The organism is Pseudomonas sp. P4_D7, assembly GCF_056401755.1.
The window spans coordinates 57672-153059 of the sequence record NZ_JBFUIR010000030.1 but is presented as its reverse complement, the minus strand read 5'-3'; the positions used below and the strand labels follow the sequence as shown (position 1 = coordinate 153059).

Sequence of the window (95388 nt, the reverse complement as noted above, 5' to 3'; positions counted from 1 at the left end):
GTTCTCGGTAACTCCTTCTGTAGAAAGAGTCGCTGCGATATCTTTGTACGATGCGCCTTCGGAGCGCATTTGTACCGCTTGCTTGCGAGTGGTGTCAGTGACCTTGCTTACTGCCATTTATATATCTCCTGTATTCAGTTCATGCCATAGGCAGATGCCTCGTGGTGTTGGATGGGATCAAATTTCAGGCAGCACGAAACCGACGCCTGACATCACTCTGTGGTGGGTCGAGAACGTTCGGTGCGGACTGCTGGAAAGGGGGCCTTTATACGCCAGTCGACCCTGTTTTGTCAAGGGATATTTCATAGCGGTAGTTGCACAGAATCAAACTGCCCGTACGAGCCCCTGTAGTGCGATCTGAGCGCCTTTCTCTAGCGAGACGACTCAGATTTAGATCCGCACTTATCGACGCTCATGTAGCGCTAAAGGCCGCCCCAACTGCGCTCGATGGTATAATGCCGAAAAGCCTCTCATGGTTCAAAAGTGGCACTGCCACCCCATTAGCATGCACCCTTCGGATTTTACTCTTCGTCTAGAAACTTTGTACTCCCGTAGTTACTTTGATGTCATGGGCAGTACGGCATTGCCAGTTTTCGCCTGCAAACTGCTGGCGTAAAAAAACCGACTAAATGTCGGCATCTGATTGACTACTAACTCTTCAAGGCAATACCAACTTCATAGCAGCCGGTGCACTACCATACGTAAAACTTTAGTTACGGCAAATCAATTGTATTATCAACAAAAAATACTGCTCTAGCTGTCGCTGGCAGCCATCCGATACTGAGCAGCCGCCATGTCGTCATAGGTAGTAATCCTTCAGCGGACAACTAACCGACCCTGCTTTTTAGCAGCAGCTATTACATTTCGATTCGCGGTGAAAACGCGTATCCCTGGAACGGTAGTAAAATCACCATCATCCGTAATGATTTGTGTGATGCCACTCAACGCCATCGACTCCAAAATAAAAAGATCATAACCATCTACCTTATTTGCCCCTATTCTTGCGATAGCAGCTGTAGCAAAACCTGCATCAATTGTCACATCTAAAGAACTTGACATAGATGAAACCTGCTTGCAAACCGAGCTAATCTCCGAGCACACCTTAGTTCTTTCAACATCTAAATTGTGACGATAGATTTTAGTTGTGACAGCTTTACCTATAAATTTTTCATACATCTCACGCTCAACCTTCTCTACCACATGAGAAAGCTCGGCCATACTTAACCCTGATTGATAAATTTTAGATCCAGCTCCAAGCGCATCACTCGTATACTGAGGATACGTATTCACTTGATATGACGCGGCACCTGCAACACTTGCCTTACTGTACGTCATCCAATACCAGACATTCGTATCTACTAGAAAAGAGTCCTCTTTCAGCGGCGAATCCTTTGAAATATCCACAACATCAGCTTTTATATCCAAAACAACCATTATCACTCCCCCCCTTTAGCTTGCCGCTCCAATATATCATCGACTATCTTCTTATAATCCGCATCAGCGTGATACACCGACGCGTTTTCAATCACTTTCCCTACTACTATTTCACCCGTTTCATCTAGGCCTTCGAGATGAAGCAGCTTCCTAAATGAATCTTGTGAAATCTCATTCAGAAGCTGGCCAATTGAATAATTGAAGAAAGGCGAAGCAAACTGTTTCACGCCTGAAAAATCCAGCAATACTTCCTCTCCCGCTTTCAAACTATCCAAGATCATGTCATGAAGCTTTTGCCCTTCCGAAGCCACGATGCACCTAACGCCAAAAATCTCACTTACCAAAACTTTCATCACACATTCCTCTAGGAAAGATCTTCACCACGAAAGTGATATAGCCTCTCGTCACACTTCAACTTAATCTGAACCACAGTTCCAGAAAATGCGTTATCAAGTTCCTGAAACTTTACACCACTCCTACTCACCATTGCGTGAGCGCTATTGGTAAAAATTTCTAGCGAACCATCATTTACGCTTACCAGTGCACTCAACAAATCCAAGCCGAGTCCTCGCGCTATTCCCTGACGCCCGGTACTATTTCCTCGCTTGAATGCCCATTCGACACACAGACTAGGCAATAGATCCTTTGACCTAGGATCACTTTTTAAATACTCTTTAACGTTTGTAGCTATGCCGACACCAAAATCCACCACAGTCAAAACAAGTTCATTTTTTCTTTCAAAGTGATGCCCACAAGAAAACACGCCTACGTCCGACCTACCATGCTCGAAAGAATTAGCGTAAATTTCCCACACATGGCCAACAATAGCGTTTTTCAAGCGATCACTTACTTGCACCCACCCTCTTCCGATCCACTTATTCTCTAGATAGTCCAAGACTTCATTCGATCGCTCAACAGGATCTTCCCTGAAAGGGACACAGTGACTATCCCATCCATGAACACCACCACCAAAGCTCCTTGCAAATCCGTTATGCCGCAGAAACTTTAAAACCGCCGGATGCTGCAGAGAGTCCCAATCCAAAGTTACTGGGATATCTCTTTTCATAGCAAGCCTTATTAGCCCACCTAAAAATGCTACCGCCCCCGGTGAAATACGAACACATAGAATAAAAGAAAAGCAAACTCCCTGAGGATTTTTGAATACCATATCCCTGGCCCAGAAAAGCCATTGGTAATCTGCAATGGCATCATCCAGAGGCGGTACATATAATTGGAACACCCCTCCTCCCCCTGTCAACTTAGTCACCTTTACCCTCTAGCCATCCTAGCTACACGCAACAGCGCATTCAGTCAATTCGAAGCCGATCATATATGGCAGACACCGACGAAACAACAAACCTGAGCATCCCATTTTTACGATCACCACATCACACGCTCACCATCCCCTATCCCTTCCCACTCCCTCCCCCACCCCACCCCCCACCTCCTCGCCAATGCCGCCTCCATGAGACACACAGGAGCCCGGGACAATTCCCAACAAAGCAAAAGAAGGAGTAATGAAGAATTCTAGGTGGCTCACATCGCAAGCCCTATTTCGTAAAAGGAAATGCGACAGATTCAGGAGACTAGCTCACTTAGAAGCTGCCAGAAGGAGGAGGATGGCAAACCATGGGTTCAATAGAATACCAAACCAGTAGCAGCAAACGAAACGCGAGAATCTTACGTAGAAACGTTACGTAGAATTTCAGAATGCAAAAAGCCCCAAGACCTTGATCTATGGGGCTTTTCTATGTAATGGCGGAGAGATAGGGATTCGAACCCTAGGTACCGGTGAAGGTACAACGGATTTCGAATCCGTCCCATTCGGCCACTCTGGCATCTCTCCAACGGCGCGCATCATAACAACACTTTTACCGAAAGCAAACCCTCTTTCGAAATTTTCTTCGTGCTATCAGATGCTTGCGTCGATTAAAGCGGTACACCCAGACGATTGGCGACTTCTTCGTAGGCTTCGATAACGTCACCGAGGCCCTGACGGAAGCGGTCTTTGTCCATCTTCTTCTTGGTGTCCTTGTCCCACAGACGGCAGCCGTCCGGGCTGAACTCGTCACCGAGGACGATGGAGCCGTCGCTGAACACGCCGAATTCAAGCTTGAAGTCGACCAGCAGCAGGCCGGCGTCATCGAACAGCTTGGTCAGGACTTCGTTGACCTTGAGCGACAGTTCTTTCATGCGCGCCAGTTGCTCGGCGGTGCCCCAACCGAAGGCCACGACGTGGGATTCGTTGATGAACGGGTCGCCCTTGGCGTCGTCCTTCAGGAACAGCTCGAAGGTGTAAGGATTGAGCTTCAGGCCTTCTTCGACGCCCAGACGCTTGACCAGGCTGCCAGCGGCGTAGTTACGCACGACGCACTCGACCGGGATCATGTCCAGCTTCTTGACCAGCACTTCGTTGTCGGCCAGCAGTTTGTCGAATTGGGTCGGTACGCCGGCCGCTTCGAGTTTCTGCATGATGAAGGCGTTGAACTTGTTGTTGACCATGCCTTTGCGGTCGAGCTGCTCGATGCGCTTGCCGTCGAACGCCGAGGTGTCGTTGCGAAACAGCAGGATCAAGCGGTCAGCGTCGTCGGTCTTGTAAACCGATTTGGCTTTGCCGCGGTAGAGTTCTTCACGTTTTTCCATGATGGGCTCCGCTTGCTAAGTAGGTGGGCTAGGCGATGTGGCGCCAGTCGAGCCCTGAATCTTGATCGGCCAGTTGCAGCCAGTCCGGGTCGCACCCGAGGGTGTCGACAAAACATTGCCGGGCCAGCTGCGGCAGGTTGTTCTTGCTGCTCAGATGGGCCAGGACCAGGTGTTGCAAGCCCTGCCAGCCCAACTCGGACACCAGGAATGCCGCCTGATGGTTGTTCAAATGTCCCAGCTCGCCGCCCACCCGCTGCTTGAGAAAGTACGGGTAATGACCACGGGCCAGCATGTCGCGACAATGGTTGGACTCGATCATCAATGCATCGAGGTCCCGATAACCATCCAGCACCCGCTCGCAGTAGGAACCCAGGTCGGTCAGCAGGCCGAAGCGCCGCTGCTGGTGATCACTGAAAACGTACTGGGTCGGTTCCTGCGCATCATGGGCCACGGCAATGACCCCGATGCTCAGTGCACCGATCTGCAGTTGCTCGCCGCCGGCCAGAAAGCCTGCGGGTTCAATCGGTTTGCGCATCCCGCGCAGTGTGCCGCGACTGAGGTAGACCGGTAGATTGTAGCGCCGAGACAGTAAACCCACGCCATGCACGTGGTCGGCATGTTCGTGGGTTACGAGTATCGCGCTCAGTTGCGCCGGGTTCACACCCAGGCGCAACAGGCGTTTTTCGGTTTCCCGCAGGGAAAAACCACAATCCACCAGCACATACGTATCAGCACTGGCGATCAGCGTGCCGTTCCCTTGGCTACCGCTGCCGAGAACGGCAAAACGCATGGTTGATCAGCCCAGGTTGTCCTGAATCACGCTCAACACTTTGCGTGCCACTTCAGCCGGCGCGACGGTGTTGATGTTTTTCTCGACGGTCACCTGAATGTTCTCGCCAACCTTGCTCAGGCGAACCTGATAACGCTCGGCACGGGCTTCAACTTCTTCCTTGCTCGGCGCACTGCCAAACAGGCTGCTGAAGAAACCAGGCTTGTCGTCTTTCTTCTCGGCTTTTTCGGCCAGGTTGATGTAGTACAGGCCCAGGCTACGGTTGATGTCTTCAACGCGCCATTCGCCTTGTTCCAGTGCACGGCCAACGCTCGACCAGGCACGATCCAGATCGTTACCGACGTTCAACACCGGGTTGCCGCTGCCGTCTTCGCTGAGGCTGACACGGCTTGGCGTATCGAAATCACGCGAGGCCAGCATCGACACCGAACCGCCCTTCTCGGAGATCCGGCTCATGCTCGCGAGCATGTCGTCGACCAGCGCTGCGTCCAGGCCAGTGTTGACCGAACGGTTGGTGAAGGCCACGTCGGCCGTGCTGCCGGCAGGACGCTCGGCGCTGACCACGTAGATTTCACTGGTGTTGCGCTGCACGCCCGGCTCGATCCGCACACGCACACGGGTTTCGCTGTCGCTGGCGATGCCGGCTGCACTCAGGCGCTTGGCCATGGCCGCGGACAGTTCGTCGGAATGCTGCCAGGTGGTGGTGAACTCGCCGGTCTGCGGGCGCTGTTCATCCAGACGGAAACCGTTGTCCTGGAAGAATTGCACCGCCACTGGCCAGACTTCGGCCGGTGGGTGCTGGGCCACGACCCAGCGAGAGTCACCGCTCTTCTGCAGCGAGTAATCGCTGGCATCGGCAACGGCCGACAGCGGCTGAGGACGCGGCACAATGTATTCGCCCTTCTCGGTGTCATCAGCAACGTTACGCGGGATCGGCAACAGCGGATCCAGACGCTTGGAAGTGCTGACTTCCGGTGGAAGTTGCATTGGTGCAGTCTGTTGCGCTTGCAGGTAATCGCTACCACGGTCGCGGAAATAACCTTCCGGCCCCCAGACCCATCCGCAGCCGCTGGTGCTGGAGATAATCAAGGCAAGTGCGGAAAGTCCGGCCATTCGCTTCATGCGTTGTACTTCCTCAATTAAATCAGGACGCTGCACTGGCGCAGGGCCGAGCGGAGCGTTTCGTGACAAGGTGTGCTCAGCCAGGTCAGTGGCAAGCGGATGCCTTCGTGCATCAGGCCCATTTCCACCAAAGCCCACTTCACCGGAATCGGGTTGGCTTCGATGAACAGGTCTTTGTGCAGTGGCATCAGTTTTTCGTTGATCGCCCGTGCGGTGTCGGCGTCGCCTTTGAGCGCAGCCTCGCACAGATCGGCCATTTCGCGCGGCGCGACGTTCGCCGTCACCGAGATGTTGCCTTTGCCGCCCAGCAGGATCAGCTCAACGGCGGTCGGATCATCGCCGGACAGCACGATGAAATCCTTGCTCACACCATCGATGATTGCTTTGGCACGCTTCAGGTCGCCGGTGGCTTCCTTGATACCGATGATGTTTGGCACGGTGGACAGGCGGATCACGGTCTCGGCTTGCATGTCGCAAGAGGTGCGGCCAGGAACGTTGTAGAGAATCTGCGGAATGTCGACCGCTTCAGCGATGTGCTTGAAGTGCTGGTACAGACCTTCCTGAGTCGGCTTGTTGTAGTACGGAACCACCAGCAGGCAGGCGTCGGCACCGGCTTCCTTGGCGTTGCGGGTCAGCTCGACAGCTTCGCGGGTCGAGTTGGCGCCAGTGCCGGCGATGACCGGAATGCGCCCGGCAACCTGTTTGACTACGGCTTTGATGACGGCGATGTGTTCTTCTACATCAAGGGTTGCCGACTCGCCGGTAGTACCGACCGCGACAATGGCATGGGTGCCGTTCTTGAGATGGAAGTCCACGAGTTTGCTGAGGCTGTCCCAGTCAAGACGCCCTTGTGCATCCATGGGAGTGACCAGTGCCACCATACTGCCCGCAATCATGAAACCGCTCCTGCCGGAAAAAGAGAGCGGTAATGGTACTGGCGCCAAGATGCTTGCACAAGCGAAGTACTGCGCTGCCGCCATTCCCCTTGGCGCCGCTTTTCGCTACCCTTCAGACTTTGATCGGTACTGATCAGCTTGTACGCCGGGTTCCAGCCTCCCTTTACGGCCTCCCAGACCCCGTTCCTGCGTCGCATCGACGCGCTCCCGCTATAGTGGAGCGAGCCGCGAGCGCTTGCCGGGCCTCTTTGTACGGACAGCCAGAACAGGCACTCCCCGGTGGCCAACGCCCGTAAACCTACCGACCGCTCATCGCTTTAGGAATGCTGCATGTCCACCCCCACAGTTCGCGAACAATTCCTTGTCATCAGTGCCCTCGGCGCCAACCCCATGGAGCTGACTAACGTCCTGTGCCGCGCCAGCCATGAAAATCGCTGCGCCGTGGTTACTTCACGCCTGACTCGCCACGGCGAGTGCAGCGCTTTGGTCCTCGAGGTCTCCGGCAGTTGGGATGCCCTCGCCCGCCTGGAAGGCAGCTTGCCGGGCCTGGCCAAGAAACACGCTTTCACCGCCAACGTGGTGCGCAGCGCGCCGCTGGAAAATCGTCCGCAGGCCCTGCCGTACGTGGCGTATGTCAGCTCGGCGTATCGCCCGGACATCATCAATGAGCTGTGCCAGTTCTTCATGGATCATAACGTCGAACTGGAAAACCTGACCTGCGACACGTATCAGGCGCCGCAGACCGGCGGCACCATGCTCAACGCCACATTTACCGTGACCCTGCCCGCCGGCACCCAGATCAGCTGGCTGCGCGACCAGTTCCTCGACTTCTCCGACGCGATGAACCTGGACGCACTGATCGAGCCTTGGCGCCCACAGAACCCAATGTAAGGAAACTTTCATGGCCGTTGTCATCGACCAACCGGTTGCCGATTTCGCAGCACCTGCCACCAGCGGGCAGACTGTCAGCCTGTCTGCCCTCAAGGGCAAGCAAGTGGTGATCTATTTCTATCCGAAGGACAGCACCCCGGGTTGCACCACAGAAGGCCAGGGCTTTCGTGATCAATACGCCGCATTCAAGGCCGCCAATACCGAGATTTTCGGTATCTCCCGCGACAGCCTGAAGTCCCACGAGAACTTCAAGTGCAAGCAGGAGTTTCCGTTCGAGCTGATCAGCGACAAGGACGAAGCCGTCTGCCAATTGTTCGACGTGATCAAGCTGAAGAAGCTGTACGGCAAGGAATACCTGGGCGTTGATCGCAGCACGTTCCTTATTGATAAGGACGGTGTGCTGCGTCAGGAATGGCGTGGCGTGAAAGTGCCGGGGCATGTGGATGCTGTTTTGGCAGCTGCTCAGGACTTGAATAAAGCCTGATGGCTTTGCGTCGCCCTCATTGACGCCTTCGCGAGCAAGCTCGCTCCCACATTGGACTTGTGAACGCCACAGATCCAGTGTGGGAGCGAGCTTGCTCGCGAATGGGCCCTGACTTCACCGAATAATCTGGATCAGCCACTAGAGCAGTGGCGCCACCACCGGCTCCTTGCGCGGCCACGCATCCAGCACTGCCTTGAACAGGGTCGCCAGCGGGATCGCAAAGAACACGCCCCAAAATCCCCACAACCCGCCAAACAACAGCACCGCACAGATGATTGCCACCGGGTGCAAATTGACCGCCTCCGAGAACAACAGCGGCACCAGCACATTGCCATCCAGTGTCTGAATGATCCCGTAGACCGCCATCAGATAAATGAACTGATCGCTCCAGCCCCACTGGAACAGCGCAATCAGCAGCACCGGCACGGTCACCACCACCGCGCCCACATACGGCACCACCACCGACACACCGACCAGCAACGCCAGCAGCGCCGCATAGTTGAGTCCGAGGGCGACAAACGCGATGTAGGTCACGCCGCCGCAAATCACGATTTCGATGACCTTGCCGCGAATATAGTTGGCGATCTGCCGGTTCATCTCCTGCGCAACCCGAGTGATCAGCGCGCGCTCACGCGGCAAGTAGCCACGCACCCACTCGCCGATCATGACCCGGTCCTTGAGGAAGAAGAACACCAGAATCGGCACCAGCACCAGGTAGATCATGATGTTCACCAGCAGCGGCAGACTCGACAGCGAGAACGTCAGCGCCCACTGGCCGAACTTGCCGATCTCGCCACGCGCCGCCTCGATCGCCTGCAACACTTGCTCATCGGACACCAGGTGCGGATAGCGTTCCGGCAGCAGCAACAGCAGCGACTGCCATTTGGCGAGCATGCCCGGCAACTCATTGAACAGGGTGATCAACTGATGCCAGAGCAACGGCAACACCACAAGGATAAACAGCATCAGCACGCCCATGAACAGCGCAAACACCAATCCTACCGCCACACCACCCGGCACGCGCAGACGCTCGATCGTGACCACCAGGCCCTGCATGAGATACGCCAGCACCATCCCCGCCAACACCGGCGCGAGCATGCCGCCGAGGGTGAGCACGGCCGTGAAGGCGAGAACCAGCAGCACCGCCAGCACCACCGCTTCCTCATCGGAGAAATAGCGCTGAATCCAGTCGCGTAACACTTTGAACATCAATAATCCTTAGATTGTAACGCTGTCGATTTCAGGCCTTTTTCAACCAGTAACGGTAAACACCTGCTTCGTCTTCTTCGCGCAGCAGCGTATGACCGGCCAATTTGGCAAAGGTGCGAAAGTCGCGTTGCGAGCCCGCATCGGTGGCGATCACCTTGAGGACGGCGCCACTCTGAAGCTTGTTCAGCTCCATTTTCGCCTTGAGCAACGGCAACGGACAATTCAGGCCACTGGCGTCCAGTTCCACGTCATGGGCTACAGCGTCAGTCATTGCGTCACTCCGGTTCAGGTCTTCGAGCTGCCTAGAATATCTGGTCGCAGCTTCGGTGTCCGGCTACAGTAAGGTCTTTGTCTTCTAAGGCTTTGTGCATGACTTTTCTGCGCCCTACCCTGCTGACGCTCGCTTGCCTGCTCGCCTCACCAGGCTTTGCCGACGATCTGCCGTCACTCGGCGACGCCAGTTCTGCCATTGTCTCGCCGCAACAGGAATACCAGCTTGGCCGCGCTTGGCTGGCGATGTTGCGCAGCCAGGTTTCACAGCTCAACGATCCGCAGCTCAAGGACTACGTCGAGTCCAGCGTCTATAAGCTGGTGGAGACCAGTCAAGTCACTGACCGACGCCTTGAATTCATTCTGATCAACAGCCCGCAGCTCAACGCCTTCGCGGCGCCGGGCGGCGTGGTCGGGGTCAACGGCGGTTTGTTCCTCAATGCGCAGACCGAAGGTGAATACGCTTCGGTACTGGCGCACGAACTGGCGCACTTGTCGCAACGCCACTTTGCGCGTGGCGTCGAGGCATCGCAACGAATGCAGGTGCCGATGATGGCCGCGCTGCTGGCCGGGATCGTCATCGCCGCAGCCGGTGGCGGTGACGCTGGTATTGCGACCATCGCCGGTACGCAGGCAGCGGCGATTCAGTCGCAGCGCACCTTCTCCCGGCAGAACGAACAGGAAGCCGACCGCATCGGCATCCTCAATCTGGAAAAGGCCGGGTATGACCCGCGCTCGATGCCGACCATGTTCGAACGCCTGATGCGTCAATACCGTTTCGACGCCAAGCCACCGGAATTCCTGCTGACTCACCCGGTGACCGAATCGCGTATTGCCGACACCCGCAACCGTGCCGAACAGGCCAAACCGGGCGGCATTGAAGACTCCAAGCGCTATCAATTGATCCGCGCGCGCGTGCAGTTGATCTACGAAGAAACCCCGGGCCTGGGCGCCAAGCGTTTCCGTGCGCAGCTGGATGAAAACCCGAAGAACGATGTGGCGCGCTACGGTCTGGCGATTGCGCAGATCAAGGGTGGCCAGTTGAATGAAGCGCGCGAGAATCTCAAGCAATTGCTGGCGACGTCGCCGAACGAAATCATCTACAACCTTGCCCAAGTCGATCTGGACATCACCAATAATCGTTTGCCGGATGCACAGTCCCGTGTGGACCGGATGCTTACACAATATCCGGGCAACTATCCGCTGAATCAGGTTCGAGTGGATCTGCTGCTGAAACAGAATCGCGCGCCGGATGCCGAGAAGGCGCTGGAAGCATTACTCAAATCCCGCCCGGATGATCCGGATGTCTGGTATCAGGTCGCCGAAACCCGTGGCTTGTCGGGGAACATCATTGGCCTGCACCAGGCGCGGGCCGAGTATTTCGCGCTGGTTGGCGATTATCGCCAAGCGATCCAGCAACTCGATTTTGCCAAGCGCAAGGCGGGCAGCAACTTCCCGCTGTCTTCACGCATCGATGCCCGCCAGCGTGAGCTGATGGAACAGGAGCGGATGGTCAAGGACATGATGGGCTAAGCCTCCTGCCGTCCAGACAAAAGCTTCAGGCATAAAAAACCGCCTCTTTCGAGGCGGTTTCTTTTTTACCTTAGYGCTGGATTATTCAGCCAGTTTGAAGGTGATGAAGCTGGCACGACCTTGACGCAGAACGCGCATCGACACCGAACGGTTCTTCGGCAGTGCCTTGGCGATCTCGCCGAACTCCTTGGTGGAGCCGATGGCTTGGTTGTTCAGGTGCGTGATCACGTCACCTGGCTGCAGACCAATCAGCGCCGCAGGACCGTCCTGCACTTCCTTGATCACCACACCACCTTTGAGGTCGTAGGTTTTCTTCTGCTCGGCGGTCAGCTCGCCCACCGACACACCGAGGCGGTTGCTGGTGCTTTCAGTGCCGGACTTCGGCAGTGCATCCAGCTCTTTGTCTTCGTCAGGGATCGCGCCAACGGTCAGCTCGACATTCTTGCGCTTGCCTTCACGAATCACTTCCAGATTGGCTTTGGCGCCAGCTTTCAGTGCGCCGACCAGATGCGGCAGATCAGCAGACATGACGATCGGCTGACCGTTCATGCTCAGGATCACGTCGCCGACTTGCAGGCCGCCCTTGGCTGCCGGGCCGTCATCCTGAATCTGGGCAACCAGCGCGCCGGCCGGTTTATCCAGACCGAACGACTCGGCCAGATCCTTGTTCACTTCCTGAATGACCACGCCGAGCCAGCCACGGCTGACCTTGCCGCCGCTCTTCAGTTGGTTGGACACATCCATTGCCACGTCGATCGGGATCGCGAACGACACGCCCATGAAACCACCCGAACGGGTGTAGATCTGCGAGTTGATGCCGACCACTTCACCGTTCAGGTTGAACAGCGGACCACCGGAGTTGCCCGGGTTGATCGGCACGTCGGTCTGAATGAACGGCACGTAGTTTTCGTTCGGCAGGCTGCGGCCAACGGCGCTGACGATGCCTTGAGTCACGGTATGGTCGAAGCCAAACGGCGAACCGATTGCCACGACCCACTGACCGGCTTTCAAGTCCTGGGATTTGCCGAGTTTGAGCACCGGCAGATCCTTGCCTTCGATTTTCAGCAAGGCCACGTCGGAGCGTGGATCGGTGCCGATCAGCTTGGCTTTCATTTCACTGCGGTCGGCGAGGCGGACGAGGATCTCGTCGGCATCGGCGATTACGTGGTTATTGGTCAGGATGTAGCCATCCGGGGAGATAATGAAGCCCGAACCCAGCGACTGCGCTTCACGCTGACGACCACCACCACCCGGCGAACGCTGCTGAGGCGGCATGCCGCGCTCGAAGAACTCGCGCAGCATCGGCGGCAGGCCTTCCAGATCAGGCATCTGCTGGTTCACTTTGCGATCCGGCAGTTTCTGCGTGGTACTGATGTTCACCACGGCTGGCGAAGCTTGTTCGACCAATTGGGTGAAGTCAGGCAGATCGGCCGCTTGCGCCGCAGGCACCGCCTGACCGAGCAACAGCACAGTGGCGAAAATGGAGAGATAGGATTTCAAACTTGGTATCGACATACAGCTCCCGTTACGACGAGCAGGGTTAAGCGATATGGAGCAAGGAACGCCGGAAACCACCGACCGGCATTTTTGTTCCGGCAACAACAAACAAGGCCAGAGCCGTGAGGCTCTGACCTATAAAAAATTTTCGGGGTATTTGCAAATGAAAATGCTCAGCAAACATTTCATCTACGTCTCGATGAAGACGTGGTAATGACTGAAATCAGCTCACTGCTTACTGGTTGCAGTGCCATCGGTATTTCGCATCGACAGAGCAATTCGTTCGGCAGTGCCAATTGGAATTTCACCAACCACGGTGACCATCATCTCGCCTTCAGGCGTTGTCAGGCGACGTGAAACGGCAACGGTTGGACCCAGTTGCGTGCGGGTGTCAGTGACGGTTGCGCCGTTCAAAGGCTCAAGGAAAACCGAAAAACGTGCCAAGCCGTCGTCGTACAGCAAACTGTTGACCTGAGTCTTGGTTTCCGGGTCCTTGTGCGAGGTGCTGCTGGTCAGTTCAAAACCCGGCGGCAGCCAGTCCGAATGCCAGACCTGAGCGGTCTTGACCGCCGAAGCCTTGTCGCTGTCGAGCGTTATCGCTTTACAGTCGGCATCAGCCTGCAAATCTTTGTCCGACGGGACTTCGTCAGTATCGAGACTGGTGAACTGGAAGCGTTCGAGCAACTGCCCCTTGTCGTTCAGCAGCAACGACTTCAACGGCAAACCCGTTTTCTTGTCCAGATGCAATTCAAAACCGTAACGATGCTGATCGCGAGGCGTCAGCGATACAATCACTGCGTCTCGCCCAGCCACGCGCGATTTGCCGATGACGGCAAGGTCATACCAGTTTTTCAGCTTTTGCGGATCGAGAGGACGAGCGGCTGAGTTGGGGGAATCCCCCAGACCGGCAATCAGGGTGCCGCTGACGCATTGAGTGTGTCCATCAATGCGCACGACTTCCTGCGCCGAACCGTCGAGCTGGAGTAAACGCTCGCGAACCTGGCCATTCTGGACGCGATGCCAGATGTTATGGGTAGAAAAGCTACCGTTACGCTCGTATACGAAAGTGCCGTGAAAGCTTTGCTGCTGCTCGGCCTGGCCCAGACGGGTCAACCAGTCCTGGGCCTCATCAGCGTGGGCTGGAACTATGAACCAGCCACTGAGCAGAAGCGAAAGTAGAGGTATGGCGCGCATGATCCTCCTTAACGGTTTTCCAGACTTGCTGCACGTGCGTATGGCAACGCGCTTTCAGTGCCTTTCAGTGCGGCCTGTTGTGCGTGCTGACGCAGGTAGCCTGGCAGACGCTGATCATGCCAGCCTGGCTGACCTTGCAGTACGCCGTTGGCCATAGGGCCAGTGGCTTCCGAACTTTCACTATAGCCTGCCAGAACAGCCGGACCTTTGACCTGTGGGGTGGCCAGGGTTGGCTGATTGGATTGCTGAGCCAGTTCGACACCAGCGATTTCGTCCTGGTTGTACAGACGAACACCGGCCAGAACGGCAACAGTCACCGAGGCTGCAACAGCCAGACGGCCAAGATTGCGCCATGGGCTGCGAGATACTTTGGCCGGAGCCGTTTCGTCTTCCAGTGCAGCAGACACTGCCGCAGCGATATCCAGACGTGGAAGCAGCAGATCCTTGTGCATGGCTGCCCGAGCGATCTGGTAACGAGCCCAGGTCTCACGGGTATCAACATCATCCAGTGCATTGAGCACTCGACGCAATTCCAGTTCGTCCGCTTCGTTATCCATCACTGCGGACAGCGATTCCTGCAGGGCTTCACGACTCATGGCGTTCCTCTCTTGGCTGTCGCCGCTGTCTCAGTTTTCCTGCAACAACGGCTGCAGGGCTTTATCGATGGCCTCCCGGGCGCGGAAAATCCGGGAGCGCACGGTACCCACCGGACATTGCATGACGCTCGCAATGTCCTCGTAACTCAGACCATCGAATTCACGTAAAGTTAACGCCGTACGCAAATCCTCTGGCAGTTGCTGAATGGTTCGATGGACAGTGCCTTCGATCTCATCCCGCAGCAGTGCACGTTCTGGTGACTCGAGATCCTTGAGGCCATGATCGCCATCGTAGAACTCTGCATCTTCGGAACTTACATCGCTATCCGGCGGCCGGCGGCCGCGTGAAACCAGGTAATTCTTTGCCGTGTTAATGGCAATACGGTACAGCCACGTATAAAACGCACTGTCGCCGCGAAAGTTTCCAAGTGCTCGATACGCCTTGATAAAGGCTTCCTGAGCCACGTCCTGGGCTTCATGGGTGTCGTGCACAAAACGCACGATCAACCCGAGAATCTTGTGCTGATACTTCAGCACCAACAGATCGAAAGCTCGCTTGTCGCCGCGTTGAACGCGCTCGACCAGCTGCTGATCCTCTTCCTGGGTTAGCATGAACACTCCTCGATAAGCCCGAAGGAGACTTGCATAACTAAACGACCAGACTTGCAAACATAGACTCGGGCTTTTCGCAAAAGTTCTCCCCCTCCAGGCAAGTTTCCTGCGGGCTCTGATTTGGCACGCACGAAAAGCGCAGCTCGGGATAAACCGGCTGCGCGAATAATCTTGTCATCGGTTTCGCCGGCAGGAATCCAACCGCAGATTCCGCACTGAAGCCGACACTGTCCCTTATCTCTGGCACCGACTATTGATCTTGGGCCTTTGGCAAAAGTTCCAATTATTTATAGCCTTCACCACCTGACATTGGGCGACCCTGTGCAGAAAAAGGCTGTTTCAGCACCGATACAGTCGTCTTTTCCCCAAACGGGTGAGAAAAACTTCCGACGAAGCACACGGTTTTTTCGGTCACAGTAGTTTCACAATGCCATATCGGCCCGGCTATTGTGCCGCTCCCCCCCTCTATATACTAGTGGGCTGTGTGGCTGTCTTGACTCGCCGATCCGGCAGTCCTGCACCACCCCCGACCCGGGTCGCTTTGAGCGGAATCCTGTAATGAGCCAACAATTCCAACATGATGTTCTGGTCATTGGCAGCGGTGCTGCCGGTTTGAGTCTCGCGCTGACCCTGCCGGGTCACTTGCGCATTGCCGTATTGAGCAAAGGCGATCTCGCCAACGGATCCACCTATTGGGCCCAGGGCGGCGTCGCAGCTGTGCTGGATGACACCGACACTGTCGAATCCCACGTCGACGACACCCTGAACGCCGGCGGCGGTCTGTGCCACGAAGACGCAGTGCGTTTCACCGTCGAGCACAGCCGAGAGGCCATCCAGTGGCTGATCGACCAAGGCGTGCCCTTCACCCGCGACGATCAGTCCGGCACTGAAGACGGCGGATTCGAATTTCACCTGACCCGCGAAGGTGGCCACAGTCACCGCCGCATCATCCATGCGGCCGATGCCACCGGCGCTGCCATCTTCAAAACCCTCCTGGCCCAGGCCAAAGAGCGTTCGAATATCGAACTGCTGGAGCAGCGGGTCGCCGTCGACCTGATCACCGAACGACGCCTGGGCATGGAAGGCGAACGCTGCCTCGGCGCCTACGTACTCAACCGCAAGTCTGGCGAAGTCGACACCTACGGTGCACGCTTCGTGATTCTGGCCTCGGGCGGTGCTGCCAAGGTCTATCTCTATACCAGTAACCCCGACGGCGCCTGCGGTGACGGCATCGCCATGGCCTGGCGTTCGGGTTGCCGGGTGGCGAACCTGGAGTTCAACCAGTTCCACCCGACCTGCCTGTATCACCCGCAGGCCAAGAGTTTTCTGATCACCGAAGCCCTGCGCGGCGAAGGCGCCCATTTGAAGCTGCCCAATGGCGAACGCTTCATGTCCCGCTTCGACAAGCGCGCCGAGCTGGCACCGCGTGACATCGTCGCCCGGGCCATCGACCATGAAATGAAGCGTTTGGGCGTTGACTGCGTGTATCTCGACATCAGCCACAAACCCGAAGCGTTCATTAAAAGTCACTTCCCGACTGTTTATGAGCGCTGCCTGGGATTCGGCATCGACATCACCAAACAGCCGATCCCGGTCGTCCCGGCCGCGCATTACACCTGTGGCGGCGTGATGGTCGATCAGAACGGTCGCACCGATGTGCCGGGGCTGTATGCCATCGGCGAAACCAGCTTCACCGGCCTGCATGGCGCCAACCGCATGGCCAGTAATTCGCTGCTGGAATGTTTCGTCTATGCCCGTTCGGCGGCGGCGGACATTCTCGCGCAACTGGACGATGTCGCCGCGCCAAGCGCCCTGCCCGTCTGGGATGCCAGCCAGGTCACCGACTCCGACGAGGACGTGATCATCGCGCACAACTGGGATGAACTGCGGCGGTTCATGTGGGACTACGTCGGCATCGTGCGCACCAACAAGCGCCTGCAACGGGCGCAGCACCGTGTGCGCCTGCTGCTGGACGAAATCGACGAGTTCTACAGCAACTATAAGGTCAGTCGCGATCTGATCGAACTGCGCAACCTGGCACAAGTCGCCGAACTGATGATTTGCTCAGCCATGGAGCGCAAGGAAAGTCGCGGCCTGCATTACACCCTCGACTATCCCGACCTGTTGCCTGAGGCACTCGACACTATTCTGGTGCCGCCCACCTACGCCGGCTGAACTTGAGCCGCACTCGCAGGCGCCGGTGCAGATCCGCCGCCTGCGAGTCCCGTGGCACACAGATTGATCTGACCCGCCATTCCCCACGCAGACGAAAACGCAACACCACGATCAACGGCAGCGCCAGGCTGTCCGGCCTCAACTGCACGGCTTGCCAGCCATCCGCCTGATTCCATAACTGCCAGCCATCGGCGTCCCGGCGCAATCCGCGAAACGCCTGAGGGTGATTTAGCAGAATCTGCCGAGGCAACACCCAATACCCATGAAGCAGACAGCCAAAAGCCCCGAGCAAACTTGCCCAGAGTGGAATAGAAAGCAGGAACAACGAACCCAGTGCGAACGCCTGGGCCAACAGATACGCCGCCAGCAACTGCCGTGAGGCATGCCAGCGGCATTCGAACGTGTTACTTGGGCTGGACACGGTCCAGGATCATGCGAACCATGCGCTGCAGCTCCGGATCTTCAGACTCGCTGCGCTCCATGAACCAACCGAACATGTCCTGATCCTCACACGTCAACAGACGGACATACAGATCGCGATCCACCTGATTCAGGTCTGCATAGACCTCCTTCACGAACGGCACCAGCAACACGTCAAGCTCAAGCATGCCGCGACGGCTGTGCCAAAAGAGGCGATTCAGTTCAACTTGTTCGACCATGGAGCCCTCCTCAAATTTGGCGGCAAGTATACAGCGCCGAGGCGGGTCGCACAGTCGGCTTTGGTCGGGCACCACCGATCCTTTATCAACTACCCATTTCACCAACGCGCCCTTATGATGTGCCCCAGTCTATTTACCCTGCGAAGACCCATGGCCGATTCTGCTTTTTTCTGCACCCTGTCTCATGAAGGCGTTCTCGCGGTTCGCGGCGCGGATGCCGGAAAATTCCTGCAAGGCCAGTTGACCTGCAATCTCAATTACCTGAGCGACAGCCGCGCCAGCCTCGGTGCTCGTTGCACACAGAAAGGCCGGATGCAGTCGAGCTTCCGCATTCTGCTCGAAGGTGACGGCGTGGTCCTGGCGATGGCCAGCGAGCTGCTGGAGCCGCAACTGGCGGACCTGAAAAAGTACGCGGTGTTCTCCAAATCGAAACTGACCGACGAAAGCGCCGCCTGGGTACGCTTCGGCCTGGAGCACGGCGACAGTGCCTTGATCGGTCTTGGTCTGGACCTGCCGGCGGAAACCGACAGCGTTGTGCGTCACGATGACCTGATCGCGATCCGCGTCTCGCCCGACCGCGCCGAACTCTGGGCACCGGCCGATCAGGCTGACGCGATCAAAGCCAAATTGTCCGAAGCCCTGCCTGAAGCCGAGCTGAATCAATGGCTGCTGGGCCAGATCCGCGCCGGTATCGGTCAGGTCATGCCAAGCACTCGCGAGCTGTTCATCCCGCAGATGCTCAACCTGCAGGCCGTCGGCGGCGTGAGTTTCAAGAAAGGCTGCTACACCGGCCAGGAAATCGTCGCGCGCATGCAGTACCTGGGCAAACTCAAGCGTCGTCTGTACCGCTTGAGCCTGGACGCTGCTGATTTGCCGGAACCTGGCACACAACTGTTTGCGCCGAGCCACAACAGCGCCATCGGCGAAGTGGTGCTGGCCGCCAAGGCCGGACAAAACATTGAACTCCTGGCGGTGCTGCAGGCCGAAGCTGCCGAAGCCGGTGATTTGCATCTGGGCACCCTCGAAGGCCCCGCGCTGCATCTGCTCGACCTGCCTTACGAACTGGATCGCGACCGCGAAATCCAGCGCTGATCGCAGCATTTGTTGCAACACCCTAGAGAGTTTAAATGAGCGAACTGGCGGAAAAAGTCCAACAGGATTTGGTTGCGGCCATCGATAACGATGACCTGGTTCTGCCCACGTTGCCGGAAGTGGCCCTGCAGATTCGCAAGGCCGCTGAAGACCCGGAAATCAGCGTCAGCGACCTGAGCAAAGTGATCGGCCGTGACACGGCACTGTCGGCGCGCCTGATCAAAGTGGTCAACAGCCCGCTGCTGCGCGCCGCGCAGGAAGTCACCGACCTGCACACAGCCATCACCCGGTTGGGCATCAATTACAGCAGCAACCTGGCCATCGGCCTGGTGATGGAGCAGATCTTTCACGCCCGCTCGGAAGTGGTCGAACAGAAGATGCGCGAAGTCTGGCGCAAGAGCCTGGAAATTGCCGGGGTCAGTTACGCGTTGTGCCGCCGCTACACGCAACTCAAGCCCGATCAGGCAGCCCTTGGCGGGCTGGTGCATCAGATCGGGGTACTGCCGATTCTGACTTACGCCGAAGATCATTATGAGCTGCTGTCGGATCCGGTCAGCCTCAACCATGTGATCGACCATATTCACCCGTTGCTCGGCGACAAGTTGCTGCGCGTGTGGGAGTTTCCGGAACGATTGGTGGAGTTGCCGGGGCGCTATCAGGACTTCAAGCGCGACTCGACTGCTATTGACTATGTCGATCTGGTGCAGGTGGCGAGCCTGTATTGCCACAAGGGCACTGACCACCCGTTTGCGCGGATTGATCCACTGAGCGTGCCGGCGTTCAGAAAGCTTGGGATTGATCCGGAAAACAAAGCGCTGTGTGAAGATCTGGAAGAGTCGCGGACGATGTTTTATTGATCCGGAACCGAGGCGCGACCTTCGCGAGCAAGCTCGCTCCCACATTGGAGTGCATTCCAGAGTGGGAGCGAGCTTGCTCGCGAAGGGGCCAGCAAACCACCACAATTACCCGGCAATAAAACTGACCCGCACCTTCAACCCCGCCTGCTCGCCATCATGCAAGGTGATCTGCGCCAGATGCGCCCGGCAGATCTCGCCAACAATCGCCAGGCCCAAGCCTGAACCCGCCACCTGCTGATTGCGCCGATAGAAGCGCTCGAACACCCGATCGCGCTCTTCCAGCGGAATCCCCGGGCCGTCATCTTCAACCTCCAGCACCGCCGGGGCCGTCACCCGCAAAATCACGTTGCCGCCCGATGGCGTGTGCGCCAAGGCGTTGTCCACCAGATTGCTCAGCAACTCATTCAACAACGTCGGTTCACCGCGCAGCCACACCGGTTCGTCCGCCTCGAGCGCCAGGGCCACCCCGCGCTTGTGCGCCAGTGGCGCCATGGCCATGCCCAGTTCTCGGGCCAACTGACTCAGATCGAGCAACTGCGCGCCGCCCTCGGCAATCGCCCGGGCGCCGTTTTCGACCCGCGCCAGCGACAGCAACTGATTGGCCAGATGCGTCAGGCGATCTGTGCTTTGTGCGGAGGACTCCAGCGTCGAACGCCAGACCTCGGCATCATTGGAACGCAGGCCCAGCTCAAGCCGCGCCTTCAGCGCTGCCAAAGGCGTACGCAACTCATGGGCGGCATCGGCAATGAACTGCGCCTGTCGCTCAAACTGGCCACGCAAGCGCTCGGTGAAGTGGTTAAGCCCGCGCACCAGCGGCCACAGTTCATGTTGCACTTCAACCAATGGCAACGGGCGCAAGTCGTCGGGCTGACGCTCTTCCACCGCCGTGCGCAAGCGCTCCAATGGGCGCAGTGCCGCACTGACCGCGAACCAGACCAGCAACAACGCGCCAATCGCCAGCATGCCCAAACGCAGCAAGGTATCGGCGGCCAGACTGCGCGCCATGCTCACCCGCGCTTCGTCGGTTTCGGCCACGCGGATTTCCGCCATGCCATTCATGTTCGGCTCCGTCACCGCCTTGAGCAGACTGACCACGCGTACGTTCTGACCGTTGTAGGTGGCGTTGTAGAAGCGCGCCAACGCGGGATAACTGTCCGTTCGCGGCGTCCCCGGTGGCGGGCCGGGGAGGTTTTCGTAGCCGGAAATCAGCTTCTGATGGATATCGTTGACCTGATAGTAAATCCGCCCGGCGCTGTCGTAAGCGAAGGTATCGAGTGCGACGTAGGGCACATCGGCGCTCAGTGTGCCGTCACGCTGCGACAGGCCCGCAGCGATGGTCCGCGCCGAGGCCAGCAACGTGCGGTCATACGCGGTGTCGGCGGCTTCGCGACCATTCCAGTACGCGCTCAAACCGCTGGCGAGCATCAGCACCACCAGCAGCAATGCGAGGTTCCACAGCAAACGCCAGCGCAGGCTGCTGGGCTTATGCATCGCGGCTTTCCAGCAGATAACCCAGACCACGGAACGTCACGATCGCCACCGGTTGGCCGTCGAGTTTCTTGCGCAAGCGGTGTACGTAGATTTCGATGGCATCGGGGCTGGCCTCTTCGTCGAGGCCGAACACCTGGGACGCCAGTTGCTCCTTGCTCATCACCCGCCCCGGCCGGGCGATCAGCGCTTCCAGCACCGCTTGTTCGCGGGACGTCAGCGTCAGCAACTCTTCGCCGAGGGTGAAGCGCCGGGTGTCGAGGTCGTAGGCCAGCACACCGCAGCGCTGCTGGCGTTCACCACCGAGGACACTGCGGCGCAGCAAAGCTTTGACCCGTGCTTCCAGTTCAGTCAGCTCGAACGGTTTGGCGAGGTAATCGTCGGCGCCCAGATTGAGGCCATGGACGCGATCCTTCACATCGCTGCGCGCCGTTAGCATCAACACCGGCAGATTCTTGCCGCGTGCGCGCAAACGCGCGAGCACCTCGAAACCGTCCATGCGCGGCAGGCCGACATCGAGGATCGCTACGGCGTATTCCTCGCTGCCCAGCGCCAGATCGGCAGCCACGCCATCGTGCAACACATCCACGGTCAGACCGGTGCTCTTGAGCGCCTGTGCAACGCTTTCGGCCAGTTGCAGATGGTCTTCGACGAGCAGAACACGCATGGATTTTTACCTCGTTCAGGAATGGCCAACGCCACGCTTTGCCGCGGAGTTTACAGCCGCAACCGCCGCTGTGAAGCCCGAAAACCTTGAAAGTCAGCTGAAAGGTTAGTGAAAGGTTAGCCGGTTAGAGTCGGCCCACGGACAGTCCGAACTGCCGTCGCTGATGCCACACAGCGTAAAGAAAAACGCCTTGAAGCGTTTTCGACCAATAAGAACAATAAACGGAGTACACCCGCATGCCGTCCATGCAGCCTCAGGCCTCCACGCCTGTTCGCCCTTCCCGTTTCAGTCACACCGCCCTCGCCAGTGCCGCCGCCCTTGCCGGTTTTTCGCCGTTGAGTTTTGCCGACTTCATTGACGACAGCAGCGCGACGTTCGAAACCCGCAACATGTATTTCAATCGCGACTTTCGCGATGGCACCAGTGCTCAACAGTCCAAGCGTGACGAATGGGCTCAGGGATTCATGCTCAATCTGCAATCGGGTTACACCGACGGCACCGTCGGGTTCGGTGTCGATGCGCTGGGCATGCTCGGGGTAAAACTTGATTCAAGCCCGGACCGCACCGGTACCGGCCTGCTGCCGACCCATGATGACGGACGCGCGGCGGATGAATACTCCAAAGTCGGCCTGACCGGCAAAGTGAAAATTTCCGCCACCGAGCTGAAAATCGGCAGCCTGATTCCTGAACTGCCGATCCTCAAACCGAACGACGGGCGCATCCTGCCGCAGACCTTTGAAGGCGGCTTGCTGACCTCCAAAGAGATCAAGAACCTGACCTTCACCGGCGGCCGCCTGGAGAAAGCCAAGGATCGCGACAGCACCGATTTCGAGGACATCRCCCTCAACAACAAGAACAGCCGTTTTGCCGGCACCGCTGCCGGCAAGCACTTCGATTTTGGCGGCGTCGACTACAAGTTCACCGACAAGATCACCGGCAGTTACCACTTCGCCCAACTCGACGAAGTCTACAACCAGCACTTCTTCGGCCTCGTTGCCTCGCGACCTATGGGTCCCGGCACGTTTGCCACTGACCTGCGTTTCGCCGTCAGTGATGATCAGGGCGCAGCCCGTGGCGGCGAGATCGACAACCGCTCGCTCAACGGTCTGGTCAGCTATGCGCTGAGCGGCCACAAGTTCAGCGCCGGTTATCAGCACATGTCTGGCGACAGCGCCTTCCCTTATGTCGATGGCAGCGACCCGTACCTGGTCAACTTCGTGCAGATCAACGACTTCGCCGGAGCTGAAGAACGCTCCTGGCAGGCTCGCTACGACTTCGACTTCGCCAAACTCGGCATTCCAGGCCTGAGCTTCATGAGCCGCTACTTGAGCGGTGACAACATCAAGCTCAAGAACGGTGAAGAAGGCAAAGAGTGGGAACGCAACACCGAGATCAAATATGTAGTACAAAGCGGCGCCTTGAAGGATGTCGCCGTGCGTTTGCGTAATGCCACTTACCGCTCCAACTACTCGGCTCGCGATGCAGACGAAGTGCGTTTGCTGGTGAGCTATAGCGTTGCACTTTGGTAAATGCCCGTAAGTGAAAAACACGTCGAATAACAACAATGCCCGTGGAGAATCGAATGAACCTGTCACTGCGTAAAGTTGCACTGGCCGCCAGTTGCATCCTGTTTGCCGGCCAACTGATGGCCGAACCGAAACGTCCGGAATGTATCGCCCCGGCCTCCCCCGGCGGTGGTTTCGACCTGACCTGCAAACTGGCGCAGAGCGCCTTGGTCAACCAGAAACTGCTGACCAAACCGATGCGCGTGACCTACATGCCCGGCGGTGTCGGCGCGGTGGCGTACAACGCCGTGGTCGCGCAACGTCCGGCGGATGCCGGCACGCTGGTGGCGTGGTCGAGCGGTTCGCTGTTGAACCTGGCTCAGGGCAAGTTCGGTCGTTTCGATGAGACCAACGTGCGCTGGCTGGCAGCGGTTGGCACCAGCTACGGCGCCATCGCGGTGAAGAGCGATTCGCCCTACAAGACCCTCGACGATCTCGTTCAGGCACTGAAGAAAGATCCAAGCTCCGTGGTGATCGGCTCCGGCGGCACCGTCGGCAGCCAGGACTGGATGCAAACTGCACTGATCGCCAAGGCTGCCGGGATCAACCCGCGTGACCTGCGTTATGTTGCGCTTGAAGGTGGCGGCGAAATCGCTACCGCCCTGCTCGGTGGTCACATTCAGGTCGGCAGTACCGACATCTCCGACTCCATGCCGCACATCCAGAGCGGTGACATGCGCCTGCTCGCGGTGTTCGCCGACAAACGTCTCGACGAGCCGGAGATGAAAGACATCCCGACCGCTCGCGAGCAAGGCTATGACATTGTCTGGCCAGTGGTACGCGGCTTCTACCTCGGGCCAAAAGTCAGCGATGAAGACTACGCCTGGTGGAAAGACGCGTTCGACAAACTGCTGGCCTCCGAGGATTTCGCCAAGCTGCGCGATCAGCGTGAACTGTTCCCGTTCGCCATGACCGGCCCGGAACTGGACACCTACGTGAAGAAGCAGGTGGCGGACTACAAAGTGCTGGCCAAAGAGTTCGGCCTGATCCAGTGATCGCCTCTGTCTAGCGGCTGCGTTCCCGATGACGGGGACGCGGCACAGGAGCTCCCATGCTTATTCAACGCATTTTCGCCTCAGTGCTGTTGCTGGTCTGTGCCGGCCTGGCACTGATGGCGTGGCCGTACCAAGCGGCTTTTTCCTACGAACCGGTGGGCCCGCGCGCCTTCCCTCTGCTGATGCTCGGCCTGATGGGCGCGGCGCTGCTGTACATGGTGTTCCGCCCGGCACCGATCAAACACAGCGATGACGAGCCGCCACTGGATCGCGAAACCCTGATCAAGATCGCCGCTTGCGTCGTCCTGCTGCTGGTATTCGCCGGCACGTTCGAACCACTGGGTTTCATCATCGCCAGCATCATCACCGGCGTTCCGATGGCTCGCCTGTACGGCGGCCGCTGGCTACCGAGTGTGGTGATCATCAGCCTGATGGCGATCGGTCTTTACCTGCTGTTCGACCGTGTAATGGACGTTCCGCTGCCTCTCGGCCTGCTCAGCGTTCTGGAGAACTGATATGGATACTCTTGGCTATTTGGGTCAGGGTTTCGGCGTCGCGCTGAGCCCGTACAACCTGGTGACCGCGCTGTGCGGCACACTGATCGGCACCGTCGTCGGCCTGTTGCCGGGCCTGGGCCCGATCAACGGCGTAGCATTGCTGATCCCGATCGCATTTGCCCTCGGCCTGCCACCGGAGTCGGCGCTGATCCTGCTGGCAGCGGTGTACCTGGGCTGCGAATACGGCGGCCGGATCAGTTCGATCCTGCTGAACATTCCAGGCGAAGCCTCCACCGTGATGACCACCCTCGACGGTTACCCGATGGCCCGCAAAGGCCTGGCCGGTGTGGCGCTGTCGCTGTCGGCGTGGAGTTCGTTCATAGGCGCGTTCATTGCCACCTGCGGCATGGTCCTCTTCGCACCGTTGCTGGCGAAATGGGCGATTGCTTTTGGCCCCGCGGAATATTTTGTGCTGATGGTGTTTGCGATCGTCTGTCTCGGCGGCATGGCCGGTGACCGTCCGCTGAAAACATTCATTGCCGCGTTGATCGGTCTGTTCCTGTCAACGGTCGGCATCGATGCCAACAGCGGTGTGTACCGCTTCACCGGCGACAACATTCACCTGACCGACGGCATTCAGTTCGTCGTGTTGGTGCTGGGTCTGTTCTCGATCAGCGAAATTCTCCTGCTGCTGGAAAAAACCCACCATGGCCAGGAAGCGGTGAAAGCCACCGGCCGGATGATGTTCAACTTCAAGGAAGCGGCCTCGGTATTCGTGGTCAACGTCCGTTGCGGCGTGCTGGGTTTCATCATGGGCGTGTTGCCGGGTGCCGGCGCGACCCTCGCCAGTGCCGTGGCCTATATGACCGAAAAACGTCTGGCCGGCGCCAGCGGCAAGTTCGGTGAAGGTGACCCCCGTGGCCTCGCCGCGCCGGAAACCGCGATCGGCGGCGCAGCCTGCGGTGCGCTGGTGCCGATGCTGACCCTCGGCGTTCCCGGCTCGGGCACCACGGCGGTGATGATCGGCGCTCTGTCGCTGTACAACATTACCCCGGGCCCGCTGCTGTTCCAGCAACAACCGGACATCGTCTGGGGCCTGATCGCCTCGTTGTTCATCGCCAACATCATGCTGGTGATCCTCAACATCCCGATGATCCGCATCTTCACCCGCATCCTTGCCGTGCCGAACTGGGCACTGGTGCCAGTGATCGCGATCATCACCGGGATCGGCGTCTACGCGGTGCACGCCACTACGTTCGACCTGTTCCTGATGATCGGTATCGGCATCTTCGGTTACATCCTGCGCAAGCTGGACTTCCCGCTGTCGCCGCTGCTGTTGGGCTTCATCCTCGGTGAGTTGATGGAGCAGAACCTGCGTCGCGCCCTGTCGATCTCCAACGGTGCGCTGGAAATCCTCTGGTCGAGCCCGATCACCCTCGGTGTCTGGGTGCTGACGGCGATCATGCTGCTGATGCCGATCATCCGCATCTGGCGCAAACGCTCGGTCGCGCGCCGCACCATTGCCGATGTTTGATCGCGCCTCACTGAAATCCTGGTGGGGAACCCCGCTGGTCGGTCTGCTTGGCGGTTACCTCGCCAGCCAGATCGGCTGGCCACTGCCGTGGATGGTCGGCTCGTTGCTGGCGATCATCCTCGTGCGCTGCCTGACCCCGTGGCAACTGACGGAAATCCCTGGCGGCCGCAAGTGCGGTCAGTGGATCGTCGGCATCGGGATTGGCCTGCACTTCACCCCGGTGGTGATGGAGCAGGTGCTCAGTCATTTCGGTTTGATCTTCTTCGGTGCGCTGGTCACCAGTTTGTCGGCGGTGGTCGGCGTCTGGCTGATGCGCCGCACCGGCGAGGACCGCGCCACGGCGTTTTTCTCGAGCATGCCCGGCGGTTCCGGGGAGATGGTCAACCTCGGCGCCCGTAACGGCGCGATGCTCAGCCACGTCGCGGCGGGGCAAAGTTTGCGGGTGCTGGTGGTGGTGCTGTGTGTGCCGGCGGCGTTCAAATATTTGCTCGGCGACGGCACACCGATTTCCCACGCTGGCAGCGTCGATTGGCGCTGGCTGGCGATTCTGTTTCCGGCGGGCGGTTTGCTTGCGTGGCTCTGGCAACGTTTGCGCCAACCCAATCCGTGGCTGTTCGGACCGTTGCTGGTGAGTGCGGCGGTGAGCATTGGCTGGGATTTGCACATTGGTTTGCCCAATGGCGGCAGTCAGATTGGTCAGTGGTTGATTGGCAGCGGTCTGGGTTGTCACTTCAATCGGCAGTTCTTCCGCCGCGCGCCTTCATTCATGGGGCGGACATTGATCGGCACGGCGTTGACCATGTTGATCGCGACACTGGCGGCTTTAGGGTTGAGCGCTTTGACCCATCTGGATCTGCGTTCGCTGACACTGGGCATGATGCCCGGCGGGATTGCCGAGATGAGTCTGACGGCAGAGACGCTGCAATTGTCGGTGCCGTTGGTGACGGCGATGCAGGTGATGCGGTTGTTGTTTGTGCTGTTTCTGGCGGAGCCGTTGTTCAAGTACTGGAATCGTAATCCCGAGTAAGTCTGCAAGACCGAGTTGCCTTCTTCGCGAGCAAGCTCGCTCCCACATTGGTCATGTGAACGCCGCAAAACCAATGTGGGAGCGAGCTTGCTCGCGAAGGGGCCCGCTCAGCCAACCGATCAAATCGGCGGCAAACGCCACTCGATCGGCGTCTCGCCATTCTGCTCGAGAAACTTGTTGGTCCGGCTGAAATGCCCACACCCCAAAAACCCGCGATACGCCGACAGCGGCGACGGATGCACCGACGTCAGCACCAGATGCTTGGTCGCATCGATCAGCTTCTGTTTGCTCTGCGCGTGCGCGCCCCAGAGCATGAACACCAGATGCGGCTGGCGCTCGCTGACCAGTTCAATGATCCGGTCGGTGAAAAACTGCCAGCCCTTGTCTTTATGCGCATTGGCGTTGGCGCGCTCGACGGTCATGGTGGTGTTGATCATCAACACGCCCTGATCGGCCCAGCTCTGCAGGTAGCCGTGATTGGGAATATCGATGTTCAGGTCGCGCTTCAACTCTTTATAGATGTTGACCAGCGACGGCGGCGCCGGCACGCCCGGTTGCACCGAGAAGCACAAGCCGTGGGCCTGGCCCGGGCCGTGATACGGGTCCTGGCCGAGGATCACCACCTTCACTTTATCCAGCGGCGTCGAGTTCAGCGCGTTGAAAATCATCGGTCCCGGCGGATAGATTTCCTTGCCGGCCGCCCGCTCCTGCTGCAGAAACTGGCGCAACTCTGCCATGTAAGGCTGGTCGAACTCAGCACGCAGTGCCTCCTTCCAGCTCGGTTCGAGTTTGATACGGTCGTCAGCAGTCATGGTCATACCCGGCAAAAACAATGGGGCGAACCCTAGGAAAGCCGACCACGCTTGTCAATTGATCTGATGCAGATCCGGCACTTTCCCACACAACGATCATACTGATCGTTCAAATTCCCGATCGAGGTCACGATGAATCTGCACGTCGAAGAACTCACCGGCACCGACGGCGCCCGCATCGGTATCGCCAGCCTGGATGCTGAAAAATCGCTGAACGCGCTGTCCCTGCCAATGATCAACGCCCTCAGCGACAAGCTAAACGCCTGGGCCAAGGATCCACAAATCGTCTGCGTCCTGCTGCGCGGTAACGGCGCCAAGGCCTTCTGCGCCGGCGGCGATGTGCGCAGCCTGGTCGAGGCCTGTCGCGCCCATCCCGGCGAAGTCCCGCCGCTGGCTGCGCAGTTTTTCAGCGCGGAATATCGCCTGGATTACAGCCTGCACACCTATCCGAAACCGTTGATCTGTTGGGGCCATGGCTATGTGCTCGGCGGCGGCATGGGCCTGTTGCAAGGCGCGAGTACGCGGATCGTCACACCGAGCAGCCGTTTGGCCATGCCGGAAATCACCATTGGTCTGTATCCGGACGTCGGCGCCAGTTGGTTTCTCGCGCGGCTGCCGGGCAAACTCGGTTTGTTTCTGGGCCTGACCGGTGCGCACATGAACAGTCGTGATGCGATCGATCTGGATCTGGCTGATCGCTTCCTGCTTGACGAACAACAGCCGCAACTGATCGAAGGCCTGCTGCAACTGAATTGGCAGGAACAGACCGACATGCAACTCAACAGTCTGCTCAAGGCCCTGCAGCAGGAAGCCGTGGCGCAGATGCCCGAGGCACAGTGGTTGCCACGTCGTCAGCAGATCGACGAACTGCTCGACGTCAGCGACGTGACCTGCGCCTGGAAAGCCATCAGCCTGCAACGCGACAGCATCGATCCGTTGATCGCGCGGGCAGCGAAAACCATGAGCGAAGGCTCGCCACTGACCGCGCATCTGGTCTGGGAACAGATCATCCGCGCCCGCCATATGTCGCTGGCCGAAGTCTTTCAGATGGAATACACCCTGAGTCTCAATTGCTGCCGGCATCCGGAATTCAGCGAAGGGGTTCGCGCGCGGTTGATCGACAAGGATCAGAAGCCGCACTGGCATTGGCCGGACGTCAATCACGTGCCGGATGCAGTGGTCGAGGCGCACTTTCACAAGGTTTGGGAGGGCCGACATCCGTTGGCGGATCTGACGCAGTATTGAACTGACGCGATGCTCGCGATGACGACTGGATCCCCATCGCGAGCTGCCTCAATCGGTCGCCATAAGACTCAGACATTCAGCTCGTAAAACTGAATGATCTCCGTCATCGCCCGCTGCGCTTCTTCGTCGCCCTTTATCAAAATGTCTTCGACATCCCTCAATGGCGGAAGAGGATGCAGACGTTCAGCAATCTGCATCGCGCTGTAGTCTTGAGTCGCTGTTCCTTCGCTGACTCTTATGAAGCCGATAGCGCTTTCGCCTGCGGCAAAATGATTGGAAACCCGGATTTTCGGTGCCATGCCGTAATCCACCACGATCACCAGATCATCGCGCTCACGGTGAAACTTCAAGTTGTCGATCGTCAGCCTGCGTTCGGAAAAGTCGATCCCGTCAAGGCCGTCTCCGCGATTGATGATCACGTCCCTGCCGAGGCCATCGTATCGGTAGATATCATTTCCGGCGCCGCCGGTTAGCGTGTCATTGCCCGGCCCACCCAACAGCAGATCATCACCGGGGCTGCCCGTGAGCACGTCATCCCCTTCCATGCCTCGGATTTCCCCCGCGCCGCTTATCGTGTCGTTGCCTCGACCACCGACTAACGGCAGCGCCCGTCCGTCTCGCAGAGACGTAAAACGCGTTGAATTGTTAACGGTTACACCCGTATGAAAAGTCTCGGGCGCAGGGCCTAGCTGACTTGACTCCAAGAGTTGTTTCAAACTCACGACCGACCCATCGGCGAAATTCAAGAGCTCAATCCCGGCCCCCTCGAGTTCACCATTGAGGGGCAAGACGATGCGAACTTTCTGTATCCCACCCCAATTGATATCGAGTGTCGGATGGAGCATTTTCGCTCTTGGCGGATTGCGGTGTGCCCCGCGACCTGGGTTGGGTTCCAGCTCGACATGTGTGGTTTCTATCAGCGCAGCACCCCAGCTCAATTGCAGTGCATCGCACTGCGCATCTGCTGGAAGGACGACAGTGTCCTGATCGATCAATCCGTACTCGTCTTTCCACCCCGCTGCGCCAACTTCTGCTCGGTGGAAAACAGGGTTCGGCACATCCGCAATCGTGGTAGTTGCTCCGGCGTGCGCTTGCACGATGTAGGTATCGGCACCGTCTTCACCGTAAAGCCAATCATCCCCTGCCCCGCTGACCAGATAGTCGGCGCCCTCGGAGCCCAGCAAGGTATCGTCACCTGCACCTGCGGATAAAAACGCGCCCGGTGTTCTGTCGCCGACAGTGCCGTAGTCAAGTGGGGAGCCTGCATAAGCGACAATCAGATCGTCTCCCGCGCCGCCGTGGAAAACGTTTTCCACTTCGACGTTGACTCGCCCGCCGGCATCGTCGCCTGGGACGATTTTGCGTTTGATCGTTTCAGTTGTGACATCCCAGCGAAACGCCTTGGGCACCGTTTCCCCCGAACCGAAGCTTGCTGCCGGATAGATGTACCAGCCCTCAAGCGTGCCGGATTCCTTACGGTCTTCAACCAATACATCTCCCGTATTGAATGAAAAGCCGGTAGCCGAGCCGGATCGATAATAGCGAGGCGCCTGACGTGAAGAGGCTATCGTCCCATCGGCTTTCACCTGTTTATGTTCGACACGGGTTGTGGTTTTCGACTGCCTTTCACTGACCACGGCATGCCCCGCATCAACCTTCATCCATGGCGGCGTTTCAGACAGTGTTCCCGCTTCGACGCTGTCATCGCTCAGCTCGGTGTGAGTGATGTAACCGGTGTCGCTAGTCGTGATATGACTGCGAACCCAGACGCCTTGATCACTCAAGGTGAAACCTGTGGCGTGTTTGCGGGCGGAGCGTCTGGATTTGATTTGCGCGAGGAATTTTTCAGTCCAGTCAACGGAGTGATCAGATGCCACAGGGCGTTGCGCCGCGATGGTTACATCGTCTGGCAGAACCGGGTCATCAACTTTGCTTTGCTGGATTCCTGTGGCGGTTACAACTTCCGGTACAGGTGACTCGGGCACCTTTATCGGCGGCAATGTTTTGCGCAGGACATCCTCATAACCAAGTACAACGCCATCGCTGAAACTGAATGTGGAATCCTTCCACTGCTCGTGACTCTTGATGAGTATCGCGTCGCCCGCGCCATTGAACAGCCGCAATACCCGGCCTACGGAAACATCAATAATGTCGGCTTTCAAACTTTTCGCAGAGAACCCGGCACCGAACTTGATGACATTGCTGCCACCTGAATCGGTGATAACGTCAAGACCATCACCCACCCCGAAATAGTAAACATCAGCGCCGTCATGGCCCTCCATCACGTCGTTACCGGCCCCGCCATCAAAAACGTTATTGCCGGAATCGCCACGAAGGTGGTCTACACCCTCCCCGCCCAACAACGTGTCGTTGCCACCACCGCCCAGCAAGGTATCGTTGCCTGAACCACCGTCCAGATAATCTGCGCCATGTTCGGCTTCGGCTGTCTGCGCGTAGTCGCCGGATAAAATGTCATCATCAGCGCCGCCATAAAGCGTGTCGGCGCCCAAGCCGCCCAAAAGGGTATCGTTTCCTTCATCGCCTTGAAGGTAATCATTGTTGATTCCACCTGACTGCAGGTTGGACACATCGCCATCCAGCGCGTCAGCTCCTGCCCCACCGATCAGGGTATCGGAACCACCCATTCCCTGAAGTGTGTCATCGCCCGCTCCACCATCAAGTAAATCATTGCCGTGGTACCGAATTGGATGCTCAGCATAATCCCCGGCCAGCGCGTCGTTACCCTCACCTCCGAACAGCAGATCATCCGCCCCGCCCCCCAAAAGTGTGTCGTCTCCCGCACCACCGTCCAGCAGGTCATTTCCAAAAAAGTGGGCGGCGTCACCGGCAACACCGTTCAGTACATCGTCATCGCCCTTGAGCGTGTCATTGCCTGGACCACCATAAATCGCGTCGTTTCCACCGTTACCAGCGAGCCAATCATCGCCACTGCCACCGTCCAATACATCGTTGCCATGGTGTTTGCTTTGCAGTCCACCGCCCCAATCGAGGTTGTCTCCCATTATCGTGTCGTTACCGCTTCCTCCGGCCAGCGTGTCATCCCCGCCATCCCCTCCAAGAAGATCATCTTCAGTTCCGCCATCAAGCAGATCGTCGCCCCATCCGCCATTGAGAACATCGCGACCGCCCTGGCCGTAGAGAACATCGTTATCGCCCTGCGTCGAACTATTGAAGGAGGCCTTTGAAAAGACAGTTCGGTGACTGGTGACACCACCGTCTATAAGCACTTTGACGCGTTTGAATCCCCATTTCTGCTCCAGCGCGCCCGTCGTTTCATCCCCTGATAAAACGTCATCTCCCGCACCTCCAATCAGCGTATCCCGATCGTTACCACCCAGAAGCACGTCCTGGGATGCCGTACCGATGAGCAAATCGTGACCTGCCCCGCCATCAAGCCAATCGCCTCGAGCGGCTTTCCCTTTAGAGTCGCCAGCGGCCATGGCTTTTTTGAGCGTCGTCTGTTTATCCCCAAACAACTGATCGTTTCCGTCCTTGCCGAACAATCGGTCTGATCCACCAAGTCCGAGAATGACGTCGTCTTTTGCAGAGCCGTAGAGCACATCGGCCTTGTTTCTCTGTTTTACGTTGGGCAATAGCAAGGCGTTGCCCAGCTCATCGTATGAGAACTGATCACCGGGAACATTGGGGTCGATATCTTTCGCTTTCCAGTCGCCCTGGAGAACCAGATCGGGAGCAGAGAACGTAGGGTCTTGGTGTTCAGGAAGTCGGATGCCAAGCATCCCGGGGCGGAAGTTCTTGATAACGACGAGGTCGTTCAGGCCATATTTGATGTTGAGGGTGGGTTCAGTGAGTTCTTCGATGAGGGTCAGGGTGATGGCCTGATCCTCGGTCGACCAGATATTGCTCAAAGGGGCGCGACGTTTGAGTGAAGGAATCGGCGAGCCGTTGATCCACAGCTGCCCATTGGCGTTGGCGTCGAAGATCTCATCGATGCCATCACCGCTGGAAAACTCATAGCGGTCGCTGCCCTCGCCACCGATCAAAGAGTCGTTACCCTTTCCTCCGACCAGAACATCATCACCGGCCATTCCGTACAGCGCATCATTGCCGTCGCCTCCGCCAAGCAAGTCGTTGCCGCGTCCACCCTCGATGACATCGTGACCTGCCAGTCCGTTGATCGTGTCATTGCCCGCGCCGCCATACAGATGATCAGTGTTCGCACCGCCCGCGAAAGACCGCGCACCGTCATCGCCGAACATGACCAGCGGATTCAACACACCGGTGGTCATCGGCGCCTGTTTGGCTGAGGCGAGATCGGAGTAGGAAAACATCTGCAGCGAGTGTTCTCCAAACGAGCCCTGGGTTCGGGCAATCAACCGGGCCAACATCTGCGCACGATCGGCAAGCCATTGCGCGGTGATGAAACCTTCGCCGGTCAGCGGATCGTAGAGTTCCAGTCCGCGTGCGGGGTAACCGTCATCGCGTTCGATGACGATTTCACTGAGTTGCTTCAGGGAATTGCGCAACGCCAGGCCGATGGGTGTCGACTCGCCAGCCAGTTTTGCCCATGAATTGGCGTTTCCGTATTCACCTATTGATCGGGTGACGATGCTTTGGGACTGCTCCGGTGAAAATGCCGAGAAGAATGCGTAAGCGTTGGTGGCGAAGGTTTCATCGGTGGTAGCTGGCGCTGCTGAATCGCCGTCGTAGGTGCGCTTGAACATGTCGAGGAATTCGTTCTGGCCATAGCGCAGTATCAGGTCGACCACGGCGGAAACCGGCGTGCCTTTAACGACATGCTGAATCAGCGGATTGAGGCTGCCACTGGCGAGCGCGATATTGATTTGCTCTGGCACGACGGAAAGCAGACTTTGCAATGGATTGACGCCGAAATTGCTGATCGCCGCTCGCAGGCCGACACTGTAGGAATCGATGGCGAACAGAATATTTTTATAGTCATCGAGCCTGTTGGCTTTTGTTTGAGTCGGCGGGCCGCCATCTTCCCCTTGCGCATCACCCGCAGAGATCAATCTCCAGGTTTCATAAGGCGGCGCTCCACCCAACAGGCTGAATCCGACTGTCCCTGACCAGCCGGCGTTATGGCTCACGGCGGTATCCTTCTCTCCGCAAGCCTCACTAAACAGTGCCTTGCCGATCGCACTGGCATCAATCTCTGCAATCTGGCTGATGGATGGAACCGTCCAGGGTGCCAGCCGACCCGCGAGGGATCCGTCGATCAAGGTATTGATGAAATTGGCGGCGACCTGATTCGATGACAGCTGCATCAGGTTTTCACTGAAGATTTTATTCAATCTCAGTTCACCTTGCCGCGAGGTGTAGCCGCGAATCAGGGCGGAGTAGGCACCGTTTCCCCCGTTGGCATCAATGGCCACGGCAAGCCAGAGCCTGGCGCTTTTCAGAATTTTTCCCGCTTCATTATCGACAACGGTAACCTCAGAAACTCTTCCGCCAATAATATCGAATAGTGTTTGATACAGGGGAGCGCAGCTAGCCCCTGCTATTCCCAGTGCCTCGTACTCAATTTTTTTTGAGAGAAGCCTCATACCTTTGCAAATATTGGCTGCGTTAAAGATCGCTGTTTTTTCAATATCGCTAAAAACATAAGTCATTGTTACTTCCTTGTAATAACTGAGCGTGAAAGATAATCACTGAGAAACTTGAGCATCTCAGGTGTTTCGCGTAATGACGATAGACCGAGGTCTACGCTGCCGTGCCCCCCAGCAAAGTCAAAGCTATCCAGATTGACAGTGCAGAAAAAGTTCAACTTGCCAAAATCCAGATTTTCCAATTCTGATCTGCTGAACCTTGCCAATTTCTCGTCAGTCAGTTGTTCCTCGGAAGCCGGGCGAATCAAACCGTCACAGCCTATCAACCGAGGGGTGCCGTCACGCCGCGGCCAGCCAGTAATGACAAACGTTCTGACGGAATCCACATTCTTGAAATGCGGCGGCGGAGCATCCAGCCAAATCTCTAACCCCGGATAATTAGTCAACTTCACAATCAACTCATCCGGCCAGTTGACGTGTCGATAGCCCCGTTCATGGGGTTCAGTGCTTTCTTTTTTTGTATAAAGCCCAGCGTTCAGTTTATAAAGACGCCAACTTTCAGGAATCGGCTTTACACTCTGATCGTGGTACGACCGTATCTCCGTCCCGGTCCACCAGAAATGCCCCTTGAGCGTATTGGCCAGACACGCTTTCTTATTCGCCAGTTCAGGCATGCCCACATAAAACTCCGGGACCAGAGTCTTATCCACATAGCTACCGCCCAGTATGGGCACCTGCTTCATGCTCGCCAGCTTCTTTTGGCAGGCCTCCTGATCCGCGTAATAGATTGCCATCGCCGCGGCGACTTGTTCTTCACGGATATAAAAATCCACCACGCAATAACAGGCATAAATAAACAAGCCGTATTTCAACAACTTCTTAAACCATTTAACCCATGGCTTACGCGACATCCGGAGCATTTCAAATCTTCCATTAAAACTGACGAGTAGGCTGTTTCTTGAGATGCCCGAACATCGCGCTTTCAAATACCTCAAAGTAGTGTTTCGTGCCGTACGCCACATCAAATCTGCTCGCCGTCAACTTCGCAGCGCGGCGCAGGCAGTCGTACTCATCAACGGAATCAAGAACCTTGGCAATACGTTTGGCGATACCGTGATGATCGAAGAAATCCACCAGCATTCCATTGTGACCATCGACGATCACCTCCCTTACCGGAGCCGTATCCGACGCTACTACCACACACCCAGCCGCCATCGCCTCCAGTAACGACCACGACATAACAAACGGATACGTCAAATAAACATGAACCTTTGAACAGTCCAGAACTGCCCGATAAGTCTGGTAAGGAAGCTTCCCTGTGAAATGAACGGTGGAATGATCGAAACTTACCTCTGCCTCCATCCTGCTGCGCCAATTTGCATAGCCAACCGGCTTACCCCCATAACTGACGTCATCACCGCCCACTATGATTATCTGCGCATCGGGACACTCAGCTTGAATATGCGGGATCGCTCGCATAAAACTGTGAAACCCGCGATAAGGCTCAAGATTCCTCGCGACATAAGTAACGATCGGCTGCCCGGCTCTCAGTTCGACGCCATTGGGCAACCTGACGGCCCCAGTTTTCGCCAAACTGGAACTTTGAATGACGCCCTCGTGAATAACCCGAATGGCCGACTGATAAGCTGCAGGAAACAGACTGCGCTGCCACCGCGTGGGCGCAATGGCAATGTCACATTGCTCAAGATTCAAAAGATGCAGCGAATTGAGCACTCGCAGCCTTGATGACTCTCTTGTGGCTCGCGGGAATTCAGGGTCGAACCCGGAATCTGCGCCCTGCGCCCGATAGTAATATTCGCAATAGTGAATAAGCGGCGCGTCAGGATAGACATCCTTGACGAACAGCGTTTCCCCCCATCCGGGATGAGCGAGAATCACGTCCGGCCGATAACCCGAATGTTTCAGCCGGCTCAGAATTTCAGAAACCTTCTGTCCATCAGTCACCGCTTGTTCGTAACGGGTCAGGTAGGGGTGAATACCGCCCGGTGCTCGGCTGGCAGCGCGGTATCGATATATTTTCACCCCAGCGATACCCGGCGCCGTATCCCGACCTATCGCCAAAACCTCATAACGCCTGTCAATCGCCGCCAGCACCACATGACGGAACTGGCCCGGAAAGTTTTGGTGAATCACAAGAAGCTTCATAGCGGCATCGTCCTTTTATTCGCCGCTGTTGAACTGAGTTTTGCTCACCTTGATCGGCACGAACAGACGCTAACAAATGCAAGGAAATGAAACTGTAGGAAGTGTCTGGGAATGCCCTAGGAGATGGCTAACGGGGCGACTTTTTCGACGGGCATAAAAAGCGGCGCAGGGCTCATTTGACCTGTACGCAAAGACTCATACTTGGTTTATGGCGTTTATTCACGGAGTGTTTTTACACTCGTGAACGCTGGAAGCGCCAACCTGCGCGCTCCCAAGGATGACTCTTTGACTATGGACAGTCTCATGACGGGCAACACCCTCGTACTCACACCTTCGCAGACTCAACGGCTCTCCCCTGACGATCAATCCACGCCTGGACCTGATGACATCGACTCCCCGGCTACTCCCCTGGCTAACTTGGGTGGGGCGTTGTCCTGGCCCATTCCCCTGAGTGCGGACGAACAACGCCGCTTGCGTCTGATCACCATGAGCCATGCACACCATTTGGGCGACCAGCCGCTGGTGATGCAGATCAAGGGCGGTGTGCTGGAGTTCTTGCGTTATGACCACCCTATTCCCGAGAACGTGACAGACGACCCTGCAAAGATGCTCGACGCGCTGCTCCGCTCCCCGCAAGGGCAACTGATGGGCAAAACGCTGCAACAGAGAATGCAAGGCATCGACAGCGATAGCAGCGTTATGGATTACCTGCTGGCGGGGATCGCACTGCAGATGGATCCTGAGTCGATCACCGCCCCCCTTCGCAACAAGACAGCTGGCTTCGATCTGGCCAGCAATCGACATTGCGGCCGGCATGCATCTGCAGTCATCGATGACCTCGCCGAACACTTAAGCCGTGAAGGCAGAACCAGCGCTGCCCTGGCGAAAACCGGCGCCTACCTTTTGCTAGGCAGGTCGGCACCGCAGTTTCTGATTGCAGACATTCCCCGAAATGTGAAAGTTGGCAGTCTGGCCTGGGCCAACCTGACCATGGCGGCAATGGCCATCGAGGCACAAACACCTGGCAAAGTCCCCGGACTGACGTTTGCCCAAGTCATGAGCAAGGCTGAAAGTGCTCGCCGGGCTGACCCGGCATCGACTCAACGCATTCAGACAGCCGTATTACGCGATTGGGCTGTMACCAACGAAATCATCCTGAAAAGAAACGATGACGCCTACACCGACGGACAACTCGAAACGATAAGAGCGACATTTAACCAAGAGCTTGAAGAGCGGCTTGCTGCCGCCAGGATTCTGGACAAAGCATTACCGACACGAAAAGACATTGCCCTGGCCCTGCTGATAGAGCGGTTTAGCGATCTGGGCACGCTTTTCGAAGTCAAGGCTCTCCACACGGATACGTATCGTGGCGAGAGTGGACAGACGGGTTTCAGTGGCATCCATTCGCTTCTGGATTACGCAATGATGGACTTGCCGAATCCGCGTCCACTTGCATCAAGTGATACCCGCCTCCCACTCGAGGCATTGAATAACAACCCGACGTTCGGTGTGCGGGAAGCCTTCGACCGGCAGTTCGCCCGCTCAATTCTGGATAAAAAGGCCGCCGTCAATACAACGATCAGGCACATGATCTCCCTGCTCCCACTAGAAGACAAAAAGAACTTCGGGTTTGGAAAAGTCAGCTTTTTCCAACAAGGTTCATTTGTCTCGGATGGATTTTTCAATCATACCCCTTGCCCCAACGAGCCCGGGCTGCTCATCAGGACGGAGCTGAGCGGCACGTTCCAGGCGTATGAAATCAACATCAATAAAGACACGATTGAACGGACGGCGCTGCACAAGGCAAAGCAACAGGAATCAAGGGAGGCCAACAAATACTTCACGACCAAAGAGCTTGTCCCCCGTGAAGCGGCAAATGAACTGGGTCGCGAGCTCGCTTTAAGCGAATCACTGGTGAGCAGTTTCAGCAGCGCGCGGTCCCGTGCGATTGCCGACGCCTTTGTGCAACATCTGGATCTGGATGACCTCGCAATCAAAGAGCTCGCACGCGGGCAAACCCCCATGGACGAATATTACCGGCCCAAACCGCTGGGTGAGTTTTTGTTGAACTTGATCCCCTTCAGATCCGCCATTGTCAATTTCCAGAAGGGCAACTACGGCGAGGCGGTGTTTGATCTCACCGTGGATGTATTCGGTTTTCTCACGGCGGGCGTCGCCACGGCAGGGAAACTGATCAGAATCGGCAGGACTGCTCTGTCCACCGGCGCCAAGGCATTGAAGACCGCCCATGTCATCGGTGTCGCCACCATTGATGTGCTCAACCCGGTGGGTGGCTTGAGTGATCTGGCCAGACTCGTGGGCACCGGTGGCCTTTATCTGCTATCCAGAGGCGCCAAAGCCGTCAACCGGCTCAGGGGGACCGCCGACAGTTACGATGTCTTGAAAGCGCTCAGCAAACAGTATGACGCGGCGGCAACGGGCACCGTAAAAGTAACTGGCCAGACTGTGGAGGGGGCGGCCGTGCTGAAGAGCGGTCAATGGTATTCATTTGATGCCGACACGATGCGACCTTACGGCAGCCCGCTCGAGGAATTCGCTGTCGCCACCCAGGCGGTCGCCGGAGAAGTGCTCGCTGCACACATCGATGGGTGGGACGAACTGAGCCATACCCTGTTCAGCCGCTACAGTGTGCCCGATTCCAGAATCGCCGGGCTCTCTCGCAACAGCCAAGGGGTGTATGTTGCCGCCGACGGACACCTCTCCCACATACGCCATACCGATGGCAGCGGTACCACGGCGGTGTACGAGGTCAGGCAAGTCACTCGCACGGAAGACGGCGTCGTGCGTGCGCGGGTGTATCACGACAACCGGCAAACCAGTCTGCTGGTCCAGCATCTCCAGGGTGATCAGTGGCAACGACTGGGATTGTTTGGTGGGGGGCAGATCACGGCGGATCACTTGCGGGCCTGGGAGGCGTTGCCGCAAGCGGAACAGAAGAGGCTGACCATTCGGGGCTTTGCGCGACAGAACGGAGTGTCGGCCAAAACCTTTGCGTACTACGTAGAACCCGAGGGGCAATTGAGCGCTGCCGGCTTGCTCATGCGTAACCGACCCGCCAACACCCCTTTCAACAAGGTGACTCATGTACATGTCCGTGATTGGCAAACCATGACACAGCCGGCGCGTGACGCAATGACCATGGAAGGATTTGCCGGCCACCACCACCTTAATCCGATCTCGTTCAAAACTTATGTGCGAGCCGACGGGCTCGGGCCCGCTGGTGAGACGCTGCTGAACAGGACGGCCGGCAGCTCTTACAACGCGATTACCGATGACCATTTACGCACGTGGAAAGGGTTGTTCGAGAAACCGGACAACTCGGTCACACCGCAAGAGTTCATACGTGAACACGGGCTCAGCCCGAACTCTTGGAGACATCACGTTAAAGTTGATGGCACCCTGAAAGATGAGACTGTGCAGCGTCTTGATCAAGCTCGGCAAACGTCCGCCGTGCCTGTCGCTGCCACGCCAGCCCGTCTGCCGGCGCGGGTTCCGGGGGGACTGGAGGAGAAGATCACTGCCGAGCATCTACTGAATTGGGAGGTGGTGTCGCGTAACAGACAGGGGAACACGAGTCGTGCAGACTTTGCCCGGCAACATAACCTGTCCCAGACAACTTTTGAATACTACGTGCAACCTGACGGCCAACTGAGTGCTACGGGCGCCATTGTGCGCAACCGCCCCGCCAATACCCCCTTCAACAAGGTGACCCAAACGCATATCGATCATTGGCAAAACATGACGCAAATAGCGCGTGACGCAATGACCATGGTGGGATTTGCCGGTCATCACCACCTTCATCCGGGGACGTTCAAAAGTTTTGTGCGGCGCAATGGCAGCTTGGGGCCTGCCGGTATAGCGCTATTGAACAGGGCAACGGGCACCGCCTATAACGCGATTACCGATGATCATCTACGCGAGTGGAGCCGGCAATTCGGGCAACCGGATAATTTGGTCACGGCAGCGGAGTTCGTCAGTCAACACGGATTTAGCCCAACCTCTTGGCATGCGCAAGTAAGAGCTAATGGATCTTTACGAGATGCCACTGCGCAGCGTCTCTATCCAGCTGGGCACGACGTCGCTCTACTCGCCTCCGCGCCCCAAAAACCTGATGCAAGTGCGAGCCTGCCGGCTCATTTGCCAAGCCGGCGTAGTGAGTTAATTACTGCTGAGCACTTGTTGGCTTGGGAAGCATTACCGCGAGCAGAACGGCTGTCGCTCACCCGCGAGGGTTTTTCCCGCCAGAAAGGTCTATCCGGCAAAACCTTTGCGTACTACGTGGAGCCTGACGGACAGTTGAGCGCCGCGGGCATGATCGTGCGTGAACGCCCCGCCGGCACACCCGTCAATCAGGTGACCGTGGCGCATATTCGTGATTGGCAAGCCATGACACAACCGTTGCGTGATGCAATGACCATGGAGGGATTTGCCGGTCTTCATCACCTTCATCCGGGTTTGTTTAAAAGTATTGTCCGGCAAAATGGAAGCCTGGCACCTGCCGGTGAAGCGATGTTGAACAGGGCGGCAGGCGTAGTTTACAACCCGATTAGAGATGAGCATCTAAGCCAGTGGAAAATGCTCTTCGAGAAGTCGGACAACACAGTCACAGTTGAAGAATTCGTACGCCAGCACGGATTAAGCCCCAACTCTTGGCGACGACTTGTCAGAGCTAATGGGCTCTTAAAAGATACCGCTGTGCGGCGTCTCGAACATGCAGGGAGAAACACCACATTGTCTCCCGCGCCTCAACAAATCGAGACAAGTTCGGGACAAAAGCGGCCAGCACAGGAATCTGTCGACCCGACCCAGCCGAAGAAGTCTGCCGACACACCACAAAACTCAGCACAGGCTCCCGGTCCCTCCTCGGACATCCTGCCTGTCGCAATCAAGGTTGAAACCGGAACGTCCTCGTCATTGCCTCATCAGGTCGACAACACATTGCCAATCCTGCAGGACCCAAAGAACCCCAGGCTCAGTTTGACCGATGCATTAGAGGGGCCGATAGATGACATCCGTATCGCCCACTGGAATGGCCTGCTTGACGGTCTCGATAACGCAAGCAAAAAAAACGTTTCAAGCCAGATCAAGGAATCGATCAAAGACTGGTTGCGTACCGAAGGACAGCATCAATCGCGGTTTGATCAAACTCTGGAAGTGTTCACGGCTCTGGATGACGGTGGACCCAATCGCGGCGCGTCAGTGTGGGCACGACGCGATATTGCCAAATTTGAAGTGCTAGGACCGTACGCAGGCAAGTTTCATGAATCAGATGCGTCGTTGTTTCAGGAGATACGCAAACAAGGTTCACGGGCAGTGCTGACTTACTTGTTCGGCACACGCTCGGGCAATCGCTCGGTGAGTGGGCTGCACACGGGCAATACCCTGAGCCTGATCAATACCTCACAACTGGGCAATGAGCCGGCATGGAAGTCGAACAACGTCATTTCCATTGCCGCGGGAAAAAACCTGACGTTCTACGTGGCGCTAGAGGACATCAGCAAGGGTGATGAATTACTGATGGATTACGGCCTGCTCTATCAGCCCGTACCTGATATAGCGGTTAAACAGGACCCTGGTCGCTGACTGCCCGTTGAGGCGTCAAAGCGCCGACGGCCATTGATCCGTGGGTGTGCTGTACAGTGGCGCCTTAATCCTGACGATATTCCCCGGGCATAAAAAAGCGGCGCTAATTGCGCCGCTTTCATTTGCGTGGATCTACCAGCGGTTGCCACGTCCGTTATGGTCGCCACGCCCGCTGTGTCGGTCGTAGTTGCCGCGACCGCGGTGATCGTTATCCCAACCGCCGCGACGATGGCCATCCCAACGCCCGCGATCGTTGTCGTGCCAGCGACGGCTTTCGTAATAACGTGGAGCCGGCTGGTAGTAACGCGGCGCCGATTGGTAATAGCGCGGTTGCTGGTAATACCGCGGGGCTGGCTGGTAGTAGCGTGGCTGCGCGTAATACCTGCTGCCACCGTTGTAATACGTGCCGCCCGTGTTGTAGTAGGCCGGTGCGGGTGATGTGTAGACCTCTGAGCTGTAATACGAGTCCGCGTAGGAGTACGGGACGCAACCGGCAACGGAAAACATCATCGCAGCAAGTAGAAGAATTCGTCTATACATGGCGGCCTCCTGGACCGCGGGTTGGCCACACCAGCGACGCTGGCAGGCGACAGTCATTTAATCGGTGACTGTCGAAAAATCAGACAGCGTTTTCGGCATCTGGTGCGTTCCTGCAACAAGTTGAAACAAGTGATTGATGAAATCCTGTTCATTTGGAAAACGCTGTCATTCAGCCGCTGATTAATGGTGGCCACCGTGATATCCGCCGCCGTGATAACCCCGTCCGTAACCGCCTCGATAGCCGTAGCCACCGTGGTAATAACGCGCGCCGCCGTAGTAGCGCGGGCCGTAATAACCACCATAGTAATAAGGCGAGTAATAGCCGGGAGAGTAGTAAGTAGACGGATACCCATCGTAGGGACCAGCGTAGTAATAACAACCAGACAGACCCAAACCGAGCACCGCTCCCAGCAGCACCCTTCGCAATGTTTTTTGAATAAGCATGGCGGCCTCCTGAAAGACCTGCGACAGCAGTCGGCACAGACCGGCTGACATCTGTTTTGACTGGCGAAATCATGCCGAGTGCCAACAGCGCAAAACCATCGGATCAGCGGCAAACACGCTGCATCACGGTGCAGCCGCGCACCAACACAAAGCGCCTCAGCGCCCTCGCCGCCAATCCTAAGCAACCCGCGCGCCCGTGCCAGAGCGCCTGACGCAACTTGGCACGCGTCTCGCTTTAGCAAACCCGTGCAGGAGTCATCACAGGTTCGCGGCACCACAATTTGCAATGGCTGACTAGGGTTCCGGCTCGCAATCGCGAGTGGCTGGTCCGAGAGTTGGCGACCTCCAGTTGAGGTTACACGGCGGGACAAAAGCCCGGGAGACAAGCCACCGTTCGCGGTGCCGCGTTGCCTTCCTGTCCGCCCTTGATCAACTGGAGAATCCACCATGACCCGACTACGTTTGCCCGCCCTGCTCGCCGCTGCGTTCGCCGCGCTCATCAGCACGCAATCCCCCGCCGCCCAGAAAGACCATTTCAGCGTCTGCTGGACGATTTACGCCGGCTGGATGCCCTGGGAATACGCCGGCAGCCAAGGCATAGTCGACAAATGGGCGAAGAAGTACGGGATCAAGATCGACGTCGTGCAACTCAACGACTACGTCGAATCGATCAACCAGTACACCGCCGGCCAGTTCGACGGCTGCACCATGACCAACATGGATGCGCTGACCATTCCGGCGGCGGGCGGCGTCGACAGTACTGCGCTGATCGTCAGCGACTTCTCCAACGGCAACGACGGCATTGTCCTCAAGGGCGAGGGCAAGACAGTCGCCGACCTCAAGGGCATGGACGTCAATCTGGTCGAACTGTCGGTCTCGCACTACCTGCTGGCCCGCGCGCTGGACTCGGTCGACCTGACCGAGAAAGACCTGAAAGTGGTCAACACTTCCGACGCCGATATCTCCGCCGCTTTCAACACCGAACAGGTCAACGCCGTCACTACCTGGAACCCGATGCTCTCGGACATCAAGGCCAAGCCGGGCGTGACCGAAGTGTTCAATTCCAGTCAGATTCCCGGCGAGATCATGGACATGATGGTGGTCAACAGCGCCACCCTCAAAGACAACCCGGCGCTGGGCAAAGCGCTGACCGGCGCGTGGTTCGAAGTGGTCGAGCTGATGAACGCCAAGAACGCCGCGAGCAAAGCTGCGCTGGAACACATGGCAAAGGCCTCGGGCACGGATCTGGGCGGATTCCAGGCACAACTCGACACCACCAAATTGTTCGCCACCCCGAGCGAAGCGCTGAGTTTCGCCACCAGCAAACAGCTGCCGGAAACCATGCGCAAGGTCGCCGAGTTCTCGTTCCAGCACGGCTTGCTCGGCGAAGGCGCGAAAGACACCAGCGCGGTCGGCATGGCCTTCGCCAACGGCGTGACCAGTGGCGATACCGGCAACCTCAAGCTGCGTTTCGATCCGACCTACGTGCAGATGGCCGCCGACGCCAAGCTGTAAGCCACGGAGGATTTGGCCATGCGCCTGATCAATCGCCACCCGGATCGCCCGAGTCGCCTGTTGCTGGTGATCCTGCCGTTCGCTCTGCTGCTGTTCGCCTATTTCATGGGCTCGGCCGAGCGCCTGGCGGACAACCCCAACGACAAACTGCTGCCGAGCGCCGTACAGATGACCGACGCGGTCAAACGCCTGGCCTTCAATGCCGACAGTCGCACCGGTGACTACCTGTTATGGCAGGACACGGCTTCCAGCCTGCGGCGTCTGGCTATCGGCCTTGGCATCGCCGCGCTGGCCGGGCTGTGCCTGGGCATCGCTGCCGGCACGTTGCCGCTGTTCGGTGCGCCGTTGTCGCCGCTGCTGACAGTGCTGTCGATGGTGCCACCGCTGGCGATCCTGCCCATTCTGTTCATCGTGTTCGGTCTGGGCGAGTTGTCGAAGGTCATGCTGATCGTGATCGGCATCACGCCGGCGCTCGCTCGCGACCTTGAACAGCGTGCGCGGGAAATCCCCGTCGAACTGCTGATCAAGGCGCAGACCCTCGGCGCCTCGACCTGGACGTTGATGCTGCGCGTAGTGCTGCCGCAGCTGTTACCGCGTTTGTTGATCTCGTTGCGGCTGATGCTCGGTTCGGCGTGGTTGTTCCTGATTGCCGCCGAAGCGATCGCCTCCACCGACGGCCTCGGCTACCGGATTTTTCTGGTCCGGCGTTATCTGGCGATGGACGTGATCCTGCCGTATGTGGTGTGGATCACCCTCCTCGCCTGGCTGATGGATTGGGGCCTGAAATACCTGACCCGTCGCGCATTCCCTTGGTATGAGGGGGCGGCCAAATGAGCTTCATCACCGTGAAAAACGTCTGGCAGCAATACGCCGATCAGGTGGTGCTGGAAGGCTTGAACCTGAGCGTCAACGAAGGTGAATTCTGCACCTTGGTCGGCGCGTCCGGTTGCGGCAAATCGACCTTCCTGCGTCTGCTGCTCGGCCAGGAAACGGCGAGTCGCGGCGAGATCCTGCTCGACGGCCAAACGCTCGCCAGCGAGCCGGATGCCAGCCGTGGCGTGGTGTTCCAGCGCTACTCGGTATTCCCGCATTTGAGCGTGCTCGACAACGTCGCCCTCGGCCTCGAACTGCCGCGTGCGCCATTGCTCGGTCGGCTGTTCGGCAGCGCCAAACGTGAAGCTCGCGAACAAGCGGCAGCATTGCTGAATAAAGTTGGCCTCGGCCATGCGCTGGACAAGTACCCGGCGCAGCTGTCCGGCGGTATGCAGCAACGGCTGGCGATTGCCCAGGCACTGATCATGAAACCGCGCGTGCTGCTGCTCGACGAACCGTTCGGCGCGCTCGATCCGGGCATCCGCAAAGACATGCACGCCTTGCTGCTGGAGCTGTGGCGCGAAACCAAACTGACGGTGTTCATGGTCACCCATGACCTGTCCGAAGGCTTCAGCCTCGGCACGCGTCTGCTGGTGTTCGACAAGGTTCGCCTCGACCCGCACGCCCCCGGCGCCTATGGCGCGCGCATCACCTACGACATCCCTTTGAACAGCGACCGCCGCGCCCAACGCGCCGCCGTCGACGCCCTGCCGTTGCCACTGGCAGGTGCCCTTCGCACCGCTTGAGAGGACTGCTCCGATGAATAAGCCGATGACTGATTCGACCCAACTGTTCCCACCTTTCGCCGAAGAAATGCTTCCCGGCGGCGGCCATCGCTCTTTCGTGTTGAAGCGCGGTCAATTGCTGCGCCTGACCGACCTGCGCGGCGGCGCCAACGTCAGCCTGACCCTGCTCAACGCCAATGAAAAAACCGAACGGCTGAACCTGCCCGACAGCCTCAAATGTCAACACACCGCCAAGCTCACCAGCGGCCATTGCCTGTACTCGGACATGGGCCGCGTCCTCGCCGCGATCACCGCCGACACCTGCGGCTGGAGCGACAGCCTCGGCGGCGTGCTCTGCGCCGAAGAAGTCGCGCAGAAGTACGGTCAGGGCCGCTATCAGGAACTGCGCAACGGCTTCTTCCGCAACGGTACCGACAACCTGCTGGTGGAACTCGGCAAGTGGGGCCTGGGCCTCTCCGACCTGTTGATGACGCTCAATCTGTTCAGTCGCGTCAACGTCGACGAGGCCGGGCGTTTCCACTTCGTCGAAGGCAATTCCAAGGCCGGCGATTACATCGAACTGTACGCGCCGATGGACACGCTGGTGGTGCTCACTGCGCTGCAGCACCCGATGGATCCGGCGCCGGAATACGCACCGAAACCACTGAAGCTGAGCTGGATGAACGCTGACGCCAGCGTCGCCGAACACTGCCGCACCTCGCGCCCGGAAAATGAGCGCGGCTTTATCAACACCGACCGTTTGTTCGCCTGAGGATCGCTGCCATGTCAGTTGCTATCGCCACTTCGCAAAACCAACCCGACACAGCGGTGTACCGCGCCACGATCCCGGCCGGTGAACCCTGGCTGATGGAGGTCAAGGCCGGCCAGACCTTGCGCATCCTTGATCTGGAAGGTAATCAGGCCATCGATACGTTGTTCTACAGCCTTGCCAATCCCAAGGAACGCTACGACGTGCAGCGCACCTTGCGTCGGCAGAACAGCGTCTATCTGAGCACCGGCAGCGTGCTGTATTCCAACCTCGGCCACGCGATGCTGACCATCGTCGCCGACACTTGCGGACGCCACGACACCCTCGGCGGTGCCTGTGCACAAGAGAGCAACACCGTGCGCTACGCCCTGGAAAAACGCTACATGCACAGCTGCCGCGACAACTACCTGCGCGCCTGCGCCCACGACGGGCGACTGGGCAAAAGCGACATCGGGCCGAACATCAATTTCTTCATGAATGTGCCGGTGACGGCGGATGGCGGGCTGACCTTCGAGGACGGGATTTCGGCGCCGGGCAAGTACGTCGATTTACGCGCGGAGATGGACGTGATCGTGCTGATTTCCAACTGCCCGCATCGCGAGCAGGCTCACTCCTACAAGGGATCGGTGGTGATCTGAAGTGTTTTTTCATCCGGGACGGCCCGGATGTCTGTCGAAAAACGGCGGGACGGCCCGCTTCCCCTTCAGGGGTTATGCCATGTTCGAAAAAGTCCTCATCGCCAACCGTGGCGCCATCGCCTGCCGCATCCTGCGCACCCTCGCTTCACTGCAGGTCAAAGGCGTGGCCGTGTATTCCGAAGCCGACGCCGCCAGCCTGCACATTCTGCACGCCGATGAAGCGCACAGCCTCGGTGAAGGCGCCGCTGCCGGCACGTATCTGGCGGTCGACAAAATTCTCGCCATCGCCAAGCAAAGCGGCGCCACGGCGATCCATCCCGGTTACGGGTTTCTCTCGGAGAACGCCGCGTTCGCCGAAGCCTGCGCAGCGCACGACATCGCTTTCATCGGCCCGACGCCGGAACAACTGCGCGTATTCGGCCTCAAGCACACCGCCCGTGCGCTGGCCAAACAGCACGGCGTGCCCATGCTCGAAGGCACCGAACTGCTCGACAGCCTCGACGCCGCGCTGATTGCCGGCGAACAGGTCGGCTACCCGGTGATGCTGAAAAGCACCGCCGGCGGTGGCGGCATCGGCATGCGCGTGTGCCGCAGCGCCAGCGAATTGAGCGAATCCTTCGAAGCGGTAAAACGTCTCGGCCAGAACAACTTTAGCGACGCTGGCGTGTTCATCGAGAAGTACATTCAGCGCGCCCGGCATCTGGAAGTGCAGGTGTTCGGTGACGGTCGCGGTGAAGTCATCGCCCTCGGAGTGCGCGACTGCTCGGTGCAGCGGCGCAATCAGAAAGTCCTCGAAGAAACCCCGGCGCCGAACCTGCCGGACGGAATGGCCGAAGAGCTGTGCGCAGCGGCGATCAAGCTGGCGAAAGCGGTGAACTACCGCAGCGCCGGAACCGTGGAATTCGTCTTCGACAGCGAGGCGCAGCGTTTTTACTTTCTCGAAGTGAACACGCGTTTGCAGGTCGAGCACGGCGTCACTGAACAAGTCTGGGGCGTCGATCTGGTGCGCTGGATGGTTGAGCTGGCGGCGGGTGAGCTGCCGCCGCTGAGCGAACTCATATGTGGTTTGCAACCCGAGGGCCATGCGATTCAGGCGCGGTTGTATGCGGAAGATCCGGGGCGCGATTTCCAGCCGAGCCCGGGCCTGCTGACGGCGGTGGAGTTTCCGCCGGCCAACGGCATTCAACTGCGCATCGATACCTGGGTCGAGGCCGGTTGCGAGATCCCGCCGTACTTCGATCCGATGATCGCCAAGGTCATCACTTGGGCGCCGACTCGCGAACAGGCGCGCGCCGAGCTGCATAAAGCGCTGGGCGAAAGTCTGTTGTACGGTGTGGAAACCAACCGCGATTACCTGCGGCAGATTTTGCTCGACACGCCGTTCGCCAGCGGTGAGCCGTGGACCCGTTGTCTGGAAGGTCTGATCTATCGCGCCAACACTTTCGAAGTGCTCAGCGCCGGCACGCAAACCAGTGTGCAGGACTATCCCGGTCGCCTCGGCTACTGGGCGGTCGGTGTGCCGCCGTCGGGGCCGATGGACAGCCGTGCATTGCGTCTGGGTAATCGCTTGCTCGGCAATGCTGAAGGCGCGGCGGCGCTGGAAATCACCATGAGCGGACCTTTGCTGCGCTTCAATTGTGCGGCGGTGGTCGCGGTGACGGGAGCGCCGATTGGCCTGACGCTTGAGGGGAAAAGCGTGCCGATGAACACCACGTTGCTGATCCCCGCTGGTGCGACGTTGCATCTGGGCAGCATCAGCGGCGCCGGGGCACGCAGTTATCTGTGTCTGCGCGGTGGCTTGCAGGTGCCGGATTACCTGGGCAGCAAAAGTACTTTCACTCTGGGTCAGTTTGGTGGGCACGGTGGTCGGGCGTTGCGTGCCGGGGATGTGTTGCATATCGCTGCGCTGAAGGACCGCAGTGCGGGTCAGCAACTGGCCGAGCAGCACATCACCGCGTTGCCGGCGGTGCGGCAGATTCGGGTGATTTACGGCCCGCACGCGGCACCGGAATACTTCACTGAAAACTACATCAGCACTTTTTTTCAAACTCAGTGGGAAGTGCATTTCAACTCCAGCCGCACCGGTGTCCGGCTGATCGGGCCGAAGCCGGAATGGGTGCGGGCCGACGGTGGCGAGGCGGGGTTGCATCCGTCGAACATTCACGACAATCCGTATGCCATTGGCGCGGTGGATTTCACCGGGGATATGCCGGTGATCCTCGGCCCGGATGGCCCGAGCCTTGGCGGTTTTGTCTGCCCGGTGACGGTGATCGAAGCGGATCTTTGGCAGCTTGGGCAGCTCAAGGCGGGCGATAAAATCCAGTTCATTCCTGTCGACCTCAAGACCGCCCGCGATCTCGCCTTGAAATGGGATCTCCCCTGTGGGAGCGAGCTTGCTCGCGAAAAGGCCGTGTCAGTCAACATTGATGTGTCTGACACACCGCATTCGCGAGCAAGCTCGCTCCCACAGGGTTTGATGTCGCCTGTGGTGCTGGATTTGGGTCAGGGGGATCGGCGGCTTGTTGCACGGGTCTCCGGGGATACTCATCTGTTGCTGGAAATCGGCGAGCCGGAACTCAATCTGGTTCTGCGCTTCCGCGCCCACGCCCTCATGCAAGCGCTGGAACTCAAAACCCTGCACGGCGTGATCGACCTCACCCCCGGCATTCGCTCGCTGCAAATCCACTACCAGCCCGAGCAACTGCCGCTGGCCGATCTGCTCGGCATCATCGCTGGCGAGTGGGACGCGGTGTGCGCCGCCAACGACCTGCAAGTGCCGTCGCGCATCGTGCATTTGCCGCTGTCTTGGGACGACCCGGCTTGCCAGTTGGCCATCGAGAAATACATGACCACCGTGCGTAAGGACGCGCCGTGGTGCCCGAGCAATCTGGAGTTCATCCGGCGCATCAACGACCTGCCGAATCTCGACGAAGTACAGCGCACGGTGTTCGATGCCAGCTATCTGGTAATGGGTCTTGGCGATGTTTACCTCGGAGCGCCAGTCGCCACGCCGCTGGATCCGCGTCATCGTTTGGTGACGACCAAATACAACCCGGCACGCACCTGGACCGCTGAAAACTCGGTGGGCATCGGCGGCGCCTACATGTGTGTGTACGGCATGGAAGGCCCCGGCGGTTATCAGTTTGTCGGGCGCACTCTGCAGATGTGGAATCGCTACCGCGAAGTCGCCGCGTTCGATGGCAAACCGTGGCTGCTGCGCTTCTTCGATCAGATTCGTTTCTACCCGGTCAGCGCCGAAGAACTGCTGCGCATCCGCCGTGATTTTCCGCTGGGGCGCTTCGATCCCAACATCGAACACAGCCAGCTCAACCTTGCCGATTATCAGGCTTTTCTCAATCGCGAAGCCGAAGGCATCAGTGCCTTTCGTGCCCAGCAACAGGGTGCCTTCAACGCCGAACGCGAACGCTGGATCGCCAGCGGTCAGGCGCATTTCGACAGCGAAGAAGCCGTGCCGGAATCGACCGAGGATGCGCCACTGGCCGACGGTGAACACAGCGTCGACAGCCACATTGCCGGCAATCTCTGGCAGGTGCAGGTCGAGGCCGGCAGCCGTGTCGCGGCGGGCGATGTGCTGGTGATTCTCGAGTCGATGAAGATGGAGATCCCGGTACTCGCGCCGCTGGCCGGGGTGGTGCGCGAGATTCGCGTGCAACCCGGTTCGGCGGTGCGCGCCGGACAACGCGTCGTGGTGCTGGCACTCGACTGAAGCCAATTGGATAAGGATCAACTGATGAATCTGCAACTCGATGTTCTGCGCCAGGCCTATCGCAATGGCGACACCACACCGCGTCAACTGCTGCTGAAATTGCGCGAGAAAGCCGCCGCGCTGAACCCGGATTATCACCTGTTCATTCATCTGCTCAGCGCCGCCGAACTGGAGCCGTATCTCGCCGCCCTCGACGGTCGTGACCTCGACAACCTGCCGCTGTACGGCGTGCCGTTTGCGATCAAAGACAACATTGATCTGGCGGGGATTGCGACCACCGCCGCGTGTCCGGACTTTGCTTATGTGCCGGAACGCTCGGCGACCATCGTCGAGCAGTTGATCGCCTTGGGCGCGATTCCACTGGGCAAGACCAATCTCGATCAATTTGCCACGGGCCTCAATGGCAGCCGCTCGCCTTATGGCGCATGCCCGAACAGTGTGCTGACGGAATATCCGTCCGGCGGTTCCAGCGCCGGTTCGTCGCTGGCGGTGGCATTGGGCGTGGCGAGTTTTGCCTTGGGCACCGACACCGCAGGCTCCGGTCGGGTGCCGGCGGCGCTGAACAATCTGGTCGGGTTGAAGGCGAGCAAAGGGCTGATCTCCACGGCCGGCGTGCTGCCGGCTTGCCGCACGCTGGATTGCGTGACCACGTTCACCGCCACAGCGCGTGAGGCCAGTCAGTTGCTGGCGCTGACCGCCAAACTAGATCCGCGCGACGAATACAGCCGCCGCAATCCATCGTGGAATGACGGCTCGGCGTTTGGTGCGCCACGGGCGTTTCGTTTCGGTGTGCCGCGCGCGCAGGACCTTGAGTTTTTCGGCTGCGTCGAAGGCCCGTTGTTGTTCGGCGATGCCATCGACCGGCTCAAAGCCTTGGGTGGCGAAGCGGTCGAACTGGACCTGTCGCCCTTCCTTGAAGCTGCGCGCCTGCTTTACGAAGGGCCGTGGGTTGCCGAGCGCTATAGCGTGGCGGGTGAGTTGATGGAGCAGAATCCCGAAGCGGTGTTACCGGTGATTCGAGCCGTGCTGGCGAAAGCCCCGGCGGTGAGCGGCGTGCAGACCTTCCGTGCGCAGTATCGGCTACAAGCCCTGAAAGCCCTGTGCGATCAGGCCCTCGAAGGCCTCGACTGCGTGCTGAGCCCGACCATCGGCCGTGCGGTGACGCTGGCCGAACTGCACGCCGAACCGGTGCTGCGCAACTCCGAACTGGGTTACTACACCAACTTCATGAACCTGCTCGACTACGCCGCCGTCGCCGTGCCGAGCGCGTTCATGGCCAACGGTTTGCCGTGGGGCGTGACGCTGTTTGGCCGGGCGTTCACCGATCAATACCTGCTGAGCGTGGCCGATGCGCTGCAGCGTCAGCTGGATTCCGACCTGCCGACACCGGCGAACGTTGCACGTCATGATCGCGCACGCATTGTGGTGTGTGGCGCGCATCTGCAAGGGTTGGCGTTGAACTGGCAACTGACCCAGCGGGGTGGGCGCTTGCTGGAAACGACGTTGAGTTCGCCGGACTATCAACTGTATGCGTTGGCCGGCGGCCCGCCATTGCGGCCGGGGATGGTGCGAGTCAAGGATGGCGGCGTGGCGATTGCGGTGGAAGTGTGGGAATTGCCGAGCAGTGAATTGGGCTCGTTCCTGACCGGGATTCCGGCGCCGCTGGGACTGGGCAAAGTGCAACTGGCGGACGGACGTTGGGAGAGCGGGTTTATCTGCGAGCCGTATGGTCTGGAGGGTGCGCTGGACATCAGCCATTTGGGGGGATGGCGGGCGTATCTTGAGACTCGGAACTGATCCAGAAACCAACCCTCACCCTAGCCCTCTCCCGGAGGGAGAGGGGACTGACCGAGGTGTTTGTCAGGTGGTTGCCATTCGGTGATACCGAGCCGAACACATTTTTTGAAATCACCACAATCTAGCTCCCTCTCCTTCCGGGAGTGGGATGGCGGGCGCATCTTGAAACTTGGAACTGATCCAGAAACCAGCCCTCAGCCTAGCCCTCTCCCGGAGGGAGAGGGGACTGACCGAGGTGTTTGTCAGGTGGTTGCCATTCGGTGATACCGAGCCGAACACACTTTTTGAAATCACCACAATCTAGCTCCCTCTCCCTCCGGGAGTGGGTTGGCGGGCGCATCTTGAAACTTGGAACTGATCCAGAAACCAGCCCTCAGCCTAGCCCTCTCCCGGACGGAGAGGGGACTGACCGGGGTGTTTGTCAGGTGGTTGCCATTCGGTGATACCGAGCCGAACACACTTTTTGAAATCACCACAATCTAGCTCCCTCTCCCTCCGGGAGAGGGCTGGGGTGAGGGAGCTATCCTCCTGACACACCCTCTACGTCATATCCCCCGCCATTTCAGGCATAAATCCCGCAGGCTTTTCCCGGCCATCCCACTAGAATGCATGCCATCGGGCCACTGCCAACGGAACCGCCATGCCGCTTCGTTCTCCCCTGTACTCGCAACGCTCACTGGTCCTGACGCTGATCGCCCTGCTCGGCGCCGGTTTCCTCGCCACGTCGTTGCTCAGCTACTACGCCTCCCGCGAGTCGATCCGCGACAACATCGTCAACACTGAACTGCCGCTGACGTCCGATACGGTGTACTCGGAAATCCAGAAAGACCTGGTCCGGCCGATCCTGATTTCCTCGATGATGTCCCGCGACACCTTCATGCGCGACTGGGTGGTCAACGGCGAACAAAACCCCGAGCAGATGACCCGCTACCTCGACGAGGTCATGACCCACTACGGCGCCTACACCGCGTTCTTCGTCTCCAACGCCAGCCACACCTATTACCACGCCAAAGGCGTGCTCAAGCAGGTCAAGGTCGACGAACCGCGCGACGCCTGGTACTTCCGCGTGCGTGACATGAAGGATCCTTACGAAATCAACGTCGATCCGGATCTGGCCAACAAGGACAACCTGACCTTCTTCATCAACTACAAGGTTTACGACTACCACAACCGCTTCATCGGTGCGGCAGGCGTCGGTCTGACCGTGGACGCGGTGATCAAGCTGATCGACAAGTATCAACAGCGCTATCAACGCAGCGTGTATTTCGTCGACACCTTCGGTCGACTGGTATTGACCGGCGCCGAGGGCGGTCCGGAAGGTGCGCACATCGGCAAGAGTCTCGGCGAACTCGAGAGCATGAAGAGTCTGGTCAGCCAGTTGCCGAAGCCGCACAGCGGCAGCTACGAATATTCCGCCCACGGTCAGGGGCATTTTCTCAACGTGCGGTTTATTCCGGAGCTGAACTGGTATCTGTTTGTCGATAAACGCGAAGACGGCGCGCTGAGTGAGATCCGCCAGTCGCTGTATCTGAATCTACTGATCTGCCTGCTGGTGACGCTGATTGTGCTGGCGCTGCTCAACCGCGTGATCAAGCGCTACCAAAGCAAAATCCAGGCGCAGGCCATTCTCGACAGTCTCACCGAACTGCCCAACCGCCGAGGCTTCGACATTCTCGCCGCACAGGCCCTGCACGAAGCACAACGCGAAACCAAACCACTGACCGCGCTGCTGCTCGACCTCGACCATTTCAAGGTGTTGAACGACACTTACGGGCACATGGCCGGCGATCAGGTGTTGATCGGTTTCGCCCGCGATCTGCAAAGTTGCCTGCGCCATGCCGACATTGTCTGCCGCTGGGGTGGTGAGGAATTTATCGTTTTACTGAAGGACACCGACGGCGATACCGGTCAGAAAATTGCCGAAAAGATCCGCCAACACGTCGAACAACACGAATATGCATACGACGGCCACAGCCTCAATCTGACGGTGAGCATCGGCGCCACCACCCTGCAACGCGATGACACCTTGCACAGCCTGCTGTCGCGGGCCGATCATGCGATGTACCGAGCCAAACAAACCGGCCGCAACCGCACCTGCGTGGAAATGCCTCACTCGACTTATGCCTGATTCCGACGTTAAACCCGACCATTGCCCGGCCTGCGGCGCCCGCAACGACTGCAGTCTGGCCGACCCGCGCACCGCCGACCGCGAATGCTGGTGCTATGGCGTGAGCATCGATCCGGCCGTGCTTGAAGCGCTGCCGCCAGAGTTGCGCAACCAATCCTGCCTGTGCCCGCGTTGCGCGCAAGTCGAGGCGCAACTGCAAGCGGCCAGGCGGCCGATCCCGTAAGATGCGCGCCCCGCCACTCACTGAAACCTGAACATGCGCGTCGACCGTTTCCTCAGCAACCTGCCCCGCTACAACCGTCAGCAGGTTCGTCTGTTGCTGGTGGAAAAGCGCGTGCGAATTGACGGAAAAGTCGTCAGCGATCCGCACAGCGAAGTGCTGGAATTCAGCCGTGTCGAAGTCGATGACGAAGTGCTACAAGTCGGCAAAGCGGCGCGCTACTTCATGCTGCACAAGCCGCCGGGCTGCGTCAGCGCCACCCGCGATCCGCAACATCCGACGGTGCTCGACCTCATCGATGAACCGGACAAGGATGACCTGCACATCGCCGGACGCCTGGACTTCAATACCACCGGCCTGATGCTGATCACCAACGACGGCGCGTGGTCGCGCCGCCTGACCCAGCCGCAGACCAAACTGCCGAAGGTCTACTACGTCGAGACCGAGCAAGAGATTGGCGCGCAATATGCGAGCACTTTTGCCGAGGGGATCTACTTCGCCTTCGAAGACCTGACCACGCAGCCGGCGCACCTGGAGCTGCTCGGCCCACGCTCGGCGCGGCTGAGCATCGTCGAGGGCCGCTACCATCAGGTGAAGCRCATGTTTGGTTTCTTCAACAACAAAGTCCTGCGCCTGCACCGCGAATCCATGGGGCTTCTGCACCTCGATAACGCGCTAAAACCGGGCGAGTACCGCGCTTTGCGCACCGAAGAGATCCATTTGTTCTAAGCCCGCGACCGCTCAGCAGAAGTTGTCGAACAATTTACCAACGGCACTTGCGCGATCCCTACTCCCCTGCTTGAATCAGGACGTCGGCCAGATTGTGACCGATGAGTCACAACAGACATCCAAGAAACTTTTTGCCGGTAGAGAGCCTTCAAGGCTCCGCCTCAGCCGGCAGACTGCCCGCCAATAACAATACCCGTCGACCGCAGTCATGGATCGACATGGGCCAAGCAAATTCCAGGCGTATGCCTACCTGTCACAAAGCTCGTGCAATCTCTATTTGCGCGCATACCCGCTTGCTTGCCAGGAGTCTTATGACATGAGGCCAGAAATCGCTGTGCTGGATATACAGGGTCAGTATCGGGTTTACACGGAGTTCTATCGCGCAGACGCCGCAGAAAAGACCATCATCCTGGTCAACGGCTCGATGGCCACGACTGCGTCGTTTGCACAGACTGTGAAAAACCTGCACCCGCAATTCAACGTGGTCTGCTACGACCAGCCCTACGCGGGCAGGTCAAAAGCCCACAATCGCCACGAGAAACATCTGACGAAGGACGTCGAAGGGCAGATTCTGCTCGAGCTGATCGACCACTTCGCCGCCGAACACGTGCTGTCGTTCTCCTGGGGCGGCGCCGCGACCCTGGTCGCCCTCGCCCACCAGCCACGGCGCATCGAACGGGCGGTGATCAGCTCGTTCTCGCCAGTGATCAACGCGCACATGCTCGATTACCTCGAACGCGGTGTCGACTACCTCGGCCAGCGCGACGGCGACCGCGTCGGCCATCTGGTCAACAACACCATCGGCAAACACCTGCCGTCGTTGTTCAAACGCTTCAACTATCGCCACGTCAGCAGCCTCGCCGAGCACGAATACGGGCAGATGCACTTCCACATCAGCGACGTGCTGCACAGCGATCGGCAGTGCTATCTGAATGCAGCGAAAAAGATCAACGTGCCAGTGCTGTTTCTAAACGGCGAATGGGACGAGTACACCGCTGCCGAAGATGCACGCCTGTTTGGCAACCACGTGGCGCAGAGCACGTTCACCACGCTGCAGGCCACCGGGCATTTTCTCGACATGGAACACAAGGCGGCCTGCCGCGATAGCCAGAACGCCTTGCTTGGCTTTCTGAAACCGGCACAGCAGACCAGCCGAACGCGTTACTCGTTTGTTCAGGATCAACATGCATTGGCTATTTGAAAGGGTGTCGTCGCGAGCGAGGCTGTGGGGCTGGGATTTTGCTTTACGCACCGCAGTGCTCGCCCGCGATTGACCGATTTCAGTGATTCAAAGCGTTCATGAGTAAAAGAAAAACTTCAAATCCGTGGCCGAGTCTGGTACAAAGTCAGCCGCTCTGAGCGGGTATAGTTTAATGGTAGAACAGTAGCTTCCCAAGCTTCCGACGAGGGTTCGATTCCCTCTACCCGCTCCACTCAAATATTGGTCTCACGTTGTGTTTTTTGACGGGAGATGCAGGAACAGAAAAAACCGGCCTTGATGGCCGGTTTTTTTGTGCCTGAAAAAATCCGATGCTGCATTTCGAAACAATGCAAAAACCTGCAACACACTCTGAATCCTTGGGGATTCAAACCTCTGAACCGAATGACGGACAATGACCACTTGGTGGTTATAGTGTTGATCACAAAAGCCAAGTAGGTATAGGCCAGCTCGTCGCAGACGGTTGGTCTTTAGTGCGGGTCAGAGGCAGCCACCATCACTTCAAACAACCAGTCAAGCCTGGACAGGTCACTGTGCCGCATCCGAAGAAAAATCTGTTGAAGAAAACGGCCATCAGTATTTTGCAACAAGCGCTGCTCTGACTTGTTCAGGTCATCGGCACGAAGGAGGAAACGAATATGCTCTACCCGATTGCGATTTCAATAGGTGATGAGGAACACGCCTGGGGCGTGGAGGTGCCGGACATTCCGGGCTGCTTTTCGGCTGGCGATGATCTGGATGATGCCGTCGCCATGGCTCGCGAAGCCATCGAGGGGCATTTCGAAATTTTGGCTGAGGACGGTGCGCCGATCCCGGCTGCGAGCAAACTTGGCGTGAACGTCGCTAATCCGAAGTACGCAGGATGTGCATGGGCCGTGGTCGATATAGATGTCGTGAAGTACTTGGGTAAAGCCCAGAAACTCAACATCACTTTGCCGGGGCACTTGCTCAACCGCATTGATGAGTATGTGTTGCATCACCCGGAAGAGAAAAGCCGCTCGGGCTTTCTGGCGTCGGCGGCTCTGAAAGTTTTGCAGCAGGGTTGAACCTTGGCGCGTCAACCCGTGCTGGCCTATCCTAACCATTAAACCTAATTACATTTTCTTGTGAGTTAAATTATATTTTCAGGCTTAATCCACAGTATATTGTGTACTGACAATCAAAACTGAACGCCGACGGTACACACGACATGCTGGATTTAAGCCTCACTACCGCGAGCGAGATCGTCAAACGGATTTGCCACCGCCTGCGCACAGAACGATTGGCTTTGGAGATGACACAGGCAGACGTGGCCGCTCGCGCGGGCATTGCGACGAATACGGTGTCAAACCTTGAAGCCGGTCGTAATGTGAGTTTCGACAACATGGTGCGAGTGGCGATGGTTCTCGGGCGCGAAAAGGAACTCGAAGGGTTGTTTCTGCCAAGGCTCGAAACTCTGGACGATATCATTCGCTACGAAAAAACGGCCAAGCGTCATCGCATCAAAAGGAAAGCCGACAATGCTTGAACAAGTTGACGTCTACTACGAGGGCTGGGGGGAACGTTGGCGGTGGGGCACACTTGCTTCGACGAAAGCCCTGACCGGTCGCCCGCAGGTCATGTTTGAGTACAGCGATGAGGCAAAAAACAGAGGGCTGGAACTCTCCTCCTTGAGGCTTCCATTACAGGGAGCCAGGTTAAACCGGGATTTCCCGTCACATCAGCTGGGACTGCCTGGGCCGGTTTATGACTCGCTGCCAGATGGCTGGGGCATGTTGCTGATGGACCGATTGTTCAAACGTCGAGGCCTCAACCCCGCGCGCATAGGCCCCTTGGAGCGGCTAGCCTACATTGGCAACAATGCCATGGGGGCCATGTCGTTTGAACCTGTTGCACCCGAGGCGCTGGAAACGCAAATGCATGTTCCCATCGACTTGCTCGCATCCGAAGTGCAGGAGGTACTCAAAGGTAAAGGTGGAGAGCTTCTCCAGAAGCTGCTACTGGTCGGAGGCTCTCCACAGGGCGCCCGACCCAAAGCGCTGGTGTATCGCGATCCGCACACTGACGCCTTTACTACGGCTGCCACTCCCGGTTTCGAAGCCTGGTTGGTGAAGTTTCCGGCTCAGCAAGAACATCCCGAGGTGTGCGCCATCGAAATGGTCTATGCCGAATGTTTACGCTTGTGCGGTATCCAAACCCCTGACACTCGTTATTTCAGCCTGTCTGAAGGAATGGCCGCTTTTGCCACCAAACGCTTTGACCGACAAAACGACTTGCGGGTGCCCATGCAGAGTCTTGCAGCCTTTACCGGTGCGGACTTCAGATCCCCAGGGGCGCTGGACTACGTCAACTTCTTGCGTGCGACTCATAAGTGCAGCAATGACGTACGAGAGAAAGCCGTAGCGTTTGAGCGGGTCGTCTTCAATGTCGCATTCAATAACCGAGACGACCATCCGAAGAACTTTGCTTACATCATGTCGCCTGGCGGAGACTGGAAATTAGCGCCGGCCTATGACGTCACTTTCTGCGAGGGGCCGGGAGGCTATCACCAGATGGACGTGATGGGTGAAGCCTTGGAAATTGGAAGAGAACACCTGCTCAACCTTGCAGTGGAGGCTGAAGTAAACGCCGCTACGGCCGCCGACATCATTGACCGATTTTGCGAGGTAGCTAGCCGATTCTCAGCCATGGCTGAAAGTTTGTATCCAGGCGTGATCACCCAGGAAACCTTGCACACCATTCAACAACGCATCGACCACAACATCGGGCTACTTGCCTGAGTTCGTGCTGCCAAGTAGCAGTCTTGAGAAACCGGCACTCATTGGCCGGTTTCTTTGGCTTCTTAAGGCGATCGAGTTAACCCGCCGGCACAACCTTATCCAGTGCCTGATTCACCGCCAATTCCCCCAACATGACGACCTGCGCGATGCCGAGTGCAGTCTTGCGGTGTGAGGTGTCGAGCAGCGCGGCGAAGTTGTTGAGCATGGTGGTGGCCGAGCCGAGGGTTTCGCTGGCGTTGGCCAGCAGAGACTCGGTGTCGTAGGCAGGGTTGGCGAGGTACATCGGTTCGGGTTCGTGAGTGGAACCCATGATTCTGGCCGTGGGGCTTAGATAGTGGTCGAGGGCGCGTTCGGCGGCTTCGTGGAATTTCTTTGAGTTGGGTGATTCGTAGGGGGATGCCGGATCGGTTTCCGGCGGATTGGGCGTAACTTTGAACATTGGATTGAGACCTTTTCGTAAGGCCGCAACCGATCTCGCTACTAAACGGATGGGTGGCAGCTGTGCGCAAGTTAGTAGACCGGACCCCAATCCAAATCCGGCGCACCCGAGGGCGCCATGCGCACAGCCACCATCAGGTGCAGGCATTCGCCTGACTGAGTGGTACTCATGCAGCTATTTAGATTGAGGATGCCGGGCTACTAAACCCGATCACTGGAAATCAGTGACGCGAACCAAGTTACCGACTGCCCCAAAGGCGCACAAGCCGGCGGATTCTGGCGTAGCGGTAGGCAACGGCGCAAGGATTTGTAGGCTTCAGGACGTAACACTGCACGCCTTTAAACACTTCGCTCGGAAGACGTTTACGCGGCGATAAAATATAGCGATCTCCCCGACATTACAGATCCATAACACTCCACCGGTTTCCACCTCCCACCCGACCAACTAGCATTTCCTCATCACCCACCACCCTCCCCCTGCGCGGCCATCGACGAATACGCGCCATCACTTTAGAGGGACTCCAATCGCGGCCAATTTGCCGCTGACGATCGAACTCAAAAGAGCCATTCACCATGACGCAAAACATTTACGACGATCCCGAATTCTTTCAAGGCTACAGCCAGATGAACCGTTCCATCGGCGGCCTCGACGCGGCGCCGGAGTGGCCAGCGCTCAAGGCGCTGTTGCCCTCCATGCACGGCCTGAACGTGGTGGATCTGGGCTGCGGTTATGGCTGGTTCAGTCGCTGGGCGCTTGAGAATGGCGCCGCCAGTGTCTTGGGACTTGATGTCTCGGAGAAGATGCTGGAGCGGGCGCGGGAGACCACGACGGCGGCGAACATTCGTTATGAGCGCGCCGACCTGGAACAGCTCGACCTGCCCGCTTGCAGTTTCGATCTGGCTTACAGCTCGCTGGCGCTGCATTACATCAAGGATTTGCCGGGGCTGTTTGCGCGCCTGTACACGGCGCTGAAACCGGGTTCGCACTTTGTGTTTTCCATTGAGCATCCAATCTTCATGGCGCCGCGTAATCCGGGCTGGTTGGTGGATAGTGAAGGTAACAAGCGTTGGCCGCTGGACAGCTATCAGTTGGAGGGTGAGCGGGTTACGAACTGGTTGGCCGAGGGAGTGATCAAGCAGCATCGTACGGTCGGGACATTGCTCAATTCGCTGATCGACGCAGGGTTCACGATTCGACATGTCAATGAATGGGGGCCGAGCGATGCTGAAGTGGCGGCGCAACCGGCGCTGGCAGAAGAGCGGGAGCGGCCGATGATGATGTTGGTAGCGGTGCAGAAGCCCTCACCCTAACCCTCTCCCAGAGGGAGAGGGGACTGACCGCAGTGCCAGTACGAGCTACGCCGACGTGCGAAATCCAGCCGAACTCAGGTTATGAAAAAAACACCAATCGGCTCCCTCTCCCTTGGGAGAGGGCTGGGGTGAGGGGGCCGTCCGAGAGCGCACCAAAAATCTCAAGCCGAACAACAGACTCAATTGATTTCAGCACGTCGCGACGATAAACAATCGTGGAAATGGCAACAACACCGAGCCATCCGCCAATGCCGGATAAGCCTTCTCAACCTCCGCCAGATACTGCTCCAGGTACTGCGCCTTTTCCGCCTCGGTCAGCGGACTCAAAAACGGAATCAACCCGCTGCCCTTGAACCACTCCACCACCCCCGCCGCCCCGCCAGACAGCTGATGGTGATAGGTGGTGCGCCACACATCGACCCGCGCACAGTGTGGCCGCAGCATCGAGAAATAATCGCTGGCACTCGCCATGTCGGTACGCTGCCCCGCAGCGCCTGAAAGCTTGCTCGCCCATGGACCATTCGCGGCGACTTCACGCATCAAGCGATGGGATGGTTCATTAAGATTGTCCGGCATCTGGATCGCCAGGCTGCCACCTGCGGACAACTTGCTGGCCAACGCCGGCAGCAACGTCGCGTGATCCGGCACCCACTGCAACACGGCGTTGGCGAAGATCACATCGAACGGCCCGGCATCGGCCCACTGATCAATCTCGGCGACATCAAAGCGCAAATCCGGCAAGCGCTTGCGAGCCGCGTCGATCATGTCTGCCGAGCTGTCCAGCCCGCTGACCTTCGCCCCGTGAAAACGCTGTACCAGCAATTCCGTGGAGTTGCCGGGACCGCAACCGATATCGACCACTGTTCGCGCTTCAGCCGCGGGTATCGCCGCCAGCAGATCGCGGGCCGGGCGGGTGCGTTCATCTTCGAAAGCGACGTATTGCTTGGCGGACCAACTCATTGCGTTCTCCTGTCGGGGGCATTCCAGCGGTTGGTCACGATACCGCTATCTGGCGCGTCTGCCTGCCCTACCAACGTCCAGTGACGTGGGCGGATTTGTAATTAGAATTTTCCACCAGCCGCAGATGTCTGAATTTCAAGACTCGTCCCAATAAGGAAAACGGCCATGAAATTCGCAAAGATTTCCCAGAAGCTCGCTTTGTGGGCGGGCAGTCCAAAGACCTTTATGGGAGCATTGATCCTGATCGGAGTGTGGGGGTTGTGCGGGCCGATCTTTGATTACAACGACACCTGGCAACTGATCATCAACACCTCAACCACCATCATCACCTTCCTGATGGTGTTCCTGATTCAGAACACGCAGAACCGCGACACCGACATTCTTCATTTGAAAATCGATGAATTGCTGTTGGTGACCAAAGAAGCGCAGAACGCGATGCTCGGGCTGGAGGCGCTGGATTTGAAGCAGTTGGAGGCGTTGCGCAGACACTACCGCTCGCTGGGCGAGAGTGAGGTATTCAATCTTGAGGGATTGGGCGAGAAGAGTAAGTCGAAGCAGGATTTAAATGAGTGTTGAGGATTGAAAGCAAAAGATCGCAGCCTTCGGCAGCTCCTACAGGGATTGAGTAGGAGCTACCGAAGGCTGCGATCTTTTGCAGTTAGCGACTGGCCTGTAACTGGCGGGCCATCTCCAGATGGCTTTGCAGTTTAGGCAGTGTCTCATCGGCGAAGGCTTTGATCTCCGGCACGTCGGTGGTCTGCGCTTCCTGCTGAATCTGCTCGATGGCCTCCTCGGTGGCTTTGACCTGACTGGCGGCATAGGCCTGATCGAAGGAGGCGCCGTCGGTCACTGGCGGCATCAGTTCTTTGGCCTTGTCGGCCAGTTCTTCACGAGGCGCGACCGGCAGATCAAGCTTCTTGGCGATTTTCGCCAGATGCTGGTTGGCCGTTGTGCGGTCGTTGATGACGACGATGGTGTAGTCCTTGACCTCTTTCGATTCGGCCTTGCTGTGGGCCAGACGACTGGCCTCGATGTCGGCCATGCCTTTGGCCGAGGCATCGTTGATGAAATCGGCGGGCGACTGGGCAAAAGCACTGCTGGCAAACAGACCCAACAGCGATGCAAAACTCATAATGCGTACACGGGTGGCCATCCGGCTCATGGTCGCGCCCTCCTTCCTAGCGAAATTCAAGCGGGAGCTTACGCCCCCGCCTCTCAATCAAAACTACCTTCACCGACTACTTCGATTTCTGAGCGGGCTTGCGGCCCATGTCTGGTTTTGGCTCTTTGTCGACAGTCGTTGTGGTGGTTTTCCCACCTTTGCGACCTGCTTCAGAGGCCTTCGTTCGATCGTTGGCGAAGTTTCCCGAGTTCGAGTTTCTTGAATTAGGCATGATTCTCTACCTCTTGGTAATGATCGTGGCGAGCAGGTGCCCGCCTAGATTGAGAATTTTCTGACCGGCAAAGGTTTAGAAAAATTGCAGTCGCTGCGACGAACGGCGCCGCTTTTTCAGCCATTGAGCGCGTGATGATTCAAGCGTTTGGCGGCGTACATCGCCTGATCGGCATGGCGGAACAACTGCTGTTCCTCCCTGCCGTGCTCTGGATAGCGGGCGACCCCGATGCTGGGTTCGATGTGCAGGTTGTGGCCATCGAGGCGCATTGGTTGTACCAGTACCTGTCGGATTTTTTCCGCCACGCCGTCAGCATCTTCCGAAACCTGCACGCTGTGCAGCAGCACGACAAATTCATCGCCGCCAATTCTGGCCACGGTGTCGGTTTCCCGCACGCAGCCTTTTAGGCGGTTGGCCACGGTTTGCAGGAGCATGTCGCCGACCGCGTGACCGAAGGTGTCGTTGACCTGTTTGAAGCGATCCAGGTCGACATATAACAAGGCCATATGCCCGGATTGCTCGCGAGCGCCGGCCAACGCGGCTTTCAGGCGATCACGCAGCAATTCACGGTTGGGCAGTTGCGTCAGTTGATCGTATTGGGCCATGCGTCGCAGGCGAGCGTGCAGTTGCTGGCGCTCGATGGCGGTGGCGACTTGGGCGCAGACGTATTGCAACAGTTCCTTGTCTTGCTCGGTGTAGCGCTCGCCGCCGGGCAGGCTTTTGACGATCAAGGCGCCGATGGTGCCGTTTTTCGAACTCAACGGCACGCCGAGCCAGCACGGCGCGTGCTGCCCGGCCACCAGTTCGGCGAAATCGGCTGGGGAATCCGGGCTGTCCGGGGTCAGAAGAATCGGCTGGCCGCTACGGATAACTTCCGTGCACAGCCGCCCGGTGACGGTGCCCGGTTGCTCGGGCTGCAATTCGTCATCGTCGACGTGATAGGGGAAATTCAGTTGTGCGCAGTGCTCGTCGTACAGCGCCACGGAAAAATTCATCGCCGGCAGCCATTCGCCGATGATCAGATGAATACGCTTGAACAGCGCCAGCAGATCCTCAGCCGCATGGGCCGCTTCGGATATCGCATAGAGCGCAGCTTGGCGCGATTCGGCCTGCTTGCGCTCGGTGATATCGCGCGCCACGGCGATGCGCAGTTGATCGACTTCCGACCAGCGCGCTGACCAGAGGATATGCACGACGCTGCCATCCTTGCGCAAGTAACGGTTTTCGAAGTTGAGCTTGGGTTCGCCGCCCATGATCTCGCTGGCAGCCGCGAGAGTGCGCTGACGATCCGCCGGGTGCACCAGCTCAATCATTTGCCGGCCGATCAACTCTTCAGGCGAATAGCCGAAAACACGCTCGCAGGCGGCACTGACGAAAACAAAGCGCCCCTGCTTGTCGACCGCGCAAACGGCGTCCAGCAACAGATCGATAAAACTCGCCAGCGGCGCGGAATTTCGGCTTTCCATGGTTCAGCGTGGGTGTCCGGGTAATGCAGCACTGATCAACCTTCCCTGACCTCGTGATTGCGCCTCCCTGCACTCACTTTCAAGCCTTGTTCGGCATCAGCCCCGGCAGCGCATGCATCAGCGCGTTGATGGCGAAACCGATAAACATCACGCCGCACAGCCGGGTGATCAACAGTTCGTGGCGCTGATACAGCGTGCGTACCCGCTGCGCGCCGACCACGCCGATGAGAATAGCGTAGGCCAGCAAGCCACCGAGGAAACTCAGCGCAATCAGCGCCGGCAGCATCGACCAGTTGAGCAGTTCGGCACGGCTCGACAGCAGCGCGGTGAACGTTGCGACCGCCACCGGATAGGCCTTGGGATTGGTCAAACCAAACAGAATGCCGTGCCAGAACGGATTGCGCGCCGCGCCCTGCGGCTCGTCACCGCTGCGACGCTGGGCGCGCACCGCGCGCCAGCCGAGCCAGAACAGGTACACACCGCTGAGCACACCGAGCACATCAAACGCGGTGCTGCCGATCTCGCGGGCGCCGACAATCGCGATCAGCGCGGTGCTGCACCAGACCACATCGCCGAGCAGATGCCCGCAAAGAAACCCCGCCCCGGCCCGCCGCCCGTGGGCTGCACCGATGCCGAACACCGCTAGCACACCCGGCCCTGGCGTAATGCCGTAAATGAAACCCGAGGCCAGCACGGCCATTAGCAACGATGAAGTCATGGAAAACCTGCAGCGCCAGAACACGTGGCCGCCAGTCTATAACAGACAAATGTGTCTGATCATGACTCGTCGTAAAAACGCATGCCGGCGTACGGTTTTTGCCGACACGCCGACAGCCGTGAAGCGAGATCGCCGACATGGGCTTCGAGCTTGTGGCCATCGGGATCGAGGAAATAGAACGATGCACCTTCGCTGCGGTTATCTCGCCATTCACGCACGTTCGCCGCTTTTAGCTTTGCTACGAACGTTGAGAAATCGGCTGCATTGAGGCTGAAAGCGTAATGGGTGTAATCGGCGCACGGTTGACTCGAACGCAGCGGATCAAGCGACAGGCACAACCACAGTCCCGGCAGCGACAGGTAGGCACCGGCATCCCACGTGGCTTCGACGCGCAACTGCAGCAGATCACGGTAGAAGGCGAGGCTGCGATTCAAATCGCTGACCGCGAGGGTCAGGTGGTTGAGGCCGGTGAGCATCGGGTCAGTAGCCTCTGAGGTCTTCGGGGACGATGTATTGCTGGCCGTCGTAGGTCAGGGTGATCTGTTTTTGCTTCAAGCGGGTGGTCTTGGAAAGGCACTCTTTACCCGACTGCGTGTTTTTCATTTTGCTGCCGTTGGTGGTGACGATCAAATCGGCCAGACCATGATGGCTGGAAGAGCCGATCTCGACGGTTCGGCGAATGGTCTTTGTGTAGCCTTCGCAATCATTCATGAACTCACCGTTGCTCTTGGCAACCACCAAGCCCTCCAGCACCGGACGCAACTCATTGCCTTCGCGAACATACAGCGCCAGATCGGTTTTCTCGTAGGGAATGGCGTGGGAACTGTGCGCGAACTTTGAACGCAGACCGAAAGCCCGAACCTCCGGCGCCAGTCGATAACGGGCGGTGTCGATGCGCAGATCCTCAAAGCGCACGGCATCGGAGTTGTATGCCCCCGGTTTACGGTAAGTGGCGACGGTGTTGTAAGTGCTCGCATTGACGATCGAAAGATCCAGATCGAACACCCCGGCATCATCGTCGCCGGCGTCGGCAAGGTAGGTGGATTTGACTGCGATCGCCTGATTCTGCACGGCGGGCCAGACTTTGCAGCGCGACAGGGATTTGCCGTCGAAGTCTTTGGTCTGGCACGCGGCCTGGGCTTGAGGAGCGAGGACCAGAATACTGAGGGCGATAAGGAGTCGGATGGGCGTGAGCATTGTTCTTCCTTGATAAGAGTCGTGTTAAGCAGGCCGGTTAAAGGCCTTTGAAGCCTTGCGGCAAGACGTAAGACTTTCCGTCATAACGCAATGTTGTGAGAACGGGTGGGTAATGGGTGATTTTATCTTCACAAGCCTCTGCGTCGCCCACGCTGCTTGTGCCGGTTTGCTGAGTCTTGACGATCAGATCCGCGTAACCATGGGAGCTTGTTTTGGCGACTTCCACCGTTCTGATAGTTTCGCTGCGTTCACCTTCGCAAACATCATTCCATTCGCCGCTGTATTGCGAGACTAGCAACCGGCTCAGGACTGGACGCAACGTTGCGCCCTCTCTCACGTAAAGCGAGAGTTGAACCTCTTCCAAAGGATTAAGACGGGATCCATTGGTGACACGGGCACGCATACCGAAGGCACGGAAATCGGCAGCAAGTTTGTAGCGTGCAGTATCGAGTGCCAGTTCCACCAAGGCTACGCCGTCAGTTTCGAAAGCAGCGGCTTGATGATAAGTGGCGAGAGGAACTGATCGTCCATCCTGTAATACAGACAAATCAACATCGTAAAAGCCGTGCGAGTTTCCCTCGACATAATCGGAAGCTCGCTCGAACCTGGCGGTGGCGCTGAGGGTCTGCCCTGGATAGGCCGGCCAATCCTTACAAACCGAAAAATCCAGATCCCCCGACACTACCGCCGGCGTGCAATCGGCCAATGCCTGCCCCGCCAGCAACCACCCGCACAATGCCGCACATCCGATCCAGCCAGACTTCATTGTCACTTCCCGCTCCTTGATTACTTTTTCAGCCGCGCACTATCCCCTGCTGTATCGGCCCTTTCAACCGAATCATCAGTAGACCAAAGCGCATTTCCCGCTTGGTAGCGAGAAGTTGTTGACGGCGTTGCGGGTGTTGGGGCGATGTTGGCGATTGCCAGGGTGGTGTTGATTCGTGTGTTTGAGAAAAATGGGGTGGCTGTTAACTGATGGAACCAATCCGTGATTTTTCAGTGTCTGGAAGTCAGTCTTCGCGAGCAGGCCCGCTCCCACAGGTGCCGAATTCCAACTGGAGAAATGCGATCACATGTGGGAGCGAGCCTGCTCGCGAAGGCGTCATTGCAGACACCGCAGATCTCAGAACTTATCGAGCGTGCGCAATTTCTGCGGCAAGGCCCACAGTAACAGTGCCGCAGCGACCAGCGCCGCCACGCCAATGACATACAGCGCCGGCGTGGTGCTGCCGGTCAAATCCTTGATCCGTCCGACCATCACCGGGCTGACGATCCCGCCAAACTGCCCAAGTGTGTTGATCACCGCAATCCCGCCCGCTGCACCAGCGCCAGCACCGGCCAACAACTTCGGTGGCAGCGTCCAGAAGCTCGGAATCGAGGCGATGATCCCGGCGCCAAGCAAGCCAAGAGCAACGATCAAAAACGTGGTGTGACTGGCGAAAATTCCCGCACTGAAAAATCCGATCGCGCCGACGATGACCAGCCCGGCGACAAACTTGCGCCGCTCACCGGTGGCATCCGACAAACGCCCGATCACCACCATGCTGATCGCCCCGCAAATGTACGGAATGGCCGTCAGCAGACCGATCATCACCGGGCTCTCGGTACCGGCGCTGCGGATCAACTGTGGCGCCCAGAAGTTCAAGCCGTAGGACGCGACCTGGATCAGAAAATAGATCAGCCCCAAGGTCAAAAATCCGGGAATCTTCAACGCCGCGAGCAACGAGCCGCCGTTCTTGTGCGGTTCATGCTGGGCGATGCGGCTGGACAGCAGTTTCTTCTCGTCAGCGCTTAGCCAGTGCGCGTCCTCGATGCGATCCTTGAGCAGCATCAGCACCAGAAAACCGAGGCCGATACACGGCACGCCGCCGAGCAGGAACAACCAGTGCCAGCCGCGCATTTGCAGAACACCGTCGAGGTGTTCCAGCACCAGCCCGGAGAACGGCGCACCAACCAGACCGGCAAACGCCGAAGCCAGAAACAGCATCGAGGTGATGCGCCCACGGAAGTGCTGCGGGAACCACAGCGTCAGGTAATACAGCACGCCCGGGGCAAACCCGGCTTCCATCGCGCCGATCACAAAGCGCAGCGCGTAGAACTGCCATTCGCTGTTGACGAACACCATCGCTGCCGTCGCCACGCCCCAGGACATCATGATTCGGGCAATCCAGCGCCGTGCGCCAACTTTGTACAGCATCATGTTGCTCGGCACTTCGAACAGCACGTAACCGACCACGAACAGCCCGGCACCGAGGCCGTAAGCGGTGTCGCTCAGGCTCAGGTCGGTCTGCAACTGGAACTTGGCGAAGCTGATGTTGATGCGGTCGAAGAAAGCGAACAGATAGCAGACCATGATCAGCGGCATCAGGCGCCAGGCGACTTTGCTGACCAGGGCTTTTTCGGCGTCGTGATCGACGGACGGACTCGCGCCCGCCTCCATTACATTGAGGCTCATGGCTTTTCTCCAGACGGACTGCCAGTGGGCGTCCGATTGTTTTTGTTGTCTGGTATGCGTTTTTAACTGTAGGAGTGAGCCTGCTCGCGATAGCGGTGTGTCAGGCAACATTTGCGGTGATTGATACACCGCTATCGCGAGCAGGCTCACTCCTACAAAGGGATTGGTGTTGTCAGGTGGGGATCGGGTGCAGGTCGCCGTTGCGCCCGGCCTTGGCCAGTTGACCGGGGACTTCGTGGCCCAACAGTTCCGGCAAGCCACGCGAGAGTTTCAGCAACAGCGGCAAGTCGATGCCGGTGTGAATGCCGATTTCATCGCACAGGTTCACCAGGTCTTCAGTGCAGATATTGCCCGACGCACCTGGCGCAAACGGGCAGCCACCAAGGCCACCGAGTGCGGCATCGAAACGCCGCGCGCCCACCTCGTAAGCCGCCAGCACATTGCACAGCCCCAGACCCCGGGTGTTGTGAAAATGCAGGGTCAGATCGGCCGGCGAGACCCGCTGCAACACCCGCCGCACCAAGCGATCTACCTGACGCGGATTGGCCATGCCAGTGGTGTCGGCGAGGGTGATGCCGGCAATGCCGAGTTCCTGATACGCGTCGACGATCTGCAGCACGCGGTCCTCGTCGATCTGACCTTCGAACGGACAACCGAACGTGGTGGCGATGCTACCGTTGAGGCGCACACCGGAACCGCTGGCGAACGAAACGATGTCACCGAACGCCGCCAACGAGTCGTCACAGCGCATGCGCATATTGGCCATGTTGTGCGTCTGGCTGGCGGACATCACCAGATTCAGTTCATCGGCGCCCGCCTCCAGTGCACGCTGCGCACCTTTGAGGTTGGGAATCAGCGCGACGTAAATCACCCCAGGCTGGCGTTGAATGCCGCTGAAGACTTGCTCGCCATCACGCAGCGCCGGAATGGCTTTCGGCGACACGAACGAACCGGCCTCGATACGGCTGAAACCGGCCAGTGACAGCTCATCGATCAGGGCGATCTTGTCAGCGGTTTCCACCCAGGTCGGCTCGATCTGCAAACCGTCGCGCGGCGAGACTTCCTGGACGATCAGGGTTTGCGAATAGTCCGTGATCATTGCACCACCCCTTGGCTTTTCAGGCGTTCGATATCGAGTTCAGTCAGGCCGAGGCCGGCAAGAATACCGTCGGTGTGCTGGCCGAGTTTTGGCCCCGACCAGTTCACGCCGCCGGGGGTTTCCGAGAGTTTAGGGACGATGCCGGGCATCTTCACTGTTGCACCGCCGGGCAACTCGGCACTGAGCAGCATGTCGCGTGCCTGATAGTGCGGATCGGCAACGATGTCGGCCACCGAATAAATGCGCCCGGCCGGCACTTCAGCCGCTTCCAGCGCCGCGAGCACGTCGTCGATCGGCAGGCTGCTGGTCCAGTGGGTGATGGCGGCGTCGAGCAAACCGCTCTTGGCGGCGCGACCGTCGTTGTGGGCGAATTCCTCTGCGTCAGCCAGGTCTTCGCGGCCAATGGTGTGCATCAGACGCTTGTAGATCGGGTCGCTGTTGCCGGCAATCACCACATAGGCCCCGTCAGCCGTCAGGTAAGTATTGGACGGTGCGATACCCGGCAACGCGCCGCCGCTGCGTTCGCGGACATGGCCCTGCATGTCGTATTCCGGCACCAGACTTTCCATGACGTTGAACACGCTTTCGGCCAGCGACACGTCGACGATCTGTCCGCCGCCCTGCCCGGTCTTGACCCGCAACAGTGACATCAGCGCGCCAATCACCGCGTGCAATGAGGCCAGCGAATCACCGAGGCTGACGCCGACCCGCGCCGGTGGCGAACCGGGGGTGCCGGTGGTGTAACGAATGCCGCCCATCGCTTCACCGATCGCGCCGAAGCCGGGACGATCACGGTACGGGCCGGTCTGGCCATAGCCGGAAATGCGCACGAGGGTGAGATTGGGGTTCAGCGCGTGAAGCACGTCCCAACCGAGGCCAAGTTTCTCCAGCGCACCGGGGCGCAGGTTTTCGATGATCACGTCAGCGTCGCTGGCCAGTTGCTTGACCAGTTCGATGCCTTCGGCGGATTTCAGATTGAGTGCCAGCGATTTCTTGTTGCGTGATTGCAGGTACCACCACAGCGACGTGCCTTCGTGCAGCTTGCGCCATTTGCGCAGCGGGTCGCCCTGACCCATGGCTTCGATCTTGATCACTTCGGCGCCGAACTCGGCGAGCATGCGCGCGGCAAACGGCGCGGCGATCAGGGTGCCGATCTCGATCACTTTGATCGCACTCAAGGGGGCAGTCATCGCGGGGTACCTCTTGTTCTTGGAATATGCGCCAAGGCTAGAGGAACGATGATCGGGCAATCCAGCCGTGTCTCGGCAATGGGCGTTCGCGAAATGCGAACGCTCGGGGGGTTTGTGGTGGATTCAAGGCCGCCTTCGCGAGCAAGCTCGCTCCCACAATGGATATGTGTTGAACACAGAATCTGTAGCCGCCACCAATCCCTGTGGGAGCGAGCTTGCTCGCGAAGAGGCCGGAACATTCACTGGAGATCTATGCGCCCTGCCCCCGCAAATGCTCGAACAACAACCGACTCACCGGCGACAACCGCGCCTCATCCCGCACCACCACAATCAACGCGCGATCCGACCAGTCATCCGTCAACGGCACCGCGTGCAACCCCAGCGCCTGACCAAACAGTTCATAAGCACGCTGCGGCAAGATGCCGATACCCATGTTGGCCTGAACCATCCGGCACACCGCATCGAACCCCGGCACATGAATGCGAATGCGCAGGACTTTGCCGGCCTGTCGCGCCGCCGCGTGAGTACGCATGTTTATTGAACTGGCGGCATGCAATCCGACGTAGTCGCTGTCGAGCGTTTCAGCGAACGCCACCGACTCGCGCGTGGCCAACGGATGCTCCGGCAGCATCACCACCAGCAGTTTGTCCTGACGGTACAACACGCTGTGCAAGCCTTTGGTGTCGCTGTCGTTGGAACAGATACCGAGATCTGCCACGCCATCGAGCACGCCTTGAATCACTCCGGCGCTGGGCCGCTCTTCAAGGTCGGTCTTGACCTGCGGATGCCGCGCGGAAAAATCGCGCAAGTCTTCGGGAAGAAACTGAATGATCGCCGACAGATTCGCCAGCATGCGCACATAACCCCGCACACCGTGGCTGTGTTCGCCGAGTTCCAGGCCCATTTTCTCGACGTTGAACAGCATCTGCCGGGCATGATGCAGCAACGTTTCCCCGGCCGGGGTCAGCGTCATGCCCTTGGCCTGACGCACGTACAGGCTGATCCCCAGCGCCTCCTCCAGCTCCATCAGGCGCTTGCTCGCCGCCGACACCGCGATGGCTTCGCGCGAGGCCGCGCGGGTCAGCGTGCCCTCTTCGTGCACGGCGACAAACAGTTGCAGGGTGATCAGGTCGAGGCGGCGGATCAGGCTTTTTTGCAGCATGGAGGGCTCGCTGACTGGGGTTCGTCCGAGTCGGCAGGATAGCCCGGAATTCAATCACACCGAAAATGTGATGAACCTGCCCCGTCAGCTCGCCGCTGTCAGCAATCGCACCAGGTGAGCGGCTTCATTTCGCTGCCCCAGCACCAGCACCGACGAACCCTGCAGACAGGCATCCTGCGCAATCCATTCGATACCGGCGGCGCCTTCGACATCAAATGCAGGATCCACGGCGCCATCGACCAAAAAGCCTCCGGTGAGTAAGCGTCGTTCGCCGTCCGAGGTCTGCCCGACCGTGACGATTGGCGAGCCGGGGGAGTCATTCAGCGCGAATCCTGCGCTCCAGCTTTTCAGATCCAGTGGCTGCGCGGCAACGGTAAGGACTGGCGTCCCGCGATTGAACGCTGAATCAGGCCTACCGTCGCGAGTGATCCCGCTGATGAAGCCATGCTGACGCTTTTCCCCGGCAGACGACTCGACGGCTGATCCGATCAACAACAGGCGCTGTGCCGATTGCCCAACGATGCGATTCACCGAGCTTTCGAGCGGTGCGCCGGCATTGTGCAGATTCAGCAGCAGCGTGCCTTTCTCGCCGAACGACTCAGCATCCTGCCCGGAACGCTCGTAAGCCATGACCAAACCCTGGTTGGTCACTTCAGTCTTGCCATGGACCAGAATCTGCCCATCGTCCAACTGCGTAACCCCGTGCAACGTGATCGCCACACCGGAAAGCGTCAGGTGAATCCAGCCTTTGCCTGCAAACTCCGGGTCATCCTTGCCATCCAGAAAAAAACGCGTCAATAACCCGCTGCCCCCTTGAGAGGTGACGAAAAGCAATCTGTCCGGCAGCGCTTTCGCTGGAGTGGAGTGCGCCAATATCAAGCGGCCGCCCGTGGCATTGTTCAGCACGGGAATACGCATCGGCACGACTCGGTAGCCTGTCTGTCCATCACCAAATTCGGGATCGAGCGTACCGTCCGGTTTGAATCGAGCGATGATTTGCTCAAGCTTGCCTGCTGCATCTGCAAGCACTGCGCACAACCAGAATACGCCGCTCTCACCGACGAGCAGATTCCCGCCTTGTGACAATCGCCCCCTGACAAACTGACCGCGAAGGTACCCGCCCTCGCCGAAGCTGGTATCGAGATGACCATCCGCGAGCAATCGCGTCAGGCCGTAATGCGAGGCTCCCGATGCATCGATGACGGTCGTACTGACCATGATGTGTCCCGAAGGCAGCACTGCGACACTTTTCCCGATGGTTTTGCGCGCGACTGGAAACCGCAGTGTTTGCAGGCCCGAATGGGCAAAGGTCTGATCCAGCTCACCGGCTGATCGTGCTTTACGTGCTTTGGCTTTCGGCATGTTCGTGTGCTCCTCAAGGCGATCGGAGTCGACCCCGCTGTCAGAGCATTCGATCCGAAGCAGCCACACCAGACAACTGACAGAAATGACAGTTTTTTAGAAGAAAACGAAATTACTGATCAAGTAAAAAAGGCTAAAAAACTGGTAGTTCTTACAGGTTCAAAACGCAACCGGTCATGCCAGCCTCTCGATTCAAGTTCAGCCTGAAACGAGAAGAACAATGAGCACTCCCGACAAGCCCAATACGCAACCTGTCCCGCCCCCAACCATCACGTACCCCGAAGAGGGCCAGAAAACGGGAGTTGCAACACTGTTTCTCGGCAGCGGTATACCGGGTGCGCTGGTGCAGGTCTGGAACATTGAAAATACGCATTCACTCGGTGCAGGACAGGTCAGTGCAAATGGACGATGGGCGTTCAGCATCAGCGGTGCCCAGTCGACGGGTCAGCACGGGGTTCGCGCCCACCAGACATGGGAAGGCATCAAGTCAGACTGGAGTGACGAACGCAGGTATACCGTGCTACTGCAGCCAGCAATCGACGTCCCGGTAATTGTCGAACCAAAAGAGGGAGCACAGGTAAGCGCTGTTCCGGTCTTTTCCGGAAATGTCACAAAAGCTGAAGGCTTCGTTAGCATTATCGATCTGGACACCGGCGAGATGATTGCCAAAGCCGACGTCGACTCCCTCAAGCAATGGAGTAAACAGATTACAAAACCCTTACCTCCCGGACCGCACCGGATATCTGCCATTCACAACATCAACGGGAATTTGTCCGACTGGGTCCGTGTTCGTAAGTTTACGGTGATCGCTAAAGGCAAGGGCAAGGGCAAAACCTGACCTTCAAGAATTAACCCTGCCGCGCCCATCAAAACGCGTTGCGAAAAATCTCCTCGATCTGGCGCTGATCCGCCGCCCGAGGATTGGTCAAACCGCAGGCGTCTTTCAGGGCATTGGTGGCGAGCACCGGAATGTCACTGAGCTTGGCGCCGAGTTCACGCAAGCCTCCGGGAATCTCGACATCTTTGGCCAGGCAGCGGATCGCGTTGATCGCCGCCTGCGCGCCCTCTTCGGCACTGAAACCGCGAATATCCGCACCCATGGCGTGGGCCACATCGGTCAGCCGCTCGGCACACACCAGCGCATTGAAGGTCTGCACGTGGGGCAGCAGCACGGCGTTACACACGCCATGGGGCAAGTCGTAGAAACCGCCCAACTGATGCGCCATCGCATGCACGTAACCGAGCGAGGCATTGTTGAAGGCCATGCCGGCGAGGAACTGCGCGTAAGCCATGTTTTCCCGCGCGGCGAGATCACCGCCGTCGCGCACGGCCAGGCGCAGGTTGTTGCTGATCAGGGTCATGGCCTTCAGCGCACAGGCGTCGGTGATCGGGTTGGCGGCGGTCGAGACATAAGCCTCGATGGCGTGGGTCAGCGCATCCATGCCAGTGGCGGCGGTCAGGCCTTTGGGCATGGCGAGCATCAACGCCGGGTCGTTGACCGACAGCAGCGGCGTGACATTACGGTCGACGATGGCCATTTTCACGTGGCGCGATTCGTCGGTGATGATGCAGAAGCGGGTCATTTCGCTGGCGGTGCCGGCGGTGGTATTGATCGCGATCAGCGGCAGTTGCGGCTTGCTCGATTGGTCGACGCCTTCGTAATCGCGGATCTGCCCGCCATTGGTCGCGCACAGGGCAATGCCTTTGGCGCAGTCGTGCGGCGAACCGCCGCCCAGCGACACGACGAAATCGCAGCGACTTTCCTTGAGCAACCCCAGACCCGACTCGACATTGGCGATGCTCGGGTTCGGTTTGGCGCCGTCGAAAATCACCGAGTCGATGTCCTGCATCGCCAGCTTCTCGGCGATCATGGTCGCCACGCCGGCCTTGGCCAAACCTGTGTCAGTGACGATCAGCGCCTTGCGAAAACCGTAGTTGCGGATCGCGACCATGGCCTCGTCGAGGCAGCCGCTGCCCATGATGTTGACCGCCGGAATGAAAAAGGTGCTGCTCATCGTGCATCTCCTGACTGAGGCCGAATCGACTGCGCCGATCCGGCGGATGCACACAGGATCGACCGATCGGTCACGACCGATGTTGATCTGGCTCAATGCCCGCTCGTGATAAAGTCGCCGCCCATCAGCCCTTTGTTTTGAGACGCCTGTGCAATGACCGATTTTCTGGATGTCGACGCCACTCTCGAAGACTGGAACGCCTTGCGCGCCACCAGCGACTTCAACGGCCTGCTGGTGGGCAATGGCGCCAGTCGTGCGGTGTGGGATGACTTCGGCTATGACTCGCTGTTCGAAAACGCCCGAACCGTCGAGGAGAAACCACTCAGCCCGTCGGAACTGGCGGTGTTCGACGCCATGCAAACGCGCAGTTTCGAGCAGGTACTCGGCGCACTGAAAACCACCAGCCGGGTCAATAAGGCGTTGGCCGTCAGCTCGGCGGCACCGCGCAATCGCTACTACGCGATCAAGGAAGCGCTGATCAACACCGTGCACGCCGTACACATTCCGTGGCGACTGGTGAAGCCTTCGACGCTGGCGACGGTGAACGAAGAACTGGCGCGCTATCGCACCGTGTTCACCACCAATTACGACCTGCTCAACTACTGGGCACTGCAACACAACAGCGCGGCCATTGACGATCTGTTCAACGGCGCCAGCGCGAGTTTTGATCTGAGCGAAACTGCCACCGACAAACCGCGCTTGTTGTACCTGCACGGTGGTCTGCATCTGGTGCGCAATCAGGACGGCACCGCGCGCAAGCTGACCTCAACCGAGGGCACGTTGCTCGGCAACTTCGCCATCAACAACACGCTCAAGACGCTGGATGACGTGCCGCTGTTCGTCACCGAAGGGCCGAGTGCGGACAAACTCAAGACCATTCGCAGCTCGGATTATCTGTCGTTCTGTTATCAGCAGTTGTTGGGGCATGGCGACGGCTTGTGCATTTTTGGTCATGCGTTAGGCGAGCAGGATGCGCACATCGTGCGGGCGTTGCGCCTGGCGAAACCGAAGGTGGTGGCGATCTCGATTTATCCGCGCAGTGCGGCGTTTGTTCAGCATCAGAAGCGGCATTACGCGCAGGTGTTTGAGGGCACGGGTGTGGAGTTGCGGTTTTTTGATGCCAAGAGCCATGCGCTCGGCAATCCGAAGTTGTCGGTGCCGGTCGAGGTTTGATGTAGACCGCGCCGACGCCTTCGCGAGCAAGCTCGCTCCCACATTGGAACGCGGACTACTGTGGGAGCGAGCTTGCTCGCGAAGCTTTTAGCTGACACCTCATTCTTCAGTGCTGTGCACCACCACCAGCAACTGCGCCTGCACCTCCCCCACCGAGCGGATCCGGTGCGGTTTGTGTGCATTGAAGTGCAGCGCATCACCGCGTTCCAGCAGCACCTTTTCGTTCATGAAATCCACTTCGACCTGCCCTTCGTGGACGAACAGAAACTCTTCGCCCAAATGCTCCTTGAACGTTTTGTCAGTGAACTCGCTCGGCGGGTAGATGATGAACGGCAGCAGACTGCGCTCGCTGACCTGATGGGCCAACACGGCGTACCCGGGACTCTGGTCATTCGCCGCCAGTGACTGGCGCTCATGGCTGCGCACCAGGCTGTAGCTGTCGAGGCTGACGCTGTCTTCGGAGAACAACTCCTCGACTTTGACGTTCAGCGCTTTCGCCAGTTTCAACGCGGCAGCAATTGACGGCGTGTTGAGCCCACGTTCGACTTTGGACAGATAACTCTTGGTCATGCCGGATTTTTCGGCCAATGCCTCAAGGGTTACGCCAAGTTTTTTTCTCAATAATTTCAAACGGATAGACATGCGCAGCAGTTATTCCATGGAGGAAGCGACGATTTGTGCTTGCTAATGACACTTTGTGTCATATAGCATCTTTCGTGTCATTTGCAATCACCCAAAGGACACAGACATGGCCAAGACATTAGCACTACCCAAAGACCAACTGGTCAAGCAAGCGCTGACCCAGATGCAAAAAAGCCTGGCGGATAATACGTGGACGGACCGGCAAAAGCTGGCCCTGACCTGCCGGATCCTCTTCGAGAACGGTCACGACTCCGGTCTGGCCGGACAAATTACCACCCGTGGGCCTCAGCCCGGCACCTATTACACGCAGCAACTGGGGCTGGGTTTCGACGAAATCACCGCGAGTAATCTGCTGCTGGTCAACGAGGATCTGGAAGTCCTCGAAGGCCACGGCATGGCCAACCCGGCCAACCGTTTCCACAGCTGGGTGTACCGCGCCCGGCCGGACGTGAACTGCATCATCCACACCCACCCGACCCACGTTGCCGCGTTGTCGATGCTCGAAGTGCCGCTGCAGATTTCCCACATGGACCTGTGCCCGCTGTACGACGACTGCGCGTTTCTCGAAGGCTGGCCGGGTGTGCCGGTGGGCAACGAAGAAGGTGAGCTGATTGCCGGCGCGCTGGGCGACAAACGCGCGATTGTGCTTTCGCACCACGGTCAACTGTCGACCGGCACAACGATTGAAGAGGCCTGTGTCATCGCCCAACTGATCGAGCGCGCGGCAAAACTGCAACTGCTGGCGATGGCGGCCGGTACGATCAAGCCGATCATTCCCGAACTGGGTCGCGAAGCCCATGACTGGATCGCCAAGCCGAAACGCCACGCCGCCGCCTTCAACTATTACGCCCGGCAGAACCTGCGCCAACACGCCGATTGCCTGAACTGAAATCTGTTACGGAGAGATTCCCATGTCCACTATTCACGGCATCATCGGCTACACCATCACCCCGTTCGGCGCCAACGGCGAAGGGCTGGACCTGCCAGCGCTCGGTCAATCGATCGATCGCCTGATCGACAGCGGCGTCCACGCCATCGCGCCGTTGGGCAGCACTGGCGAAGGCGCTTATCTGAGCGATGCGGAGTGGGATCAGGTTGCCGAGTTCAGCATCAAGCACGTCGCCAAACGGGTGCCAACCATCGTCAGCGTCTCTGACCTGACCACCGCCAAAGCCGTGCGCCGCGCACGTTTCGCCGAAGGTCACGGTGCCGATGTGGTAATGGTGCTGCCGGCTTCGTACTGGAAGCTCACCGAGGCGGAAATCTTCGCTCACTACCGCGCTATTGGCGAGCGCATCGGCGTGCCGATCATGCTCTACAACAACCCGGCCACCAGCGGCACTGACATGTCGGTGGAGCTGATTTTGCGCATCGTCAAAGGCGTGGAAAACGTGACCATGGTCAAGGAGAGCACCGGCGATATTCAGCGCATGCACAAACTGCAACTGCTTGGCGAAGGTCAGGTGCCGTTCTACAACGGCTGCAATCCGCTGGCACTGGAAGCGTTTGCGGCCGGGGCGAAAGGCTGGTGCACGGCGGCGCCGAACTTGATCCCGCAGTTGAATCTGGACTTGTACGAGGCCGCCATGGCCGGTGATCTGGATCGCGCGCGGGATTTGTTTTACCGCCAGTTGCCGCTGCTGGATTTCATCCTCAAGGGTGGCTTGCCGGCGACGATCAAGGCAGGGTTGCGGCAGACCGGGCTTGAAGTGGGCGATCCGCGCTTGCCGGTGTTTCCGCTGAGTGAAGCGGGCCAGACTCAGTTGCAAACGATCCTGAAGACCCTGCGCTGATCTCACTGCAATATACAAATACCTGTGGGAGCGAGCTTGCTCGCGAAGGCGTCAGTTCAGTCAACATTGATGTTGAGTAAACGACCGCTTTCGCGAGCAAGCTCGCTCCCACAGGGGATTTTGGTGGATTTGAAAGTGAGGTCAGAGCACCGGCAAGGTCTTGTCCTTAATCACTTTGCTCGGTCCGTTCGCCTTCACACTGGCAATGCCTTTATCGCACGCCGCCTCCGACGAATACGATTCACTGCTGCCGATAATCTGATGATTGGCCGCTTTCAGGTTGAAGTACGGATGGCCGTCCTTCGTCGACTTCTTCTCATAGCGCTCCTCAAACGGGCTGTTGGTTTGCACCGAAGCGATGCCGCCGTCGGCCGCAGCGCGAGTGGTGTACAGCTCGCTGGTCAGAATCGTTTCGGCATTCGCCGCTTTCAGCACGAACCTGAACTGGCCGTTGCTGCTTTTACTGATTTCGTACCATCCGGACATGCGCGTTTCTCCTTGGCGATTGAGAGGTTTGGCGCTTCAGAGTAAAGACCAGTCCTGAATATCTGTCGCTTGGACCGGCCCTTTCGCGAGCAAGCTCGCTCCCACATTGGAGCGCATTCCAGTTGCAGAACGCGCTCGAAAGTGGGAGCGAGCCTGCTCGCGAATGAGGCAGCTCGGTGCCGGCTATTTCACCACCGCCCGCACCACCGACAACTCCGGCGCATTCACCCGCCGCTGACTCAGATAGCGCGTACAACTCACCCGCAGGAACGAGGCAAAATTCACCACTTCGCCGCGATAATCCATCACCTCTTCATACAGCTTGGCGATCAACTGGTTGGTGGTCATGCCGTCGACCTCGGCGATTTCGCTGAGGATGTCCCAGAACTGATTCTCCAGGCGCAACGTCGTCACCACACCGCAGATGCGCAGCGAACGCGAGCGTGATTCGTAGAGAATCGGGTCAGCCTTGACGTAGAGCTCGCACATCGGCGGATCCTCGTTACAGGGTGATTTTGGTGCCGAGCAAGCCGAGGAAACCGGCCAGCCAGCTCGGATGCGCCGGCCATGCCGGGGCTGTGGCCAGATTGCCTTGAACGTGGCCGTCCGTCACCGGGATATCGATGTACGTGCCGCCCGCCAGTCGCACTTCCGGCGCGCAGGCCGGATAGGCGCTGCATTCGCGGCCTTCAAGTACACCCGCCGCTGCAAGCAATTGCGCGCCGTGACAGACGGCGGCAATCGGTTTGCCGGCCTTGTCGAAGGCGCGCACCAGATCGAGGACTTTTTCGTTGAGGCGCAAGTATTCCGGGGCACGACCACCGGGGATCAGCAGCGCGTCGTAATCGGCCTCGCTGACCTTGGCGAAATCGAAGTTGAGCGCGAACAGGTGACCGGGCTTTTCGCTGTAGGTCTGATCGCCTTCAAAGTCATGGATCGCAGTGCGCACGGTTTTACCGGCAACCTTGTCCGGGCACACGGCGTGGACGGTGTGACCAACCATTTGCAGGGCCTGGAACGGCACCATCACTTCGTAGTCTTCGACGTAATCGCCGACCAGCATCAGGATCTTTTTCGCGGCCATGGGGAGGACTCCTCTGGAGGACATGCTTGGGAGTATTCAAGGTAGACCTTATCCGGAGGCTCGGGTAACAACCGGCTACTACCTCAGACCGTGTCATCGTTCTTCGCGAGCAAGCTCGCTCCCACATTTGGAATGCATTCTCCTGTGGGAGCGAGCTTGCTCGCGAAGGGGCCCTGAAACTGTACGCCTAAGTCCGTGCCTAGCTGTAACACCCCGAAATTCGCAGATTATGGCTAGATGAGGACACTTTCCAATGCCCTACGATTCTGGTCCCCCATCATGTCCTCGCGCGAAAACACCGGCATGGCCCTCGGCCTGCTCGGCGTGGTGATCTTCAGCCTTACCCTGCCCTTCACCCGCATCGTGGTGCAGGAACTGCATCCGCTGCTCAACGGTTTGGGGCGTGCGCTGTTCGCGGCGATTCCAGCGGCGTTGCTGCTTTTGTGGCGGCGCGAGAAATGGCCGACGTGGCAGCAAGTCAAAGGCCTGAGCCTGGTGATCGCCGGGGTGATTCTGGGTTTTCCGGTGTTGTCGGCTTGGGCCATGCAGACATTGCCGGCGTCCCACGGTGCGCTGGTCAATGGGCTGCAACCTTTGTGCGTGGCGCTGTACGCCGCGTGGCTGTCCCACGAACGTCCGTCAAAAGCCTTCTGGGCCTGCGCGGCGCTGGGCAGTGCATTGGTGCTCGGATATGCGCTGTACACCGGTGCCGGCAGTATTCAGGCGGGTGATCTGTTGATGCTCGGCGCGATTGCCGTCGGTGGTCTGGGCTATGCCGAGGGCGGCCGGTTGGCCAAGGAGATGGGCGGCTGGCAGGTGATCTGCTGGGCGCTGGTGCTGTCGACGCCGTTGTTGATCGGGCCGGTGCTGTATCTGGCCCTGCAACATCAGGGCGCGGTGTCGGCCAAGGCCTGGTGGGCGTTCGGGTATGTGGCGTTGTTTTCGCAGTTTCTTGGGTTTTTCGCGTGGTACGCAGGGCTGGCCATGGGCGGGATCGCCCGGGTCAGTCAGATCCAGTTATTGCAGATTTTCTTCACCATCGCGTTTTCGGCGCTGTTCTTTGGTGAACATGTCGAGCCGATTACCTGGGTGTTTGCCTGCGGTGTCATCGCCACGGTCATGCTCGGCCGCAAAACCGCGGTGAAATCAAATGTGGGAGCGAGCCTGCTCGCGAAGGGTCCGTAACAGCCAACATCATTGTTGAATGTCAGTCCGCCTTCGCGAGCAGGCTCGCTCCCACAGGGTCAGTGTCAAGCCAGGTAACCATCCGCGCGCAGCAGGGTTTCCAGGCAGTGCTCGCTGATGTTGTAGAAGTCTTTCAACTCCTGAATCTTCACCAACAACTGCGCCGGGTCCACCGGCTCGGCGCGCTTCACCGCCAGAATCATTTTGTTTTTGTTGGTGTGATCCAGCGAGATGAATTCGAACACCTTGGTCTCGTAACCGCAGGCCTCAAGGAACAGCGCGCGCAAGCTGTCGGTGACCATTTCCGCCTGCTGCCCCAGGTGCAAACCATATTGCAGCATCGGCTTGAGCAACGCTGGACTCTGGATCTGCAGGCGGATCTGTTTGTGGCAGCACGGCGAGCACATGATGATCGACGCGCCGGAACGGATGCCGGTGTGGATCGCGTAATCGGTAGCGATGTCGCAGGCATGCAGGGCGATCATCACGTCCAGTTCGCTCGGCGCCACGCTGCGCACGTCACCGCACTTGAACACCAGCCCCGGGTGATCGAGTTTCGCAGCAGCGGCGTTGCACAGGTTGACCATTTCCTCACGCAACTCGACGCCGGTGACCTCGCCCTCGGCCTTCAAGGTGTTGCGCAGGTAATCGTGAATGGCGAACGTCAGATAGCCCTTGCCCGAACCGAAATCTGCCACCCGCACCGGTTTGTCCAGCGCCAGCGGCGACGAGGTCAGGGCATGGCTGAACACTTCGATGAACTTGTTGATCTGCTTCCACTTGCGTGACATCGCCGGGATCAGCTCATGTTGCGCATTGGTTACGCCCAGATCCTTGAGGAACGGTCGGCTCAACTCGAGGAAGCGATTTTTCTCGCGGTTGTGCTCAGCGGACGGTGCTTCGCGCAATTGCTGAGGTTTGCTCTTGAACAGCGAGCTCTTGCCCTTTTTGCTGTATTCGAGCTGGGCTTCATCAGTGACTGCGAGTAAATGCGCATTTTTGAAAGAGACCGGCAACAGCTCGGCAATCGCCGCCACGCCGTCAGCCAAGGGCAGATTCTTGGTGATGTCGCGGGTTTTGTAGCGATAGACGAACGACAGATTCGGCTGCGCCTTGACCGTCACCGGTTTGATGATGACTCGCTGCAGATCCACTTCTTCGCCGACGTATTTGGCCAGCACCAGTTTGATGAAGCCGTTCTGTTCGAGGCTGGCTTGCAGCAGCTCGATGAACTGGGCGTGGTGATCGGGCGCAGGCTTGATGGACGGGGCAGTAACGGACATGAAAAAGCGGCCTCGGACGGGCGGAATCGGGAATGGCGGGTATTTTAGGGGGGATGGGGGTTGGGGACACGCTCTTATTTACCGAACGGTTGGTTAAAGCGGCCCTCACCCTAGCCCTCTCCCAGAGGTAGAGGGGACTGACCGAGGTGTTTTCTCGAGCTACGCCGACCTGAAATACCGAGTCGAACTCAAGTTTGAAAGATTTGTTTTGAATCCATAATCGCCTCGGTCTTTCAGGTCGATGTCGAGCGCAGAACACCTCGGTCGGCCCCCTCTCCCTCCGGGAGAGGGCTGGGGTGAGGGGCTTTGGCTTTTAGGCTATCAGGCCAACACCACCAACCGATTCGGCAACTCATTCCTCACCTGCGTCACCGGCACATGCACCTTCAGCAATTCCCCACACGCCTCGATACACGTCACAAATCCCTCCAGCGTGCGCCCCTGCCTGACCTGCTCGGTAAACGCCGCGACAATCGCATCCCAACTCTTGTTATCCAGCCGTTTGGAAATCCCCTCATCCACCAGAATCTCCACATAACGCTCAGCTTCACACACAAAAATCAGCATTCCCGTGCTGCCCACGGTGTGGTGCAGGTTCTGCTCTAGAAACTGCCGCCGCGCCAGATTCGAGGCGCGCCAGTGGCGCACGCGACGCGGGATCAAATGAGTGGTGATTTTCGGCAAACGAAACAGCAGACACAGCACGATAAACGCGCCCCACTGCACCAACAGCAGACTGCGCAGGGTCAGCCAGCCGGTCAGGTAGTGCACGACGCCCGGCACCACCAGTGCCAACAGGCTCGCCCACAGCAGCGGGATGTACGCGTAGTCATCAGCGCGCGCGGCCAGCACCGTCACCAGTTCGGCGTCGGTGTCGCGCTCGACCCGGGCAATCGCCTCGGCGACTTTGCGTTGTTCGTGTTCGGTCAGTAGTGCCATGTTGAAAAGTGCCTGCTCATTATTCTTCTGATATCACCAGCCGCCGGACGAACCACCGCCGCCGAAACTGCCCCCGCCGCCGCTGAAGCCTCCACCTCCACCGCCGCCGCCAAATCCGCCACCACCGCCGAAGCCGCCCCCTCCTCCAGAGCCGCCCCGGCCGGCAGGCAGGATACCGAGCATCTGGCAGACAAACACCGTCAGGATGAACAACATCACCAAAAACACGAACAATCCCGGATGCCGCGAGATGAAATCATCGGACGGATCACCGGTGGACTCATACACCGTCGACGGTTCATCGAGCGGATTGCCACCCAGTACCACCAGCATCGCCGCCACGCCGTCGCTGATGCCTTTGCTGAAATTGCCGCTCTTGAACGCGGGCGTGATGACTTGATGGATGATCACTGAAGTCTGCGCATCGGTCAGCCGATCCTCCAGGCCATAACCGACTTCGATGCGCAGTTTGCGCTCGTCACGGGCAACGATCAGCAGCGCGCCGTTGTTCTTGTCCTTTTGACCAATCGCCCAATGACGCCCGAGTTGAACGCCAAAGTCCTCGATGGTCGTGCCTTGCAGATCCGGCAGCGTGACCACGACCAACTGCTCGCCGGTCGCCTGTTCGTGGGCCTGCAACTGCTGGGTCAGTTGCGTGCGCACCGACGGCTCGAGCATCTGCGCTTCGTCCACCACCCGCCCGCTCAGCGCCGGGAACATCAACTCGGCCCGGGCGCTGACGGCGAACAGCCACAGCATCAGCACCAGGCCCATTTTCAACACACGCATGGACAACCTCGAATCAGAATTTCACTTCCGGGGCCTTTTCCGCGCCGGGCGTGGTGGCTTCGAAGGTTTCGCGGATCGGCAGATCGCTGTACATCACGCTGTGCCAGAGGCGACCGGGGAAGGTGCGAATCTCGGTGTTGTATTTCTGCACCGCCAGAATGAAATCGCGGCGAGCCACGGCAATGCGGTTTTCCGTGCCTTCCAGCTGCGATTGCAGGGCGAGGAAGTTCTGGTTGGCCTTCAGATCCGGATAGCGCTCTGAAACCACCATCAAGCGGCTCAATGCACCGGTCAGTTGGTCCTGCGCCTGCTGGAATTGCTTGAGTTTCTCGGGATTGTCGAGGGTGCTGGCGTCGACCTGAATCGAGGTCGCTTTCGCCCGCGCTTCAATCACTGCCGTGAGGGTTTCCTCTTCATGCTTGGCATAACCCTTCACCGTTTCCACCAGGTTGGGGATCAGGTCGGCGCGGCGCTGGTACTGGTTCTGCACCTGGCCCCACGCAGCTTTGGCCTGTTCGTCGAGGGTTGGGATATTGTTGATGCCGCACGCGGTCAACAGCGTGGCCAGCACCAGCAGTGTGGCGACCTGCAAACGCGAGCGATTGGTTGGGCTTACATTCATCGCAGTGATGCTCCTTGGCACATATCATTATAAAAACCGAGCGCGAAACATTCTCAGCGGGCTCTTGGGGCATAATCGGCCGCGTCGCTGGATTACGACGGGGCAATGGGCTAAAAAGTGCCCTGCGTGATCATGCGGCCAAGTGTCGGCTGCCGTTTTTTGGCTCTGTTTCTTTGAGCCTGTACCCGAACAACAATAGTCGCTCCCTAAATTTTGGCTGGCCGGCGTTGCATTGCCGCTTGGGCCCTTGAGAAAACTATTCATGAAGAAGCTGTGTTTGCTGGGTCTGTTCGTCAGCCTGGCCAGTCATCAAGTATTGGCCGCCACGACCCCGGTACCCCTGGAAAACAAGGACGCGTTCATCAGCAACCTGATGAAGCAAATGACCCTCGACGAGAAGATCGGCCAGTTGCGCCTGATCAGCATCGGCCCGGAAATGCCCCGAGAGCTGATCCGTAAAGAAATCGCCGCCGGCAACATCGGCGGCACGTTCAACTCGATCACCCGTCCGGAAAACCGGCCGATGCAGGATGCTGCCATGCGCAGTCGCCTGAAGATTCCGATGTTTTTCGCGTACGACGTGATCCACGGTCACCGTACGATTTTCCCGATTCCACTGGCCCTCGCCTCGAGCTGGGACATGGACGCCATCGGCCAGTCCGGCCGCGTTGCCGCCAAGGAAGCCGCCGCCGACAGTCTCGACATCACCTTCGCGCCGATGGTCGACATCTCTCGCGACCCGCGCTGGGGCCGCAGCTCCGAAGGCTTCGGTGAAGACACCTACCTGACTTCACGCATTGCCGGCGTCATGGTGCGCGCCTATCAGGGCGCCACCCCGAGCGCGGCCGACAGCATCATGGCCAGCGTCAAGCACTTCGCCCTGTACGGCGCGGTCGAGGGCGGTCGCGACTACAACACCGTCGACATGAGCCCGGTGAAGATGTACCAGGATTATCTGCCGCCGTACCGCGCCGCGATTGATGCCGGCGCCGGCGGTGTGATGGTCGCGTTGAACTCGATCAACGGCATTCCGGCCACGGCCAACACCTGGCTGATGAATGATCTGCTGCGCAAAGACTGGGGCTTCAAGGGCTTGGCGGTTAGCGACCACGGCGCGATTTTCGAACTGATCAAGCACGGCGTGGCCCGCGACGGTCGTGAAGCGGCGAAGCTGGCGATCAAGGCCGGTATCGACATGAGCATGAACGACACCCTGTACGGCAAAGAACTGCCGGGGCTGCTCAAGTCCGGCGAGATCGAACAGAAAGACATCGACAACGCCGTGCGTGAAGTGCTCGCGGCCAAGTACGACATGGGCCTGTTCAAGGACCCGTACCTGCGCATCGGCAAGGCTGAGGACGATCCGGCCGACACCTACGCCGAGAGCCGTCTGCACCGCGCCGAGGCCCGTGAAGTGGCGCGTCGCAGCTTGGTTTTGTTGAAGAACCAGAACGAAACCCTGCCGCTGAAGAAAGACGCGAAAGTCGCACTGGTCGGTCCGTTGGCCAAAGCACCGATCGACATGATGGGCAGTTGGGCCGCCGCCGGTAAGCCGGCGCAATCAGTGACCCTGTTCGACGGCATGAGCGCAGTGATCGGCAACAAGTCGAACCTGATCTACGCCCGTGGCGCCAACATCACCAGCGACAAGAAGGTCCTCGACTACCTGAACTTCCTCAACTTCGATGCGCCGGAAGTGGTCGACGATCCGCGTCCGGCCAACGTGCTGATCGACGAAGCGGTGAAAGCCGCCAAGGACGCTGACGTGATCGTCGCGGCAGTCGGTGAATCCCGTGGCATGTCTCACGAATCCTCCAGCCGTACCGACCTGAACATTCCGGAAAACCAGCGTGAGCTGATCCGCGCGCTGAAAGCTACCGGCAAACCGCTGGTGCTGGTGTTGATGAACGGCCGCCCACTGACCCTTCTCGAAGAGAACCAGTCGGCTGACGCGATTCTGGAAACCTGGTTCAGCGGCACCGAGGGCGGCAACGCCATCGCTGACGTGCTGTTCGGCGACTACAACCCGTCGGGCAAACTGCCGGTGACCTTCCCGCGCTCCGTGGGCCAGATCCCGACTTACTACAACCACCTGAGCATTGGCCGGCCGTTCACGCCGGGCAAACCGGGCAACTACACCTCGCAGTATTTCGATGACACGACCGGGCCGCTGTTCCCGTTCGGTTATGGCCTGAGCTACACCCAATTCGCCCTCAGCGACATGGCGCTGTCGTCGACCACCCTGAACGCCACCGGCAAACTCGACGCCAGCGTCATGGTCAAGAACACCGGCAAGCGTGACGGCGAAACCGTGGTGCAGTTGTACGTTCAGGACGTCACCGGCTCGATGATCCGCCCGGTGAAGGAACTGAAGAACTTCCAGAAAATCATGCTCAAGGCCGGTGAACAGAAAGTCGTGCACTTCACCATCAGCGAGGATGACCTGAAGTTCTACAACGCCCAGCTCAAGTACGCGGCGGAGCCTGGCAAGTTCAACGTGCAGATCGGCCTGGATTCCCAGGACGTGACGCAGCAGAGCTTTGAATTGCTGTAACCAACGCCGCAGTACCCTGATCGTTCCCACGCTCCGCGTGGGAATGCCTCAAGGGACGCTCCGCGTCCAGTGACGCGGAGCGTCACGGGCTGCATTCCCACGCAGAGCGTAGGAACGATCAACGTGAGCGACTAGCCGCGGCGGTCGAGAATGTTGACCACCAACCGATCCACCCAGCCCCACACCCGCTGCTTCACCCGCCGCCACAACGGCCGGCGCTGCCACTCCTCCAGACTCACCTGCTGACTCAGCCCGAAGTCCTTCAGAAAACTCGCCTGCACCGCTGCCGTCAACGACGGGTCCAGCGCCTCCAGATTCGCCTCCAGATTGAAACGCAAGTTCCAATGATCGAAGTTGCACGAACCGATGCTCACCCAATCATCCACCAGCACCATTTTCAAGTGCAGGAAACACGGCTGATATTCGAAGATCTGCACCCCGGCCTTGAGCAGTCGCGGATAGTAACGATGCCCGGCGTAACGCACTGACGGGTGATCGGTGCGCGGCCCGGTCAGCAGTAGCCGCACATCGACTCCGCGCGCCGCTGCCTTGCGCAGTGAGCGGCGGATTTTCCACGTTGGCAGGAAGTACGGCGTAGCCATCCAGATGCGTTTTTGCCCGCTGTTCAAGGCTCGAAACAACGACTGCAGAATGTCGCGGTGCTGGCGGGCGTCGGCATACGCCACTCGGCCCATGCCCTCGCCCTTGTCAGGCACCCGTGGTAACCGTGGCAAGCCGAAATGCGCGGCCGGGCGCCAGGCGCGGCGATAGCGATTGGCGATCCACTGACGATCAAACAGCAATTGCCAGTCGATCACCAGCGGGCCGCTGATCTCGACCATCACTTCGTGCCACTCGCTGGAGTCGTGGCCCGGTGTCCAGAACTCGTCAGTGACTCCKGTGCCGCCGACCACCGCCAGACGCTGATCGACCAACAGCAACTTGCGATGATCACGATAGAAATTGCCGACCCAGCGCCGCCAATTCAGCCGATTGTAGAAACGCAGTTCAACCCCGGCATGGGTCAGGCGCTGACGCAGATTGAGGGTGAACGCGAGGCTGCCGTAATCATCGAACAGGCAACGCACGCGCACACCACGCTCGGCGGCCAGCACCAACGCTTGCACGATGGTTTCGGCACAGGCGCCGGCCTCGACCAGATACAACTCCAGTTCGATCTGCTCCTGCGCGCCGGCAATCTGCTCAAGCATGCGCGGGAAGAATTGCGGGCCATCGATCAACAGTTCGAACCGGTTGCCATCGCGCCACGGAAACACCGCACCGCGCATGTCAGCGCGCCGTGAAAATCAGCACCGCACCCACCGGTACCGACAGACTGATGGCCGACAGGTCGGCAAGTTTGCGCAGGCTTTCCAGCCCCGGCACGAGATCGAAATCCTCGGCGTTGATCACCAGCGGCTCCAGGGTGACCACTTGAAAACGCCGGTCATCGAGGCGCGTCGCCAGCAGCTCAGCGGGGTATTCGTGTTGCTTGCCGTGCAGGTTGACGGTCAGCGGCAGACGCAATTCCAGCTGCGCACCGGGGGCCAGATCGTTGATTGGGCGCAGGTCGATCTGGGTGGTGATGGTCGCTTCGGGGAATTGCTCGATCTGGAACAGCTCCTTGCGCATGCGCTCGTCACGCAGCGGGATGCCACTGTTGATCGAATCCATCTCGACTTCGACTTCGGCGCGACCGTTGGGGTCGACCTTGCCGTGCAGCACCAGAAAGCGTTGCACTTCGGAAATATGGGTGTTTTTCGTGCTGACAAACGACAGCCGCGACGACTCGCCGTCCAGATACCAATTGGCCTGCGCCGGCAATGCGACGGTGGCGAGCAGCAGACTGGACAGGGTTGCACAGAGAGAGCGGTTGAACATTGAACACTCGTGGGGCTGATAAACCTGCACGAACCTTAACCGCACACGCTGTTATTGCAAACTGAAGATCACACCCGGTGGGAGCGAGCCTGCTCGCGAAGACGTCATCTGCCTCAACAGACAAGGTGCGCCTGCTATTGCATTCGCGAGCAGGCTCGCTCCCACAAAAACAATCGGGTGTTTTCAGGGATTCAGGCGACAGCCTTGCCGTTCGCTTTGCCACTGGGCGCGATTGCTGCGGCCCATGCCGCTGACCGTGATGGTTTTGTTGGTGCTGTCATCGGTGAATTGGCTGGTCGGCAGCCATTGTTTTACATAGCCACGACAATACTCGGCATCGTTATTCATCACATAACGACAGGAACAGTATTCCTTGGCGGTGTAGGCGCTGATGATGTCGGGGAAGGCCCACAGGTTTTCGCGCTCGTAGACGATCCAGCCGAGCAGCAGGACCAGCATTAACAGGAATAAGCGCTTCATGGCCGCACCGCCTTCAGCACGTGTTTGAGCAGTTCGTTATGGCTGTAGCTGCCGTCGCGGTCATCGGCGTAACGCACGATCAGCAGTTTTTCACTGGGGATCACGTAGAGCGCCTGGCCCCAATGCCCGAGGGCGGCAAACGTGTCGGGCGGTGCAGCGGGCCATGGCGATTCAGCGCCATCGGCTGGACGATTGAGCCACCATTGGCCGCCGGGCACGGCTTCGTCCTGATGGGCTTTGTAACCGGCGAAGGGAGTGCGGCTGAACGCCACCCACTCCTTGGGCAATAACTGCCGATCATGCCAGCGCCCGTCACAAGCCATCAGCAAACCGACCCGCGCCAGATCCCGCGCGGTCAGGTAGGCATAAGAGGAAGCGACAAACGTGCCGTTGGCATCGGTCTCCCACACGGCGTGGCGGATGCCCAACGGTTCGAACAACGCCGTCCACGGATAATCCGGATAACGCTGCGGGCCGACGATATTTTTCAACGCCGCCGCGAGCAGGTTGCTGTCGCCGCTGGAATAACGGAAGGCCTGCCCCGGTTCGGCGTAAGCATCGTGATCGGCGGTGAACGCGGCCATGTCGCGACGGCCGCGGGTGTAGAGCATCGCCACCACCGAGGATTTCAGTGGCGCGTATTCGTAATCTTCCTGCCAGTCGATACCGGAGGCCCAGTGCAGCAGGTCGGCGATTTTGATGGCCGGGTGTTGTTCCAGCGGCGGGTAAAACTGCACGGCCGGGGCTTCGAGTTTGAACAGGCCTTCGCCGTACGCCACACCGAGGACGGTGGCCATCAGGCTTTTGCTGATCGACCAGGTCAGGTGCGGGGTTTGTTCGGTGGTCGGGCCGGCGTAGCGTTCGTAGATGATCTGGCCGTCGCGGATGATCAGCAAGGCGTCGGTGCGGATGCCTTGGCGGGTGTTGTCATCGCGGGGTGGGAAGGCGTAATTCTCCAGCGCTCCTGTATCGGTGATCGTCGTGCCGATTGGCCATGCTTCACCGGGCCATTGTTCGGCCTGAACGGTGAAGGTGATCAGCAGCAGGAACAGCGACAGGCCTTTGCGCATGGTGAGGGCTCTGGGAATTAACTTGCTGAGACTAGCCGGGGTTTATGACAGATGTGTGGGGATGCTGAGGCCGCCTTCGCGAGCAAGCTCGCTCCCACAGTTGACCGAGTTCCTTCAGTTGGAATGCCATCAAACTGTGGGAGCGAGCTTGCTCGCGAAGAGGCCAGTCAAGCCTGCGCCAAAGCCTTGGCCAGACGCTTGGCCCGAGCACCCGCCGCCAACTGCATCACGCCTTGATCGCGTTGCCACATCTGCGCCCACTCTGCCGGACCGTCAGCCAACGCTTGACTCACCTCCCCCTCCAGCGCCTCAAACTGCGCAAACAACCCAGCCAACAACACATGCCCGGCCGGATTGTTCGGCGGTTGCCGACTCGCCTCCGCACACCCGGCCAACAGCGCCAGCAAGCGCAATTGCAGCGCCTGCGGCCAATCACTGTCCTGGCCGACGCCAAACAGCCACGCGGTCATCGCGCTCAGCACATAAACGTCCTCCAGGGTGCGGAAGGGTTTGACGTAAGCGTCCCAACCATCGCCGGCCAACAACTCGCACAACGCGTTATCAAGCTGCAGCCGACCATGGCTGATGTCAGGCATCAACGGCAGCGCCGGCAGCTTCTCCACGGTCACGCCGGGTTCGCCGGGATACACCACCGCCAGACTCAGGCGCGGCGTTTCGCCGGATTCTTCACTGCGCGCGGCGATCAGCAACCAGTCCGCCGCATCGCCGGCGGTGACAAAATCCTTGCGTCCGCTCAGACGCAAATCCGTCAGCCGGGTCTGCATGTCCGCCGGACGCAAACTGCGCTGTTCGGTCGCACACAACGCACCGAGGCTCAGCGGTGCACTCGGCCACAACATGCGCAATGCCGCCTGATAACCGACCAGAAACGCCAGCCCCGGCGTCGCCATCCGCCGCCCGCCCGCGACCGCCAATTCGAATGGGGTGACGTTGCCCAGTTGCTGCAACAACGTCGCAAAACCCTCGGCCAGGTCAGCAACGGCGGGCAATCGGTCACGGCGGTGCAGCAGATCTGGCCAGGGCATAAGAGGCTCCTTGTGGGCTGTCATATAAGCATCACCGAACGTTCATGGCGATGACACCGGGGCTACATAGCCTGACTTTGCACAACACGGCTGCATAAAGAAAGTCGATCGGCTGCAACCCACGACGGGTTAAAGGCCCGTACGGAGATTCACATGACTCAGATCGCCCGCATCAGCGACACCGGCAATGAACGCCGCCTGCAAGCCGAACGCCTGATCGGCGCCGAGGCCTTGCAGCAAGCCCAGGCCTTGCGCTTCAACGTCTTCAGCGGCGAGTTCAACGCCAAACTGAAAGGCGCGGAACTGGGTCTGGACATGGATGATTATGATGTTCACTGCAGCCACATCGGTGTGCGTGACTTGAACACCGGCCGTTTGGTGGCGACCACGCGTCTGCTCGATCACACC

89 protein-coding genes, 2 tRNA genes and 1 riboswitch (1 of these 92 cut by a window edge) are annotated in these 95388 nt (G+C 58.6%); of the genes, 39 read left to right on the top strand and 52 right to left on the bottom strand.

Features of this window, described 5'->3' with window-relative positions:
• Positions 1 to 816: 816 nt before the first annotated feature.
• From AC1DVF_RS19455 to dapA, 8 genes are all read right to left on the bottom strand, one after another.
• Positions 817 to 1434, bottom strand: coding sequence for a hypothetical protein (locus AC1DVF_RS19455; protein WP_477782994.1), 618 nt, complete (start codon positions 1432 to 1434; stop codon positions 817 to 819).
• A gap of 2 nt (positions 1435 to 1436) precedes the next feature.
• On the bottom strand, positions 1437 to 1787 hold the full coding sequence (locus tag AC1DVF_RS19450) for an STAS-like domain-containing protein (RefSeq protein ID WP_477782993.1): 351 nt from the start codon (positions 1785 to 1787) through the stop codon (positions 1437 to 1439).
• Between the two features lie 11 nt (positions 1788 to 1798).
• A complete protein-coding gene (locus AC1DVF_RS19445; RefSeq protein WP_477782992.1) occupies positions 1799 to 2701 on the bottom strand; it encodes an ATP-binding protein in 903 nt (300 codons plus the stop codon).
• A gap of 489 nt (positions 2702 to 3190) precedes the next feature.
• A tRNA-Ser gene (locus AC1DVF_RS19440) sits at positions 3191 to 3280 on the bottom strand.
• A gap of 83 nt (positions 3281 to 3363) precedes the next feature.
• Positions 3364 to 4077, bottom strand: coding sequence for a phosphoribosylaminoimidazolesuccinocarboxamide synthase (purC, locus tag AC1DVF_RS19435; RefSeq protein ID WP_093438296.1), 714 nt, complete (start codon positions 4075 to 4077; stop codon positions 3364 to 3366).
• 28 nt (positions 4078 to 4105) lie between these two features.
• Positions 4106 to 4867, bottom strand: coding sequence for an MBL fold metallo-hydrolase (locus AC1DVF_RS19430; protein WP_099758257.1), 762 nt, complete (start codon positions 4865 to 4867; stop codon positions 4106 to 4108).
• 6 nt (positions 4868 to 4873) lie between these two features.
• A complete protein-coding gene (gene bamC / locus AC1DVF_RS19425) occupies positions 4874 to 5989 on the bottom strand; it encodes an outer membrane protein assembly factor BamC (RefSeq protein WP_093438304.1) in 1116 nt (371 codons plus the stop codon).
• Between the two features lie 17 nt (positions 5990 to 6006).
• On the bottom strand, positions 6007 to 6885 hold the full coding sequence (dapA, locus tag AC1DVF_RS19420; RefSeq protein WP_477782991.1) for a 4-hydroxy-tetrahydrodipicolinate synthase: 879 nt from the start codon (positions 6883 to 6885) through the stop codon (positions 6007 to 6009).
• A gap of 330 nt (positions 6886 to 7215) precedes the next feature.
• On the opposite strand from dapA, the gene AC1DVF_RS19415 reads away from it, so the two are divergent.
• Positions 7216 to 7776, top strand: coding sequence for a glycine cleavage system transcriptional repressor (locus tag AC1DVF_RS19415; RefSeq protein ID WP_034153153.1), 561 nt, complete (start codon positions 7216 to 7218; stop codon positions 7774 to 7776).
• Between the two features lie 10 nt (positions 7777 to 7786).
• A complete protein-coding gene (locus AC1DVF_RS19410) occupies positions 7787 to 8260 on the top strand; it encodes a peroxiredoxin (protein ID WP_093438315.1) in 474 nt (157 codons plus the stop codon).
• 138 nt (positions 8261 to 8398) lie between these two features.
• On the opposite strand, the gene AC1DVF_RS19405 is transcribed toward AC1DVF_RS19410, so the two are convergent.
• Together AC1DVF_RS19405 and AC1DVF_RS19400 are read right to left on the bottom strand one after the other, a co-directional pair.
• The gene (locus AC1DVF_RS19405) at positions 8399 to 9469 is read right to left on the bottom strand and encodes an AI-2E family transporter (protein ID WP_093438320.1); all 1071 of its coding nucleotides are present in this window, start codon (positions 9467 to 9469) and stop codon (positions 8399 to 8401) included.
• 31 nt (positions 9470 to 9500) lie between these two features.
• On the bottom strand, positions 9501 to 9740 hold the full coding sequence (locus AC1DVF_RS19400) for a sulfurtransferase TusA family protein (RefSeq protein WP_007911399.1): 240 nt from the start codon (positions 9738 to 9740) through the stop codon (positions 9501 to 9503).
• Positions 9741 to 9838: 98 nt separating this feature from the next.
• Here AC1DVF_RS19400 and AC1DVF_RS19395 point away from each other — a divergent pair, with 98 nt between their 5' ends.
• Entirely contained in the window at positions 9839 to 11272 is a 1434-nt protein-coding gene (locus AC1DVF_RS19395; RefSeq protein WP_034153149.1) for a M48 family metalloprotease, read from the top strand.
• Positions 11273 to 11353: 81 nt separating this feature from the next.
• On the opposite strand, the gene AC1DVF_RS19390 is transcribed toward AC1DVF_RS19395, so the two are convergent.
• Complete coding sequence (locus tag AC1DVF_RS19390; protein ID WP_034153148.1) at positions 11354 to 12787, bottom strand: DegQ family serine endoprotease; 1434 nt, start codon at positions 12785 to 12787, stop codon at positions 11354 to 11356.
• Positions 12788 to 12821: 34 nt separating this feature from the next.
• Between AC1DVF_RS19390 and AC1DVF_RS19385 the strand changes: the two genes are divergently transcribed.
• On the top strand, positions 12822 to 12983 hold the full coding sequence (locus AC1DVF_RS19385; RefSeq protein WP_175559653.1) for a hypothetical protein: 162 nt from the start codon (positions 12822 to 12824) through the stop codon (positions 12981 to 12983).
• A 14-nt stretch (positions 12984 to 12997) separates the two neighbouring features.
• On the opposite strand, the gene AC1DVF_RS19380 is transcribed toward AC1DVF_RS19385, so the two are convergent.
• The 3 genes from AC1DVF_RS19380 to rpoE are packed head-to-tail and all read right to left on the bottom strand — an operon-like array spanning position 12998 to position 15171.
• Positions 12998 to 13963: a MucB/RseB C-terminal domain-containing protein gene (locus AC1DVF_RS19380; RefSeq protein WP_093438329.1), complete on the bottom strand. Its 966-nt coding sequence runs from the start codon at positions 13961 to 13963 to the stop codon at positions 12998 to 13000.
• Between the two features lie 8 nt (positions 13964 to 13971).
• A complete protein-coding gene (locus AC1DVF_RS19375; RefSeq protein ID WP_034153146.1) occupies positions 13972 to 14559 on the bottom strand; it encodes a sigma-E factor negative regulatory protein in 588 nt (195 codons plus the stop codon).
• A 30-nt stretch (positions 14560 to 14589) separates the two neighbouring features.
• Entirely contained in the window at positions 14590 to 15171 is a 582-nt protein-coding gene (rpoE, locus tag AC1DVF_RS19370; protein WP_003172477.1) for an RNA polymerase sigma factor RpoE/AlgU, read from the bottom strand.
• Positions 15172 to 15729: 558 nt separating this feature from the next.
• Here rpoE and nadB point away from each other — a divergent pair.
• Positions 15730 to 17346: an L-aspartate oxidase gene (nadB, locus tag AC1DVF_RS19365; protein WP_460090120.1), complete on the top strand. Its 1617-nt coding sequence runs from the start codon at positions 15730 to 15732 to the stop codon at positions 17344 to 17346.
• Here nadB and AC1DVF_RS19360 read toward each other — a convergent pair.
• On the bottom strand, positions 17315 to 17767 hold the full coding sequence (locus AC1DVF_RS19360; protein WP_093438367.1) for a protein YgfX: 453 nt from the start codon (positions 17765 to 17767) through the stop codon (positions 17315 to 17317). The genes nadB and AC1DVF_RS19360 overlap by 32 nt on opposite strands.
• The gene (locus tag AC1DVF_RS19355) at positions 17751 to 18005 is read right to left on the bottom strand and encodes an FAD assembly factor SdhE (RefSeq protein ID WP_093438371.1); all 255 of its coding nucleotides are present in this window, start codon (positions 18003 to 18005) and stop codon (positions 17751 to 17753) included. The genes AC1DVF_RS19360 and AC1DVF_RS19355 overlap by 17 nt, the downstream gene beginning before the upstream one ends.
• A 150-nt stretch (positions 18006 to 18155) precedes the next feature.
• On the opposite strand from AC1DVF_RS19355, the gene ygfZ reads away from it, so the two are divergent.
• Together ygfZ and AC1DVF_RS19345 are read left to right on the top strand one after the other, a co-directional pair.
• Positions 18156 to 19097 carry a CAF17-like 4Fe-4S cluster assembly/insertion protein YgfZ gene (gene ygfZ, locus AC1DVF_RS19350; RefSeq protein ID WP_093438376.1) on the top strand — a complete coding sequence of 314 codons (942 nt, stop codon included), beginning with the start codon at positions 18156 to 18158 and terminating at the stop codon, positions 19095 to 19097.
• Positions 19098 to 19132: 35 nt separating this feature from the next.
• A complete protein-coding gene (locus tag AC1DVF_RS19345) occupies positions 19133 to 19954 on the top strand; it encodes an HDOD domain-containing protein (protein WP_093438380.1) in 822 nt (273 codons plus the stop codon).
• 105 nt (positions 19955 to 20059) lie between these two features.
• On the opposite strand, the gene AC1DVF_RS19340 is transcribed toward AC1DVF_RS19345, so the two are convergent.
• Positions 20060 to 21445 (bottom strand): sensor histidine kinase, encoded by a 1386-nt coding sequence (locus tag AC1DVF_RS19340; RefSeq protein ID WP_093438385.1) that lies wholly within the window; start codon positions 21443 to 21445, stop codon positions 20060 to 20062.
• Positions 21438 to 22109, bottom strand: coding sequence for a response regulator (locus AC1DVF_RS19335; protein ID WP_007911422.1), 672 nt, complete (start codon positions 22107 to 22109; stop codon positions 21438 to 21440). The genes AC1DVF_RS19340 and AC1DVF_RS19335 overlap by 8 nt, the downstream gene beginning before the upstream one ends.
• 236 nt (positions 22110 to 22345) lie before the next feature.
• Between AC1DVF_RS19335 and AC1DVF_RS19330 the strand changes: the two genes are divergently transcribed.
• Genes AC1DVF_RS19330 through AC1DVF_RS19310 form a run of 5 tightly spaced genes read left to right on the top strand, consistent with a single transcriptional unit; the run spans position 22346 to position 27727 of the window.
• A complete protein-coding gene (locus AC1DVF_RS19330; RefSeq protein WP_477782990.1) occupies positions 22346 to 23638 on the top strand; it encodes an OprD family porin in 1293 nt (430 codons plus the stop codon).
• A gap of 53 nt (positions 23639 to 23691) precedes the next feature.
• Positions 23692 to 24669, top strand: coding sequence for a Bug family tripartite tricarboxylate transporter substrate binding protein (locus tag AC1DVF_RS19325; RefSeq protein ID WP_016984707.1), 978 nt, complete (start codon positions 23692 to 23694; stop codon positions 24667 to 24669).
• Positions 24670 to 24725: 56 nt separating this feature from the next.
• Positions 24726 to 25184, top strand: coding sequence for a tripartite tricarboxylate transporter TctB family protein (locus tag AC1DVF_RS19320; protein ID WP_016984708.1), 459 nt, complete (start codon positions 24726 to 24728; stop codon positions 25182 to 25184).
• A gap of 1 nt (position 25185) precedes the next feature.
• Positions 25186 to 26700, top strand: a complete 1515-nt coding sequence (locus tag AC1DVF_RS19315; RefSeq protein ID WP_477782989.1) for a tripartite tricarboxylate transporter permease — start codon at positions 25186 to 25188, stop codon at positions 26698 to 26700.
• Positions 26693 to 27727, top strand: coding sequence for an AbrB family transcriptional regulator (locus AC1DVF_RS19310; protein WP_099758254.1), 1035 nt, complete (start codon positions 26693 to 26695; stop codon positions 27725 to 27727). Before AC1DVF_RS19315 ends, AC1DVF_RS19310 begins: the two co-directional genes overlap by 8 nt.
• A gap of 119 nt (positions 27728 to 27846) precedes the next feature.
• Here AC1DVF_RS19310 and ung read toward each other — a convergent pair whose 3' ends face one another.
• Positions 27847 to 28539, bottom strand: a complete 693-nt coding sequence (gene ung, locus AC1DVF_RS19305) for a uracil-DNA glycosylase (RefSeq protein WP_007911441.1) — start codon at positions 28537 to 28539, stop codon at positions 27847 to 27849.
• 132 nt (positions 28540 to 28671) lie between these two features.
• Here ung and AC1DVF_RS19300 point away from each other — a divergent pair, with 132 nt between their 5' ends.
• Positions 28672 to 29784 carry an enoyl-CoA hydratase/isomerase family protein gene (locus tag AC1DVF_RS19300; RefSeq protein WP_099758253.1) on the top strand — a complete coding sequence of 371 codons (1113 nt, stop codon included), beginning with the start codon at positions 28672 to 28674 and terminating at the stop codon, positions 29782 to 29784.
• 68 nt (positions 29785 to 29852) lie between these two features.
• Here AC1DVF_RS19300 and AC1DVF_RS19295 read toward each other — a convergent pair whose 3' ends face one another.
• From AC1DVF_RS19295 to AC1DVF_RS19285, 3 genes are read right to left on the bottom strand one after another with little or no spacing between them, the layout of a single operon-like run.
• Positions 29853 to 35396, bottom strand: coding sequence for a calcium-binding protein (locus AC1DVF_RS19295; RefSeq protein WP_477782988.1), 5544 nt, complete (start codon positions 35394 to 35396; stop codon positions 29853 to 29855).
• Positions 35397 to 35398: 2 nt separating this feature from the next.
• The gene (locus tag AC1DVF_RS19290) at positions 35399 to 36253 is read right to left on the bottom strand and encodes a hypothetical protein (RefSeq protein WP_477782987.1); all 855 of its coding nucleotides are present in this window, start codon (positions 36251 to 36253) and stop codon (positions 35399 to 35401) included.
• A 13-nt stretch (positions 36254 to 36266) separates the two neighbouring features.
• Positions 36267 to 37499: a glycosyltransferase family 4 protein gene (locus AC1DVF_RS19285; RefSeq protein WP_460090109.1), complete on the bottom strand. Its 1233-nt coding sequence runs from the start codon at positions 37497 to 37499 to the stop codon at positions 36267 to 36269.
• A 303-nt stretch (positions 37500 to 37802) separates the two neighbouring features.
• On the opposite strand from AC1DVF_RS19285, the gene AC1DVF_RS19280 reads away from it, so the two are divergent.
• A complete protein-coding gene (locus AC1DVF_RS19280; RefSeq protein ID WP_477782986.1) occupies positions 37803 to 43103 on the top strand; it encodes an SET domain-containing protein-lysine N-methyltransferase in 5301 nt (1766 codons plus the stop codon).
• 132 nt (positions 43104 to 43235) lie between these two features.
• Here the strand turns inward: AC1DVF_RS19280 and AC1DVF_RS19275 are convergent, their stop codons facing one another.
• Together AC1DVF_RS19275 and AC1DVF_RS19270 are read right to left on the bottom strand one after the other, a co-directional pair.
• Positions 43236 to 43643, bottom strand: a complete 408-nt coding sequence (locus AC1DVF_RS19275) for a hypothetical protein (protein WP_099758249.1) — start codon at positions 43641 to 43643, stop codon at positions 43236 to 43238.
• 180 nt (positions 43644 to 43823) lie between these two features.
• On the bottom strand, positions 43824 to 44087 hold the full coding sequence (locus AC1DVF_RS19270; RefSeq protein ID WP_034153133.1) for a hypothetical protein: 264 nt from the start codon (positions 44085 to 44087) through the stop codon (positions 43824 to 43826).
• 283 nt (positions 44088 to 44370) lie between these two features.
• Positions 44371 to 44471, top strand: a riboswitch (guanidine-I (ykkC/yxkD leader).
• Positions 44472 to 44534: 63 nt separating this feature from the next.
• Here AC1DVF_RS19270 and AC1DVF_RS19265 point away from each other — a divergent pair.
• The 16 genes from AC1DVF_RS19265 (at position 44535) to AC1DVF_RS19190 (ending at position 61186) form a co-directional block, all read left to right on the top strand.
• On the top strand, positions 44535 to 45602 hold the full coding sequence (locus tag AC1DVF_RS19265) for a putative urea ABC transporter substrate-binding protein (protein ID WP_477782985.1): 1068 nt from the start codon (positions 44535 to 44537) through the stop codon (positions 45600 to 45602).
• Between the two features lie 18 nt (positions 45603 to 45620).
• Positions 45621 to 46436, top strand: coding sequence for an ABC transporter permease (locus AC1DVF_RS19260; protein ID WP_077571513.1), 816 nt, complete (start codon positions 45621 to 45623; stop codon positions 46434 to 46436).
• Entirely contained in the window at positions 46433 to 47221 is a 789-nt protein-coding gene (locus AC1DVF_RS19255; protein ID WP_460127387.1) for an ABC transporter ATP-binding protein, read from the top strand. Before AC1DVF_RS19260 ends, AC1DVF_RS19255 begins: the two co-directional genes overlap by 4 nt.
• Before the next feature lie 25 nt (positions 47222 to 47246).
• Complete coding sequence (locus tag AC1DVF_RS19250; RefSeq protein WP_095049202.1) at positions 47247 to 47972, top strand: urea amidolyase associated protein UAAP1; 726 nt, start codon at positions 47247 to 47249, stop codon at positions 47970 to 47972.
• A gap of 11 nt (positions 47973 to 47983) precedes the next feature.
• On the top strand, positions 47984 to 48607 hold the full coding sequence (locus tag AC1DVF_RS19245; RefSeq protein ID WP_477782984.1) for an urea amidolyase associated protein UAAP2: 624 nt from the start codon (positions 47984 to 47986) through the stop codon (positions 48605 to 48607).
• A 79-nt stretch (positions 48608 to 48686) separates the two neighbouring features.
• Positions 48687 to 52334, top strand: coding sequence for an urea carboxylase (uca, locus tag AC1DVF_RS19240; protein WP_477782983.1), 3648 nt, complete (start codon positions 48687 to 48689; stop codon positions 52332 to 52334).
• A gap of 24 nt (positions 52335 to 52358) precedes the next feature.
• Positions 52359 to 54131, top strand: a complete 1773-nt coding sequence (gene atzF / locus AC1DVF_RS19235; protein WP_477782982.1) for an allophanate hydrolase — start codon at positions 52359 to 52361, stop codon at positions 54129 to 54131.
• A 640-nt stretch (positions 54132 to 54771) separates the two neighbouring features.
• A complete protein-coding gene (locus tag AC1DVF_RS19230; RefSeq protein ID WP_477782981.1) occupies positions 54772 to 56259 on the top strand; it encodes a sensor domain-containing diguanylate cyclase in 1488 nt (495 codons plus the stop codon).
• Positions 56252 to 56482 carry a cysteine-rich CWC family protein gene (locus tag AC1DVF_RS19225; RefSeq protein ID WP_108225318.1) on the top strand — a complete coding sequence of 77 codons (231 nt, stop codon included), beginning with the start codon at positions 56252 to 56254 and terminating at the stop codon, positions 56480 to 56482. Before AC1DVF_RS19230 ends, AC1DVF_RS19225 begins: the two co-directional genes overlap by 8 nt.
• 33 nt (positions 56483 to 56515) lie before the next feature.
• Positions 56516 to 57208: a pseudouridine synthase gene (locus AC1DVF_RS19220; RefSeq protein WP_477782980.1), complete on the top strand. Its 693-nt coding sequence runs from the start codon at positions 56516 to 56518 to the stop codon at positions 57206 to 57208.
• A gap of 316 nt (positions 57209 to 57524) precedes the next feature.
• Entirely contained in the window at positions 57525 to 58409 is an 885-nt protein-coding gene (locus AC1DVF_RS19215) for an alpha/beta fold hydrolase (protein WP_064119706.1), read from the top strand.
• A 158-nt stretch (positions 58410 to 58567) separates the two neighbouring features.
• A tRNA-Gly gene (locus tag AC1DVF_RS19210) sits at positions 58568 to 58641 on the top strand.
• Positions 58642 to 58867: 226 nt separating this feature from the next.
• Complete coding sequence (locus AC1DVF_RS19205) at positions 58868 to 59029, top strand: type II toxin-antitoxin system HicA family toxin (protein WP_320337446.1); 162 nt, start codon at positions 58868 to 58870, stop codon at positions 59027 to 59029.
• A gap of 36 nt (positions 59030 to 59065) precedes the next feature.
• Entirely contained in the window at positions 59066 to 59473 is a 408-nt protein-coding gene (locus tag AC1DVF_RS19200) for a type II toxin-antitoxin system HicB family antitoxin (RefSeq protein WP_137218087.1), read from the top strand.
• 143 nt (positions 59474 to 59616) lie between these two features.
• Complete coding sequence (locus AC1DVF_RS19195; protein WP_007911474.1) at positions 59617 to 59934, top strand: helix-turn-helix domain-containing protein; 318 nt, start codon at positions 59617 to 59619, stop codon at positions 59932 to 59934.
• Positions 59927 to 61186, top strand: a complete 1260-nt coding sequence (locus AC1DVF_RS19190) for a type II toxin-antitoxin system HipA family toxin (protein WP_460090099.1) — start codon at positions 59927 to 59929, stop codon at positions 61184 to 61186. The genes AC1DVF_RS19195 and AC1DVF_RS19190 overlap by 8 nt, the downstream gene beginning before the upstream one ends.
• Before the next feature lie 76 nt (positions 61187 to 61262).
• Here the strand turns inward: AC1DVF_RS19190 and AC1DVF_RS19185 are convergent, their stop codons facing one another.
• Positions 61263 to 61625, bottom strand: a complete 363-nt coding sequence (locus tag AC1DVF_RS19185) for a DUF6124 family protein (RefSeq protein ID WP_093438463.1) — start codon at positions 61623 to 61625, stop codon at positions 61263 to 61265.
• A gap of 572 nt (positions 61626 to 62197) precedes the next feature.
• Between AC1DVF_RS19185 and AC1DVF_RS19180 the strand changes: the two genes are divergently transcribed.
• The gene (locus tag AC1DVF_RS19180) at positions 62198 to 62935 is read left to right on the top strand and encodes a class I SAM-dependent methyltransferase (protein ID WP_460090098.1); all 738 of its coding nucleotides are present in this window, start codon (positions 62198 to 62200) and stop codon (positions 62933 to 62935) included.
• Positions 62936 to 63124: 189 nt separating this feature from the next.
• Here the strand turns inward: AC1DVF_RS19180 and tam are convergent, their stop codons facing one another.
• On the bottom strand, positions 63125 to 63895 hold the full coding sequence (tam, locus tag AC1DVF_RS19175) for a trans-aconitate 2-methyltransferase (RefSeq protein ID WP_477782979.1): 771 nt from the start codon (positions 63893 to 63895) through the stop codon (positions 63125 to 63127).
• Between the two features lie 165 nt (positions 63896 to 64060).
• Here tam and AC1DVF_RS19170 point away from each other — a divergent pair, with 165 nt between their 5' ends.
• The gene (locus tag AC1DVF_RS19170) at positions 64061 to 64471 is read left to right on the top strand and encodes a low affinity iron permease family protein (RefSeq protein ID WP_460090097.1); all 411 of its coding nucleotides are present in this window, start codon (positions 64061 to 64063) and stop codon (positions 64469 to 64471) included.
• An 82-nt stretch (positions 64472 to 64553) separates the two neighbouring features.
• Here AC1DVF_RS19170 and AC1DVF_RS19165 read toward each other — a convergent pair whose 3' ends face one another.
• From AC1DVF_RS19165 to AC1DVF_RS19110, 12 genes are all read right to left on the bottom strand, one after another.
• The gene (locus AC1DVF_RS19165) at positions 64554 to 65057 is read right to left on the bottom strand and encodes a DUF4142 domain-containing protein (RefSeq protein ID WP_116254485.1); all 504 of its coding nucleotides are present in this window, start codon (positions 65055 to 65057) and stop codon (positions 64554 to 64556) included.
• Positions 65058 to 65133: 76 nt separating this feature from the next.
• Positions 65134 to 65289 carry a KGG domain-containing protein gene (locus AC1DVF_RS19160; RefSeq protein ID WP_007911485.1) on the bottom strand — a complete coding sequence of 52 codons (156 nt, stop codon included), beginning with the start codon at positions 65287 to 65289 and terminating at the stop codon, positions 65134 to 65136.
• 116 nt (positions 65290 to 65405) lie between these two features.
• Entirely contained in the window at positions 65406 to 66755 is a 1350-nt protein-coding gene (locus AC1DVF_RS19155; RefSeq protein WP_477782978.1) for a sensor domain-containing protein, read from the bottom strand.
• A 79-nt stretch (positions 66756 to 66834) separates the two neighbouring features.
• On the bottom strand, positions 66835 to 67473 hold the full coding sequence (locus AC1DVF_RS19150; protein ID WP_460090094.1) for a LysE family translocator: 639 nt from the start codon (positions 67471 to 67473) through the stop codon (positions 66835 to 66837).
• Between the two features lie 59 nt (positions 67474 to 67532).
• Entirely contained in the window at positions 67533 to 67949 is a 417-nt protein-coding gene (fos, locus tag AC1DVF_RS19145) for a fosfomycin resistance glutathione transferase (protein WP_099758231.1), read from the bottom strand.
• Positions 67950 to 67953: 4 nt separating this feature from the next.
• Positions 67954 to 68670 carry a PA3715 family protein gene (locus AC1DVF_RS19140; protein WP_460090092.1) on the bottom strand — a complete coding sequence of 239 codons (717 nt, stop codon included), beginning with the start codon at positions 68668 to 68670 and terminating at the stop codon, positions 67954 to 67956.
• 37 nt (positions 68671 to 68707) lie between these two features.
• Positions 68708 to 69436: a PA3715 family protein gene (locus AC1DVF_RS19135; RefSeq protein ID WP_460090091.1), complete on the bottom strand. Its 729-nt coding sequence runs from the start codon at positions 69434 to 69436 to the stop codon at positions 68708 to 68710.
• 357 nt (positions 69437 to 69793) lie between these two features.
• On the bottom strand, positions 69794 to 71125 hold the full coding sequence (locus AC1DVF_RS19130) for an MFS transporter (protein WP_477782977.1): 1332 nt from the start codon (positions 71123 to 71125) through the stop codon (positions 69794 to 69796).
• A gap of 172 nt (positions 71126 to 71297) precedes the next feature.
• Positions 71298 to 72224: a hydroxymethylglutaryl-CoA lyase gene (locus AC1DVF_RS19125; RefSeq protein ID WP_477782976.1), complete on the bottom strand. Its 927-nt coding sequence runs from the start codon at positions 72222 to 72224 to the stop codon at positions 71298 to 71300.
• Positions 72221 to 73414 (bottom strand): CaiB/BaiF CoA transferase family protein, encoded by a 1194-nt coding sequence (locus AC1DVF_RS19120; RefSeq protein WP_186623769.1) that lies wholly within the window; start codon positions 73412 to 73414, stop codon positions 72221 to 72223. The genes AC1DVF_RS19125 and AC1DVF_RS19120 overlap by 4 nt, the downstream gene beginning before the upstream one ends.
• Positions 73415 to 73664: 250 nt before the next feature.
• Complete coding sequence (locus AC1DVF_RS19115; RefSeq protein ID WP_460090090.1) at positions 73665 to 74576, bottom strand: LysR family transcriptional regulator; 912 nt, start codon at positions 74574 to 74576, stop codon at positions 73665 to 73667.
• 84 nt (positions 74577 to 74660) lie between these two features.
• Positions 74661 to 75938 (bottom strand): NHL repeat-containing protein, encoded by a 1278-nt coding sequence (locus AC1DVF_RS19110; RefSeq protein ID WP_477782975.1) that lies wholly within the window; start codon positions 75936 to 75938, stop codon positions 74661 to 74663.
• 220 nt (positions 75939 to 76158) lie between these two features.
• Here AC1DVF_RS19110 and AC1DVF_RS19105 point away from each other — a divergent pair, with 220 nt between their 5' ends.
• Positions 76159 to 76776: an Ig-like domain-containing protein gene (locus AC1DVF_RS19105; RefSeq protein ID WP_460127355.1), complete on the top strand. Its 618-nt coding sequence runs from the start codon at positions 76159 to 76161 to the stop codon at positions 76774 to 76776.
• Between the two features lie 28 nt (positions 76777 to 76804).
• Here the strand turns inward: AC1DVF_RS19105 and yiaY are convergent, their stop codons facing one another.
• A complete protein-coding gene (yiaY, locus tag AC1DVF_RS19100) occupies positions 76805 to 77953 on the bottom strand; it encodes an L-threonine dehydrogenase (RefSeq protein WP_460090086.1) in 1149 nt (382 codons plus the stop codon).
• Positions 77954 to 78106: 153 nt separating this feature from the next.
• On the opposite strand from yiaY, the gene AC1DVF_RS19095 reads away from it, so the two are divergent.
• On the top strand, positions 78107 to 79126 hold the full coding sequence (locus AC1DVF_RS19095; RefSeq protein WP_477782974.1) for a DUF4917 family protein: 1020 nt from the start codon (positions 78107 to 78109) through the stop codon (positions 79124 to 79126).
• Between the two features lie 99 nt (positions 79127 to 79225).
• Here the strand turns inward: AC1DVF_RS19095 and AC1DVF_RS19090 are convergent, their stop codons facing one another.
• Positions 79226 to 79768, bottom strand: a complete 543-nt coding sequence (locus AC1DVF_RS19090) for a helix-turn-helix domain-containing protein (RefSeq protein WP_460127351.1) — start codon at positions 79766 to 79768, stop codon at positions 79226 to 79228.
• Between the two features lie 106 nt (positions 79769 to 79874).
• Between AC1DVF_RS19090 and AC1DVF_RS19085 the strand changes: the two genes are divergently transcribed.
• Together AC1DVF_RS19085 and AC1DVF_RS19080 are read left to right on the top strand one after the other, a co-directional pair.
• On the top strand, positions 79875 to 80657 hold the full coding sequence (locus AC1DVF_RS19085; RefSeq protein WP_477782973.1) for an aldolase: 783 nt from the start codon (positions 79875 to 79877) through the stop codon (positions 80655 to 80657).
• Positions 80658 to 80679: 22 nt separating this feature from the next.
• Positions 80680 to 81561: a dihydrodipicolinate synthase family protein gene (locus tag AC1DVF_RS19080; RefSeq protein ID WP_460127347.1), complete on the top strand. Its 882-nt coding sequence runs from the start codon at positions 80680 to 80682 to the stop codon at positions 81559 to 81561.
• Between the two features lie 141 nt (positions 81562 to 81702).
• On the opposite strand, the gene AC1DVF_RS19075 is transcribed toward AC1DVF_RS19080, so the two are convergent.
• The 3 genes from AC1DVF_RS19075 to AC1DVF_RS19065 all read right to left on the bottom strand — a co-directional run bounded on the left by AC1DVF_RS19075 (position 81703) and on the right by AC1DVF_RS19065 (position 83131).
• The gene (locus AC1DVF_RS19075; RefSeq protein ID WP_460127345.1) at positions 81703 to 82047 is read right to left on the bottom strand and encodes a YegP family protein; all 345 of its coding nucleotides are present in this window, start codon (positions 82045 to 82047) and stop codon (positions 81703 to 81705) included.
• A 183-nt stretch (positions 82048 to 82230) separates the two neighbouring features.
• Positions 82231 to 82536 (bottom strand): ribbon-helix-helix domain-containing protein, encoded by a 306-nt coding sequence (locus AC1DVF_RS19070; RefSeq protein WP_099758220.1) that lies wholly within the window; start codon positions 82534 to 82536, stop codon positions 82231 to 82233.
• Between the two features lie 13 nt (positions 82537 to 82549).
• A complete protein-coding gene (locus AC1DVF_RS19065; protein ID WP_460127343.1) occupies positions 82550 to 83131 on the bottom strand; it encodes a DJ-1/PfpI family protein in 582 nt (193 codons plus the stop codon).
• 279 nt (positions 83132 to 83410) lie between these two features.
• On the opposite strand from AC1DVF_RS19065, the gene AC1DVF_RS19060 reads away from it, so the two are divergent.
• Complete coding sequence (locus tag AC1DVF_RS19060; RefSeq protein ID WP_077571479.1) at positions 83411 to 84316, top strand: DMT family transporter; 906 nt, start codon at positions 83411 to 83413, stop codon at positions 84314 to 84316.
• Between the two features lie 65 nt (positions 84317 to 84381).
• Here the strand turns inward: AC1DVF_RS19060 and AC1DVF_RS19055 are convergent, their stop codons facing one another.
• The 4 genes from AC1DVF_RS19055 to AC1DVF_RS19040 all read right to left on the bottom strand — a co-directional run bounded on the left by AC1DVF_RS19055 (position 84382) and on the right by AC1DVF_RS19040 (position 87949).
• Positions 84382 to 85599, bottom strand: a complete 1218-nt coding sequence (locus tag AC1DVF_RS19055) for a class I SAM-dependent methyltransferase (RefSeq protein WP_320337413.1) — start codon at positions 85597 to 85599, stop codon at positions 84382 to 84384.
• A gap of 321 nt (positions 85600 to 85920) precedes the next feature.
• The gene (locus AC1DVF_RS19050; RefSeq protein ID WP_116254496.1) at positions 85921 to 86538 is read right to left on the bottom strand and encodes a TPM domain-containing protein; all 618 of its coding nucleotides are present in this window, start codon (positions 86536 to 86538) and stop codon (positions 85921 to 85923) included.
• Between the two features lie 33 nt (positions 86539 to 86571).
• Positions 86572 to 87327 carry a TPM domain-containing protein gene (locus AC1DVF_RS19045; protein ID WP_186623745.1) on the bottom strand — a complete coding sequence of 252 codons (756 nt, stop codon included), beginning with the start codon at positions 87325 to 87327 and terminating at the stop codon, positions 86572 to 86574.
• A 13-nt stretch (positions 87328 to 87340) separates the two neighbouring features.
• On the bottom strand, positions 87341 to 87949 hold the full coding sequence (locus AC1DVF_RS19040) for a LemA family protein (protein ID WP_093438567.1): 609 nt from the start codon (positions 87947 to 87949) through the stop codon (positions 87341 to 87343).
• 262 nt (positions 87950 to 88211) lie between these two features.
• On the opposite strand from AC1DVF_RS19040, the gene bglX reads away from it, so the two are divergent.
• Positions 88212 to 90503: a beta-glucosidase BglX gene (bglX, locus tag AC1DVF_RS19035; protein ID WP_477782972.1), complete on the top strand. Its 2292-nt coding sequence runs from the start codon at positions 88212 to 88214 to the stop codon at positions 90501 to 90503.
• 131 nt (positions 90504 to 90634) lie between these two features.
• Here bglX and AC1DVF_RS19030 read toward each other — a convergent pair whose 3' ends face one another.
• From AC1DVF_RS19030 to AC1DVF_RS19010, 5 genes are all read right to left on the bottom strand, one after another.
• Positions 90635 to 91792 (bottom strand): phospholipase D-like domain-containing protein, encoded by a 1158-nt coding sequence (locus tag AC1DVF_RS19030; protein WP_477782971.1) that lies wholly within the window; start codon positions 91790 to 91792, stop codon positions 90635 to 90637.
• A 1-nt stretch (position 91793) separates the two neighbouring features.
• Positions 91794 to 92384: a YceI family protein gene (locus tag AC1DVF_RS19025; RefSeq protein ID WP_460090080.1), complete on the bottom strand. Its 591-nt coding sequence runs from the start codon at positions 92382 to 92384 to the stop codon at positions 91794 to 91796.
• 183 nt (positions 92385 to 92567) lie between these two features.
• Positions 92568 to 92864 (bottom strand): amidase, encoded by a 297-nt coding sequence (locus tag AC1DVF_RS19020; RefSeq protein WP_460127336.1) that lies wholly within the window; start codon positions 92862 to 92864, stop codon positions 92568 to 92570.
• Positions 92861 to 93934, bottom strand: coding sequence for a serine hydrolase domain-containing protein (locus AC1DVF_RS19015; protein ID WP_477782970.1), 1074 nt, complete (start codon positions 93932 to 93934; stop codon positions 92861 to 92863). The genes AC1DVF_RS19020 and AC1DVF_RS19015 overlap by 4 nt, the downstream gene beginning before the upstream one ends.
• A 167-nt stretch (positions 93935 to 94101) precedes the next feature.
• Positions 94102 to 94980 (bottom strand): acyl-CoA dehydrogenase middle domain-containing protein, encoded by an 879-nt coding sequence (locus tag AC1DVF_RS19010; RefSeq protein ID WP_477782969.1) that lies wholly within the window; start codon positions 94978 to 94980, stop codon positions 94102 to 94104.
• Between the two features lie 153 nt (positions 94981 to 95133).
• On the opposite strand from AC1DVF_RS19010, the gene olsB reads away from it, so the two are divergent.
• Positions 95134 to 95388: the 5' end (the start) of an L-ornithine N(alpha)-acyltransferase gene (olsB, locus tag AC1DVF_RS19005; RefSeq protein ID WP_093438600.1), read on the top strand. The gene runs 501 nt beyond the window's last position; only the first 255 of its 756 coding nucleotides appear in the window; the start codon lies at positions 95134 to 95136; its stop codon lies beyond the right edge, outside the window.

Coding starts and splice junctions, on each gene's coding strand:
- AC1DVF_RS19455 (WP_477782994.1), bottom strand. CDS start 1,434: ATGGTTGTTTTGGATATAAAAGCTGATGTTGTGGATATTTCAAAGGAT.
- AC1DVF_RS19450 (WP_477782993.1), bottom strand. CDS start 1,787: ATGAAAGTTTTGGTAAGTGAGATTTTTGGCGTTAGGTGCATCGTGGCT.
- purC (WP_093438296.1), bottom strand. CDS start 4,077: ATGGAAAAACGTGAAGAACTCTACCGCGGCAAAGCCAAATCGGTTTAC.
- AC1DVF_RS19430 (WP_099758257.1), bottom strand. CDS start 4,867: ATGCGTTTTGCCGTTCTCGGCAGCGGTAGCCAAGGGAACGGCACGCTG.
- bamC (WP_093438304.1), bottom strand. CDS start 5,989: ATGAAGCGAATGGCCGGACTTTCCGCACTTGCCTTGATTATCTCCAGC.
- dapA (WP_477782991.1), bottom strand. CDS start 6,885: ATGATTGCGGGCAGTATGGTGGCACTGGTCACTCCCATGGATGCACAA.
- AC1DVF_RS19415 (WP_034153153.1), top strand. CDS start 7,216: ATGTCCACCCCCACAGTTCGCGAACAATTCCTTGTCATCAGTGCCCTC.
- AC1DVF_RS19410 (WP_093438315.1), top strand. CDS start 7,787: ATGGCCGTTGTCATCGACCAACCGGTTGCCGATTTCGCAGCACCTGCC.
- AC1DVF_RS19405 (WP_093438320.1), bottom strand. CDS start 9,469: ATGTTCAAAGTGTTACGCGACTGGATTCAGCGCTATTTCTCCGATGAG.
- AC1DVF_RS19400 (WP_007911399.1), bottom strand. CDS start 9,740: ATGACTGACGCTGTAGCCCATGACGTGGAACTGGACGCCAGTGGCCTG.
- AC1DVF_RS19395 (WP_034153149.1), top strand. CDS start 9,839: ATGACTTTTCTGCGCCCTACCCTGCTGACGCTCGCTTGCCTGCTCGCC.
- AC1DVF_RS19390 (WP_034153148.1), bottom strand. CDS start 12,787: ATGTCGATACCAAGTTTGAAATCCTATCTCTCCATTTTCGCCACTGTG.
- AC1DVF_RS19385 (WP_175559653.1), top strand. CDS start 12,822: ATGGAGCAAGGAACGCCGGAAACCACCGACCGGCATTTTTGTTCCGGC.
- AC1DVF_RS19380 (WP_093438329.1), bottom strand. CDS start 13,963: ATGCGCGCCATACCTCTACTTTCGCTTCTGCTCAGTGGCTGGTTCATA.
- AC1DVF_RS19375 (WP_034153146.1), bottom strand. CDS start 14,559: ATGAGTCGTGAAGCCCTGCAGGAATCGCTGTCCGCAGTGATGGATAAC.
- rpoE (WP_003172477.1), bottom strand. CDS start 15,171: ATGCTAACCCAGGAAGAGGATCAGCAGCTGGTCGAGCGCGTTCAACGC.
- nadB (WP_460090120.1), top strand. CDS start 15,730: ATGAGCCAACAATTCCAACATGATGTTCTGGTCATTGGCAGCGGTGCT.
- AC1DVF_RS19355 (WP_093438371.1), bottom strand. CDS start 18,005: ATGGTCGAACAAGTTGAACTGAATCGCCTCTTTTGGCACAGCCGTCGC.
- ygfZ (WP_093438376.1), top strand. CDS start 18,156: ATGGCCGATTCTGCTTTTTTCTGCACCCTGTCTCATGAAGGCGTTCTC.
- AC1DVF_RS19345 (WP_093438380.1), top strand. CDS start 19,133: ATGAGCGAACTGGCGGAAAAAGTCCAACAGGATTTGGTTGCGGCCATC.
- AC1DVF_RS19340 (WP_093438385.1), bottom strand. CDS start 21,445: ATGCATAAGCCCAGCAGCCTGCGCTGGCGTTTGCTGTGGAACCTCGCA.
- AC1DVF_RS19335 (WP_007911422.1), bottom strand. CDS start 22,109: ATGCGTGTTCTGCTCGTCGAAGACCATCTGCAACTGGCCGAAAGCGTT.
- AC1DVF_RS19325 (WP_016984707.1), top strand. CDS start 23,692: ATGAACCTGTCACTGCGTAAAGTTGCACTGGCCGCCAGTTGCATCCTG.
- AC1DVF_RS19320 (WP_016984708.1), top strand. CDS start 24,726: ATGCTTATTCAACGCATTTTCGCCTCAGTGCTGTTGCTGGTCTGTGCC.
- AC1DVF_RS19315 (WP_477782989.1), top strand. CDS start 25,186: ATGGATACTCTTGGCTATTTGGGTCAGGGTTTCGGCGTCGCGCTGAGC.
- AC1DVF_RS19310 (WP_099758254.1), top strand. CDS start 26,693: ATGTTTGATCGCGCCTCACTGAAATCCTGGTGGGGAACCCCGCTGGTC.
- ung (WP_007911441.1), bottom strand. CDS start 28,539: ATGACTGCTGACGACCGTATCAAACTCGAACCGAGCTGGAAGGAGGCA.
- AC1DVF_RS19300 (WP_099758253.1), top strand. CDS start 28,672: ATGAATCTGCACGTCGAAGAACTCACCGGCACCGACGGCGCCCGCATC.
- AC1DVF_RS19295 (WP_477782988.1), bottom strand. CDS start 35,396: ATGACTTATGTTTTTAGCGATATTGAAAAAACAGCGATCTTTAACGCA.
- AC1DVF_RS19290 (WP_477782987.1), bottom strand. CDS start 36,253: ATGCTCCGGATGTCGCGTAAGCCATGGGTTAAATGGTTTAAGAAGTTG.
- AC1DVF_RS19285 (WP_460090109.1), bottom strand. CDS start 37,499: ATGAAGCTTCTTGTGATTCACCAAAACTTTCCGGGCCAGTTCCGTCAT.
- AC1DVF_RS19275 (WP_099758249.1), bottom strand. CDS start 43,643: ATGTATAGACGAATTCTTCTACTTGCTGCGATGATGTTTTCCGTTGCC.
- AC1DVF_RS19270 (WP_034153133.1), bottom strand. CDS start 44,087: ATGCTTATTCAAAAAACATTGCGAAGGGTGCTGCTGGGAGCGGTGCTC.
- AC1DVF_RS19265 (WP_477782985.1), top strand. CDS start 44,535: ATGACCCGACTACGTTTGCCCGCCCTGCTCGCCGCTGCGTTCGCCGCG.
- AC1DVF_RS19260 (WP_077571513.1), top strand. CDS start 45,621: ATGCGCCTGATCAATCGCCACCCGGATCGCCCGAGTCGCCTGTTGCTG.
- AC1DVF_RS19255 (WP_460127387.1), top strand. CDS start 46,433: ATGAGCTTCATCACCGTGAAAAACGTCTGGCAGCAATACGCCGATCAG.
- AC1DVF_RS19250 (WP_095049202.1), top strand. CDS start 47,247: ATGACTGATTCGACCCAACTGTTCCCACCTTTCGCCGAAGAAATGCTT.
- AC1DVF_RS19245 (WP_477782984.1), top strand. CDS start 47,984: ATGTCAGTTGCTATCGCCACTTCGCAAAACCAACCCGACACAGCGGTG.
- uca (WP_477782983.1), top strand. CDS start 48,687: ATGTTCGAAAAAGTCCTCATCGCCAACCGTGGCGCCATCGCCTGCCGC.
- atzF (WP_477782982.1), top strand. CDS start 52,359: ATGAATCTGCAACTCGATGTTCTGCGCCAGGCCTATCGCAATGGCGAC.
- AC1DVF_RS19230 (WP_477782981.1), top strand. CDS start 54,772: ATGCCGCTTCGTTCTCCCCTGTACTCGCAACGCTCACTGGTCCTGACG.
- AC1DVF_RS19225 (WP_108225318.1), top strand. CDS start 56,252: ATGCCTGATTCCGACGTTAAACCCGACCATTGCCCGGCCTGCGGCGCC.
- AC1DVF_RS19215 (WP_064119706.1), top strand. CDS start 57,525: ATGAGGCCAGAAATCGCTGTGCTGGATATACAGGGTCAGTATCGGGTT.
- AC1DVF_RS19200 (WP_137218087.1), top strand. CDS start 59,066: ATGCTCTACCCGATTGCGATTTCAATAGGTGATGAGGAACACGCCTGG.
- AC1DVF_RS19195 (WP_007911474.1), top strand. CDS start 59,617: ATGCTGGATTTAAGCCTCACTACCGCGAGCGAGATCGTCAAACGGATT.
- AC1DVF_RS19190 (WP_460090099.1), top strand. CDS start 59,927: ATGCTTGAACAAGTTGACGTCTACTACGAGGGCTGGGGGGAACGTTGG.
- AC1DVF_RS19185 (WP_093438463.1), bottom strand. CDS start 61,625: ATGTTCAAAGTTACGCCCAATCCGCCGGAAACCGATCCGGCATCCCCC.
- AC1DVF_RS19180 (WP_460090098.1), top strand. CDS start 62,198: ATGACGCAAAACATTTACGACGATCCCGAATTCTTTCAAGGCTACAGC.
- tam (WP_477782979.1), bottom strand. CDS start 63,895: ATGAGTTGGTCCGCCAAGCAATACGTCGCTTTCGAAGATGAACGCACC.
- AC1DVF_RS19170 (WP_460090097.1), top strand. CDS start 64,061: ATGAAATTCGCAAAGATTTCCCAGAAGCTCGCTTTGTGGGCGGGCAGT.
- AC1DVF_RS19165 (WP_116254485.1), bottom strand. CDS start 65,057: ATGAGCCGGATGGCCACCCGTGTACGCATTATGAGTTTTGCATCGCTG.
- AC1DVF_RS19160 (WP_007911485.1), bottom strand. CDS start 65,289: ATGCCTAATTCAAGAAACTCGAACTCGGGAAACTTCGCCAACGATCGA.
- AC1DVF_RS19155 (WP_477782978.1), bottom strand. CDS start 66,755: ATGGAAAGCCGAAATTCCGCGCCGCTGGCGAGTTTTATCGATCTGTTG.
- AC1DVF_RS19150 (WP_460090094.1), bottom strand. CDS start 67,473: ATGACTTCATCGTTGCTAATGGCCGTGCTGGCCTCGGGTTTCATTTAC.
- fos (WP_099758231.1), bottom strand. CDS start 67,949: ATGCTCACCGGCCTCAACCACCTGACCCTCGCGGTCAGCGATTTGAAT.
- AC1DVF_RS19140 (WP_460090092.1), bottom strand. CDS start 68,670: ATGCTCACGCCCATCCGACTCCTTATCGCCCTCAGTATTCTGGTCCTC.
- AC1DVF_RS19135 (WP_460090091.1), bottom strand. CDS start 69,436: ATGAAGTCTGGCTGGATCGGATGTGCGGCATTGTGCGGGTGGTTGCTG.
- AC1DVF_RS19130 (WP_477782977.1), bottom strand. CDS start 71,125: ATGAGCCTCAATGTAATGGAGGCGGGCGCGAGTCCGTCCGTCGATCAC.
- AC1DVF_RS19125 (WP_477782976.1), bottom strand. CDS start 72,224: ATGATCACGGACTATTCGCAAACCCTGATCGTCCAGGAAGTCTCGCCG.
- AC1DVF_RS19120 (WP_186623769.1), bottom strand. CDS start 73,414: ATGACTGCCCCCTTGAGTGCGATCAAAGTGATCGAGATCGGCACCCTG.
- AC1DVF_RS19115 (WP_460090090.1), bottom strand. CDS start 74,576: ATGCTGCAAAAAAGCCTGATCCGCCGCCTCGACCTGATCACCCTGCAA.
- AC1DVF_RS19110 (WP_477782975.1), bottom strand. CDS start 75,938: ATGCCGAAAGCCAAAGCACGTAAAGCACGATCAGCCGGTGAGCTGGAT.
- AC1DVF_RS19105 (WP_460127355.1), top strand. CDS start 76,159: ATGAGCACTCCCGACAAGCCCAATACGCAACCTGTCCCGCCCCCAACC.
- yiaY (WP_460090086.1), bottom strand. CDS start 77,953: ATGAGCAGCACCTTTTTCATTCCGGCGGTCAACATCATGGGCAGCGGC.
- AC1DVF_RS19095 (WP_477782974.1), top strand. CDS start 78,107: ATGACCGATTTTCTGGATGTCGACGCCACTCTCGAAGACTGGAACGCC.
- AC1DVF_RS19090 (WP_460127351.1), bottom strand. CDS start 79,768: ATGTCTATCCGTTTGAAATTATTGAGAAAAAAACTTGGCGTAACCCTT.
- AC1DVF_RS19085 (WP_477782973.1), top strand. CDS start 79,875: ATGGCCAAGACATTAGCACTACCCAAAGACCAACTGGTCAAGCAAGCG.
- AC1DVF_RS19080 (WP_460127347.1), top strand. CDS start 80,680: ATGTCCACTATTCACGGCATCATCGGCTACACCATCACCCCGTTCGGC.
- AC1DVF_RS19075 (WP_460127345.1), bottom strand. CDS start 82,047: ATGTCCGGATGGTACGAAATCAGTAAAAGCAGCAACGGCCAGTTCAGG.
- AC1DVF_RS19070 (WP_099758220.1), bottom strand. CDS start 82,536: ATGTGCGAGCTCTACGTCAAGGCTGACCCGATTCTCTACGAATCACGC.
- AC1DVF_RS19065 (WP_460127343.1), bottom strand. CDS start 83,131: ATGGCCGCGAAAAAGATCCTGATGCTGGTCGGCGATTACGTCGAAGAC.
- AC1DVF_RS19060 (WP_077571479.1), top strand. CDS start 83,411: ATGTCCTCGCGCGAAAACACCGGCATGGCCCTCGGCCTGCTCGGCGTG.
- AC1DVF_RS19055 (WP_320337413.1), bottom strand. CDS start 85,599: ATGTCCGTTACTGCCCCGTCCATCAAGCCTGCGCCCGATCACCACGCC.
- AC1DVF_RS19050 (WP_116254496.1), bottom strand. CDS start 86,538: ATGGCACTACTGACCGAACACGAACAACGCAAAGTCGCCGAGGCGATT.
- AC1DVF_RS19045 (WP_186623745.1), bottom strand. CDS start 87,327: ATGCGTGTGTTGAAAATGGGCCTGGTGCTGATGCTGTGGCTGTTCGCC.
- AC1DVF_RS19040 (WP_093438567.1), bottom strand. CDS start 87,949: ATGAATGTAAGCCCAACCAATCGCTCGCGTTTGCAGGTCGCCACACTG.
- bglX (WP_477782972.1), top strand. CDS start 88,212: ATGAAGAAGCTGTGTTTGCTGGGTCTGTTCGTCAGCCTGGCCAGTCAT.
- AC1DVF_RS19025 (WP_460090080.1), bottom strand. CDS start 92,384: ATGTTCAACCGCTCTCTCTGTGCAACCCTGTCCAGTCTGCTGCTCGCC.
- AC1DVF_RS19020 (WP_460127336.1), bottom strand. CDS start 92,864: ATGAAGCGCTTATTCCTGTTAATGCTGGTCCTGCTGCTCGGCTGGATC.
- AC1DVF_RS19015 (WP_477782970.1), bottom strand. CDS start 93,934: ATGCGCAAAGGCCTGTCGCTGTTCCTGCTGCTGATCACCTTCACCGTT.
- AC1DVF_RS19010 (WP_477782969.1), bottom strand. CDS start 94,980: ATGCCCTGGCCAGATCTGCTGCACCGCCGTGACCGATTGCCCGCCGTT.